This window comes from Agrobacterium sp. LMR679 (assembly GCF_027157905.1).
Lineage (GTDB): Bacteria > Pseudomonadota > Alphaproteobacteria > Rhizobiales > Rhizobiaceae > Agrobacterium > Agrobacterium leguminum.
Window position 1 is genome coordinate 830172 of the sequence record NZ_JAPVOJ010000002.1, and the last position, 113190, is coordinate 943361.

General features: G+C 59.8%; 108 protein-coding genes and 3 pseudogenes (1 of these 111 cut by a window edge). 44 read left to right on the forward strand and 67 right to left on the reverse strand.

Annotated features, from left to right (window positions below; translation table 11 throughout):
- Nucleotides 1–103: 103 nt before the first annotated feature.
- Nucleotides 104–589 (forward strand): hypothetical protein, encoded by a 486-nt coding sequence (locus tag O3W47_RS14805; protein ID WP_137452669.1) that lies wholly within the window; start codon nt 104–106, stop codon nt 587–589.
- A 149-nt stretch (nt 590–738) separates the two neighbouring features.
- Here the strand turns inward: O3W47_RS14805 and O3W47_RS14810 are convergent, their stop codons facing one another.
- From O3W47_RS14810 to O3W47_RS14835, 6 genes are all read right to left on the reverse strand, one after another.
- On the reverse strand, nt 739–1851 hold the full coding sequence (locus tag O3W47_RS14810; RefSeq protein WP_137452668.1) for an ABC transporter ATP-binding protein: 1113 nt from the start codon (nt 1849–1851) through the stop codon (nt 739–741).
- A 188-nt stretch (nt 1852–2039) separates the two neighbouring features.
- The gene (locus O3W47_RS14815; protein WP_003521275.1) at nt 2040–3272 is read right to left on the reverse strand and encodes an ABC transporter substrate-binding protein; all 1233 of its coding nucleotides are present in this window, start codon (nt 3270–3272) and stop codon (nt 2040–2042) included.
- 37 nt (nt 3273–3309) lie between these two features.
- Nucleotides 3310–4167, reverse strand: a complete 858-nt coding sequence (locus O3W47_RS14820) for a carbohydrate ABC transporter permease (RefSeq protein ID WP_020809501.1) — start codon at nt 4165–4167, stop codon at nt 3310–3312.
- Entirely contained in the window at nt 4164–5048 is an 885-nt protein-coding gene (locus O3W47_RS14825; protein ID WP_003521273.1) for a carbohydrate ABC transporter permease, read from the reverse strand. The genes O3W47_RS14820 and O3W47_RS14825 overlap by 4 nt, the downstream gene beginning before the upstream one ends.
- Before the next feature lie 12 nt (nt 5049–5060).
- On the reverse strand, nt 5061–6242 hold the full coding sequence (locus O3W47_RS14830) for a Gfo/Idh/MocA family protein (protein WP_269314043.1): 1182 nt from the start codon (nt 6240–6242) through the stop codon (nt 5061–5063).
- Nucleotides 6243–6357: 115 nt separating this feature from the next.
- Nucleotides 6358–6540, reverse strand: a complete 183-nt coding sequence (locus O3W47_RS14835; RefSeq protein WP_269314044.1) for a hypothetical protein — start codon at nt 6538–6540, stop codon at nt 6358–6360.
- A 153-nt stretch (nt 6541–6693) separates the two neighbouring features.
- Here O3W47_RS14835 and O3W47_RS14840 point away from each other — a divergent pair, with 153 nt between their 5' ends.
- The 4 genes from O3W47_RS14840 to O3W47_RS14855 are packed head-to-tail and all read left to right on the forward strand — an operon-like array spanning nt 6694 to nt 10596.
- The gene (locus O3W47_RS14840; RefSeq protein ID WP_003521268.1) at nt 6694–7446 is read left to right on the forward strand and encodes a GntR family transcriptional regulator; all 753 of its coding nucleotides are present in this window, start codon (nt 6694–6696) and stop codon (nt 7444–7446) included.
- Between the two features lie 28 nt (nt 7447–7474).
- Nucleotides 7475–8497: an SIS domain-containing protein gene (locus O3W47_RS14845; protein WP_269314045.1), complete on the forward strand. Its 1023-nt coding sequence runs from the start codon at nt 7475–7477 to the stop codon at nt 8495–8497.
- A complete protein-coding gene (gene nagA / locus O3W47_RS14850; protein ID WP_269314046.1) occupies nt 8494–9666 on the forward strand; it encodes an N-acetylglucosamine-6-phosphate deacetylase in 1173 nt (390 codons plus the stop codon). Before O3W47_RS14845 ends, nagA begins: the two co-directional genes overlap by 4 nt.
- Nucleotides 9667–9669: 3 nt before the next feature.
- The gene (locus O3W47_RS14855) at nt 9670–10596 is read left to right on the forward strand and encodes an ROK family protein (RefSeq protein WP_269314047.1); all 927 of its coding nucleotides are present in this window, start codon (nt 9670–9672) and stop codon (nt 10594–10596) included.
- 6 nt (nt 10597–10602) lie between these two features.
- Here the strand turns inward: O3W47_RS14855 and O3W47_RS14860 are convergent, their stop codons facing one another.
- Both O3W47_RS14860 and O3W47_RS14865 read right to left on the reverse strand, forming a co-directional pair.
- Nucleotides 10603–11856: an FAD-dependent oxidoreductase gene (locus tag O3W47_RS14860; RefSeq protein ID WP_262534030.1), complete on the reverse strand. Its 1254-nt coding sequence runs from the start codon at nt 11854–11856 to the stop codon at nt 10603–10605.
- A gap of 30 nt (nt 11857–11886) precedes the next feature.
- Complete coding sequence (locus O3W47_RS14865) at nt 11887–12588, reverse strand: phosphatase PAP2 family protein (protein ID WP_020809495.1); 702 nt, start codon at nt 12586–12588, stop codon at nt 11887–11889.
- Nucleotides 12589–12776: 188 nt separating this feature from the next.
- Between O3W47_RS14865 and dxr the strand changes: the two genes are divergently transcribed.
- Entirely contained in the window at nt 12777–13970 is a 1194-nt protein-coding gene (gene dxr / locus O3W47_RS14870) for a 1-deoxy-D-xylulose-5-phosphate reductoisomerase (protein WP_137452666.1), read from the forward strand.
- Between the two features lie 68 nt (nt 13971–14038).
- On the opposite strand, the gene O3W47_RS14875 is transcribed toward dxr, so the two are convergent.
- Nucleotides 14039–14524 (reverse strand): hypothetical protein, encoded by a 486-nt coding sequence (locus O3W47_RS14875; protein ID WP_080815696.1) that lies wholly within the window; start codon nt 14522–14524, stop codon nt 14039–14041.
- Nucleotides 14525–14571: 47 nt separating this feature from the next.
- Nucleotides 14572–15789, reverse strand: coding sequence for a 5-aminolevulinate synthase (gene hemA, locus O3W47_RS14880; protein WP_127756569.1), 1218 nt, complete (start codon nt 15787–15789; stop codon nt 14572–14574).
- Nucleotides 15790–16159: 370 nt separating this feature from the next.
- Here hemA and O3W47_RS14885 point away from each other — a divergent pair, with 370 nt between their 5' ends.
- The 4 genes from O3W47_RS14885 to O3W47_RS14900 all read left to right on the forward strand — a co-directional run bounded on the left by O3W47_RS14885 (nt 16160) and on the right by O3W47_RS14900 (nt 23461).
- Nucleotides 16160–16411 carry a YMGG-like glycine zipper-containing protein gene (locus tag O3W47_RS14885; RefSeq protein WP_003492347.1) on the forward strand — a complete coding sequence of 84 codons (252 nt, stop codon included), beginning with the start codon at nt 16160–16162 and terminating at the stop codon, nt 16409–16411.
- Between the two features lie 175 nt (nt 16412–16586).
- Nucleotides 16587–18512, forward strand: coding sequence for an autotransporter assembly complex protein TamA (locus O3W47_RS14890; protein WP_269314048.1), 1926 nt, complete (start codon nt 16587–16589; stop codon nt 18510–18512).
- A gap of 45 nt (nt 18513–18557) precedes the next feature.
- Entirely contained in the window at nt 18558–22718 is a 4161-nt protein-coding gene (locus O3W47_RS14895; protein WP_269314049.1) for a translocation/assembly module TamB domain-containing protein, read from the forward strand.
- Nucleotides 22719–22984: 266 nt separating this feature from the next.
- Complete coding sequence (locus O3W47_RS14900; RefSeq protein ID WP_003504949.1) at nt 22985–23461, forward strand: chemotaxis protein CheW; 477 nt, start codon at nt 22985–22987, stop codon at nt 23459–23461.
- A 340-nt stretch (nt 23462–23801) separates the two neighbouring features.
- Here the strand turns inward: O3W47_RS14900 and O3W47_RS14905 are convergent, their stop codons facing one another.
- Nucleotides 23802–23957, reverse strand: coding sequence for a hypothetical protein (locus O3W47_RS14905; RefSeq protein ID WP_269314888.1), 156 nt, complete (start codon nt 23955–23957; stop codon nt 23802–23804).
- Here O3W47_RS14905 and O3W47_RS14910 point away from each other — a divergent pair.
- Nucleotides 23886–25563, forward strand: a pseudogene (locus tag O3W47_RS14910) (methyl-accepting chemotaxis protein). The gene O3W47_RS14905 and the pseudogene O3W47_RS14910 overlap by 72 nt on opposite strands.
- A 45-nt stretch (nt 25564–25608) precedes the next feature.
- On the opposite strand, the gene fdhD reads toward O3W47_RS14910, so the two are convergent.
- From fdhD to O3W47_RS14950, 8 genes are all read right to left on the reverse strand, one after another.
- The gene (gene fdhD / locus O3W47_RS14915) at nt 25609–26424 is read right to left on the reverse strand and encodes a formate dehydrogenase accessory sulfurtransferase FdhD (protein WP_269314050.1); all 816 of its coding nucleotides are present in this window, start codon (nt 26422–26424) and stop codon (nt 25609–25611) included.
- A gap of 346 nt (nt 26425–26770) precedes the next feature.
- Nucleotides 26771–27181, reverse strand: coding sequence for a F0F1 ATP synthase subunit epsilon (locus O3W47_RS14920; protein ID WP_003492358.1), 411 nt, complete (start codon nt 27179–27181; stop codon nt 26771–26773).
- A 129-nt stretch (nt 27182–27310) separates the two neighbouring features.
- Nucleotides 27311–28765: a F0F1 ATP synthase subunit beta gene (atpD, locus tag O3W47_RS14925; protein WP_080815686.1), complete on the reverse strand. Its 1455-nt coding sequence runs from the start codon at nt 28763–28765 to the stop codon at nt 27311–27313.
- A 23-nt stretch (nt 28766–28788) separates the two neighbouring features.
- The gene (locus tag O3W47_RS14930; protein WP_269314051.1) at nt 28789–29667 is read right to left on the reverse strand and encodes a F0F1 ATP synthase subunit gamma; all 879 of its coding nucleotides are present in this window, start codon (nt 29665–29667) and stop codon (nt 28789–28791) included.
- Between the two features lie 30 nt (nt 29668–29697).
- A complete protein-coding gene (gene atpA, locus O3W47_RS14935) occupies nt 29698–31227 on the reverse strand; it encodes a F0F1 ATP synthase subunit alpha (RefSeq protein ID WP_080815683.1) in 1530 nt (509 codons plus the stop codon).
- Nucleotides 31227–31793 carry a F0F1 ATP synthase subunit delta gene (locus O3W47_RS14940; protein ID WP_170985814.1) on the reverse strand — a complete coding sequence of 189 codons (567 nt, stop codon included), beginning with the start codon at nt 31791–31793 and terminating at the stop codon, nt 31227–31229. The genes atpA and O3W47_RS14940 overlap by 1 nt, the downstream gene beginning before the upstream one ends.
- A 261-nt stretch (nt 31794–32054) precedes the next feature.
- Nucleotides 32055–32441 carry an AGROH133_08824 family phage infection protein gene (locus O3W47_RS14945; RefSeq protein WP_003523527.1) on the reverse strand — a complete coding sequence of 129 codons (387 nt, stop codon included), beginning with the start codon at nt 32439–32441 and terminating at the stop codon, nt 32055–32057.
- Nucleotides 32442–32520: 79 nt separating this feature from the next.
- Nucleotides 32521–34737, reverse strand: a complete 2217-nt coding sequence (locus tag O3W47_RS14950) for a primosomal protein N' (RefSeq protein ID WP_269314052.1) — start codon at nt 34735–34737, stop codon at nt 32521–32523.
- A gap of 121 nt (nt 34738–34858) precedes the next feature.
- Here O3W47_RS14950 and O3W47_RS14955 point away from each other — a divergent pair, with 121 nt between their 5' ends.
- Entirely contained in the window at nt 34859–35806 is a 948-nt protein-coding gene (locus O3W47_RS14955) for a tyrosine recombinase XerC (RefSeq protein WP_127756562.1), read from the forward strand.
- 80 nt (nt 35807–35886) lie between these two features.
- Nucleotides 35887–36984 (forward strand): TraB/GumN family protein, encoded by a 1098-nt coding sequence (locus O3W47_RS14960; protein WP_127756561.1) that lies wholly within the window; start codon nt 35887–35889, stop codon nt 36982–36984.
- On the opposite strand, the gene O3W47_RS14965 is transcribed toward O3W47_RS14960, so the two are convergent.
- The 16 genes from O3W47_RS14965 to sdhC form a co-directional block, all read right to left on the reverse strand.
- Nucleotides 36968–37456, reverse strand: a complete 489-nt coding sequence (locus O3W47_RS14965; RefSeq protein WP_127756560.1) for a DUF2867 domain-containing protein — start codon at nt 37454–37456, stop codon at nt 36968–36970. The genes O3W47_RS14960 and O3W47_RS14965 overlap by 17 nt on opposite strands.
- A 79-nt stretch (nt 37457–37535) precedes the next feature.
- Entirely contained in the window at nt 37536–38036 is a 501-nt protein-coding gene (locus O3W47_RS14970; protein WP_078052379.1) for a cytochrome b, read from the reverse strand.
- A gap of 127 nt (nt 38037–38163) precedes the next feature.
- Complete coding sequence (gene lpdA / locus O3W47_RS14975; RefSeq protein ID WP_137452658.1) at nt 38164–39570, reverse strand: dihydrolipoyl dehydrogenase; 1407 nt, start codon at nt 39568–39570, stop codon at nt 38164–38166.
- Between the two features lie 67 nt (nt 39571–39637).
- Nucleotides 39638–40279: a LysE family translocator gene (locus O3W47_RS14980; RefSeq protein ID WP_137452657.1), complete on the reverse strand. Its 642-nt coding sequence runs from the start codon at nt 40277–40279 to the stop codon at nt 39638–39640.
- A 10-nt stretch (nt 40280–40289) separates the two neighbouring features.
- Nucleotides 40290–40700, reverse strand: coding sequence for an MAPEG family protein (locus tag O3W47_RS14985; RefSeq protein WP_003523517.1), 411 nt, complete (start codon nt 40698–40700; stop codon nt 40290–40292).
- Between the two features lie 23 nt (nt 40701–40723).
- On the reverse strand, nt 40724–41956 hold the full coding sequence (gene odhB / locus O3W47_RS14990) for a 2-oxoglutarate dehydrogenase complex dihydrolipoyllysine-residue succinyltransferase (RefSeq protein ID WP_035263525.1): 1233 nt from the start codon (nt 41954–41956) through the stop codon (nt 40724–40726).
- A gap of 53 nt (nt 41957–42009) precedes the next feature.
- Complete coding sequence (locus O3W47_RS14995; protein WP_080815669.1) at nt 42010–45006, reverse strand: 2-oxoglutarate dehydrogenase E1 component; 2997 nt, start codon at nt 45004–45006, stop codon at nt 42010–42012.
- Nucleotides 45007–45184: 178 nt separating this feature from the next.
- A complete protein-coding gene (gene sucD / locus O3W47_RS15000; RefSeq protein ID WP_127756557.1) occupies nt 45185–46087 on the reverse strand; it encodes a succinate--CoA ligase subunit alpha in 903 nt (300 codons plus the stop codon).
- Between the two features lie 17 nt (nt 46088–46104).
- Nucleotides 46105–47298, reverse strand: a complete 1194-nt coding sequence (gene sucC / locus O3W47_RS15005) for an ADP-forming succinate--CoA ligase subunit beta (protein WP_127756556.1) — start codon at nt 47296–47298, stop codon at nt 46105–46107.
- Between the two features lie 31 nt (nt 47299–47329).
- A complete protein-coding gene (gene mdh / locus O3W47_RS15010; RefSeq protein ID WP_003523512.1) occupies nt 47330–48292 on the reverse strand; it encodes a malate dehydrogenase in 963 nt (320 codons plus the stop codon).
- 178 nt (nt 48293–48470) lie between these two features.
- A complete protein-coding gene (gene zapE, locus O3W47_RS15015) occupies nt 48471–49634 on the reverse strand; it encodes a cell division protein ZapE (RefSeq protein WP_269314053.1) in 1164 nt (387 codons plus the stop codon).
- Nucleotides 49635–49726: 92 nt separating this feature from the next.
- Nucleotides 49727–50269: a protease inhibitor Inh/omp19 family protein gene (locus tag O3W47_RS15020; RefSeq protein ID WP_080815662.1), complete on the reverse strand. Its 543-nt coding sequence runs from the start codon at nt 50267–50269 to the stop codon at nt 49727–49729.
- Between the two features lie 205 nt (nt 50270–50474).
- Nucleotides 50475–51254 carry a succinate dehydrogenase iron-sulfur subunit gene (locus tag O3W47_RS15025; protein ID WP_080815660.1) on the reverse strand — a complete coding sequence of 260 codons (780 nt, stop codon included), beginning with the start codon at nt 51252–51254 and terminating at the stop codon, nt 50475–50477.
- 15 nt (nt 51255–51269) lie between these two features.
- Complete coding sequence (sdhA, locus tag O3W47_RS15030; protein WP_003523508.1) at nt 51270–53111, reverse strand: succinate dehydrogenase flavoprotein subunit; 1842 nt, start codon at nt 53109–53111, stop codon at nt 51270–51272.
- Nucleotides 53112–53118: 7 nt separating this feature from the next.
- Nucleotides 53119–53499, reverse strand: a complete 381-nt coding sequence (sdhD, locus tag O3W47_RS15035) for a succinate dehydrogenase, hydrophobic membrane anchor protein (protein ID WP_020010869.1) — start codon at nt 53497–53499, stop codon at nt 53119–53121.
- 11 nt (nt 53500–53510) lie between these two features.
- Entirely contained in the window at nt 53511–53903 is a 393-nt protein-coding gene (sdhC, locus tag O3W47_RS15040) for a succinate dehydrogenase, cytochrome b556 subunit (protein WP_137452655.1), read from the reverse strand.
- 306 nt (nt 53904–54209) lie between these two features.
- Here sdhC and O3W47_RS15045 point away from each other — a divergent pair, with 306 nt between their 5' ends.
- Nucleotides 54210–54590 (forward strand): hypothetical protein, encoded by a 381-nt coding sequence (locus O3W47_RS15045; RefSeq protein ID WP_162936763.1) that lies wholly within the window; start codon nt 54210–54212, stop codon nt 54588–54590.
- A gap of 54 nt (nt 54591–54644) precedes the next feature.
- On the opposite strand, the gene O3W47_RS15050 is transcribed toward O3W47_RS15045, so the two are convergent.
- From O3W47_RS15050 to tsaD, 5 genes are all read right to left on the reverse strand, one after another.
- Entirely contained in the window at nt 54645–55289 is a 645-nt protein-coding gene (locus O3W47_RS15050) for a class I SAM-dependent methyltransferase (protein WP_269314054.1), read from the reverse strand.
- Between the two features lie 7 nt (nt 55290–55296).
- A complete protein-coding gene (locus tag O3W47_RS15055; protein WP_269314055.1) occupies nt 55297–55740 on the reverse strand; it encodes an EVE domain-containing protein in 444 nt (147 codons plus the stop codon).
- Between the two features lie 6 nt (nt 55741–55746).
- Nucleotides 55747–56040, reverse strand: coding sequence for a YciI-like protein (locus O3W47_RS15060; RefSeq protein WP_269314056.1), 294 nt, complete (start codon nt 56038–56040; stop codon nt 55747–55749).
- A 63-nt stretch (nt 56041–56103) separates the two neighbouring features.
- A complete protein-coding gene (locus O3W47_RS15065) occupies nt 56104–57087 on the reverse strand; it encodes an NAD(P)H-dependent glycerol-3-phosphate dehydrogenase (RefSeq protein ID WP_269314057.1) in 984 nt (327 codons plus the stop codon).
- Nucleotides 57087–58184: a tRNA (adenosine(37)-N6)-threonylcarbamoyltransferase complex transferase subunit TsaD gene (tsaD, locus tag O3W47_RS15070; protein WP_137452652.1), complete on the reverse strand. Its 1098-nt coding sequence runs from the start codon at nt 58182–58184 to the stop codon at nt 57087–57089. Before tsaD ends, O3W47_RS15065 begins: the two co-directional genes overlap by 1 nt.
- Before the next feature lie 73 nt (nt 58185–58257).
- On the opposite strand from tsaD, the gene hemC reads away from it, so the two are divergent.
- From hemC to O3W47_RS15100, 6 genes are all read left to right on the forward strand, one after another.
- Nucleotides 58258–59187 carry a hydroxymethylbilane synthase gene (gene hemC / locus O3W47_RS15075; RefSeq protein WP_269314058.1) on the forward strand — a complete coding sequence of 310 codons (930 nt, stop codon included), beginning with the start codon at nt 58258–58260 and terminating at the stop codon, nt 59185–59187.
- A 4-nt stretch (nt 59188–59191) separates the two neighbouring features.
- Nucleotides 59192–59932, forward strand: a complete 741-nt coding sequence (locus O3W47_RS15080; protein WP_269314059.1) for a uroporphyrinogen-III synthase — start codon at nt 59192–59194, stop codon at nt 59930–59932.
- A gap of 73 nt (nt 59933–60005) precedes the next feature.
- Nucleotides 60006–61460 carry a COG4223 family protein gene (locus tag O3W47_RS15085; protein WP_269314060.1) on the forward strand — a complete coding sequence of 485 codons (1455 nt, stop codon included), beginning with the start codon at nt 60006–60008 and terminating at the stop codon, nt 61458–61460.
- Nucleotides 61461–61464: 4 nt separating this feature from the next.
- Entirely contained in the window at nt 61465–63081 is a 1617-nt protein-coding gene (locus tag O3W47_RS15090) for a heme biosynthesis protein HemY (protein ID WP_137452648.1), read from the forward strand.
- Between the two features lie 14 nt (nt 63082–63095).
- Nucleotides 63096–63584 (forward strand): tellurite resistance TerB family protein, encoded by a 489-nt coding sequence (locus O3W47_RS15095; RefSeq protein WP_269314061.1) that lies wholly within the window; start codon nt 63096–63098, stop codon nt 63582–63584.
- The gene (locus O3W47_RS15100; RefSeq protein WP_269314062.1) at nt 63574–64287 is read left to right on the forward strand and encodes a glutamine amidotransferase; all 714 of its coding nucleotides are present in this window, start codon (nt 63574–63576) and stop codon (nt 64285–64287) included. Before O3W47_RS15095 ends, O3W47_RS15100 begins: the two co-directional genes overlap by 11 nt.
- 133 nt (nt 64288–64420) lie before the next feature.
- On the opposite strand, the gene O3W47_RS15105 is transcribed toward O3W47_RS15100, so the two are convergent.
- Nucleotides 64421–65653 carry an MFS transporter gene (locus O3W47_RS15105; RefSeq protein ID WP_262534098.1) on the reverse strand — a complete coding sequence of 411 codons (1233 nt, stop codon included), beginning with the start codon at nt 65651–65653 and terminating at the stop codon, nt 64421–64423.
- Nucleotides 65654–65899: 246 nt separating this feature from the next.
- Between O3W47_RS15105 and O3W47_RS15110 the strand changes: the two genes are divergently transcribed.
- Nucleotides 65900–66190, forward strand: a complete 291-nt coding sequence (locus O3W47_RS15110) for a YggT family protein (protein WP_003523487.1) — start codon at nt 65900–65902, stop codon at nt 66188–66190.
- Nucleotides 66187–66498 carry a DUF167 domain-containing protein gene (locus O3W47_RS15115; protein WP_003523486.1) on the forward strand — a complete coding sequence of 104 codons (312 nt, stop codon included), beginning with the start codon at nt 66187–66189 and terminating at the stop codon, nt 66496–66498. Before O3W47_RS15110 ends, O3W47_RS15115 begins: the two co-directional genes overlap by 4 nt.
- 105 nt (nt 66499–66603) lie before the next feature.
- On the opposite strand, the gene ppa is transcribed toward O3W47_RS15115, so the two are convergent.
- From ppa to O3W47_RS15135, 4 genes are all read right to left on the reverse strand, one after another.
- Entirely contained in the window at nt 66604–67137 is a 534-nt protein-coding gene (gene ppa / locus O3W47_RS15120; RefSeq protein ID WP_003523485.1) for an inorganic diphosphatase, read from the reverse strand.
- Nucleotides 67138–67305: 168 nt separating this feature from the next.
- Nucleotides 67306–67812 (reverse strand): GNAT family N-acetyltransferase, encoded by a 507-nt coding sequence (locus O3W47_RS15125; protein ID WP_003523484.1) that lies wholly within the window; start codon nt 67810–67812, stop codon nt 67306–67308.
- 216 nt (nt 67813–68028) lie between these two features.
- Nucleotides 68029–69849 (reverse strand): translational GTPase TypA, encoded by a 1821-nt coding sequence (gene typA, locus O3W47_RS15130; RefSeq protein WP_269314063.1) that lies wholly within the window; start codon nt 69847–69849, stop codon nt 68029–68031.
- A gap of 163 nt (nt 69850–70012) precedes the next feature.
- Nucleotides 70013–72073: a M3 family metallopeptidase gene (locus tag O3W47_RS15135; protein WP_269314064.1), complete on the reverse strand. Its 2061-nt coding sequence runs from the start codon at nt 72071–72073 to the stop codon at nt 70013–70015.
- A 191-nt stretch (nt 72074–72264) separates the two neighbouring features.
- Here O3W47_RS15135 and O3W47_RS15140 point away from each other — a divergent pair, with 191 nt between their 5' ends.
- Genes O3W47_RS15140 through O3W47_RS15150 form a run of 3 tightly spaced genes read left to right on the forward strand, consistent with a single transcriptional unit; the run spans nt 72265 to nt 74110 of the window.
- Nucleotides 72265–72492: a hypothetical protein gene (locus O3W47_RS15140; RefSeq protein WP_220317710.1), complete on the forward strand. Its 228-nt coding sequence runs from the start codon at nt 72265–72267 to the stop codon at nt 72490–72492.
- The gene (locus O3W47_RS15145) at nt 72450–72908 is read left to right on the forward strand and encodes a MarR family winged helix-turn-helix transcriptional regulator (RefSeq protein WP_020813564.1); all 459 of its coding nucleotides are present in this window, start codon (nt 72450–72452) and stop codon (nt 72906–72908) included. The genes O3W47_RS15140 and O3W47_RS15145 overlap by 43 nt, the downstream gene beginning before the upstream one ends.
- Nucleotides 72909–72913: 5 nt before the next feature.
- Entirely contained in the window at nt 72914–74110 is a 1197-nt protein-coding gene (locus O3W47_RS15150; RefSeq protein ID WP_269314065.1) for a multidrug effflux MFS transporter, read from the forward strand.
- Between the two features lie 54 nt (nt 74111–74164).
- Here O3W47_RS15150 and O3W47_RS15155 read toward each other — a convergent pair whose 3' ends face one another.
- Nucleotides 74165–75388, reverse strand: coding sequence for an argininosuccinate synthase (locus tag O3W47_RS15155; protein ID WP_125145327.1), 1224 nt, complete (start codon nt 75386–75388; stop codon nt 74165–74167).
- Between the two features lie 314 nt (nt 75389–75702).
- Here O3W47_RS15155 and O3W47_RS15160 point away from each other — a divergent pair, with 314 nt between their 5' ends.
- Both O3W47_RS15160 and O3W47_RS15165 read left to right on the forward strand, forming a co-directional pair.
- Complete coding sequence (locus O3W47_RS15160) at nt 75703–76557, forward strand: SDR family NAD(P)-dependent oxidoreductase (protein WP_031234585.1); 855 nt, start codon at nt 75703–75705, stop codon at nt 76555–76557.
- Nucleotides 76558–76685: 128 nt separating this feature from the next.
- A complete protein-coding gene (locus tag O3W47_RS15165; protein ID WP_127756539.1) occupies nt 76686–77333 on the forward strand; it encodes a LysE family translocator in 648 nt (215 codons plus the stop codon).
- Between the two features lie 38 nt (nt 77334–77371).
- Here O3W47_RS15165 and O3W47_RS15170 read toward each other — a convergent pair whose 3' ends face one another.
- The 7 genes from O3W47_RS15170 to O3W47_RS15200 form a co-directional block, all read right to left on the reverse strand.
- Complete coding sequence (locus tag O3W47_RS15170; protein ID WP_127756538.1) at nt 77372–78166, reverse strand: ABC transporter ATP-binding protein; 795 nt, start codon at nt 78164–78166, stop codon at nt 77372–77374.
- A complete protein-coding gene (locus O3W47_RS15175) occupies nt 78163–79044 on the reverse strand; it encodes an ABC transporter permease (RefSeq protein WP_080792418.1) in 882 nt (293 codons plus the stop codon). The genes O3W47_RS15170 and O3W47_RS15175 overlap by 4 nt, the downstream gene beginning before the upstream one ends.
- A gap of 107 nt (nt 79045–79151) precedes the next feature.
- Nucleotides 79152–80105: an ABC transporter substrate-binding protein gene (locus tag O3W47_RS15180; RefSeq protein WP_003523186.1), complete on the reverse strand. Its 954-nt coding sequence runs from the start codon at nt 80103–80105 to the stop codon at nt 79152–79154.
- 109 nt (nt 80106–80214) lie between these two features.
- Nucleotides 80215–81387 carry a 23S rRNA (adenine(2503)-C(2))-methyltransferase RlmN gene (gene rlmN, locus O3W47_RS15185; RefSeq protein WP_080818564.1) on the reverse strand — a complete coding sequence of 391 codons (1173 nt, stop codon included), beginning with the start codon at nt 81385–81387 and terminating at the stop codon, nt 80215–80217.
- Nucleotides 81388–81653: 266 nt separating this feature from the next.
- Nucleotides 81654–82157 carry an invasion associated locus B family protein gene (locus tag O3W47_RS15190; RefSeq protein WP_003523183.1) on the reverse strand — a complete coding sequence of 168 codons (504 nt, stop codon included), beginning with the start codon at nt 82155–82157 and terminating at the stop codon, nt 81654–81656.
- A 296-nt stretch (nt 82158–82453) separates the two neighbouring features.
- Complete coding sequence (locus O3W47_RS15195) at nt 82454–82834, reverse strand: YkvA family protein (protein ID WP_003523181.1); 381 nt, start codon at nt 82832–82834, stop codon at nt 82454–82456.
- A 51-nt stretch (nt 82835–82885) separates the two neighbouring features.
- A complete protein-coding gene (locus tag O3W47_RS15200; RefSeq protein WP_003505045.1) occupies nt 82886–83191 on the reverse strand; it encodes a 4a-hydroxytetrahydrobiopterin dehydratase in 306 nt (101 codons plus the stop codon).
- Nucleotides 83192–83249: 58 nt separating this feature from the next.
- Between O3W47_RS15200 and O3W47_RS15205 the strand changes: the two genes are divergently transcribed.
- Complete coding sequence (locus O3W47_RS15205) at nt 83250–83729, forward strand: low molecular weight protein-tyrosine-phosphatase (RefSeq protein ID WP_269314066.1); 480 nt, start codon at nt 83250–83252, stop codon at nt 83727–83729.
- Here O3W47_RS15205 and thpR read toward each other — a convergent pair.
- Together thpR and O3W47_RS15215 are read right to left on the reverse strand one after the other, a co-directional pair.
- On the reverse strand, nt 83663–84256 hold the full coding sequence (thpR, locus tag O3W47_RS15210; RefSeq protein WP_269314067.1) for an RNA 2',3'-cyclic phosphodiesterase: 594 nt from the start codon (nt 84254–84256) through the stop codon (nt 83663–83665). The two genes, O3W47_RS15205 and thpR, sit on opposite strands and share 67 nt — an antisense overlap.
- 68 nt (nt 84257–84324) lie before the next feature.
- Nucleotides 84325–84974: pseudogene (locus O3W47_RS15215) on the reverse strand (arylesterase).
- A 91-nt stretch (nt 84975–85065) separates the two neighbouring features.
- Between O3W47_RS15215 and O3W47_RS15220 the strand changes: the two are divergent.
- From O3W47_RS15220 to O3W47_RS15230, 3 genes are all read left to right on the forward strand, one after another.
- Complete coding sequence (locus tag O3W47_RS15220) at nt 85066–85776, forward strand: ABC transporter ATP-binding protein (protein WP_035263238.1); 711 nt, start codon at nt 85066–85068, stop codon at nt 85774–85776.
- Nucleotides 85773–88334 carry an ABC transporter permease gene (locus O3W47_RS15225; RefSeq protein ID WP_269314068.1) on the forward strand — a complete coding sequence of 854 codons (2562 nt, stop codon included), beginning with the start codon at nt 85773–85775 and terminating at the stop codon, nt 88332–88334. Before O3W47_RS15220 ends, O3W47_RS15225 begins: the two co-directional genes overlap by 4 nt.
- Before the next feature lie 218 nt (nt 88335–88552).
- Nucleotides 88553–89290 (forward strand): Bax inhibitor-1/YccA family protein, encoded by a 738-nt coding sequence (locus tag O3W47_RS15230; protein WP_065114304.1) that lies wholly within the window; start codon nt 88553–88555, stop codon nt 89288–89290.
- A 125-nt stretch (nt 89291–89415) separates the two neighbouring features.
- On the opposite strand, the gene O3W47_RS15235 is transcribed toward O3W47_RS15230, so the two are convergent.
- From O3W47_RS15235 to acnA, 3 genes and pseudogenes are all read right to left on the reverse strand, one after another.
- The gene (locus O3W47_RS15235; RefSeq protein WP_003523170.1) at nt 89416–89808 is read right to left on the reverse strand and encodes a DUF2794 domain-containing protein; all 393 of its coding nucleotides are present in this window, start codon (nt 89806–89808) and stop codon (nt 89416–89418) included.
- Between the two features lie 400 nt (nt 89809–90208).
- Nucleotides 90209–90949, reverse strand: coding sequence for a DUF1223 domain-containing protein (locus O3W47_RS15240; RefSeq protein ID WP_269314069.1), 741 nt, complete (start codon nt 90947–90949; stop codon nt 90209–90211).
- Between the two features lie 190 nt (nt 90950–91139).
- Nucleotides 91140–93832: pseudogene (gene acnA, locus O3W47_RS15245) on the reverse strand (aconitate hydratase AcnA).
- 269 nt (nt 93833–94101) lie between these two features.
- On the opposite strand from acnA, the gene ccmA reads away from it, so the two are divergent.
- From ccmA to O3W47_RS15270, 5 genes are all read left to right on the forward strand, one after another.
- Nucleotides 94102–94743, forward strand: coding sequence for a heme ABC exporter ATP-binding protein CcmA (ccmA, locus tag O3W47_RS15250; protein ID WP_137452638.1), 642 nt, complete (start codon nt 94102–94104; stop codon nt 94741–94743).
- 200 nt (nt 94744–94943) lie between these two features.
- Nucleotides 94944–95603, forward strand: a complete 660-nt coding sequence (ccmB, locus tag O3W47_RS15255) for a heme exporter protein CcmB (RefSeq protein ID WP_137452637.1) — start codon at nt 94944–94946, stop codon at nt 95601–95603.
- 74 nt (nt 95604–95677) lie between these two features.
- Complete coding sequence (locus tag O3W47_RS15260) at nt 95678–96439, forward strand: heme ABC transporter permease (RefSeq protein ID WP_080815617.1); 762 nt, start codon at nt 95678–95680, stop codon at nt 96437–96439.
- A 4-nt stretch (nt 96440–96443) separates the two neighbouring features.
- The gene (gene ccmD, locus O3W47_RS15265; protein WP_060725377.1) at nt 96444–96617 is read left to right on the forward strand and encodes a heme exporter protein CcmD; all 174 of its coding nucleotides are present in this window, start codon (nt 96444–96446) and stop codon (nt 96615–96617) included.
- A complete protein-coding gene (locus O3W47_RS15270) occupies nt 96614–97213 on the forward strand; it encodes a DsbE family thiol:disulfide interchange protein (RefSeq protein ID WP_120947541.1) in 600 nt (199 codons plus the stop codon). The genes ccmD and O3W47_RS15270 overlap by 4 nt, the downstream gene beginning before the upstream one ends.
- 16 nt (nt 97214–97229) lie before the next feature.
- Here O3W47_RS15270 and O3W47_RS15275 read toward each other — a convergent pair whose 3' ends face one another.
- The 7 genes from O3W47_RS15275 to O3W47_RS15305 form a co-directional block, all read right to left on the reverse strand.
- A complete protein-coding gene (locus O3W47_RS15275) occupies nt 97230–98411 on the reverse strand; it encodes a GGDEF domain-containing protein (RefSeq protein ID WP_170985811.1) in 1182 nt (393 codons plus the stop codon).
- A 118-nt stretch (nt 98412–98529) separates the two neighbouring features.
- The gene (locus tag O3W47_RS15280) at nt 98530–99126 is read right to left on the reverse strand and encodes a DUF2585 domain-containing protein (RefSeq protein WP_080815616.1); all 597 of its coding nucleotides are present in this window, start codon (nt 99124–99126) and stop codon (nt 98530–98532) included.
- Nucleotides 99123–99773: a septation protein A gene (locus O3W47_RS15285; RefSeq protein ID WP_003520517.1), complete on the reverse strand. Its 651-nt coding sequence runs from the start codon at nt 99771–99773 to the stop codon at nt 99123–99125. The genes O3W47_RS15280 and O3W47_RS15285 overlap by 4 nt, the downstream gene beginning before the upstream one ends.
- 2 nt (nt 99774–99775) lie before the next feature.
- Nucleotides 99776–101212 (reverse strand): signal recognition particle-docking protein FtsY, encoded by a 1437-nt coding sequence (ftsY, locus tag O3W47_RS15290; protein WP_269314070.1) that lies wholly within the window; start codon nt 101210–101212, stop codon nt 99776–99778.
- A 32-nt stretch (nt 101213–101244) separates the two neighbouring features.
- Nucleotides 101245–102519, reverse strand: coding sequence for a tRNA (N(6)-L-threonylcarbamoyladenosine(37)-C(2))-methylthiotransferase MtaB (mtaB, locus tag O3W47_RS15295; protein ID WP_080815612.1), 1275 nt, complete (start codon nt 102517–102519; stop codon nt 101245–101247).
- Nucleotides 102516–103415 (reverse strand): diaminopimelate epimerase, encoded by a 900-nt coding sequence (gene dapF / locus O3W47_RS15300; protein WP_137452634.1) that lies wholly within the window; start codon nt 103413–103415, stop codon nt 102516–102518. The genes mtaB and dapF overlap by 4 nt, the downstream gene beginning before the upstream one ends.
- Nucleotides 103416–103536: 121 nt before the next feature.
- Nucleotides 103537–104607: an MBL fold metallo-hydrolase gene (locus O3W47_RS15305; RefSeq protein WP_137453268.1), complete on the reverse strand. Its 1071-nt coding sequence runs from the start codon at nt 104605–104607 to the stop codon at nt 103537–103539.
- 326 nt (nt 104608–104933) lie between these two features.
- On the opposite strand from O3W47_RS15305, the gene ffh reads away from it, so the two are divergent.
- From ffh to trmD, 5 genes are all read left to right on the forward strand, one after another.
- Complete coding sequence (ffh, locus tag O3W47_RS15310) at nt 104934–106502, forward strand: signal recognition particle protein (protein WP_269314071.1); 1569 nt, start codon at nt 104934–104936, stop codon at nt 106500–106502.
- Between the two features lie 11 nt (nt 106503–106513).
- Nucleotides 106514–106831 carry a chorismate mutase gene (locus O3W47_RS15315; RefSeq protein ID WP_065114319.1) on the forward strand — a complete coding sequence of 106 codons (318 nt, stop codon included), beginning with the start codon at nt 106514–106516 and terminating at the stop codon, nt 106829–106831.
- 33 nt (nt 106832–106864) lie between these two features.
- Nucleotides 106865–107242 (forward strand): 30S ribosomal protein S16, encoded by a 378-nt coding sequence (rpsP, locus tag O3W47_RS15320; RefSeq protein WP_035221728.1) that lies wholly within the window; start codon nt 106865–106867, stop codon nt 107240–107242.
- A 120-nt stretch (nt 107243–107362) separates the two neighbouring features.
- On the forward strand, nt 107363–107929 hold the full coding sequence (gene rimM / locus O3W47_RS15325; protein WP_269314072.1) for a ribosome maturation factor RimM: 567 nt from the start codon (nt 107363–107365) through the stop codon (nt 107927–107929).
- Between the two features lie 3 nt (nt 107930–107932).
- Nucleotides 107933–108631 (forward strand): tRNA (guanosine(37)-N1)-methyltransferase TrmD, encoded by a 699-nt coding sequence (gene trmD, locus O3W47_RS15330; RefSeq protein ID WP_269314073.1) that lies wholly within the window; start codon nt 107933–107935, stop codon nt 108629–108631.
- On the opposite strand, the gene O3W47_RS15335 is transcribed toward trmD, so the two are convergent.
- On the reverse strand, nt 108613–109359 hold the full coding sequence (locus tag O3W47_RS15335; protein ID WP_269314074.1) for a sulfite exporter TauE/SafE family protein: 747 nt from the start codon (nt 109357–109359) through the stop codon (nt 108613–108615). The genes trmD and O3W47_RS15335 overlap by 19 nt on opposite strands.
- 265 nt (nt 109360–109624) lie before the next feature.
- Between O3W47_RS15335 and rplS the strand changes: the two genes are divergently transcribed.
- Nucleotides 109625–110164, forward strand: a complete 540-nt coding sequence (gene rplS / locus O3W47_RS15340) for a 50S ribosomal protein L19 (protein WP_003520506.1) — start codon at nt 109625–109627, stop codon at nt 110162–110164.
- Between the two features lie 22 nt (nt 110165–110186).
- Here the strand turns inward: rplS and O3W47_RS15345 are convergent, their stop codons facing one another.
- On the reverse strand, nt 110187–110417 hold the full coding sequence (locus O3W47_RS15345; RefSeq protein ID WP_269314075.1) for a hypothetical protein: 231 nt from the start codon (nt 110415–110417) through the stop codon (nt 110187–110189).
- Between the two features lie 36 nt (nt 110418–110453).
- Between O3W47_RS15345 and O3W47_RS15350 the strand changes: the two genes are divergently transcribed.
- Complete coding sequence (locus tag O3W47_RS15350) at nt 110454–112187, forward strand: type I secretion system permease/ATPase (protein WP_127756523.1); 1734 nt, start codon at nt 110454–110456, stop codon at nt 112185–112187.
- Nucleotides 112180–113190, forward strand: partial view of an HlyD family type I secretion periplasmic adaptor subunit gene (locus O3W47_RS15355; RefSeq protein ID WP_269314076.1) — the 5' portion only. It continues 303 nt past the right edge of the window; only the first 1011 of its 1314 coding nucleotides appear in the window; the start codon lies at nt 112180–112182; the stop codon falls past the right edge of the window. Before O3W47_RS15350 ends, O3W47_RS15355 begins: the two co-directional genes overlap by 8 nt.

Here is a 113190-nt window from a genome sequence, read left to right on the forward strand (position 1 = left end):
TGAAAATTATTTTCTCTGTTGATTGAGAGATGAGCATATGCCAACAATCAACACCAGAGAAATCTCCAAATCTTGAAAATAATTTCAATAATGGACCCAAACCATGCGTGATCCCTTCAAAAACCCCTTTCCCGAAACAGACATCGCCCGCCATTCCATCTGGGAGATGCTGGTAACGCGGGACATCGATGCTTTTCTGGCCGCCGACTGGTCGAGGGTCGCGGATGATTTCGTCGAGGACGGCTTTCTCGGCATCAACGCCAACCGGGATGCGAACCCGGACAATTGGCGCCTGTCCTTCCCTTCGCTTACCGCCTATCGCGACGAGTGGCTGCGGCAGGCGCAGGATTTTCAAACCCAGCAATTCGCAGAGAACCCGCGCGATGCGATCTTTGCGACCACCACGCTGGAAGAAATCGAAGTGGAAGGTGAGACCGCGCTGGTGCGCAAGAAGTTCGACGGCGGGCTTCGCAAGGCCGATGGCAGCTTCGACGTCATGAAATGGCAGACGCTCTATTATTGCCGGCTGCATCAGGGACGCTGGAAGATCAGCGGTTTCACCGGCTATATGCCCAACCCCATGCCGTGATCCGGCGGACATCTGGAAAAGCTTTGCACGCCGGGCCGAAAGCCCGGCGTTGTTTTTTCGTCTGGAAGGGGCGGAAAAATGCCGGAGACGGATCGCGTCAGGAACAGCCGGGCATGGAAAAACAGATAACATGGCCCGGCTCCTGCGCCTTATTGGATCAGCTTGAGGACTGAAAGATCGACATGCCGCTCCAGCGCGATGCCGCTTTCGTCAAACAAATGGCAATCCGACGCCTTGATACCGGTGACGATGGGCTCATCCACGACCACAGGTGCGGAGCCGGAAAGCAGCGCGCAATAATTCTCACCTGTCGGCGCGACGCCATAGGCAATGGTATTGACCCCGAGCCGCTCGATCACGCTGGGCGCGACCGTGACATTGAGGTCGGCCGTTTCAAGACCGGTATGTTCCGGGCGGATGCCGAGCGTCAGCTGCGTGCCTTCAAGACCGGCGCGGGGCTCCACCGGCACGGTGATCGTCTGTCCCTCATACTCCACCGTCACACCCTCGGCGCTGACGGATTTGCAGGTGACCTTCAGGAAATTCATTTTCGGGTTGCCGATGAATCCTGCTACGAAGAGGTTCGCCGGCTTATGATAAAGCTCGAGCGGCGCGCCGACCTGGGCGATTTCGCCGGCATTCAGCACCACGATGCGGTCGGCCATGGTCATGGCTTCCACCTGATCGTGGGTGACATAGATCATCGTCGCCTTCAGCGTCCGGTGAAGATTGGTAAGCTCGATGCGCATATCGGCGCGAAGTGCTGCATCGAGGTTGGAAAGCGGCTCGTCGAACAGGAATATCTTCGGCTCGCGAACGATGGCGCGGCCGATCGCCACGCGCTGGCGCTGACCGCCGGACAACATGCCGGGGCGCTGCTGCAGACGCTGATCGAGCTGGAGAATCTTGGCGACACCCTCGACCTTCTGCTTGATCTTGTCCTCCTCCATCTTCTCGACGCGCAGCGGAAAAGCGATGTTTTCAAAAACCGTCATGTGCGGGTAGAGCGCATAGGACTGGAACACCATGGCGATGCCGCGTTTGACCGGCGGCAAGTCGTTGACCTTCACGCCATTGATGACGACGTCACCGGCGGAAATATCCTCAAGACCGGCGATCATGCGCAGCAATGTGGATTTGCCGCATCCCGAGGGGCCGACAAAAACGACGAACTCGCCATCCCTGATGTCGAGCTGAACGCCCTTGATGACTTCGAAATGTCCATAGTTCTTGCGGACGTTGTTGAGATAAAGCTGACCCAAGACTTGCCTCTCCCGTCAGCGGCCGACATCTGGCCACGTTCAGAGATGTTCCGAAACAGGGGCAAAGCCACACCGGATCGGAACCGTTGAAAACAGGGGGAAAGAGCATCCCGGAAGACGCAAGGCATTCCCACGGCGAAACTTGCCGGATGCGGACGGCCAGCGCCCGCATCCGTGCTCATGATAGATTATTTATACTGCTCGAGAGCCGAAGCCGCTTTCTTCGCGGCATCTTCCGGGGTTGCCTTGCCGGTAACGACAGACTGCACCATCTCGATCATCGTGTCCTGGAAACCCTTGTAGTCCGTGAAGAGCGGCTCGGGACCGCCATAGGCGATACCGTCGATCAGCGGCTTCCAGAAGGGATCCTTGGCGATGAATTCATCGACCTTCGGCGACGGACGCAGCGGGGTGAGGCCCGCGCCGCCCTGCAGTTCGTATTCACCCTGCGGGCCGGGAGAGGTGATGAATTTGGCGAACTCGGTCGCCTTTTCTTCCACGCCGGTTCCCTTGAAGATCGCCAGGCTGTCGGTGATGAGCAGCGTGCCGGGACCCTTTGCTTCCGGGCCGAGCGGCAGCGTGGCGATGCCCCAGTTGATCTTGGTTTCCTGCAGGCGCGTGGCGGCGCCCGAACCGGCCTGGATCATGCCGACCTTGCCATCGAGGAAGATGGCGCGGATTTCGTTCTGCTCATAAGCCGTCGGGCCTTCGACGGAATAGGGCGTGATGTCCTTATAGGCCTTCAGCGCTGCAACAACCTGCGGGCTGTCGACGGTAATCTTGTCGCCGTCGATCACCTTGCCGTTGTTGGTGTAAACCCAGTGCATGAACTGGTGCATGGTGTTGTCGAAGGTCTTGGCGGGCAGGCCGTAGCCGGCGATGCCGGTCTTTTCCTTGATCTGCTTGGCGAAAGCGATCTCTTCGGCCCAGGTCTTCGGCGGCGTTTCCGGATCGAGACCGGCCTGCTTGAACAGGTCCTTGTTCCAGTAAAGCGCCTTGGTCGAGAATGCGACCGGCACGCCCCACTGCGTGTCCTCGAAGGTCACGGTGTCGACGATGTTGGGGTAATAGCTCTTCTTTTCGTCTTCGGTCATCGGCACCGGAACGATGAGATCGTTCTGCGCGAACTGCTTCAGCGTGCGCGAACCGACATAGGCCATGGCGACCGGGGTACCGGCAGCGGCGAGCGTGGTCGCCTTGTCCTGGCACTGCGCCCAGCCGACGACCTCAGGCACGACCTTCCAGCCCTCGTTCTTGCCTTCCCATTCCTTGATGTATTTCTCATGGATGGGGTCCATCTTGTCGCCGCAATAGATCCAGCTGATCTCCTTGTCGGCAGCGTGCGCCGTCACCGTCGTAAGGGCAGTGGAACCGGCAAATGCGAAAGCGCAAAGCGCCAATCCGTAATGTTTCAGTGCCATAGGTAGTCTCCCGTTTGGTGGTCGTTCCGGTTGTTGATTATTTCACCGCGCCGGCGGTAAGGCCGCTGACGAGATATCGTTGCATGAAGAAGATCACGACCATGGCCGGCGCAATGCCGACGAAGCTGGCCGCCATCAACTCATTCCAGATGACTTCCTGGCGACCGAAATAGGCGAATAGGCCGATGGGCAGCGGCATATATTCGGTCTTGGAATTGAAGGTGAGCGCGAAGATGAACTGCTGGGCATAAGCGCCGATGAAGGTGGTGATGGAGACGACAGCGATGCCCGGCATCGCCAGCGGCAGGATCACCCGGCGGAAGGTATAGAAATAGCTCGCACCGTCCACATAGGCCGCCTCTTCCAGTTCCCGCGGAATACGCAGCATATAGGTGCGCAACAGCCAGATGGCGGTGGGGATCAGGAAGGCCGCGCCGGGAATAATCATCGCCAGATAGGTGTTCAGCACACCCATGTTGCGCATCAGCCGGTAAAGCGGGATCAAAAGCACCGCGCCCGAAAACATGTTGATCGCCAGAAATGCGCCGAGCAACTGCCCACGTCCGCGAAACTCGAAACGGGCGAAAGCATAGGAGGCCGGCACCACCAGGATGAGAACGATGATGGTCGAAATGGTCGAGATGAAGAAGGAGTTGAAAACGTAGCGGGCAAAGCCCGGAACGCTGACCCACATGGTCCGGTAGGCCTCGAAGGAACCGTTTTCCGGCCAGAACTTGTAGGGCGAGGAGAAAAGCAGGCTGAGCGGCTTCAGCGAAACCAGAAATCCTTCCACGAAGGGCGCCAGCACGAAGGTCAGGAATACGGCGATACCGCAATAAATCCCGACGATTTCATACCACCTGTAGCGGTTAATCATCGCATTCTTGTCGCTCATCGGCTGGCCTCCTGCGAGATGCGGCTGGTGATGCGGAAGTAGAAGTAAGTGAAGATCGACAGGAAGATGCAGATCAGCACGGCGCGGGCCGCACCTTCACCGTATTTGTAGGAGCCGATCGCCGTCTTGTACGTGTCGATAATCATGGTCGTGGTCTGGCCGGTCGGACCGCCCTGCGTCAGGATCCAGATGATATCGAAGGAATTGAAGGTCGAAATCAGCGAGATCATCGACATGGTAATCATGGCCGGCAGCATCAGCGGCAGCGTGATACGGCGGAAGCGGTAGAAGCGGCTTGCCCCGTCTGTCCACGCGGCCTCGTAGAGATCCTGCGGAATGGCCTGGATGGCCGCCAGCAGATAGAGCGTCACCATCGGCACGCCGATCCAGACGTCGGTGACGATCGTTGCCCAGAAGGCCGTTCTGCCATAGGCGAGGAACGCGACCGGACCATCCACCAGGCCGAGGTTCTGGAGCACCCCGGAAATCATGCCGAACTGGCCGTTATACATCCAGCCCCACATGAAGATGCCGATAGCCATCGGCACGATCCATGGCGGCATGGTCAGGATACGGAACAGCGCCCGGCCGGGCACGGCCGAATTCAGCAAGACCGCACCGAATGTGCCGATGATCATCTTTATCGAGACGGAAAAGAACGTCCAGATAAAGGTCCGCGTGATGACATCGGCAAAAGTCGCGTTGAAAATCTTCTCGTAGTTGATGAAGCCGACCCAATTCGTCGTTTTTCTAAGCGACGCATCGGTAAAGGACAGGATGAAGGTATCGACGAGCGGATAAGCAACGATAACCGTGATGTATAAAAGCGCCGGCAGAAGAAGAAGCCAGGCAAAGACGACCGCGCTGCGTTTCGCATCCATCGCGCCGCCCCCTCAAGCCGATTTCACAGCGGGGGATTTCGGCTGCCCGTGCAGCGCCAGATCGTATTCCTCCCACACCGGCTTGAGATCGATCACTTTACGGCCATGGCGCGCTTCGTCCATGGCAAGCGCCAGAATACCGGCCTCGATCGCATCGAGCGCGGAAACCGGCAGGACCGCACCCTTGACGATATGGGCGATGACGTCCTCGGCCATCTGCTCGTCTGCACCGTAATGCTGCGAGAGCGTGGTCGCCGCCGAATAGGTCTTGGCCACGGTCTTTTCATTTGTCCGGGCATTGTGCACGTTCAGGAAGCCGCGCACGAAATCGCCCTCGGCCATGCCCTTGGCGCCGATGACGCAGAAACGGCGGAAATCGTCGGGAACGTTGAGATTGGTATGGAAGGCGAGCGATGCGCCGTTCTCATATTCGACGATTGCCGTCTGGTAATCGATGATGTCGCCGTCGCTGTCGAAGACCTTGTCGGAACCCATCCAGCCGCTCGGCTTGCGATGGTACACCTCCATGTCGTTGATGCCGTCATGCTGCGGCGCGTTTGCCGGCGTGAAGCTCTTGCGCCCGCCGAAGCTCGAGACGAAACGCGGCCGCGTACCGACCACGCCATTATAGAGATCGAGGTCGTGGCAGCATTTTTCCAGCATGAAGGAGCCGGAATAATTCTCGTAACGCCGCCAGTCGCGCATGAAGAATGCGCCGTGATAGGGCGGGATATGCTCCGAGGCCTCGATGGAAACGACATCGCCCAGCTTGCCTTCCGCCTGCGCGGCGCGCAGATCGCGGTAAAGCGGGGAATAACGCAAAACCAGACCGACGAGCAGCCGCTCGTGACCGTGCTTGTTGAGCAGCCGGGCGAGCTCAAGGCTTTCCTCGATGCTGACGACGATGGGTTTTTCCGAGAAGATGGTGCAGCCGGCCTCAAGCCCGATACGGATATGTTCCAGATGCATGTGGTTCGGTGAGCCGATCATCAAGAGATCGAATTTTTCGTTTGCGATCAGCGCCTCGGGACTATCGTAAGCCTTGCCGGCCGAAATGCCCTTTTCCTGCAGGCCCGGCAGGCCCGCCGGCGCGGGATCGACGTAACCGACGATCTCGAAATCCTTGTCGATCTCATGAAAAACGTAGCCCAGATAACCGAGACGGAATCCGAGTCCGATAATTCCCACCTTCATGAACTTTGTTCCCTGTTCATTCGTAATTCATTTTCGCAGAAGCGACCATTTCTGTGCTGGCCATCCAGTTATCTGCGATAATTTCCTGCCACGATGAAATTAATTTTCACAACGGTCAAGCTAAATTCGATTTCGCAAACGCTGCCGCGAGTCGGAAACCGATTTTTCCGGCGCGACGGATGCGAAACGGATCGCCGCCGACCACCGACGCAAAAAACAATACCAAAAAAATGCCAATCGTCCAGAGCAATTCCGTTATCGAGAAAAATTTTTTGGTTAATGCGAAAATATCAAGCATGTAGCCTTATTATTCGGCAAAATATCGAAAAAACCACCGATTAATCGTACAAATCTAGCAATGGTTCTATTTTGGTATTGCCGATTGCGTGGCATATGATATAGCCAGAGCCGGCCATATCGCCGACCACATGGATCGTGACAGAGGTTATGGATGAACGGGGCAGCGCTTAATCTGGACGACCTGCAATCAGGCGGCGGCCCGCTTTACCTGAAACTGCGCCAGACGATTGAAGACGCCATCAATGGCGGCCGCCTGAAGCACGGCGACGCCTTGCCGCCGGAGCGGGATATCGCCGAAAGCGCCTGCGTCAGCCGCGTCACGGTGCGCAAGGCGGTGGACGATCTCGTCCGCGACGGTCTTCTCGTTCGTCGGCACGGTTCGGGTACTTTCGTCGTCAAGCCCATCACCCGCATGCAGCAGCCCCTGACCAAACTCACCTCGTTTACCGAGGACATGCGCCGGCGTGGAATGACGGCGAGCACCCGCTGGCTGGACAGAGGCCTGTTCCACCCGACCGGCGACGAGATGATGGCGCTCGGCCTTTCCCAATCCGCCATGGTGGCGCGGCTCACGCGTCTGCGTCTTGCCAATGACCAGCCAATCGCACTCGAAGTCACCAGCCTGCCGGGCGATATCCTGCCTGACCCGCAACTGGTGGAAAACTCGCTTTATCTGGAGCTTGAGAAAAACGGCATTCGCCCGGTGCGCGCCATTCAGCGCATCTCCGCCCGTAACCTCACCGATGAGGAAACATTGCTGCTCGGGGTTCCGCCGGGCTCGGCAGCGCTTTCCGTTCAGCGAATGGCCTATCTGGAAAGCGGGCGCCTCATGGAAATATCCCGCGCGCTGTACCGCAGCGACGCCTATGACCTCGTCGCCGAACTGACGATGGGGCCCGAGTGACAAATCTCTTGATCAAGGACATGAAACGATGACAACCCTGATGCGCCAGGAAATCGATGAGATTCCCGATGCAGTCGCCCGCCTGCTGGACAATGCCAATGCCGACTTCCACGAAGCCGGCGCTCACCTGAAGGCCCGTGACCCGGCCGTTATCGTCACCATTGCACGCGGCTCCTCCGACCACGCCGCGCATTTCCTGAAATATGCGATCGAACTGCAGACCGGGCTTCCGGTCGCTTCGCTCGGCCCCTCGCTCGCCTCGATCTACCAGACGAAACTGCGGCTGGACCGGGCGGCCGCCTTCGCCGTCTCGCAATCTGGCAAAAGCCCTGACATCGTCGCTCTGGCGGAAAGCGCCCGCAAGGGCGGCGCGCTGACCTTCTCGCTGGTCAACACCCTGCCCTCGCCGCTCGGTGAGGCGGCCAATCACGCCATCAATATCCAGGCGGGCCCTGAAAAGGCGGTGGCCGCAACCAAATCTTTCGTCAACTCCATCGTCGCCGGCCTCGCAATCCTTGCCGAATGGACGGAAGACAGCCTGCTCGCCAAAGCCGTCAGCGTCTTGCCGCAGAATTTCGCCAAGGCCATCGCACTCGACTGGAGCCAGATCGGCGAAGCGGTCAAGGGCGAGGAATCGCTCTATATGCTGGGCCGCGGTCCGGCGCTGGCCATTGCCGCGGAAGCCGCGCTGAAATGCAAGGAAACCTGCGAACTCCATGCGGAAGCCTATTCATCGGCGGAAGTGATGCACGGCCCCGTTTCGCTGGTCGCACCGAAATTTCCCGTCATCGCTTTTGCCGCGCGTGACCGCGCCGAAACCTCCGTGACGGATATCGCGGCCGGTCTCGCCGGTAAGGGCGCAAGTGTTTTCGTCACCTCCGCAAAAGGCAGCCCGGCCAAGCCCCTGCCGTTTGTGGAAACCAATCACCCGCTGACCGACGCCCTGTTGCTGATCGCGCCGTTTTACGGCTTCATCGAGCAATTGTCGCGCGCCCGCGGCTTCAACCCGGATGCGCCCGTGGCATTGAAGAAGGTGACGGAAACCCAATGAGCAGCAGCAAGGCATTTGTCGGCGTCCGCATTTTCGATGGCGCCGCGTGGCACGATGGCAAAGCGCTCGTGACCGGCGATGGCCACATTGCCGACATCATCGACCGCATGTCCGTGCCCGCAGACGCCGAAATCATCGATGCGGAAGGACTGCTCATTGCGCCAGGCTTCATCGACCTTCAGGTCAATGGCGGCGGCGGCGTGATGTTCAATAACGAGCCGGATGTGGAAGGCATCGCCCGCATCTGCTCGGCCCATGCGCAATTCGGTACTACGGCGCTGATGGTCACGCTCATCACCGACCGGCCGGATATCACAACCAAAGCCGCCGAAGCCGGCATCGCCGCCCACAAGGCAGGGGTGCCGGGCTTTCTCGGCCTGCACTTCGAAGGGCCGCATCTTTCCGTTGCACGCAAGGGCACCCATGATCCGGCGCTGATCCGAAAGATGGAAACGGCCGATCTTGCGGTTCTGACGGACTGCAAGGCGAAGCTTCCTTTCGTGCTGACAACCATCGCCCCGGAAAACGTAACCGAAGCGCAGGTCACAGCGCTGCACAAAGCCGGCATCGTCGTCAGCCTCGGCCATACCGATGTGGGCCTTGGCGTGGCGACGGCCTATGCCGAGGCAGGCGCATCCATGGTGACACATCTCTTCAACGCCATGAGCCCGCTCGGCCATCGCGAGCCGGGACTGGTGGGTGCGGCACTTTCGAACGGCAAGCTGGATTGCGGACTGATCGCTGACGGCTTCCATGTCGATCCTGCAGCGATCGGCATTGCGCTTCGCGCCAAGAATAATCCCGGGCGCATTTTCCTCGTCACCGACGCCATGTCCACCATCGGCACGGATGATGACGGTTTCGAACTGAACGGCAGGCGCGTCTATCGCAACGGCGGCAGGCTGACGCTGGCCGACGGCACGCTGGCGGGGGCGGATATCGATATGCTCTCCTGCATACGCTTCATGCATGAAAAGCTGGACACACCGCTGGAAGAAGCCTTGAGAATGGCGTCTGCTTATCCCGCCGAGGCAATCGGCGCTTCCGGCAAGGGTAAGCTCCTGCCCGGCTTCGATGCGGATTTCGTCATGCTGACGCCCGACCTTCAGATGCATTCGACATGGATCGGTGCAGAAAAAATCCACGATGCCACCCGTTCCGGAGCCTGAATCATGATCGTTTGTTTCGATATAGGCGGAACGACCATCAAGGGCGCTATTGCCTACGCTCCCGACGATATTCGGCCCGTGCCGCGTATCCCGACGCCCAAGACCAGTTTCGAAGACTTCGCCGCCGGCCTGAAATCCGTCATCGACAATAGCGGCGGCACACCCGCCTGCGTGTCGCTGTCGATTGCCGGCGTCATCGATCCCGACACCGGCAAAGCCACTGTCGCCAATATTCAGAGCATCCATGGCAGGGTCTTGAAGGACGAGCTGGAAAAGGCGCTGAACCTTCCCGTCATCGTATCGAACGATGCGGATTGCTTCGTGATCGCCGAATCGGAAATCGGTTCCGGACGGGGTCATCGCGTGGTCTTCGGCGTCATCCTCGGAACGGGTGTCGGCGGCGGGCTGGTGATCGACGGCAAGCTCATCAACAGCGACGGCGGTTTCGCCGGCGAATGGGGACATGGGCCGGTGGCCGCGACATTGGCCGGAAATCCGCCGGTTTCGCTGCCGCGTTTCGAATGCGGTTGCGGGCTTACCGGCTGCGTCGACGCAATCGGCAGCGCCCGTGGCATGGAAAAACTACATTCGCATCTTCACCAGCAGGCGATGACCAGCGAGGATATTATTGCAGCCTGGCAGGCGGGCGATGCGAAGGCCGCAAGAACCATCGATGTCCTTATCGATATTCTCGCCTCGCCTCTGGCAATGGTGATCAACGTTACCGGCACAACCATCGTGCCGGTCGGCGGCGGACTTTCGAATTCGAAGGCGCTTCTCGCCGCTCTGGACGAGGTGGTAAGGAGCCGCATTCTGAGGCGCTTCGACCGCCCCCTCGTCGTGCCCGCCATCTGCCGCATCGAGCCGGGGTTGATCGGATCCGCCGTTATCGGGCTGAAATATGAGAAAGAAGCCGCCGGCACTGCCTGAGCGGCGTCACACCGTCTCTATCTTTTCCCGGCGGAAACCCAGCCCCACCAGCCGGCCGGTCAAATGGGAAAGAAGCGGAAACCGGATGATGGCCAGCACAAAGGCTGGCGGTCCTTTCGGTTTTTCCGCATCGGCCCGGCCCTTCTTGCCGCCGATACGCATCATCCGCTGCAAAAATTGCGTGGCCTTGGTCGGGAAGGATCGCCGCTTTTCAATTGCGGCGAGATCGCCATCGGCAATGGCCCGGCCGGACACGAGCACCGGCACCAATATATTGGCCGCAGCAACCGCATCCTGAATGGCCAGATTAATGCCGACACCGCCGACGGGAGACATGGCATGGGCCGCATCACCGATGCAGATCAGGCCGGGTTTCCACCAGCGCTTCAGCCGGTCGATACGGACGGTGAGGAGATGCACGTCTTCCCAACTCTTGAGCTCATCGAGCCTTTCGCGTGGGAAAGGGCAGATTTCCGCAACCCTGTCCCTGAAAGCTTCAATTCCCTGCAGCTTTATGTCGGCGAAAAATCCCTTTCGCACCACATAACCGCATTGCCAGTAATCGCCCCGGTTGATCATGACGAAACCCTGCCGCGAGCCGGCATGCCCCATGGTTTCCGTCGGATCGTCGGGCTGTTTCGAAAGACGCATCCACAGCACCTCGGTCGGAATGCCGAAGCGCTGCACTTCCAACCCCGCCGCCTCGCGGACGGTGGAGTTGCGCCCGTCCGCCCCCACCACAAGATCGGCCTCGATCTCGATGACGCCTTCCGGTGTGCTGACCGTGAGACCGCCGACATGCCCGCCGCGCTCGATCAGGCCGGTCACCGGCGCATTCATCAGTAATCGGAAATTTTCGTATTGCCCCGCCTTGCCGACGATGAAATTGAGAAAATCCCATTGCGGCATAAAGGCGATGAAGCGGTGGCGGACCGGCAGGCGGGAAAAATCCGCTATCGTGACGCGCTCGCCGCCGATGACCGCATTCAGCCTTGGCGCGCGCGTATGCGGCAGGCTCAGAAACTCATCGACAAAACCGAGTTGCTCCATCAATTCAAGCGTCGAAGGGTGGATGGTGTCGCCGCGAAAATCCCGGAGAAAATCCCCGTGTTTCTCGACGACGACGACATCGATACCGCTGCGCGCGAGCAACAGGCCAAGCATCATGCCTGCCGGCCCGCCACCGGCCACGGCGACGGATGTACGGATATGCTGAACGGACTTGCCGTCATTTTCCGGAGCGTTTGTCGCTTCTTCCATCACCTTCCCCCAATATCCCGCTGAAAGTCTCTATCGTGTATCCGCCGCCGGGAGGTTTGCATTCTTCGGCTGCGGCCAGCCCTGCGCATCGAACCGGAACAGCATTTCGGACCGGGCAAAGATAAAGGCGAAGGCCATGGCCGTCCACATGCCGAGCAACAGCCCGGCGGCGACATCGCTTGGATAATGTGCGCCGACGATGACACGCGAAACACCGATGACAAGGGCAAGCAGGAGAAACGCCCAGCGGAAGCGCGGCATCAACATGGCGAAAGCGCCGAAAAATGCCCCGGCGGCGGTCGAATGGCCTGAGGGGAAACTTTCATAGAGATTGTCGCCGGTAAATGGGGTGAGGCTATAGGCGCCCATTTCCAGCAGAAGCTCCGGCCGTGCCCGTCCTATCAGGAATTTCAGCGTATGGACGAGAATGCTCGCCGTTCCGATCGTCAGGAAGAAATAGGTAAGAAGCCGCCATGCCGTCCTCAGCCGTCCATTATAGGTCTGCGCCTTTAAAACCCGTGCGGCGACATAGGCCAATATCGCCAGAAGGCCGGTAGAATAGAGCATCCAGCGGAAGGTTCCGAAATCGGTAATGGCACGATTGAAGGAGACCACGCCCCCTGGCAACGCCTGCGCGCTTTCGGAAAGACGCGGATCAAAAGGAATGAAGACAAGGACCAGCACAAGGCTTGCCGCAAAAATCCACCCGCTGGAAACCAGAAAACGTCGCATCGATATCCTCTCATTGTTTTTCTTGCATATGGCTTTACCTTCCGCAAAAACAATAGCCCCGGCTTTGTCCTTGTTATGGCTGATTTTCGCGGGTAGAGGCTAAGGAATGTTGCCCGAAAGTGCTTAGCGGTTTCGGGAAAACCACGTGCACCAAGGGGTGCGAACCGGAAACGACCGACGGACTGAAAATGACGAATGCCAGTGAAATGCCACGCAAGCTGACAATATTGGGTTCGACCGGTTCGATCGGCACCAATACGCTGGATGTCGTCCGTCAGCTGGGTGGCCGCGACGCGTTCGAGATCACGGCTTTGACCGGCGCGGGCAACATCGCTCTTCTGGCGGAACAGGCACGGGAATTCGGCGCGCGTCTGGCCGTTACCGCCGAGGACGACAAATACGAAGCGCTGAAATCGGCCCTTGCCGGCGCCGGTATCGCGGTTGCGGCGGGCAAATCCGGCCTCGAAGAGGCCGCTTCGACGGATGCCGGCTGGGTGATGGCGGCGATTGCCGGAACCCCCGGCCTTGCGCCTACTCTTACAGCCGCACGGCGTGGCGCAGACATAGCGCTCGCCAACAAGGAATGCCTGGTTTCGGCTGGCGATGTTTTTCTGCGTACGGTCAAGCAGGGCGGCGGCAGGCTGATCCCGGTCGACAGCGAGCACAGCGCAATCTTCCAATGCCTGACGGGCGAACACAAGCAGGCCGTGGAACGCATCGTGCTGACCGCATCCGGCGGTCCGTTCCGCACCTGGTCGCGCGAGGAGATGGCCAATGTCACGGCGGATATCGCCCGCGCCCATCCCAACTGGTCGATGGGACTGAAGGTCTCCATCGGCAGCGCCTCCATGTTCAACAAGGGGCTGGAAATGATCGAGGCGAAATATCTCTTCGATCTGAGGCCCGATCAGGTGGAGGTGATCGTCCACCCGCAGTCGATCATCCATTCGATGGTGGGTTACACCGACGGCTCCTATATCGCCCAGCTCGGCTCTCCCGACATGCGCACCGCTATTTCTTATGCCCTCACCTATCCGCAACGCGGCAATCTGAGTGTCGAGCGGCTGGATTTCGCAAAACTGGCTCGGCTCGATTTCGAAGCGCCGGATGAAGCCCGTTTCCCGGCTATCCGGCTGGCCCGCACAGCGCTGGAGCGCGGCGGTTTGCAGGGCGCTGCCCTGAATGCCGCCGAAGAGACCGCCTTTCACGCTTTCGTTGCGGGCAATATCGGTTTTCTCGATATGGCCGAGATCGTCGAAACGGTCATGGACCGCATGCATGACGGTCGCTCCGCCGCCACGATTGAAGATGTCTTCGCGGCGGACAGGGAAGCCCGAGATCATGCAATGAAAATAGTCTCTGACATAGGCAAAGCGGCTTAACCGGTACGCCGTGGAGGCGCAGCCTCGAAGGGTTGGCCATCACCCGGATACGCCAACCTGCCGGCGGCCTATGCCGATTTCATCCAATAGGATATGACGCGGATTTTGTCTGGATTGTTCCAGTGGATCGACAGTTCGAAATCCGCAAAGATCCAGCGGTGAATATCATATCGTCCGACCCGGTCCGGCTCGCCCAGTTTGGCAATTGCATCGGCCTTGGTGTCCGAGAAACGAAGGCCTTTCCACAAAGGCCCGCCATAGGTTTCGATACTGTCCTCGTAACCCCAGCAAGCGCAACTGGTCAGCAGGTTGGGGCCTTCCCCAACGGAATGGCCGTCGTTTTCGTCCACGAGAGCCTGGTCTTTGAAATGGAAGTCCACGCCGAATGCTGGCGCGCTGAGATCGAATATCGCCAGATTCCTGTCGAGTTTGACGGCTTTTGACCAGGTCAGACCAAAAGGCGCTACGACCTTCGTGACGGCTTCGCTGTCGAACGGCTTGGCGATTGCGGTGATGAAGTCCTCCGGTTCGGGATACTGGATTGACCTCTGCATCTCACTCTCCGCGCTCCCTTCTCTTCGCCCTCGAATTCAATCGAACCTCACGCCACCGCACGCGCCAGCGCACAATGCGACCAGAGCTGGTGCAGCGCGCCGACCAGATGCTCGATATCGGCATCGCTGTGCAACGGTGTCGGCGTAATGCGCAGGCGCTCGGTCTTGCGCGGCACGGTCGGATAGTTGATCGGCTGCACATAGACACCGTGATTGTCGAGCAGGATATCCGAAATCCATTTGCACTTGGCGGCATCGCCCACCATGACCGGCACAATGTGGCTTGGGTTGTCCATGTGCGGAATACCGCGCGCATCGAGAAGGCCGCGAAGCCTGCGCACCCGGTCCTGATGGCGGGCGCGCTCGAAGGGGCTTGCCTTCAGATGCTGGATCGATGCAATCGCACCGGCGGCGAGCGACGGCGGCAGGGCCGTCGTGAAGATGAAGCCGGAAGCGAAGGAGCGGATGAAGTCGCAGACCGCCGTGGAACCGGTAATATAGCCGCCCATGACGCCGAAGGCCTTGCCGAGCGTTCCCTCAATGATCGTCAGGCGATCCATCAGGCCTTCGCGCTCGGCAATGCCGCCACCGCGCGGTCCGTACATGCCGACGGCATGAACTTCATCGAGATAGGTCATGGCGCCATAACGGTCGGCCAGATCGCAGATTTCCTTGATCGGAGCGATATCGCCATCCATCGAATAGACGGATTCGAAGGCAATCAGCTTCGGCGCATTCGGATCCGCCGCCTTCAATTTGGCTTCTAGGTCTTCGAGATCGTTGTGCTTCCAGATCACCCGCTCGCAGCGGCCGTAACGGATGCCTTCGATCATCGATGCATGGTTGAGCGCATCCGAGAAAATGATGAGCCCCGGAATTTTCTGACCGAGCGTGCCGAGGGTGGCCCAGTTGGAGACATAACCCGAGGTGAAAATCAGCGCCGATTCCTTGCCGTGGAGGTCAGCAAGTTCGCGCTCGAGAAGGACGTGATAGTGGTTGGTGCCAGAAATATTCCGGGTGCCTCCCGCACCCGCGCCACAGTGATCGATGGCGGCCTTCATGGCTTCGATGACTTTCGGGTTCTGGCCCATGCCGAGATAGTCGTTGGAGCACCAGACGGTTACATCCTTGCGCTCGCCATTGGCGTTATACCGTGTCGCACGGGGGAAATTGCCCTGCTGGCGCTCGATATCCGCAAAAACGCGATAGCGTCCCTCAGAATGCAGGCTTTGCAGTTCCGTCGTGAAAAATGCCTCGAAGTCCATGCCATGCTCCAGAATTGACCAGATCGTTTTCTGCCTCGACACCGGGACCGTCAACCCTTGCGGGCCACATTAACCGCGTCTGCGTCAATTCGCCGTTGTTTTGAACCATTCCAATAAACCGTTTATAGAACCCGATGAAAAGTACAAAATTGATTCACATCAAAAAACCCGGATTTTTGGAACCTTTTTTGCGCCGCGCCGTTGTTTGGGACGCAATCGATTACGCTCGGAGGAATGCCGAAAGAGGAGGCTTCCCTAAACGACATCGAATTGTTAGTTATCTGTGGCGGTCGGAGGTAGCAGTCGCCGCAGATAAATATGGGACGCCTACCGAGCCACAAGAGCTCATTGTAACGTTGGAGAGAGTTTCATGAAAAAGGCAATCATATTTGCGCTGGTCGGCCTGTCGCTCGCAAGCTGCACGCAGACCGAAAAGGGAGCTTCGATCGGCGCCGTTTCCGGTGCTGTCCTTGGCGGCGCTATCACGGGCAACGTTCGTGGCGCGGCAGTGGGTGCGGCAATCGGCGGTGTGGGCGGTGCCCTCATCGGCAATGCTTCCGAACCGGGCTATTGCTATTATCGCGACCAGTACGGTCAGCGTTACACGGCGCGTTGCCGCTAATCGCTTCGCGAAATACCGTTGCACAGAAGCCCCGGTCAACCGGGGCTTTTTGCGTTTTGGGCGGCAAAACACAAGCGCAAGGGTCCTCAAAGCCGTTTATTTATGATTAAATTGCAATGTTAACGGACAGGAAACGGGTTAGGGCGACAATAAAGGCTCAACCATAAAGCAGCTTATGCGAAGAACACGAACTAACCCGAAGACAGGTATTGCGTATCGGAAAGCTGGCACCGCACTTGCGTTTGCTGTGACGTTCGCCCTGTATCCGGCGTTTACCCGTGACGCCTTTGCCTTCAAACTGTTCGGCATGCGCCTCTGGGGTTCGGAAGAACCGGAGGTAGAGGTTATCAACCCCGTCAAATACGCCGTCACGCTCGATGCCACGGACGCCGATAAGTCCCTGAAAGACAGCCTGGAAAACAGCTCGCTGCTTCTTGCCGACAAGGACAAGCCGGCCTCCGGCGATCTTGGCCTTCTGATAAAGGCGAGAGACGACCGGGACAGGCTGATCGCGGCGCTTTATGAAAACGCCCGTTATGGCGGCATCGTCAAGGTCACCGTCGCCGGCAAGGATGTGGATAGCCTGCCGCCCAATCCGGTGTTCGATCATTCCGCTCCGGTGCCCGTGGTCATCACGGTTAAGCCCGGCCCGGTCTTCAAACTCGGCAATGTCAGGCTTGAAGGCGATGTGACCGGCCGCAACCTTGAGGAATATGGCCTGACGACCGGCGGCGACGCCGGTTCTCTCGCCATCATCCGCGCCGGCAACAAGCTGATCGATGATCTGAAGGCCGAAGGCCGTCCGCTTGCGAAGCTGACAAAACGCGAGGCCGTCGCCAACCACGCGACGAATACGGTGGACATTACCATGGCGGCCGAAGGCGGTCCCGTGGCGCCCCTCGGCACGGTCACCGTCACGGGTGAAAAAACCGTCGATGGCGATTTTATCCGCCGTTATTCGCGCCTCAATGGCGGCGAGCCCTATTCGCCGGAAAAACTGCGCAAGGCCGCCGACCGGCTGCGGCAGCTCGGCGTCTTTTCCAGCCTGACCATCAAGGAAGCGGGAACGCTGGCGCGCGACGGCACCATTCCGCTTACCATCGAGGTCTCGGAAGGCAAGCACCGCTATTTCGGCGTCGGCGCGCAATATTCCACCACGGAAGGCATCGGCCTGCAGGGTTATTGGGGCCACCGCAACCTGTTCGGACAGGCGGAATCGCTGCGGATCGAAGGTTCGGTTTCGCGCATCGCAGAGGCATCGAGCGTCGAAGGCATGGATTATTCGGCGGGCATCACTTTCACCAAGCCCGGCATGTTCAATCCGCGCACCACCTTCAAGACCAGCCTGATTGCCAAGACCGAACACCCCGATACATATGACGCCAAGACAGTGACGGGCACAGCCGGTTTCGCCTACGAGCTCAACGATACCGATACAGCCGCAGCCGGCCTCGAGGTGCAATGGGCCGATACGGAAGACGCATTCGGCAAGAACGAATATCTCACCACCTCCATCCCGCTGGAATTCGTTCGTGATACACGCGACGACAAGCTCAACCCGACCGAAGGCTTTCGCGCATCGCTGGCCGCCAAGCCCAGCTATGAAGCGCTGAACGGCACCTTCTTTTCCTCTTTCGAAGGCTCCATTTCGGGTTACAAGGGGCTTGGCGCCGAGGACCGGCTGATCATGGCCGGAAAGCTTTCCGGCGGCGTGCTGGTCGGCGGCAGCGATCTGCAGGACATACCCACCACCAGGCGCTTTTATGCCGGCGGCGGCGGATCGGTACGCGGCTACAGCTACCAGGAAATATCGCCCTATAATGCCGCCGGCGACGCGACGGGCGGCCGCTCCTATGTCGTCGGCTCCGTTGAGGCCCGCATCAAGGTCACCGATACGATCGGCATCGTCCCCTTCATCGATGCGGGTGTGGTTTCGGAAGACGTGGCACCCGATTTTTCCGATATCCGGGCTGGCGCCGGTATCGGCCTGCGTTACGCGACGCCCTTCGGGCCTCTGCGTCTCGATGTCGCCATGCCGCTCGACAAATACGATGGCGGCAACAGTTTCGGCATTTATGCTGGCATCGGTCAGTCTTTTTAAACGCCGCAGTCGAACACCCTTGCAACAGAGTGTAGATTACCCTTTATGAAAACGTTGATTCGATTGCTGAAATGGCTGGGCTACGCTGCTTTGTGCGGCGTGGTGCTGGTGTTGCTTGCGGTTCTGTTCGTCGGTTTTACCCCGATGGGCGCAAGAATTGCCGCAAAGCAGATTTCATCGCTCGTTTCCACGCCCGATCAGGTAATCGAGATTTCGCCCCCGAGCGGCCTTTTGACCGGCCGCCTGCGGCTCGACAATGTCACGCTTTCAGACCGGCAGGGACCCTATGCCCGCGTGAACCAGATCGCCGTCGACTGGTCGCCGCTCTCGCTGCTTGCCGGCACCTTCCATGCCGACCGGGTCTCGGCCGGATCTATCGATGTCGAGCGCAAACCGCTTGCCCCGGAGCAGACATCGACCAAGAGCTCCGGCAATTCCTCGCTGCCGATCGAAATCGCCGTCGACAAGTTCAGCTTTCCCGATATCAGCCTTGGCCAATCGCTTCTCGGCCGTCCCTTCGACCTGAACGCGGAAGGCAACCTGACGGCTGCCCAGGACGATATGCGGCTATCGCTCACCGCCCATCGGCTCAATGCGCCGGATGCGGAGGTTAATGCCGACATCGCCTTCCTTCCGAATGAGAATGTCCTGAAGCTGAAAGCGGAGATGAAGGAGCCCGAAGGCGGTCTTCTCGCCACGCTGCTTTCGCTTCCAGGAACACCTGCGGTGGCGATAGACCTCAACGGCGAAGGCCCGCTTTCCAACTGGACGGGCACGCTGCGCGGCAATGTCGCCGGCAATCCTGTCGTCAACGTCACCGGCCGCCACCTTCTTGCAGATGATGGCACCCGCCGTATCGAAATTGCAGGCGGCGGTCAGCCCGATCTGCTTCTGCCCCCGGCCTTCCGCCAGCTTTTTGCTGGCGAGACAAAGCTCGACGCAAACGCCACGCTTTCGCCGCAGGGCCGTATCGAAATCGGCAGCAGCACGCTGGAGACCGGCACCCTGCTGTTGACGGCGTCAGGCACGGTCGATCCGAACGGTCAGAACGATCTCGCCGCCAATCTCATCGGCACCGCCGGCCCTGTGGATTTTCGCTGGCCGCTGGAGAATGGCGAGGTTCAGGCCCTCATCAACGGCCTCGATCTTTCCCTCAAGGGTGGCGCAGACGCTGCGCATCTCAACACGACGGTATCGTTGCGCAGCCTTTCCCTGCCGCAAGGCAGGCTCGATGACGTCAAGCTGACAGCCGAGAGCGCCGATCTCAACATCGCCAATCGCAGCGGCACGATCGCGACAGTCCTGTCCGTGGCGCAATCCTCCTTCGTCAGTGCCGATATCGACCGGCTGGTGCGGGCGCCCCTCACCATCAAGGCGCCCCTCAGCCTCACTTCGTCCGCCATCGGCTTCGACGGCGCGACGCTGGAAAGCGCCAGTGTCGGCGGAACTTTGAACGGCAGTTTCAATCTCGCCGACAATCGCCTGACCTCCAGCGTGCAGCTCTTCGCGCTGCCCGCCACCCTTCCACCGGCCCTCGCGGAAAAGTTCGACACCACCATTGCCCTCCAGGGCGATATCGACGTGACCATCGGCGGACGCACCAGCGTTGAAAACCTCGTCATCAAGTCGGGAACGATCGAAGCAACCGGCAATGTCGGCCTCGAAAACGATGCATTGAGCGCCAGCCTGACGGGTAAATTTCCCGCTCTTGAAAAACTGACGCCACAGGCGAAGGGCGTCGCCGATTTTGCAATCGAGGCCAGCGGCGCGCTAACAGCACCGGATTTCAACATCACCCTGAGTTCCGAAAGCGCGATCCTTGCCGGACGAACACTCGAATCGCTGAAGGTCAATGCAACGGGCAAGGCCGATCCCGCCGCGCCCCAGGCAAAGCTCACCGCCAGCGGCAGTCTCGACCGACAGAAGATCGACGCCAATGCCGATGTGGTGCAGACCGAAAACGGCACGGCCATCCCCGAGCTGCATGTGGCCGTAGGCCGGAATATCTTGAACGGACAGCTGCAATTCTCGCAGCAATTCCTGCCATCGGGCAATCTCTCCTTCAATTTCCCCGACCTTGCCCTGCTCGCCGCCCTCGCCGCGCAGCAGGCGGATGGCGATATTGCCGGCGATATCGCCCTGAGCAACGCCAATGGCCGGATTGCCGCGACGATCAAGGCCAATGGCGGCAGCATCCGCCAGGGCACGACAACGATCTCCAAACTCGCCGCCGATATTTCCATCGACGACCTTCAGGCTCTCGCCATCAATGGCAAGGTCAGCGCCGATAGCGTCAATGCCGGCGCCGCCGCGATATCGGGCCTGAATGCCACCATCGGCCATTCCGGCACGACGACGCAGTTCGACGTCAATGGCCGTTACGACAATGCGCCTCTGGTGGTAAAGGGCAGCGCTGAGACCGGCGGATCGCCGATGACGGTGCGGGTTGACGCTTTTTCCGCCGCCCCCAAGGGCATTGCGGTTCGCCTTGAAAAACCGAGCACCATCGCCATCCAGAACGGCACGGCCCGCATCTCCGATCTGACCATTATCACGGGTGAAGGACGGGTCGAGGTCAACGGCAGCGCCGGGTCGACGCTCGATATCAATGCCGATATTCGTTCTCTGCCCGCCAGTCTCGCAAATGCCTTCGCCACCGGACTGGATGCGGCAGGCAGCATCTCCGGCACGGTGAGCGCCAAGGGTGCGGCATCGAACCCTGCGGTCGATTACAATCTGAACTGGACCAATGCCGAGGTCGCGCAGACACGTGCGGCAGGCCTTGCCGCGCTCGGCATCAAGGCGAATGGCCGTTTTGCCGGCGGCACCTTGCAGATCGACACCAATGTATCCGGCCAGGGCGGCATGTCGCTTTCCGGCGGCGGCTCGCTGGGCATCGCCGGCAATCGTCCGCTTTCCATGGCGTTTTCCGGCAGGCTGCCCTTCTCCGCCGTCGCGGCGCAAACCGCAGCGCAGGGCCTCGATGTGGACGGTACCGCCGCCATCGACGTGAAGATTTCCGGCAGCGCTTCCGCACCAGTCGTCACCGGCAGCATCACCACCGATGGTACGCGTCTGACCGATGTGCGCAGGAACCTGACCATCAACGATCTGGGCGCCACCATCACCTTCGACCGCGACCGTGCCGTCATCTCGCGACTGACGGGCAAGCTGGCCGGCGGCGGAACGATCTCGGGAACCGGCAACGTCGGCATAGCCGGTGGTTCGGGTTTCCCCGCCGATATATCGATCACCCTCAATCGCGCCGGTTATAATGACGGCACGCTGGTGACGACGGTGGTAAGCGGCACGCTGACGCTGAAAGGCCCGCTGTTGAATTCCCCTGTGCTGGGCGGCAACCTGACGCTGGACAGAAGCGCCATCACCATTCCGGAAAAGCTTCCGGCCTCGCTGACGGAAATCGATGTCAAGCACAAGAACGCCCCGCCGAAGGTGCGCGCGCAGGCCAAGGCGCTCGGGGCTGATCAGGGCGGCAGCGGCAGCTCGTCCACCATCAATCTCGATCTGCAGGTGAACGCACCGAGCGGCATCTTCGTGCGCGGGCGCGGCATCGATGCGGAACTCACAGGCAATCTGACGATCCGTGGCACGGCAGCTGTTCCGGTCATTTCCGGCGGCTTCGAAATGCGCCGTGGCCGGCTCGAAATCCTCACTCGCCGCCTCGATTTCACCACCGGCAATATCAGTTTCGGCGGCGGCCTCGTTCCGGTCCTCGATATGAAGGCGGACTCGACAGTCGGTTCGACGACTATCACCGTGGCCGTTTCCGGCAACGCCAACGATCCGACCTTTGCTTTCTCCTCGGCACCCGCCCTGCCGCAGGATGAGGTGATGGCGCAGCTGATCTTCGGCCAGTCCATGTCGAAACTCTCGGCTCTGCAAATCGCGAGGCTCGCCGATGCCGCCGCCCAGTTGGCCGGCGGGCGTTCCACCTCGCTGTTCGACAAGCTCAGAAGCAATCTCGGCGTCGACGATCTCGATATTTCGACCGATTCCGAAGGGCAGGCCCGCGTTTCCGCCGGTAAATATCTGAACGAAAGAACCTATCTCGAGCTGCAGCAAAGCGGCGAATCCGGTGCAAAAGCCATCATCAACCTCGATGTCGGACGGGGTGTGAAGCTACGCGGGGAAGCGGGCGGCGATGGCGAAGGCGCAGCTGGCATATTTTACGAGAAAGAATATTAGAATTTCCAATAAAGGTGCGTGGCGGTTTTTTCGTCCGGGCAATGTGTAAAATCGAAGAGAGTATTTTCGCGTTTCGAAGAAAAGCGAAAACACTTCAGCGCCGCTTCGCATTTAGGTTTGCGAAACCATCTGATGATACAAATCATCCATTGAAGACGGAAATATTGTTTCCGGCTGTTCAGGCACCAGGCAGAACGCCAAATCCGCATATGCAAGTGTCGGTGCACTTGCGCCGGCCTCCACAGCGAGCATTGGGAAGAATTCTGATGGCAATGATTAACTCTACCAATTTTGGCGGTGAGACGCTCGAAATCATCGCGTTCCGCCTGCATGATCAGGAATTCTGCGTGAAGACGACGACCATCCGCGAAATTCGCGGCTGGGCGCCTTCGACGCCCATTCCCCACGCGCCGAAAGACGTCATCGGCGTCATGAACCTGCGCGGCTCCGTCATTCCGATCATCGATCTGGCTCACAAGCTCGGCATGAAGAGCACCGTCGCCAATGAGAGAAGCGCCATCGTGGTGGCGGAAGTGCACAACATGGTCATCGGCATGCTCGTCGACCGCGTTTCCGACATTCTGACAATCCCGGCAAACCAGGTTCAGCCGGTTCCTGAAATCTCGGCCTCCTTCGACAAGTCCTATTCGGAAGGCATCATCGCCAACGAACATGGCATGATCTGCTTCCTGAACCTTGCGAAAATGTTCAAGGGAACCGAAGCCGAAGATCTCGCGGCCTAAGCAGGCCTTTTTGTCTGGCCACGCCAAACAAAGACTATCGATCAACCCAGACCGCCGGTGCACCTTGCCCGGCGGTCTTGTTTTTCCTCTTTACCTCGCCTTCTTAAATAAGAACATTTTAATATTATAGATATCTAATATTAAAGGCCGTGGAACAGTATCGCGCCGGCACGAATATCAGGCTGGCCCGATACCTGACCGAGGCGGAGAGACGGAAGTGCCTGCATTGCTGCCTTCGGCGGCAAACCTGTTCGTTGTTCAACATGATACGACGCGGACCGCACATCCTGTGCGGCTCGCCGCGCCGTGGGCCGTTTTTTGGGGACGTATAATGCTGGGGTTAGGGAAAAGCGCAGATAACAGAAATATGCTCGATGCGATATCGAGATCGCAGGCGGTCATAGAATTCGATCTCAAGGGTAATATCCTCACCGCGAATAAAAATTTCTGCACGGCGCTGGGTTATGATCTCACCGAGATCGTCGGCAAGCACCATCGCATCTTCTGCGATAGCGAGCTTGCCGGGTCGCGGGCCTATCAGGAATTCTGGGAGTGCTCGCGCGCGGCGAGTTCCAGGCCAAGGAATATCGCCGTATCCGCAAGGACGGCTCGGTTATCTGGATCGAGGCCTCTTACAACCCGGTCTTCCGTTCCGGCAAACCCTATAAGGTCGTGAAGATCGCCACCGACATCACCGCCAAGAAAATCAGGGCCGTGGACGATGCGGGCAAGCTGGAGGCGCTCTCCCGTTCGCAGGCCACCATCGAGTTTTTTCCGGATGGCACCATCATCACCGCCAATCCGAATTTCTGCGCCACGGTGAATTACGACCTCAAGGAAATCGAGGGCAGGCATCACCGCATGTTCTGCGATCCGTCCTATGCCGCCTCGCCTGCTTACGATAATTTCTGGCCGCGACTGGCGGCAGGGGAATTCATCTCGGATGAATTTGTCCGCTATGGAAAGAACGGCAAGGAAATATGGATCCAGGCTGCCTATAATCCGGTGCTGGACGAAGCAGGCAAGGTGGTCAAAGTGGTGAAATTCGCCACCGATGTCACGCCGCGCATGAGCGCCATCAGTGTGCTTGCCGATGCCCTGCGGGCGCTGGCCGAAGGTGATCTTGTGCAGCGCCTCGACAACAGCTTCGTGCCCAGCATGGAAAAGCTGCGCGCGGACTTCAACGAAGTCGTCGCCAGGCTGCAGGCCACCATGCAGACCATCGCCCACAATGCCTCGACAATCGCCTCGGGCTCCGGCGAAATCCGCATCGCCGCCGATCAGCTTTCGCAGCGCACCGAACAGCAGGCCGCCTCACTGGAAGAGACCGCAGCCGCGCTGGAGGAAATCACCACCACCGTTGCCGATGCCAGCCGGCGCGCCGGCGAGGCCGGAAAGCTGGTGTTGCGAACGAGAGAACATGCCGAACATTCCGGCGATATCGTCCAGCAGGCAATTTCCGCCATGGATGCGATTTCGCGTTCCTCGGGTGAAATTACCAACATCATCGGCGTCATTGACGACATCGCCTTCCAGACCAATCTTCTGGCCCTGAATGCGGGTGTCGAAGCCGCCCGGGCCGGCGAAGCGGGCAAGGGTTTCGCCGTTGTGGCGCAGGAGGTCCGCGAACTCGCACAACGGTCCGCCGTTGCGGCCAAGGAAATCAAATCCCTCATCAACACCTCCCGCGAGCAGGTCGCCAACGGTGTGGATCTGGTGGGCAGAACCGGCGGCGCGCTCCGGGATATCCAGTCGCAGATGAGTGAGATCGACAGCAATGTCTCGGCGATCGTTGAAGCCTCGCGCGAGCAGGCGAATGGTCTCAGCGAAATCAATCAGGCCGTCAACGTCATGGATCAGGCCACCCAGAAAAACGCCGCCATGGTGGAGGAAACCACCGCCGCCAGCCACGGCCTCGCCACGGAGGCGGAAAATCTGCACGAATTGCTGCGGCAGTTCAGAATATCCCACGAGGGGCATCGCCCGCCCGCCCGGCCGACAAAAAGCCGGCCGTTGTCACCCGGCTCCCGACTCCGCAACCGCGATATGCCGCCGCGCCAAGATCTCGCGGAAACGCAGCAGCCGAATGGGCGGAGTTCTAGGCCCGCTCTGAAGCCAAGGGCCGCCGGGAAACGGCGGCCTTAATGTTATAGAATGATACGATCCGCCCGGGTGAAGATTTCAAAATCTTCACCCCGCACCAGCGCCACAAGCGTGACACCCGAACTCTCGGCCGTTTCGATGGCAAGCGCAGTGGGTGCTGAAATTGCCGCCAGAATGGGGCTGCCAAGGATGGCCGTCTTCTGGACCATTTCCACCGACAGTCGGCTGGTGACAACCACAATGCCCGTACCGGGCGATAGGTCTGCATTGACGACCGCACCTGCGAGCTTGTCGAGCGCATTGTGCCGGCCGACATCTTCGCGGACAGCAAGCAGCCCTTTTTGAGGATTGTAGAAACCCGCGCCGTGAACTGCCCGCGTTTCGCGATTGAGGCTTTGCGCTTCATTCAGCGCTTTGACCGCAGCAACGATGTCATCTCCGTCAACGGAGACTTCCACATCGCTCAACTCCGGTACCACGCGGACCGCCTGTTCTATGGACTCGATTCCACAAAGACCGCAGCCGACGGGGCCTGCCATATGCCGCCGTCTTGCCCGCAGCGCATCCGCATTGGCATCCTGCAAATCCACCTGAACATCGAAGCCCTGCCCGGCCTCGATTACCTCTATGGAATGGATTTCCGCCCTTGTGGATATGATGCCTTCCGTAAGACTGAAACCGACTGCGAAATCGACAAGATCAGCTGGGCTCGCCATCATCACGGCATGGGTGCTGCCGCCATAGGAAAAGGCAACAGGCACCTCCTCCGGCACCGCCCTCTCGCCCTCCACTATGGCCCCTTCGCGCAAAGCGGTTCTTGCGACCCTTCGGTAACTTGCCTTTGCCGACACGCCGATCACTCCTCCACGACAAAAATCTGCTTCGTCTCGCTCATGACCCCAAAGCAGCATTTCTTCCCGGTATCACATCTAACCGAAAGCCTTGAAAATCGGAATCGGTTTCCCGGGTGCACCCGTTGAAGGCGCTCCCTGCCTTACCCATTTTCCGCACGTCCATCATTGATGTAATCCCGCCAACGCCATTCGGAAGCTCAGATCAGGCCAGGTGACGGGTTTCCATGCGAAAGCAGCCATGCTTCGTCTGATATGGTAAGGCAACAACCCAAAACAAAAAAGCGACCGAAACGGCCGCTTTCTGCTTTAGGTTTTTTGTGGGCAGTCATTCTTTCGAACCCGCCCGGTGCTTTCAAGCAGCGACAAGAACCTCATGCAGGTTCGTCAGTTCGTAAAGATGCTTTTCAAGCTTGGTCAGATGTTCGTGGTGATGATTGCCCTCTTCGATTTCGGCCTTGGCCGCATCGATACGCTTCTGCAGCGTGTCTGGGGACATGTCATCGGCCGAAACGGCGGATTCGGCGAGAAGCGTGCAGCCGGTCGGCAGAATATCGGCAAAACCACCGAAGACGACGTATTTATGCGTCTCACCGGAGGCGAACTTCACAGTCACCAGACCCGGCTTGATCGTCGTCATCGTCGGAGCGTGATTGGCCAGAACGGTCATTTCACCCAGCGTTGCCGGGATGACGACTTCCGTAACCGTTTCGGAAACGAGCAGACGCTCCGGGGAAACGAGATCGAATTTGAAACTGTCAGCCATGGCTATTCACTTCTTTTCAATTACGCGGGCGTCACGGACTTCATTTCTACAACGCCGGCATCACCATTCCGGTTTCGCCACCGTTGCCGGCGAGGCGCGCAGTTGAACCACGCGCCCGCCAATTCATTATCAGGCGGCTTCGCCAGCCAGCTTCTTTGCCTTTTCGATGGCTTCTTCCATCGAACCGACCATGTAGAAAGCAGCTTCCGGCAGATTGTCGTATTCGCCGTTGACCAGACCCTTGAAGCCCTTGATCGTGTCTTCGAGAGCGACGAGCTTGCCCGGCGAACCGGTGAAGACTTCAGCAACGAAGAACGGCTGCGACAGGAAGCGCTCGATCTTACGGGCGCGGGCAACCGTCAGCTTGTCTTCTTCCGACAGTTCGTCCATGCCGAGGATGGCGATGATGTCCTGGAGAGCCTTGTAGCGCTGCAGGGTCGACTGAACCTTACGGGCAACTTCATAGTGCTCTTCGCCGACGATCATCGGGTCAAGCATACGCGAGGTGGAGTCGAGCGGGTCAACAGCCGGGTAGATACCCTTTTCAGCGATCGAACGCGACAGAACCGTCGTTGCGTCAAGATGCGCGAACGAAGTTGCGGGAGCCGGGTCGGTCAAGTCGTCGGCGGGAACGTAAATGGCCTGAACCGAGGTGATCGAACCCTTGGTCGTGGTGGTGATGCGTTCCTGCATCTGGCCCATGTCGGTTGCGAGCGTCGGCTGGTAGCCCACGGCCGAAGGAATACGGCCGAGCAGAGCCGACACTTCCGAACCAGCCTGCGTGAAGCGGAAGATGTTGTCCACGAAGAACAGAACGTCCTGGCCTTCGTCACGGAAGTTTTCAGCGATCGTCAGACCGGTCAGAGCAACGCGGGCGCGGGCGCCCGGCGGTTCGTTCATCTGGCCGTAAACGAGTGCTGCCTTGGAGCCTTCGCCGCCGCCGAGCTTGTTGACGTTCGACTCGATCATTTCGTGATAGAGGTCGTTACCTTCACGGGTACGCTCACCAACACCGGCGAATACCGAATAACCACCATGCGCCTTGGCGACGTTGTTGATCAGTTCCATAATGAGAACCGTCTTGCCAACGCCGGCGCCGCCGAACAGGCCGATCTTACCACCCTTGGCGTAAGGAGCCAGAAGGTCAACGACCTTGATGCCGGTGACGAGGATCTGTGCTTCCGTCGACTGCTCGACGTAAGACGGCGCGTCCTGGTGGATGGCGCGCTTCTTGGCCGTGGTGATCGGACCGGCTTCGTCAACCGGCTCACCGATGACGTTCATGATACGGCCGAGCGTTTCCGGACCGACCGGAACTTCGATCGGCGCACCCGTGTTGACGACGGCCTGACCGCGAACCAGACCTTCGGTCGAGTCCATGGCGATCGTGCGGACGACGTTTTCGCCGAGATGCTGCGCGACCTCCAGAACGAGGCGGTTGCCGTTGTTCTCGGTTTCGAGCGCGTTCAGGATCGGAGGCAGTTCGCCTTCGAACGCCACGTCGACAACAGCGCCGATAACCTGGGTAACCTTGCCCGCGCCGTTCACCGCTGCGGTTTTCTTGGGGGTAGCTGCCTTAGCCATTATCCTTACCCTCTTTCCTTACCTCAGAGCGCTTCCGCGCCCGAAATGATTTCAATGAGTTCCTTGGTGATCTGAGCCTGACGCTGACGGTTGTAGGAAAGCGTCAGCTTGTTGATCATCTCACCGGCATTGCGCGTTGCATTGTCCATCGCGCTCATCTTGGCGCCCATTTCACCGGCAACGTTTTCGAGCAGAGCCCGGAAAACCTGAACCGAAATGTTGCGCGGAATAAGGTCTTCCAGAATAGAAGCCGCATCCGGCTCGTATTCGTAGACGGCGTTCTGCGTCGTCTCATCCGCTTCCACAACAGGCGTAGCGGCCGGAATGAGCTGCAGGCCGGTCGGGATCTGGCTGATGACGGACTTGAATTCCGAATAGATCAGCGTGCAGACGTCAAATTCACCCGCGTTGAAGAGCGAGATCACCTTCTTGGCGATCTGGTCGGCATTTTCAAAACCGACCTTCTTCACTTCGCGCAGTTCGACGCGCTCGATGATGTTGGCTGCAAATTCGCGGCGAAGGCTGTCGTAACCCTTCTTGCCAACCGTGATGATCTTGACCGTCTTGCCTTCCGAAATCAGCTTGCGGGCATGATCGCGGGCAAAACGGGAAATCTGCGAGTTGAAACCGCCGCAAAGACCACGTTCAGCCGTGCAGACGACGAGCAGATGCACGTCGTCCTTGCCGGTGCCGGTCATCAGCGCCGGAGCAACGTCCGCCTCGACCGCCTTGGCGATGTTGGCGAGAACGGCGCTCATACGCTGAGAATAAGGCCGGGCGGCCTCCGCAGCTTCCTGGGCGCGCCGAAGCTTCGCCGCGGCGACCATTTTCATCGCCTTGGTAATCTTCTGCGTCGCCTTTACGGAGGCAATGCGGTTTTTCAGATCCTTTAGTGAAGGCATCCGTTATCCGTCCGAGTAAAAGAGCCCTGATTACGAGAAAGACTTGGCGAAGCTATCAAGAGCGCCCTTGAGCTTGCCCTTGGTATCGTCGCTGATAGCCTTTTCCGTGCGGATGGTGTCGAGGATCGCCTTGCCTTCCGAGCGGAGGTAGGAGAGGAAACCCTGCTCGAACTTGCCGACCTGCGCGACCGGAACCTTGTCGAGGTAGCCGTTGACACCAGCGAAGATTACCGCGACCTGCTCTTCCGTCTTGAGCGGAGAGAACTGCGGCTGCTTCAGAAGCTCGGTCAGGCGGGCACCGCGGTTAAGCAGGCGCTGCGTGGAAGCATCAAGGTCCGAGCCGAACTGGGCAAAAGCGGCCATTTCGCGATACTGGGCGAGTTCACCCTTGATCGAACCGGCAACCTGCTTCATCGCCTTGATCTGAGCGGCGGAACCAACGCGCGAAACCGACAGACCGACGTTAACGGCCGGACGGATGCCCTGGTAGAACAGGTCGGTTTCAAGGAAGATCTGGCCGTCGGTGATCGAGATCACGTTGGTCGGAATGAAGGCCGAAACGTCGTTACCCTGGGTTTCGATGACCGGCAGAGCCGTCAGCGAACCGGCGCCCATTTCGTCGGAGAGCTTTGCAGCACGCTCGAGAAGACGGGAGTGAAGGTAGAAAACGTCGCCCGGATAAGCTTCGCGGCCCGGAGGACGACGCAGCAGAAGCGACATCTGACGATAGGCAACGGCCTGCTTGGAAAGGTCGTCGTAGCCGATGAGAGCGTGCTTGCCGTTGTCACGGAAGTATTCGCCCATGGCGCAACCGGCAAACGGAGCAAGGTACTGCATCGGAGCCGGATCGGAAGCGGTCGCAGCAACGATGATCGAGTACTGCAGCGCGCCGCGCTCTTCCAGAACTTTCACGAACTGGGCAACGGTCGAACGCTTCTGACCGATAGCGACGTAGACGCAATAAAGCTTGTCGCCGTCGGGACCATTGTCGTGAATGGCCTTCTGGTTCAGGATCGTGTCGAGAATGATCGCGGTCTTGCCGGTCTGACGGTCGCCGATGACGAGCTCGCGCTGGCCACGGCCAACCGGGATGAGAGCGTCGATAGCCTTGAGGCCGGTCGACATCGGCTCATGAACCGACTTGCGCGGAATGATGCCGGGAGCCTTGACGTCAACGCGCGAACGCTTGGCGGCATTGATAGGGCCCTTGCCGTCGATCGGGTTGCCGAGCGCGTCAACGACGCGGCCAAGCAGTTCCGGACCGACCGGAACGTCAACGATAGCGCCAGTCCGCTTTACGGTGTCGCCTTCCTTGATGTCACGGTCCGAACCGAAGATAACCACACCGACGTTGTCGGCTTCGAGGTTGAGCGCCATGCCGCGGATGCCGCCCGGAAACTCGACCATTTCGCCGGCCTGAACATTGTCGAGGCCATAGACGCGGGCGATACCGTCACCGACGGAAAGCACCTGACCGACTTCCGAGACTTCCGCCTCGTTGCCGAAATTTTTGATTTGATCTTTCAGAATTGCGGAAATTTCCGCGGCGCGGATATCCATCAGCCAACCTCTTTCAGTGCAAGCTTAAGGGTGGAAAGTTTGGTGCGAAGAGACGTATCGATCTGGCGAGAGCCGACCTTGACGATCAGGCCTCCGAGGATCGACGGATCGACGGTAACGGAAACCGCCACATCCTTGCCGGTAACGCTCTTCAGCGCCGCCTTCAGTTCAGTTTCCTGCGCCTCGTCGAGCGCATGTGCCGAGGTGACCTCGGCGGTGATTTCGCCGCGGTGGGCGGCGGCGATGGTGCGGTAGGCGCGGATCATGCCGGGAACGGCAAAGAGACGGCGGTTATTCGCAACGACCTTGAGGAAATTGAGTGCGAGACCGCCGATGGCGGCCTTTTCGCAGATCGCGGTGATTGCCTTGAACTGATCCTCGGCGGAAAACACCGGGCTCGCAACCAGACGCTTCAAATCGTCGCTTTCGTCGAGAAGTGCGCCGAACTTATCCAGATCGGCCTGAACCGCTTCGACCGCACCCGCTTCCAAAGCAAGCTCGAAAAGCGACGACGCATACCTTTCCGCTACACCGGATGTTCCATGGGAGGTGTCTGCCACGGGCACTTTTTCCCTGCTAATCGTCCAAGACCATCAGCGATGGGGCTCCACCGCATCAAATTCTTGAAATCGTTTCAATTTCCCCGAAAAAGACCGGAATTCCCCCCTGCCTTTTCCCAATTTCGCGGTCCGTCTAGCATAGGACGCCGGGACTCGCAACACGCGTAATAGCGGAAAGCGCCGTTTGGGCAAGGGGGAATGCGTTTAAATTTTCCGATTTCGCCCAGGATGCGGCATCTGTGCGTCACAAAAGGCAAAAAGCCCGCCTCAGACCAGCCCGAACACGTAGCTCAACGACAGTGCAGCGAGCAGGAAGTGTACAACCAGAAGTAAGAAATTCCGCATGGTTGCGCCTCCATCCGAGAGTATGGAGAGAATACCGCCGAACACGCTGAGGCCGAAAGCCGCACCGAAGGCGAGATAGACCATGGGCTGCGCGAGAAGCAGGGCGGCGGCGCCGAGGCCGAGATAGAACCCGGCAAGCGACGAACGCACAAGCGCATAACCATCCCTGCGCTCACCTGCCGGCTGCAGACCGAAGGCACGCAGCGTAATACCCGGCGCAAACATGAAAAAAAGGCCCATCACCGCCGAAACCACCGCCGCTCCGAAGGCCAGCTGCTCGCCGAACTCGGCGGGAAAATAAAACTCCATCTCGTTCCCCAAATCATTTTGACTGCCTGCTGCGTTATGACACGGTCATGACAGCGGGAAAACGCCCCGGCGGCAAAGTTCAAAGGAAACTTTGCGGGTCGATATCGAGCTGCACATGCACGCTGCCGCGCTCTTTCGGGCCATTGGCCAGAAGCGTGCGGAGAAAAGACTGCATGTCGGAATTGCGCCGCCCGTGTACGAGGAGGCGGAAACGGTGGCGGCCGCGGATGAGCGCGAGCGGGGCTTCCGCCGGCCCGAGCAGCATGATGCCGGTAATCTGTGGGGCTGCGGCCCTCAAGCCCCGGGCATGGGTTTCCGCTTCCCCGCGCGTATCGGCGGAAACGATGATCGAGGCAAGCCGTCCGAAGGGCGGCAGAACGGCTTTTTCCCGCTCCACGATTTCCCTTTCGTAGAAGGCCGATGCATCGCCCGAAACGATGGCCTGCATGACGGGGTGCTGCGGCTGATAGGTCTGCAACAGGCCATGACTCTTCAACCCCGTGCGCCCGGCGCGCCCCGTCACCTGCGAGAGCAGCTGAAACGTTCGCTCCGCCGCACGCGGATCGCCATTGGCAAGGCCGAGATCGGCATCGACGATGCCCACCAGCGTCATCAGCGGAAAATTATGTCCCTTGGCGACGAGCTGCGTGCCGATGACGATATCCGCCTCACCCTTGACGATCGCCTCCAGCTCCAGCCGCAGGCGCTTGACGCCCATGAGATCGGAGGAGAGGACGATGGTGCGGGCTTCCGGGAAATGTTTCTCCACCTCTTCGGCGATGCGCTCCACACCCGGCCCGCAGGCCACCAGATGATCGAAGGTGCCGCATTCCGGGCAATGGTCAGGCGTCGGCTCGTTGTGGCCGCACTGGTGGCACTGCAATTGATTGCGGAACCGGTGCTCCACCAGCCAGCTGGAACATTGCGGGCACTGGAAACGGTGGCCGCAGACCCGGCAGAGGGTGAGCGGCGCATAACCGCGGCGATTGAGGAAAAGAAGCGCCTGCTCGCCCTTCTCGATGGTCTTGCCGATGCCGCGCAGCAGGACGGGCGAAAGAAACCCTCCCCGTTCCGGCGGATGGCGGCGCATATCGACAAGATGCAGATCCGGCATAGCCGCATCGCCGAAACGCGTGTGCAGATGAATGGTGTTGTAACGCCCCGAACTGCCGTTGACCTGACTTTCCACGGAGGGTGTGGCAGACACCAGCACGACAGGAAATTCTGCTATCCGCGCTCTCACGACCGCCATGTCGCGGGCATTATAAAAGACGCGGTCTTCCTGCTTGTAGGCGGGGTCGTGCTCCTCATCGACGATGATAAGACCGAGATTGTCGAAGGGCAGGAAAAGTGCCGAACGCGCGCCGGCCACCACCTTCACCTCACCCGTCACCGCCTGCCGCCAGACCTTTTCCCGCATGCGCGGTGACAGGTCCGAATGCCATTCCGCCGGTTTCGCACCGAAACGATCCTGAAAACGTTCAAGGAAGGCCGCGGTCAGTGCAATTTCTGGCAGCAGGATGAGAACCTGCCTGCCCTGACGGAGCGTCTCCGCCACCGCCTCGAAATAGACCTCGGTTTTGCCAGAACCTGTGACGCCGTCGATCAGCGAAACATGAAAGCCACCCTTGCGCACATCCTCGAGTATCTCCGAAGCGGCCTGTTTCTGCGGGCCTTCCAGACGCGGCTCGACATAGTCAGGATCGGGTTCGGCCACGACAGGCGGCGCCGGCAGAAACACCGTCTCGAACACGCCCTGCTTGACAAGCCCATCGATCACGCTGGTTGAAACGCCGGCGGCATGGGCAAGCCCGCTCTTTGTCCAGCCATGCCCCTCTGCCGCCAGTTCCATCACCCGCTCGCGGGCGGGGGTAAGGCGCTCCGGCCGGCCTTCGGTCAGCCGCAGCCCCTCGATCATCGGCTCGGGATCGAAGGCGGCAGGTGCTCTGAGCGCCATGCGGGCCACGAGGCCGGGCGGAGACAGCGTATAGGCGGCGACCCAGTCAATGAAGCGGCGCATTTCCGCCTTCAGCGGCGGGCACTCGAAACTTTTGGTGATAGGCCGCAGCTTCTTCGGATCGACGCTCTTTTCTCCGGCATCGTCCCACACCACGCCAAAGACCTGCCGGGGGCCAAGCGGCACCTGCACGACGGAGCCGGTCTCCACCACCATATCCTCGGGCACCGAATAGCTGTAGGGCCCGGGCGCCGGCATGGGCACGAGAACGGGCACCGTGCGCGTGGGCGACGGCGGGTCGAAAAGAGCCCCAAACAGATCGGACGAATCTTTTGCCATGATGTGGCGACCATGCCTCGACGACAGGAAAAAGGAAACCGCCCGGATGTAGTGGGCGCGCCTTGCAAAGTCCACCTCTTAACCAAATGCTGACCATAAGCGCATAGTTTCGAAGCATGGAATGGAGCGCCCCGTGACCGAAATCCTGACATTCGCCCAAGCCGATCTTCTTGACGAGCGCCAATCCTGGCTCGCCGCCCTCGCCGGCGAACGCCGGCTTTCGGACAATACTGTCGAGGCTTATGAGCGCGATACCCGGCAGTTTCTGACATTCCTGACCGGTTACATCGGCAAACCGGCCTCCATCACCGATATTGCCGATCTGCGTCCGGTCGATCTTCGCGCCTTTCTGGCCAATCGGCGCAAGGAAGGTGCCGGCCCGCGGTCGCTCGGGCGACATCTGGCCGGCCTGCGCTCCCTGCTGCACCACCTGCAGAAAAAGGGTCTCGTTAACGCAGCCGGCGCCACCGCCATGCGCGCGCCCAAACAGCCGAAATCGCTACCGAAACCGCTGACCGACCGGCAGGCGCTGAAAATTACCACGAGCGAAGCGCAACTGAACGACGAACCATGGATCGCCGCGCGCAATGCCGCAGTCCTTTCGCTGCTTTATGGCTGCGGCCTTCGCATTTCCGAGGCGCTCGGTCTTACCCCCGCCGATTTTCCACCCGGCGCCCGCAGCCTGCGCATTACCGGCAAAGGCAACAAGACGCGGATTGTGCCCCTGCTGGCGGTGGTGACGGAAGCCGTCGATACCTACAGGAAGCTTTGCCCCTATGCCCTCTCGGCGGATGAGCCAATGTTCCTCGGCGCTCGCGGCGGCAAGCTGCAGCCCGCCATCATCCAGAGGGAAATGCAGAAACTGCGCGGCGCTTTCGGCCTGCCGGAAAACGCTACGCCGCATGCGCTGCGCCACTCCTTCGCCACGCACCTTCTCGCCGGCGGCGGCGACCTGCGCACCATTCAGGAACTGCTTGGCCATGCCAGCCTCTCCACCACACAGGTCTATACCGGGGTCGACACCGCGAGACTGCTGGAAATCTACGACAACGCCCATCCGCGCGCATGAAGCAGGAAATGGTTAACCATAATCATTAACCAGACATCCAAGCCGCCGTTCTATAAGCGAACGACAACCGGATTGGACCGATGCACAGCCTGATAAAACCGCAAAACCTCACCGCCACCCTGATGGGCAAGACCGGCGACGCCCTGCTGTGGCTGCTTGCCGCCCTGCATGTTACCGCCGTCGCAATCCTGCTCATGACCTTGCTTTCGCTGGGGCAAGCGGAAGCCGCGCAGCAGCAGATCACCTGCACCGGCAGCGACATTCTCGTGGAAATGCGCAAGACCGATCCGCAGACCTTCGCAAAGATCGAGCAGGAAGCGGCGGCGATCCCGAACGGCAAGGGCAATTTCTGGCGCATCGAAAAGGCCGGAACGCCCACATCCTATCTTCTCGGCACCATGCATGTCACCGATCCGCGTGTTCTGGAAATGCCTGCCGCCGCCAGCCCCGCCTTTGAAAAAGCCGCGACGGTAATCGTGGAATCGGACGAAATCGTCGACGACAAGAAGGTCGCGGCCTCGCTGCTGAGCAAGCCCGAACTCACCATGTTTCTGGATGGCAAATCGATCACCGACGTCCTGTCGCCGGAAAATGTCGCGCGTCTGGAAAAGGGTCTCAAGGAACGCGGCATTCCGCTGAACGCCGTTTCGCGCATGAAGCCGTGGATGCTTTCGAGCTTCGTCGCCCTTCCCGCCTGTGAATTCGCCCGCAAGGCCACCGGCCTCTCCTTTCTCGACAAGAAGCTGGCCGAAGATGCCATCGCGGACGGAAAACACCTTGTCGGGCTGGAGACCATGGTGGAGCAGCTGACGGCCATGTCCGAGCTGCCGATGGAATTTCATCTTCAGGCGCTGATCGAAACGCTCGAACTGGGCGACCGCATGGATGACATCATGACAACCATGACCGATCTCTATGTCGCCGGCGATATTGGCATGACCATGCCCATGCTGAAAAGCCTGGACACCAAGAAGGCGGCGGCTGAAAACGAACAGGGCTATGCCGCCTTCGAGCAGCGCATCATCACCGACCGCAACCATGTCATGGCGGAACGGGCGGCCCCCGAGCTTGCCAGGGGCAATGTTTTCATGGCCGTCGGCGCACTGCATCTGCCGGGCGAGGAAGGCCTTGTCGAACTGCTGCGCGCGGAAGGCTTTACCCTCACGCGGGTCGATTGACCCGCTCACTCCCGATGCTGACTGGACGGACATTGGCGCAGAACGGCCGCATCGTCGCCGGCACGATCCGACGGTGAAACGGTCCGACGACAAAAAGATAGAGCCGCCCAAACAGGTTCTTGCGCCTGACGATGGTGGTGATACTCACCATCTGGCGGCTCCCCTTCTCTTCGAGATCGACGACGATCCGGAAATCGAGATGGCGGTCATCGAAACCCAGCACAGTCCGCTGGGGCGTGGAGGACAGGACTGGAAAACCGCCCGCCGACGTCCCAGCTACCATTTCGACCGTTCTTAAACCGAAAAGCGCCACCACGCGGTTTCGAAGCGCCATGAGGCTGCGGATCCATGCCGGAGGATGATCGAGAAGGAGCCTGCTGACATCGAGTGAGGACGGCTCCGGCGTCACCATCTCTCCCTGATAGCGATCCCGCCAGTCGGCGCCCGGCAATATGTCTTCGATATCCTGCATTCCCGAACCCCGGCCGCACCATGCGGCAAGGGTAACCTTCCTCTTTTTCCGAGGAACCGGAAACGCGACAAACCGCCGCTTAGCCGTGCGTCATGCGCTTCAGGACATTGGTGCGCCAGTAGAACTGGTGAACCAGAACAGCGACGACGTGGCCGGCGATCAACACCCACATCAGCGCCTTGAAGGGACCGGAATGCAGCTGCCCGGCCGGCTGAGCGCCGAAGTAATAAGCGGCAATACCGGACAGGGGCAGGACGAGGAACAGGGCATAAAAGGTGAAATGCGCCACCTTCGCCGCAATCTGAAACGGCCTCGGTTCTTCGGCGGGATGCGGCGGCACGCCCTGGAAGAAGCGTAGACAGAGGCGCAGCACCGCGAGCAACAGAATGGTGAAGCCGACATAGGCGTGAATATTGGCCGAAGATACCTGTTCCGGCGTCAGTGTTTCGCCCCGCCGCATCAGTCGGTAGGCATGTTCCATCCCATCGGGAAACAACAGGTTGAAGAAGATCAGAAGCGCCATCGCCCAATGAATGATGCGCTGCGGAACAGTGAAGGAAACTTGACTTGGAAACGCCATTTTATTGCCTTTTATCAAAAGGTTAGACAGGCTGTGGCGCGAGTATGGAAAACCCCGGCCTGCATGGCAAGCCGGGGTTTGGCAGATGACTGAAATTTAATATTGGAGCAGCGGGCTCCAACACCGATTACATGTGGATCGGCTTGAAGAAGGTCGCGAGCGCCGCTTCCTTCACGGCTTCCGACATGGTGGGATGCGCATGGCACGTACGGCCGAGATCTTCCGAAGAGCCGCCGAATTCCATCAGCACGGTGATTTCGTGGATCATTTCGCCAGCGCCGAAGCCGACGATGTGGCCGCCGAGAACCCGGTCGGTTTCCTTGTCGGCAAGGATCTTCACGAAACCATCCGTCACCTGCATGGCGCGGGCGCGGCCATTGGCGGTGAAGGGGAACTTGCCGACCTTGTAGGCGACGCCAGCGGCCTTCAGCTCTTCCTCGGTCTTGCCGACGGAAGCGATTTCAGGCTGCGTATAGACCACGGCCGGAATGACGTCGTAATTTACATGGCCGCGCTGGCCGGCGAGGATTTCCGCGAGAGCGACGCCCTCGTCTTCCGCCTTGTGCGCCAGCATCGGGCCCTTCACCACGTCGCCGATCGCATAGATGCCGTCGACATTGGTCTTGTAGTGACCGTCGATTTCGACGCGGCCGCGGCTGTCCAGCACGACACCGGCTTCCGCAAGGCCGAGACCTTCGGTGTAGGGCTTGCGGCCGGTGGAGATCAGCACGACGTTTGCTTCCAGCGTCTCGGCAGCGCCGCCCTTGACCGGCTCGAACACCACCTTTGCACCGGCAGCGGTCTTTTCAACGGCCGTCACCTTCGCGCCGAGCTTGAAATCGAGACCCTGCTTGGCGAGCAGGCGCTGGGCCTGCTTGGAAACTTCGCCATCCATGCCGCCGAGAATATTGTCGAGATATTCAACGACGGTAACCTTGGCGCCGAGACGCGACCAGACCGAACCGAGCTCGAGGCCGATGACGCCGCCGCCGACGACGATCAGCTTTTCCGGAACCTTGGAAAGAGCGATCGCACCGGTGGAGGAGACGATGACGCTTTCATCGATATCGACCTGAACGCCCGGAATGCCGGCAACATCAGAACCCGTGGCGATGACGATGTTCTTCGCTTCGATCTCCTGCGTCTCCCCCTTGTCGTTGGTGACGGAAACCTTGCCGGCGGAAACCACCTTGCCGGTGCCCTGGAAGGCATCGATCTTGTTCTTCTTGAACAGGAAGGACACGCCGTCAACATTGGCCTTCACCACGCCGTCCTTGTGACCCATCATCTTTTCAAGGTTCAGCTTCGGCGCGGCGACTTCGATGCCAAGCGTATCGACACCATGGGCAACATGGGCAAAGGTTTCGGACGCGTGCAGCAGCGCCTTGGACGGGATGCAGCCGACATTGAGGCAGGTGCCGCCATAGGTCGCGCGCTTTTCGATGACAGCGACCTTGAGGCCCAGCTGTGCCGCCTTGACCGCGCAAACATAACCGCCGGGGCCCGTGCCGATTACAACTACATCATATGCCATGTTCGTTTTCCTGATTGATGTCGGGCAAGATACCGGATCATTGCCCTGCTTGCGTTTGACCTGAAATTCAGGCCGCTTTTTCCGTTGCGAGTTTTATACCGAGTGCAATGAAGACCACGCCGCTGGTGCGGTCGATCCATTGGCTGGCGCGCTGAAACGCGGCCCGCATGCGCGGCGTCGTCATGAACAGGCTGACGCCGACGAACCACAGGATAAGGCAGCTCGCCATGACGAAGCCGTATCCGAACTTGATGGCGACCGGCGTGTGAGCATGAACCACCGTCGAAAAGATCGACAGGAAGAAAAACACCGGCTTGGGGTTGAGTGCATTGGCGGCAAAACCGAGCGTGAAAGCCTTAAGCGCCGTCTGGCGGCTTTTCGCCTGAACGCCTTCACCTTCAGCGGCGGGCAATTCGGTCTTGCCGGCGCGCAGCGCCTTGATGCCGATATAGATCAGATAGGCGACGCCCAGCCATTTGACGATGTTGAAGAGATAGATCGACTGGGAGATGATGAGGCCAAGTCCAAGGATCGTATAGGTGACGTGGAACATCAGCGACGTCCCCACCCCGAAGCTGGTGATGATGGCCTGTTTGCGACCATGCACCATGGCCTGGCGCATGACCATCGCGAGATCCGCGCCGGGCGAGACGATCGCAAAGGAGAAGATCGCCATCAGGGATGCAAGTTCGATGAGATATTGATGCATAGGCTCGACCTCAGATCAGCGCGACAAGCATGAGGACCAGACCGCCAAGGGACACGACCCACGCGATCGACCGCACATAGGGCACGCCTGCCAGATAAAGCGGGATGTAGACGATGCGCGCCATGGTCCATATCCAGCCGCCCGTCAGCCCCCAGCCGGAAGCGTCACCGGCGATCGCAAGAGCGAGAGTGAGACCGACGAAAGCCGGATAGGTCTCGCGAAAATTATCCGAGGCGCGCTGCGCACGTCCAGCAAACACCCCTTTGAGGTCCTGCCGCGTATCGCGCGCGCCCGCATTCCAGGCAAGGCCGAGTTCCCGCGTGGCGGACATGGCCTGAAGGCAGATATGCAGGAGAAGAAGAATGACGCTGAGCGCCAGCAGGAACACGAAAGGTCCATTCCCGCCGGCCAGGTTTTCCATCCCTCTTCTCCCCTGTTTCAGTCTTAGAGATCGAGAACCAGACGTTCCGGATCTTCCAGGCTTTCCTTAACGCGAACGAGGAAGGTCACTGCTTCCTTGCCGTCAACGATACGGTGATCGTAGGAGAGCGCAAGATACATCATCGGACGGATGACGACCTGACCGCCGATGGCGACCGGACGCTCCTGGATCTTGTGCATGCCGAGAATGCCCGACTGCGGCGCGTTGAGGATCGGCGAAGACATCAGCGAACCGTAGACACCGCCATTGGTGATGGTGAAGGTGCCACCCTGCATGTCGGCCATGCCGAGCGAACCGTCACGCGCTGCCTTGGCAAGACGGCCGAGTTCCTTTTCGACACCGGCGATGGAGAGCTGGTCGGCATCGCGGATGACCGGAACGACGAGACCCTTGTCGGTGCCGACAGCCATGCCGACATGACAATAGTTCTTGTAGATGATGTCCGTGCCGTCGATTTCAGCGTTGACGGCGGGCAGTTCCTTCAGCGCGTGGGTCACGGCCTTGGTGAAGAAGCCCATGAAGCCGAGCTTGACGCCGTGCTTCTTCTCGAACACGTCCTTGTAACGGTTGCGCAGGTCCATGACCGCGCTCATGTCCACCTCGTTATAGGTGGTGAGCATGGCGGCGGTGTTCTGTGCGTCCTTCAGGCGACGGGCGATCGTCTGGCGCAGGCGGGTCATCTTGACGCGCTCTTCGCGAACAGCATCCTGCTCCGCGGAAACCGGGCGGGGGGCAGCAGCCGGAGCCGGAGCGGCGGCCGGTGCCGAAACGCCCTTGGCGACAGCGGCGAGAACGTCACCCTTCAGAACCTGACCGCGCTTGCCCGAACCGTCGACCTGATCGGCGGACAGGTTGTTTTCAGCAAGCAGCTTGCCGGCGGCAGGTGCGGGCGGCATGGAGCCGGTTGCCGGTGCGGCAACGGCGGCAGGCGCCGGTGCGGCAGCTGCAGCAGGCTTTGCCGGTTCGGCAGCCGGTGCGGAGGTTGCAGCGCCGGCAGCACCTTCGGCGATCTGGCCGAGAAGCGCGTCGAGACCGACAGTTTCGCCGTTCTGCGCAACGATTTCGGTGAGAACGCCGGATGCAGGCGCCGGGACTTCGACGGTAACCTTGTCGGTTTCCAGTTCAACGAGAGGTTCGTCGGCCTTGACGGTATCGCCGACCTTCTTGAACCAGGTGCCGACGGTCGCTTCGCTGACGGATTCGCCGAGGGTTGGTACGCGGATTTCAGTGGCCATGATCTAGTTCCGTTATTCAGGTGTCTTTTTTGCGGGGCGATGCGGGAGAGTTCTCACTCTCCCAGCGCGTCTTCCAGGAACGCAGCAAGCTGCGCCAGGTGCTTGGACATCAGGCCGGTCGCCGGAGAGGCGGCAGCCGGACGGCCCGTGTAACGGACCTTCTGGTACTTGGCGTCGATATGCGCCAGAACCCATTCCAGGTAAGGATCGATGAACGACCACGCACCCATGTTCTTCGGCTCTTCCTGGCACCAGACCATTTCCGCATTGCGGAAGCGCGACAGCTCGTTGATGAGCGCCTTGGCCGGGAACGGGTAAAGCTGTTCGATACGCAGCAGGTAGATATCGTCGATACCGCGCTTTTCGCGTTCCTCGAGCAGATCGTAATAGACCTTGCCCGTGCACATGACGACGCGGCGGATCTTCGAATCCTTCTGCAGCTTGATCGGGCCGTCCTTGATGACTTCAGCATCGTCCCACAGGAGACGGTGGAAGGAAGACTCGCCTGCAAGCTCGGCCAGCGAAGAGGTGGCGCGCTTGTGACGCAGCAGCGACTTCGGCGTCATCAGGATCAGCGGCTTGCGGAAGTCGCGCTTCACCTGGCGGCGCAGGATGTGGAAGTAGTTGGCCGGCGTCGTGCAGTTGGCAACCTGCATGTTGTCTTCGGCGCACATCTGCAGCCAGCGCTCCAGACGGGCGGACGAATGTTCCGGGCCCTGACCTTCGTAACCATGCGGCAGAAGGCAGACGAGACCGGACATGCGCAGCCACTTGCGTTCACCCGAAGAGATGAACTGATCGAACACCACCTGCGCGCCGTTGGCGAAGTCGCCGAACTGGGCTTCCCAAAGGGTCAGCGCATTCGGACGGGCCAGCGAGTAGCCATATTCGAAACCGAGAACGGCTTCTTCCGAAAGCATCGAGTTGATGACTTCGTAACGGGCCTGCGTCGGCGAAAGGTTGGCGAGCGGAATATAACGCTCTTCGGTCTCCTGATCGTAGAGGACCGAGTGACGCTGCGAGAAGGTGCCGCGTTCGCAATCCTGACCGGAAAGACGAATCTTGTGGCCGTCAGCAACGAGCGAACCGAACGCAAGCGCTTCCGCCATTGCCCAGTCGATGCCTTCGCCCGTCTCGACCATCTGCGAGCGGTTTTCCATGAAGCGCTGGATCGTGCGGTGGGCGCTGAAACCTTCCGGAATGGTCGACAGCTTCTTGCCGATTTCCTTGAGCTGCTTCATCGGCACGCCGGTCTTGCCGCGACGCTGCTCATCGGCATTGTCGGCGGCGCGCAGACCCGACCACTGGCCGTCCAGCCAGTCGGCCTTGTTCGGCTTGTAGGACTGGCCTGCCTCGAATTCCTGCTCGAGATGGGCGCGCCAGTCGGCCTTCATCTTCTCGAATTCGCCTTCGTTCATCAGGCCTTCCGCGATCAGGCGGTCGGCATAGATGCGCGCGACTGTCTTGTGGCCACGGATAACCTTGTACATTTTCGGCTGCGTGAACGCCGGCTCGTCGCCTTCGTTATGGCCGAAGCGGCGGTAGCAGAACATGTCGATGACGACAGGCTTGTGGAACTTCATGCGGTATTCGGTCGCAACCTTGGCCGCATAGGTGACCGCTTCCGGATCGTCGCCGTTGACGTGGAAGATCGGCGCTTCGATCATCTTGGCGACGTCGGACGGATAGGGCGACGAACGCGAGAAGGCCGGGTTCGTCGTGAAGCCGATCTGGTTGTTGATGATGAAGTGCATGGTACCGGCAACGCGGTGGCCGCGCAGACCGGAAAGGCCGAGAATTTCCGCAACAACGCCCTGACCCGCAAAAGCGGCATCGCCGTGCAGCAGGAGCGGCAGCACCTTGGCGCGCTCGGACAGCGGAATGATGTCGCCGTCCCACACCTTGGCCAGCTGGTCCTGCTTGGCGCGGGCCTTGCCCATGACAACGGGATTGACGATTTCAAGGTGCGACGGGTTCGCCGTCAGCGACAGGTGAACCTTGTTGCCGTCGAATTCGCGGTCGGAGGACGCACCGAGGTGGTACTTCACGTCGCCCGAACCTTCGACATCGTCAGGCTTGAACGAACCGCCCTTGAACTCGTGGAACACGGCGCGGTGCGGCTTGCCCATGACGTTGGTCAGAACGTTCAGGCGGCCACGGTGGGCCATGCCGAGAACGACTTCTTCCAGGCCTTCCTGCCCGCCGCGCTTGATGATCTGCTCGAGCGCCGGGATCAGCGATTCACCGCCATCGAGGCCGAAACGCTTGGTGCCCTTGAAACGCACGTCGAGGAACTGCTCGTAGCCTTCGGCTTCGACCAGCTTGGACAGAATGGCCTTCTTGCCTTCCGCCGTGAAGGCGACGCCCTTATCCGGACCTTCGATGCGCTCCTGAATCCAGCCTTTTTCTTCCGGGCTGGACATGTGCATGAATTCAACACCGATGGTGGAGCAGTAGGTGCGCTCCAGAATATCGATCATTTCACGCACGGTCGCATATTCGAGGCCGAGCACGTTATCGATGAAAATCTTGCGGTCGTAATCGCTTTCCTCGAAGCCGTAGGACTTCGGCGAAAGCTCGTTATAGTCCTCAACGGCAACGGCAATGCCGAGCGGGTCGAGCTTGGCATGCAGGTGGCCGCGCATGCGGTAGGCGCGGATCATCATGATGGCGCGAACGCTGTCACGGGTCGCCTGCAGCACTTCGGCTTCGCTGACCGGCTTGCCGGTATCGGCGCTCTTGGCCTCAGCCTTCGCCTGAACCTTTTTCTCGATGGCCTTTTCGACCGTGGCCCAGTTGCCATCGAGTGCGGAAACCAGTTCGCCATTCGCCGGGATCGGCCAGTTGGCGCGCTTCCAGGAGGCGCCCTTGGCCGCCTTCTTCACATCTTCCGGGTTATCGGACAGTGCCTTGAAGAAGCTCTGCCACTCCGGCGACACGGAAGAGGGGTCCTCTTCGTACCGGGCATAGAGCTGCTCGATATAGGCTGCATTCGCGCCGTCCAGAAACGACGTGATCTGAAACTGCTCGTTCGCTTCTTGCCTTGCCATTGTGTTCTTGCGGACTTGTCCGTCCGCCTCCTCGATGCCGTTAGGGCCGTTCGCCGGCCTGCCGCTTTGATTATTGCTGTCTGCCGCCGGGGCGGTATGCCGTTCTGTCTGTCGTTCCTTGCGGCATCGGGCAGCGTGGCATTGAAGCCACGCCGCCCGTTACCGATGTCATGTGGTCTCAGCCCTTGAGGACTTCAACCAGCGTCTTGCCGAGGCGCGCCGGGGAAGGCGACACCTTGATGCCGGCCGCTTCCATGGCTGCGATCTTGGACTCTGCGTCACCCTTGCCGCCGGAAACGACAGCGCCGGCGTGGCCCATGGTGCGGCCCTTCGGAGCCGTACGGCCCGCGATGAAGCCGGCCATCGGCTTCTTGCGGCCCTTCTTGGCTTCGTCGATCAGGAACTGCGCCGCATCTTCTTCAGCCGAGCCGCCGATTTCGCCGATCATGATGATCGACTGCGTGGCTTCGTCAGCGAGGAACATTTCCAGCACGTCGATGAACTCGGTGCCCTTGACCGGGTCGCCGCCGATGCCGACAGCCGTCGTCTGGCCGAGGCCTTCGTTGGATGTCTGGAACACGGCTTCATAGGTGAGCGTGCCCGAACGCGAAACGATACCGACCGAACCCTTGCGGAAGATGGAGCCCGGCATGATGCCGATCTTGCATTCTTCCGGCGTCAGGATACCCGGGCAGTTCGGGCCGAGCAGGCGCGACTTGGAGCGGTCGAGGCGAGCCTTGACGCGAACCATGTCCATGACCGGGATACCTTCGGTGATGCAGGTGATGAACGGAATTTCCGCGTCGATGGCTTCGATGATGGCGTCTGCTGCACCTGCCGGCGGAACGTAGATCACGGATGCGTCTGCACCGGTCTTTTCCTTGGCTTCGGCAACCGTTGCGAAGATCGGCAGGCTTTCACCCTTGGAGCCGGTCCAGGTTTCGCCGCCCTTCTTCGGGTGAATACCGCCGACCATCTGCGTGCCGTAATAGGCAAGCGCCTGTTCGGTGTGGAAGGTGCCGGTCTTGCCGGTCAGACCCTGAACAAGGATCTTCGTGTCTTTATTAACAAGAATAGACATTATTTCCGGTCCCTCAATTAGCCGTTGATCGCCGCGACGATCTTCTTGGCTGCGTCGTCCAGATCGTCAGCAGCCGTAATCGCAAGGCCAGATTCGTTGAGAAGCTTCTTGCCAAGTTCGACGTTGGTGCCTTCGAGGCGAACAACGAGCGGAACCTGCAAACCGACTTCCTTCACCGCGGCAATCACGCCTTCGGCGATGACGTCGCACTTCATGATGCCGCCGAAGATGTTGACGAGGATACCCTCGACCTTCGGGTCGGCCGTGATGATCTTGAAGGCTGCCGCAACCTTCTCCTTGCCGGCGCCGCCGCCGACGTCGCAGAAGTTAGCCGGCTCTTTGCCGTAAAGCTTGATGATGTCCATCGTCGCCATGGCAAGACCTGCACCATTGACCATGCAGCCGATGTTGCCGTCGAGCGCCACGTAAGCGAGGTCCCACTTGGATGCTTCGATTTCCTTGGCGTCTTCTTCGGTCTCGTCGCGCAGCGCCTTGACATCGTCATGGCGGAACAGCGCGTTGCCGTCGAAGGACATCTTGGCGTCGAGAACGCGCAGATGGCCATTTTCCATGACGATCAGCGGGTTAACCTCGAGGAGAGCCATGTCCTTCTCGTTGAAGGCCTTGTAGAGGATCGGGAAGAGCGACTTTGCGTCTTCGGCTGCAGCACCCTCAAGCTCGAGAGCCTTGGAGATTGCGGCAACGTCAGCCTCGCTCACACCCTTTTCCGGGTTGATGGCAATGGTGTGGATTTTCTCGGGCGTGTCGTGGGCGACAGCTTCGATGTCCATGCCGCCTTCCGTGGAAACCACGAAAGCAACCTGACCGACTGAACGATCAACCAGCAGCGAGCAGTAAAGTTCGCGGGCAATGTCGGCACCGTCTTCGATGTAGAGACGGTTGACCTGCTTGCCGGCTTCACCGGTCTGCGCCGTTACCAGCGTGTTGCCGAGCATGTCCTTGGCGTGGGAAACGACTTCGTCGATGGACTTCGCCAGACGAACGCCGCCCTTGGCGTCCGGGCCGAGTTCCTTGAACTTGCCCTTGCCGCGGCCGCCAGCGTGGATCTGGCTCTTGACGACGTAAAGCGGGCCGGGAAGCTGCTTGGCGGCAGCTTCAGCTTCTTCGACCTTGAGAATGGCGACGCCTTCAGCAACCGGCGCGCCGTAGCCCTTCAGAAGAGCCTTGGCCTGATATTCGTGAATATTCATGGAATAATCCCTGTTTGGAGCCGCTAGGCTATTACTTCAGCGACGGAGCGATGTTGACGCAGGCTTCGCAAAGACCAGCGACAGCGCCGACGGACTTCTGGAAGGCGGCTTCTTCTTCCTTGTTCAGTTCGATCTCGATGATGCGCTCGATACCGCCGGCACCGATGATGGTGGGCACGCCGACATACATGTCGTCGACGCCATACTGGCCCGAGAGGTGGGCAGCGGCGGGCAGAACGCGCTTCTTGTCCTTGAGGTAGGATTCAGCCATTTCGATTGCCGAAGCGGCCGGCGCATAATAGGCCGAACCGGTCTTCAGCAGGCCGACGATTTCCGCACCGCCGTCACGGGTGCGCTGGATGATCTGCTCGAGGCGCTCGGCGGTCAGCCAGCCCATCTTGACGAGATCGGTCAGCGGAACGCCGGCAACGGTGGAGTAACGTGCGAGCGGCACCATGGTGTCGCCGTGGCCGCCTAGAACGAAGGCGGTGACGTCTTCAACCGAAACGTTGAATTCTTCGGCGAGGAACAGGCGGAAACGGGCGCTGTCGAGAACGCCGGCCATGCCGACGACCTTGTTCTTCGGCAGGCCGGAGAACTTCTGCAGCGCCCAGACCATGGCGTCGAGCGGGTTGGTGATGCAGATGACGAAAGCATTCGGGGCATATTTCTTGATGCCGGCGCCGACCTGTTCCATGACCTTGAGGTTGATGCCGAGAAGATCGTCGCGGCTCATGCCCGGCTTGCGGGCAACGCCAGCGGTGACGATGCAGACGTCAGCGCCTTCGATGGCGGCGTAATCGGAAGCGCCGGTGAGCTTTGCATTGAAGCCTTCAACCGGGCCGGACTGGGCAATATCCAGACCCTTGCCCTGCGGGATGCCGTCGGCAATATCGAAGAGGACGATATCGCCCAGTTCCTTCAGGCTGGCGAGATGCGCCAGCGTGCCGCCGATCATGCCAGAACCAATAAGTGCAATTTTTTTGCGAGCCATCGAATGCTTCCTCTTGAGCTTCAATTCAATTTCACCGCGCCAAACCGGCAGCCAAATTGTCGCACTCCGATTAGCCCCATTGGCTAAAATTGGCAACAGATTCTTTTCTGGTGAATATTTTCAATCGTTTAGATCATTATTTTCTTACGTAAACGTAAGAAAATACGTCACGAAAGTGTCAAACTTTCTGGCGTTTTTCGTGGTGCAGCGCCAGATAATCCGCGCTGCGCATTTCAAACAGGCGCGAGGCGGTGCGATCGAACTCGAAACCTTCGGTCCCCTTGCGCTTGCCGAGCAGGTCTTCCGGCATGGCGGCAGCGGAGGCAAAAAGCCGGACGCTGTGGTCGTAAAGCGCATCGATGAGGATGATGAAACGCTTGGTCTCGTTGCGCTTGTCCGCGTTCAAGAACGGGATATGATCGATGAAGACCGTGTCGAAACGATTGGCGATGGCAAGGAAGTCGGAAGCCCCAAGCGGCTTTTCGCAAAGATCGGAAAAGGAAAAGCGAGCGACCCGACCGCTGGCGCGCGGCACCAGAATGGAACGGCCCTTCATCGGTATCTCGGTCGGTGCAACGAGGTGACCGGCAATCATGTGCCGCCAGGCCATATCCATCGCCTGATCCGCCGAACCGTCGAGCGGCGTGACATAGACGGGCAGGCTTTCCAGCTTCTCCATCCGGTAGTCGGTGGGGCTGTCCAGCGTCACCACCTCCACATGCTTTTTCAAGAGATCGACGAAGGGCAGAAACAGGCCGCGATTGAGACCATCCTTGTAGAGATTGTCCGGCACGACGTTGGAGGTCGTCACCAATGTGCAGCCATTGGCGAACAGCTCGCTGAACAGCCGCGCAAGAATCATCGCATCGGCAATATCCGTGACCGTAAATTCGTCGAAGCATAAAAGCTCAGCCTCCGCCAGGAGCTGGGCCGCAACGGGCGGAATCGGATCGGCCTGTTTGGTTTCGCCATTCTTCAGCTTCTGCCGATGCGCATGCACGCGATTATGCACATCCGCCATGAATTCGTGAAAATGGCAGCGCCGTTTGGAGGAAACCGGCGCCATCTCATAGAACATGTCCATCAGCATCGTCTTGCCGCGGCCGACGCTACCATAGACATATAGCCCCCTGACGGTGGCGGCAGGTCCGGACTTGCGCGCAAACATCCAACCAAGCGCGCTCTTCTTCTTGGCGGGCTTGCGTGCCTTCAGATCGGCAAGGATACGGTCCAGATGCGCCGCCACGCCAAGCTGGGCGGCATCGGCCTGCAAGGTGCCAGCTGCCGTCAATGCGTTGAGCTGTTCAACGACACTATGATTGTAATCGGGCAATGGCTTCATGAAAAAACGCCTCGGGCGCGGGCGCACAAAAGCACCCGCGACGAATGGACAGGCTTAGAGCGAAAAGAGCGTTCCGGCTGCACCGGATAGACTCATCGGCTGAGGCTGAGCGGCTGGCCGCTATTGGTGGTGCCATCGAAGCGCGCATCGGCGCTCTTGTAGACGCGGCCAATCGTGTCACCCGAACGGTTCTTGAAGAGAACCATCTTGCCGGACACTTCCCAGGACCCCATCGCCGTCAGCTCGCCCGCGCAACCGCGCGTGCCGCCACGCGAGCCGCTGCCGAGATTGGTGAGCGTCAGGAACATGTCGCAATTGGCGCCGCCATTGGAAACGCGCCAATTGCCGACCATGGATTCCTTGGTAACGTCAAGTGCGGCTGCCGGCGGAGCGGCAGAAGCGACATTGGTTCCACCGGGGGCCGCCGAGGCAGGTGCCGACGGGAACTGGCCGCCCGTGGCGCCACCGGGCGGCGGCAGGGCGCCTGACTGGACGGAGGGCACCGGCTGCGCCTGCAAAGGCGGCGTATAACCGGGATTGTTGCTGCCGTTGTTGTTGTAATCGTAGGAGGTACGTTGGCAACCGGCGAGAGTCATCACAACCGCAAGGCCCGTCACCACATATCTGAATTGCATATCAAGCTCCCGATTCTCTCGCTTCCGGAAAGATCATGATCAAACAAGAAGGCTGAATTATTACCAAAGCCTTATCTTGCGCAAGCGATGGCCGGGATAATTACCATTTCGGTCGATTTTTACCGAATTTTCCCACGCCGGGTTGTAAAAAGGGCCGCGGTCGAGACCGCGGCCCGCTAGATTTTCTGTCGTCAGCGAATCGCCTTTAAACGCGGCGCTCGACCATCATCTTCTTGATTTCCGCGATCGCCTTGGCCGGGTTCAAGCCCTTCGGGCAGGCCTGCGCGCAGTTCATGATGGTGTGGCAGCGATAGAGACGGAACGGGTCCTCGAGATTGTCGAGACGCTCGCCGGTTGCCTCATCGCGGCTGTCGATCAGCCAGCGATAGGCCTGCAGCAGAACGGCCGGACCGAGGTAACGGTCGCCATTCCACCAGTAGCTGGGACAGGAGGTGGAGCAGCAGGCGCAGAGAATGCACTCATAAAGACCGTCGAGCTTCAGGCGGTCCTCATGGCTCTGCTTCCATTCCTTGGCGGGCGTCGGCGAAACCGTCTTCAGCCAGGGCTCGATGGAGCGATGCTGGGCGTAGAAATTCGACAGATCGGGAACGAGGTCCTTCACGACAGGCATGTGCGGCAGCGGATAAACCTTCACCGTGCCGTTGATCTCTTCCATGCCCTTGGTGCAGGCGAGCGTGTTGGTGCCATCGATGTTCATGGCGCAGGAACCGCAAATGCCTTCGCGGCAGGAGCGGCGCAGCGTCAGCGTCGGGTCGATATTGTTCTTGATGTAGAGAAGCGCATCCAGAACCATCGGTCCGCAATCATCGACGTCGATATAGAAAGTGTCGATGCGCGGGTTCTGGCCGTCATCCGGGTTCCAGCGATAGATGCGGTATTCGCGCACATTCTTGGCGCCGTCCGGCTTCGGCCAGACCTTGCCTTCGCTGATCTGGGAATTCTTGGGGAGAGCGAGTTCAACCATATCCAGTTCCTCAAATCAGTAGACGCGCGCCTTCGGCTCGATCTTTTTCGGATCGATGCCGTCGGCGATGAGGTCGGTGTGGACCGGGCGGTAGTCGAGCTTGACGTCGCCTTCCGGGCTGACCCAGGCAAGCGTGTGCTTGCGCCAGTTCACGTCGTCGCGACCGGCGAACGGACCGTCGACGAAATCCTCGCGGGCGTGCGAACCGCGGCTTTCCTTGCGCGCTTCCGCGCCATAGACCGTGGTGATCGCATTGGCCATGAGGTTGTGCAGCTCGAGCGTCTCGACCAGATCGGAGTTCCAGACCATCGAACGGTCGGTGACCTTGACGTCAGGCAGTTCCTTCCAGATGGCGGAAAGACGCTGGCAACCGCTTTCCAGCGATTCCTGCGTGCGGAACACGGCCGCGTCGTCCTGCATGGCGCGCTGCATCTTGTCGCGCAGCACCGCCGTCGGCGTCGAGCCGTTGGCGTAACGCAGGCCGTTGAAGCGCTCCATGATCTTGTCGCAGGCAGCCGTATCGAGAGCGGGAACAGCCTCGTCACGATTGATGACCTGAGCGGCGCGGATCGCGGCTGCACGGCCGAAGACCACGAGGTCGATCAGCGAGTTGGAACCGAGGCGGTTGGCACCGTGAACCGAGGCGCAGCCGGCTTCGCCAACAGCCATCAGGCCGGGCGCGATGCGCTCCGGGTTGTTGGCATCGGCATTCAGCACTTCACCCCAATAGTTGGTCGGAATACCGCCCATATTGTAGTGAACCGTCGGCAGGACCGGGATCGGCTCGCGGGTCACATCGACACCGGCGAAAATCTTCGCGCTTTCGGAAATGCCCGGAAGACGCTCATGCAGGATCGCCGGATCGAGGTGATCGAGATGCAGGAAGATGTGGTCCTTGTTTTTGCCGACGCCGCGGCCTTCACGGATTTCCATCGTCATGCAGCGCGACACGACGTCACGCGAGGCAAGGTCCTTCGCGGAAGGCGCATAACGCTCCATGAAGCGTTCGCCTTCGGAGTTGACGAGATAACCGCCTTCGCCGCGTGCACCCTCGGTGATGAGGCAGCCTGCGCCATAAATACCGGTCGGGTGGAATTGCACGAATTCCATGTCCTGGAGCGGCAGGCCAGCGCGGGCGATCATGCCGCCGCCGTCGCCGGTGCAGGTATGGGCCGAGGTTGCGGAGAAATAGGCGCGGCCGTAACCGCCGGTCGCCAGAACCACCATCTTGGCGGCAAAGCGATGGATCGTGCCGTCATCGAGGTTCCAGGCGACGACGCCAGTGCAGCGGCCATCCGGAGACATGATGAGGTCGAGCGCGAAATATTCGATGAAGAATTCCGCATTGTTGCGCAGCGACTGGCCATAAAGCGTGTGCAGAATGGCGTGGCCGGTACGGTCGGCGGCGGCGCAGGTGCGCTGCACCGGCGGGCCTTCGCCGTAATTCTGCATGTGACCGCCGAACGGGCGCTGGTAGATCTTGCCTTCTTCGTTGCGCGAGAAAGGCACGCCGTAATGCTCCAGCTCATAGACCGCTTTTGGCGCTTCCATGGCGAGATATTGCATCGCATCGACGTCGCCGAGCCAGTCGGAGCCCTTCACGGTGTCGTAAAGGTGCCACTGCCAACAGTCGGGCGTCATGTTGGTGAGCGATGCGGCGATGCCGCCCTGCGCCGCAACCGTGTGGGAGCGCGTCGGGAAAACCTTGGTGATGCAGGCCGTGCGGAAGCCCTGTTCCGCCATGCCGAGCGTTGCGCGCAGACCCGCGCCGCCGGCGCCCACCACGATCACGTCATAGGAGTGATCGACATAGGTGTAGGCCTTGCCATTCTGGGAAGGTGAACTGATCGATGCCATGGCGGACTTATCCTGCGAATGCGATTTTCAGAATGGCGAAGATGGAAAGGCCGCCAATCAAAATCGCGAAAAACATATTGAGCATCAGAAGAACGAGCTTCGAAACCTCGGCGTGAACGTAGTCTTCGATGATGACCTGCATGCCGAGCTTCATGTGAATGAGGCCGGAAACCAGCACCAGAGCCATGATGACCGCAACGAGCGGGTTAGACAGCGCGGCAACGACTTCCGGATAGGGCGCGCCGGCATATTTGATCAGAAAGACCACGAAGAAGAGGAGCAGCGGAACGTTGGCGACCGCAGTCACGCGCTGACGCCAGAAATGGTCGGTGCCTTCCTTGGCGGAGCCGAGGCCGCGAACCTTTCCGAGAGGTGTACGCATATCCATGAAAAATCTCCTCAGCGCACGATCAGGGCAACGACCCAGATCAGCGCGGTCAGACAGATCGACACCACCCACGAGGCCTTTGCCAGCTTGGTGGTAAAGTGCTTCTCGAAACCATAGCCCAGATCCCACATGAAATGGCGAAGGCCGCCAAGCATGTGATGAACCAGAGCCCAGGTATATCCGATCAGGATGAGCCTGCCGACGATCGTACCCATCGCCCAGTTGACCCAGTCGTAATAGGCCGGACCCGAGGCGATAGCGATCAGCCACCAGGCAACCAGAAGCGTTCCGAAATAAAGCGCGCCGCCTGTGATGCGGTGCACGATGGAAGCAACCATCGTCGGAATCGGCTTGTAAATTTGAAGATGCGGCGACAGAGGCCGGTTATTAGTCGCATTCGCCATCAGAACCTCGCGGCGTTTTCCCGTGCGCCCATCAGACAGGACGCCCCCAAGCAACAGCACATGACGAAAGAATGTGCATTGCACCAACCGCGACGTTTAATCACATGGGAGCATCACCACAAGCACATTTCATGGCCGATTCCAATTTAATCGATTGGTTCACGAATTTTTTTTGGAATTTTTTTGCGTCAAAATAAAAAATCGAGCGTTTCCAAGATTTACGCCCCTAAAATATTTACCTTTACGTAATTCATGAATCGTGTAATTTACCTTTGGTTAACCAAGAAAATCCGGAGAATGAGGCTCATGTTACAGCGCCGAATCGCCGCTTTGACCATGATGGTCGCAGGCGTCATTTTCACCGTGGTGCCTCCAGCGGCGGCAGAGAATTCTTATGGCCGCCGTGATTATCAGCACAAATATCAACACCATCAATCGCAGGTAAGCTTCTCCACGGACGGGCTGCCATCCACCCTCCCCGGCGGCACTTACGTCGGTGCGATATCGGCGCTGCGCGTTCGCGGCAACGGTAATTATTTCGCAATTGGCGGCCGGCTTTCACGGAAAAGCGCAACGGTTGCGACGGGCGCACAACTTGCGCCAAAAGCGAAAATCATCGATGTCCGTGCTGAAACCGCTGGCGACGCCTGCGCCTACGAGCATGGCGTCTGCATTATCCGGCCCTGAAGCATTTTCGGCAAAAGCATGGAGCGGTTTTACTGCAAATGCGCGATGCGCTGATCAGATGAAACGCCACACCGTGGTCTTCTTCACTTCGCTGTCCTCCACGGCCCGCGTCACAGGCACCTGATAGGTCGCCTCCGCGCGGAGCCGCTCTTTGGGCAAATAAGCGCGTCCGGGATCGCCGACGAGAACGCTCACGCCTTTTTCCGTCAGTTCCAGAAACCACGGTACGAGAAGATCGGCAAAGGCGCGGTCGTAAAACACGTCGCCGGCCAGCAGAACATCCGCCTCAACCGGTTTTCCAACCAGATCAAGCCCGGTGAAAGCAATGTCCACGTTATTGAGAGCCGCGTTCAGCCGAATGGCCGTCTCTGTCCACGGATCGATATCGGCCGCCAGAACAGTATCCGCGCCCGCCTTTGCCGCAGCGATGGCGACCAGACCGGAGCCGCTGGCGAAATCCAGCACGCGCCTGCCGGAAACGCTGTCGGGATGATCGAGAACGTAGCGGGCAAGCCCCTGCCCGCCGGCCCAGGCGAAGGCCCAGAAGGGCGGCGGAAGGCCGATTGCTTCCAGCTCCTCCTCCGTCTTCAGCCACAGCTCATGGGCTTCAGTGGCGAGATGAAGACGCAACTCCGGCACATGCGGCGGATGCATGATGGCGGTATTGTCGAGAATGAAGCGTTCGGGATCGGTCCTCACCGAAGCATCAGTCCGGTGACTTCGGTGGATTGGCGAGACCGCCCATGCGGCAGACCTCAAGATATTCCTCTTCCGTCACCGGCTGCACGGAAAGCCGCATGGAAGTAACAAGCGACATCTTCGCCAGCTTCGGATTGGCTTTCACATCCTTCAGCGAAACGGGCTGCGGCATGTCGCACACAACGCGGATATCCACGCAATCCCATTTCAGATCGCCTTCGGCGGTCGAGTCCGGATGCGACAACGCGCAGACTTCGACGATGCCGACGACATCCAGCCCCTCATTGGAATGGTAGAAGAAACCCTTGTCGCCGATCTTCATGGCGCGCATGTTGTTGCGCGCCTGATAATTCCGCACGCCGGTCCATTCTTCGCCCGCCTCGCCCTTGGCCTTCTGCATTTCCCAGGACCATTTGAACGGCTCGGACTTGTAAAGCCAGTAATTCGCCATGTCCGGTCATGCTCCCGGATTGTTGAAGACCCAATTGTAGGGCTTCACGTCAACGCTTTCGAACAGGCTGGCCTTGGCGTAGGGATCGGCATCGGCTAGAGCCTTCGCGGCATCGATATCGGCGGCGTCAACGATCACGAGGCTGCCATTCGGCTTGCCTTCGGCATCCAGAAACGGGCCGGCGATCTTCAGCGTGCCCTCGGCGTTTAGCTTGTTCAGGTGCTCCAGATGCGCCGGGCGCGTTTCCATGCGCACATTCAGATGGCCGGGCTTGTCCTTGCAGATAAAGGCAAACAGCATTTTCGTCTCCTCGTTAAAACATGTCTTCCAAACGCGTCAGCGGTTTGGAGCGAAGACCCGCCCTCATTCGGTGGTGATGGGCCGTGTCATCAATTGTTGCATGGCGCTCGCCACATCCAGATTGCCGTCAATGATAGCGGCCACCGCTTCGGTAACCGGCATGTCGACAGCGTGACTTTCCCCGAGCCGGGCGGCGACGGCTGCCGCGAAAGCGCCCTCCACCAGCCCGCCGGACATATCCTTGCCCTCACCCCGGCCAAGCGCGATACCAAAACGCAGGTTTCGCGACTGGTGGCTGGTGGCGGTTAGCACCAGATCGCCAAGGCCCGAGAGGCCGCGCACCGTGTCCGCCTTTCCACCCATCCCAACGATGAGACGCGACATTTCGGCAAGCCCGCGCGAAATCAAAGCCGCCCGGGCGGAATCGCCAAGACCCGCGCCTTCGACGATGCCGGCGGCAATGGCAAGAACATTCTTCAGCGCCCCGCCAAGCTGCACGCCGATGCGGTCGGTCGAGGCATAAAGCCGGAAGGTCTTGCCGGAAATCGTGGTCGCAAGCCGCTCGGCTATCACCGCATCTTCCGCCGCAATCGCCATGGCCGTCGGCAGGCCCCGCGCTATGTCGGCCGCAAAGCCCGGACCGGACAGAACCGCAATCGGATGATGCGGCAGTTCCGCTTCCAGAAGTTCCGTCAGCAGCCGGCCGGAGCTGCGGTCGATACCCTTGGCGCAGGTAACAATGATTGAGTCATTAGCCAGATAAGGGCCGTAGTGACGGGCCGCATCGGCATGAGCCTGCGAGGGCATGGCGAAGAGGACGATGCCGGCGCCGGCCAGCACATCGGGCTCGGCGGAAAATTCAAGAGCATCCGGCAGATCGACGCCCGGCAGGGCCGCCTCGTGCACGCGGTCGCTCCTGAGGTCGGCCATCAGCGATGGATCGCGGCCGAGCACGGTCACGTCATGCCGGTTTTCCAGCGCGATGACCACAGCAAGCGCTGTTCCGAAGGCGCCGGCGCCGATGACGACGATTTTCTCCCGCTGCATCAGGCCTTGGCTCCCCTTTTACCGAAACCGATCAATGTCTCCGCACTGCCATCCAGCGGCCATCGCGAGCGCGGCGGGATTTCGAGTGGATCGGGGTCCCGGCCGTCCGCCATGCGCTCCAGCCCAGCCCAGGCGATCATCGCGGCATTATCCGTGCAGAGCCGGTGCGGCGGCGCGACGAAGCGGAAGCCATGGGTATCGCAAAGCGACTGCAGCGTCTGGCGGATTTCCTGATTGGCGGCGACGCCGCCGGCGACGACCAGAGCAGGCTCGGTTTCTGTGTGCGGAAATTCCTGCCTGAAACGGGCAAGGCCACGGCCGATCCGATCCTTGAGCGTGCGCGACACCGCCTTCTGGAACGAGGCGCAGATATCGGCGATGTCCTGCTCGGAAAGCGGCGCGATGGCAGTCGCCGCCTGCCGCACCGCCGTCTTCAGTCCGGAAAAGGAAAAATCGAGCCGTGCTTCGCCAACCATGGGACGCGGCAGCGGAAAGCGGTTCGGATCACCCTTCGCCGCCGCCTTCTCGACCGCCGGCCCGCCGGGATAGGGCAGGCCCAGAAGTTTCGCGGTCTTGTCGAAGGCCTCCCCCAGCGCGTCATCGATGGTGGTGCCCCAACGCTCATAATCGCCCACGCCACGCACCAGCACCAGCTGGGTATGGCCGCCGGAGACGAGCAGCATCAGATAGGGAAAAGACAGGCCATCGGTGAGGCGCGCCGTCAGCGCGTGGCCTTCCAGATGGTTGATGGCGTAAAGCGGCTTGCCGGCCGCCTTGGCGATGGCCTTGCCCGTCATCAAACCCACCAGCAGGCCGCCGATGAGGCCGGGGCCGGAGGTGGCGGCGATGGCGTCGACATCGGCAAGGGTCACACCCGCCTGCTCCAGCGCTTCTTCCACCAGCGTATCCAGCGCCTCGACATGGGCGCGCGCGGCAATTTCCGGCACTACGCCGCCATAGGCGCTGTGTTCCTCAAGCTGCGACAAAACGACGTCGGAGACAATCTCGCCATGGCCGTCCGCATGCCGAACCACAATGGATGCGGCGGTTTCGTCACAGCTTGTCTCTATGCCGAGAATACGAAGAAAGGGGGTCATCAAATCTGTTCGTTCATTGCGATCATGCGCTGAGTTGGTCTAAGACAACTCCGGTAACAATGGATAGACGCGGATGCAAACAAAACCTTTCCGAATCGGCACGCGCGGCAGCCCGCTGGCGCTCGCGCAGGCTTACGAGACGCGCAACCGGCTGATGGCGGCGCATGGCCTGCCGGAAGAAATGTTCGAAATCGTCGTGCTGTCCACCAAGGGCGACCGGATAACCGACCGCGCTCTGTCGGAAATCGGCGGCAAGGGCCTGTTTACCGAGGAGCTGGAAAGCCAGCTTCTGTCCGGCGAACTCGATATGGCCGTGCATTCCTCCAAGGATATGCCGACCGTTCTGCCCGAAGGCCTCTATCTGTCCGCTTTCCTGCCGCGCGAAGACATACGCGACGCCTTCATCGGCCGCACCGCACCGAAGCTGCTGGAGCTGCCGCAGGGCGCCGTGGTCGGTTCCGCATCCCTGCGCCGCCAGGCGCTGATCCGCCGCCTGCGGCCGGATCTGAGCGTCATCATTTTTCGCGGTCAGGTCGATACCCGCCTGCGCAAGCTGGAGGAAGGCCAGGCGGATGCGACGCTTCTCGCCTTTGCCGGCCTGAAGAGACTTGGTAAGGACAATGTGCCGACGGAAATTCTCGACCCGGAGGAATTTCCTCCTGCTCCGGCCCAGGGGGCAATCGGCGTGGAAAGCCGCATCGGCGATACACGCATGGACGAACTGCTCGCTCCCATAAACGACAGGCCCACTCATGATGCCGTGACCTGCGAGCGCGCCTTTCTGGCCGCGCTTGACGGTTCCTGTCGCACGCCGATTGCCGGCTACGCCACCTGCCATAGTGAGGAATTGCATTTTTCCGGACTGATCCTCACTCCCGATGGCCAGACGAGCCACGGCATCGAAATCTCCGGCAACCGCCGCGATGCGGAAAAGCTCGGCCGGCAGGCCGGCGAAGACGTGCGCGCCAAGGCGGGCAGCAATTTCTTCGAAGGCTGGAGCTGAGACGATGCGGATCGTCGTCACCCGGCCGCAGCGTTCGGGCCAAAGGACGGCCGCAAAGCTTGAAGCGCTTGGCCACGAACCGATCCTTATTCCGCTGTTTTACCCCGCCCATCATGGGGAACGCGCCGTCTCCGCGCTAGCCGCCCCGCTGGCGGCCATCGCGGTGACCAGCGCCGAAGCGCTGCGGGTGCTGGAAACATCACGGGACGGGCTGGCGCCCAATCTGTCAAAACCGCTTTTTGCCGTCGGCGGAGCAACGGCGGAAGCGGCGGGAAAAACCGGCTTCGAACAGATTTTCACCGCCTCCGGCGACGCCATGAGCCTGACCGCGCTGGTGACTGAGCACCAGAATCTATTTTCCGAAGAAGAACCCCTGCTCTATCTCGCCGGCAGGCCCCGTGGCGCCGTCTTCGAGGAAGGCCTTGCCGCCGCCGGCATTCCCTTCAGAACGGTCGATTGTTACGAGATGCTGCCCTCTGACATTTCGGAGACGATGCTTGAGACGGCGCTTGTCGAAAGCGCTGCCGATGTGGTCCTGCTCTATTCATCGGAAGCGGCGCGGGCGTTTTTTCATCATGTATCGACGGAAAAATACGTGGCGGCGCTGGCAACGACACAATTCATCTGCATCAGCCGCAACGTGTTTTCTCTCGTTCCGGAAATCTTCCGCGCAAACGCCAAGGCCGCCGAAGAACCGAGCGAGGCCGCGATGTTCGAACTTCTACGCCACAACTCTGGAACCTAATTCGAGCTCGCCTCTTTCCTTTGCCGCCGTCACTGACTAGGTTTAGATTACTGCAGGCAGAAATGAGGTTGTCATGGTATCGGGAAAGCCGCCACGCCACTCCAAGTCCAAAGCCGAACCGGTCACCATCGACCTGGACGCCAAAGACGTGAAAGCAATTTCCGCCGACGTGGACGCTGCCAAGACGGACGAAAAGCCCGGTGACAAAACACCTGAGGCCACCGCAGAGCCGGGTGTTTCAGAGACAAAGCCCGAAGCAGCCGCAACGGGAAACCCCGCCCCCATCTGGGACCAGCCCAAGAAAACCCCTATCGAGCCCGAACCCAATGTCGGCAAAGCGGAATCCGTAGCCACGGCACCGAAGGCTGAGAGCGCCGCAGACAAGCAGCCCGCAGACAGGCAGAAAGACCCCGTCTCGCCGGCCCCCGTTTCGCCTAAAGCCGATACAAAACCGTCGACGGGCACCAACGACACGAGCGCGGCTGCGGCCGCAGCAGCTGCTGCGAAGCCGGCCTTCGGCTCCACAGCATCCAGCAGCGCCACCGCTGCAAAACCAACGACGGCGACCTCCTCCTCGGGGCCGGCAAAGCCCTCCACACCGCAGCAGGAGGAGCGCAAACAGGCCGCGACCTCCGGCCTGATCGCGGCAGGTATCGTCGGCGGCCTTGTCGCGCTCGCCGCCGCCGGCAGCATGCAATATGCCGGCATCCTGCCCTCCTTCAATGCAGGCAGGGCGGGAAGCGAAGAAATCGCCGCACTGAAAACCGATCTCGGCAGCTTGCGGCAGCAGCTTGCCAATGCGCCGGTCGGCGACACCTCCGCGCTGGAACAGCGCATCGCAACCCTCGAAGGCGCAAAGGGCGAGGCACCGCAGGTGGATGGGCTGTCGGAAAAAATCGCCGCGCTGGAATCCGCCCTCCAGTCGGAGCGATCCGCGCAGGCATCGGCGACGGCGGAACTGACACGCCGCCTTGCGGATGCGGAAGCCAAGATCAACGAGCCGCGCGACGATATCGAAGTCGCCCGCGCCATCGCTTCCGCGGCGCTGAAGGCCGCGATCGATCGCGGTGGGCCGTTCCTGACGGAACTCGACACGCTGTCCAAGGTAACGCCCGACGATCCGGCCATCGCATCGCTGCAATCCTTCGCCGCAACCGGGGTGCCGTCACGTTCGGAACTGATGCAGAAATTCCCTGACGTCGCCAATGCGATGCTTTCCGCGATCAACCAGCCAGACCCCAATCAGGGCATTATGGAACGCCTGACCGAAAGCGCCTTTTCGCTGGTGAAGGTGCGCCCGGTCGGAAATATCGAGGGCGAGACCCCAGAAGCCCAGATCGCGCGCATGGAAAACAAGCTGCGCAACGGCGATCTGCAGGGCGCAGCACTTGAATGGAACGGGCTTCCCGATGCCGCCAAGACGGCATCCGCCGATTACAAGAAATCGCTGGATGCACGCATCGAGGTCGAGAATCTGGTCGGCGGCACGTTGAACCGCGCCATCACCAGCACCGGCAGGCAGGGGTAAGGGCATGACCAGAATTCTGACTTTCGCCGTTATCGTTCTGGCTCTCGGCTTCGGTTTCTCCTGGCTGGCCGACAGGCCGGGTGTGCTCTCCATCGTCTGGCAGGGCCAGCTGATCGAAATGAGCCTGATGGTCGCTGCCTCCATCATCGCGGCGCTGGTCGCTGCCGTCATGCTGGTCTGGTGGATCGTCAACGCCATCTGGACCTCACCCAATGCCGCCCGTCGTTATTTCCGCGCCCGCAAGCGCGACCGGGGTTATCAGGCGCTCTCCACAGGGCTCATCGCTGCCGGGGCCGGCAATGCCATCCTCGCCCGCAAGATGACGGCCCGTACTCAAGGGTTGCTCAGCGCCGATCAGGAGCCGCTGATCCATCTGCTCGATGCGCAGGCCGATCTCATCGAAGGCAAATATGACGAGGCGCGGCGCAAATTCGAAGCCATGGCCCGCGATCCCGAGACTCGCGAACTTGGCCTTCGCGGCCTTTATATCGAGGCCCGCCGTCAGGGCGCCTATGAAGCAGCCCAGCAATATGCCGAGGATGCAGCGGAAAAGGCTCCCTATCTGCCCTGGGCCGCGCAGGCGACGCTGGAAAACCGCTGCCGCAACGGACAGTGGGACGATGCCATCCGCCTGCTCGACCAGCAGAAGGCAGCCGGCGTCATCGAACGCGGTGAGGCGGAACGTCTGAAAGCCGTGCTTCTTACCGCCAAGGCCGGCGAAAAGCTGGAAAGCGATCCGGTCGGCGCACGCGAGGATGCCAAGCACGCTCTCAAGCTTGCCAGGAGCCTGGTTCCGGCAGCGCTGATCGCGGCGAAATCCTATCTCCGGGAAGACAATCTGCGCAAGGCAGCCACGGTTCTGGAACCCGTCTGGAAGAACGATCCGCACCCGCAGATCGCCGAACTTTATGTCCGCGCACGCAGTGGCGATACCGCCATCGACCGGCTGAAACGGGCCGAGCGGCTGGAAAGCCTGAAGCCCAACAACATCGAATCCCTGTTCGCGGTGGCGCAGGCAGCGCTCGATGCCAAGGAATTCGCCAAGGCGCGGGCCAAGGCCGAGGCCGCCGCCCGGATCGAACCGCGCGAGAGCATCTTCTTGCTGATGGCCGATATCGAGGAGGCCGAAACCGGCGATCAGGGCCGTGTGCGCTACTGGATGGCGCAGGCGCTGCGCGCGCCGCGCGACCCCGCCTGGGTGGCAGACGGCGTCGTTTCGGAAAAATGGCTGCCGGTCTCGCCGGTCACCGGCCGTCTCGATGCTTTCGAATGGAAAGCGCCTTTCGGCCAGCTCGAAGCGCCCGTCGAAGACCTGACAATCGAAAACGCGATTGCCGCAGCGCCCGCAAGGGCTGAACCGGCCGCGAAAACGATCATTGTCGAAGCCGCGCCGGAGACGCGCGCCGAACCGAAACCCGCCCCCGCCGCACCGATCGAGGTCAAGCCGGCCGTATCGGTCCCGCAGGAGAAAAAGCCGGTCACAATCGAAGCGCCAGTGGAAACCGATGCCACGGATGAAAAAGCGGAAGCCGTGCCGTTTTTCGGCGGCGCGCCGGATGATCCGGGCGTCAAGAAGCCCGGTGCGGAAGCCGAACCCAAGACCCGGCTCAAACTCTTCTGACGAACAGGATATCGATGTTCCAGCAAATACAGTCGTTTATTCAGAACCTCGTCGGCCCGCATGGGGATGATTTCAGTCCGGACTATCTGAGGGTGGCGGTGGCCGCCCTCTGTTTCCAGGTTATGGAAGCGGATGGCACCGTCTCGAAAAGCGAGCGCGACCGCCTGCGCGAAATACTGCAGGACTATTACCATCTCGATGCCGGAAAGCTGGACGCGCTTCTTACCGCCGGCCAAGAGGCCGGCAAGGAAGCCGTCGATTATTACCGCTTCACCACCGATATACGCCGCCATCTCGATGAAGATCAGCGCGTGGAGCTTATTGGCATATTATGGGATATTGTTTACGCTGACGGCGAACGAAGCGAAATGGAAGACCATGTGATCTGGCGAGTCGCCGACCTGCTTGGTGTATCCGTGCGCGACAGGGTTCTGCAACGTCAGCAGGCCGCCACGAGGTCCGGGCCCGCTGAAGAAAGCGAAAACGAAGACGATGCTGTTTGACCCTTCCAGGCAACAGAGAAAACAACCATCGCTGCTCATCGTCCTGCATCAGGAACGTTCCACGCCCGGCCGCGTCGGCCAGATGCTGGTGGAAAAAGGGTATCGTCTGGATATAAGGCGCCCTGCGCTCGGCGATGACCTGCCGCAAACGCTGGAGAAACACGCAGGCGCCATCATCTTCGGTGGCCCGATGAGCGCCAACGATTCTCATGACTACGTCAAAGCCGAAATCGACTGGCTGAAGGTGCCGTTGAAGGAAAACAAACCCTTTCTCGGCATCTGTCTCGGTGCGCAGATGCTGTCCAAACATCTCGGCGGCAAGGTGGAGGCCGACAGGGAGGGCAAGGTGGAGATCGGCTGGTATCCGCTTCATGCCACCGAACATGGGCGGCTTCTGATGCCGCATTGGCCGAAGATGGTCTATCATTTCCACAAAGAAGGGTTCGAGCTACCGCGCGGAGCCGAACTTCTGGCCTCGGGCGAAACCTATCCCAATCAGGCCTACCGCTATGGAAAAAACGCCTGGGGCCTGCAGTTTCACGCCGAACTGACCCGCGCCATGATGCATAGCTGGGTGGTGCGCGGCGCGCAGCGCTTCGGCATGCCCAATGCGCAGGTGGGCAGCCAGCATCTGGAAGGCCGCATGCTGTTCGACACGCCGCTCAGGGCATGGCTCGGCAATTTCCTCGATCTGGTTTTTTGAGGGCAAGGCGCAGCGCTAGAGCATTTCCAGTAAAAGTGCGCAGCGGTTTTACGTCCGGAAAATGCGTAAAAACAAAAGTTAGATCGTTTTTGCGATTCGAAGAAAAGCCAAAACGATCTAAGACCCATCGCCATCAGTGCGGCGCGTCCAGATTATCGATCCTGCGCAGCTTGGAGAAACCGAGCGCCCAGATGACCGCCACAGCAAGCGTGCCCGCCCCGCCAATGACAACGGCCGGTACGGCCCCGACGACATGCGCCATGGTGCCGGCGCGGAACTCACCCAGCTCGTTCGATGCGCCGACGAACACCATGTTCACGGCATTCACACGCCCGCGCACCTCATCCGGCGTCCACAGCGCGATCAGGGTCTCGCGCACATAAACCGACACCATGTCCGATGCGCCCATGACCACCAGCGCAGCGATGGACAGCCACGCGGTTTGCGAAAGCCCGAAAACCACGGTGGAGATGCCGAAGAGGCCGACGCCGGTAAACATCAGCAGGCCGGCGTGGTGACGAATGGGCCTGAAGGCCAAAATGACCGCAACGGTGATGGCCCCAATGCCGGGCGCTGCCCGCAGAAGCCCGAGACCCCATGGCCCGAGCGTCAGTACTTCCTTGGCAAAAATAGGCATCAGCGCAACCGCGCCGCCCAGCAGCACCGCGAAAAGATCGAGCGAGATCGCACCGAGAACGATTTTTTCCTGCGCGATGAATTTGAACCCGGCAAGCATGGTTTCAAGGCTGATGGCTTTTGCCGGGCCGCGTTGTTCCGGCTTGCGGATCGTCACCGCAAGCGTGGCCGATACAATGAAGAGCACGAATGCCACACTATAGGCGACCGAAGCACCGAGGCCATAAAGCAGGCCGCCGGCGACGGGACCGAGAATGGACGCCATCTGCCAGGAAGAGGAATTCCAGGCGATGGCGTTGGGCAAATCCTCCACCGGCACGAGATTGGGCGCCAGCGACTGGACCGCCGGTCCCATGAAGGCGCGCTCTATGCCGAAGACGACAAGAATGGCGAAGACCGGCCAGGGGGAAAAGCTGTGCGTCAGCGTAAGACCCAGAAGAGCGACAGCGCACAGCGCGGCAATCAGCAGGCATATGGCCATGATGCGCCGACGATTGTGCCGGTCGGCGACCGTTCCGGTGACGAGGATCAGAAGCAGCGACGGCAGAAACTGGAAAAGACCGATCAGACCGAGATAAAAGGCGTTGCCGGTCACCTCATACATCTGCCAGCCGACCGAGACGCTGACGATCTGGATGGCGAAGGCGGAAAAAAACCGGGCGCTGAAAAAGCGGCGATAGGAACTATGCCGGAATGCACCGAAACGGTTTTCGGCGGAAGGGAGGGACATCGGCTGGGTGCTCGCGAGACAATATGAGAGCTTTGCAATAGAGCGATATCACAGGAATCGCCAGCCCTCACCAGCGGGATGACGAAAAGTGTAAGCGGTTTTCGTCTAAAATCCCGCTGCAAAGCCATGAACCAGATTGTGATGACCGTCGGTCGATCAGACCAAAGATCATTACGATCCGGCGCGACACTTGCCGGTTCACGGTTCAATGTCTAAATGTCTTGCAACCAAGATACGGAGATATTGATGCTTGCCCTGTTTCAGACCATCGATCTGGCCTTGAACCTCTATACGTGGGTGCTGATCGCCAGCGCTATTTTTTCCTGGCTTTACGCCTTCAACGTCATCAATTCCCGCAACCAGTTCGTGAACGCCATCGGCAGCTTTCTGTTCAATGTCACGGAACCGGTTCTGCGCCCCATTCGCCGCATTCTGCCCAATCTCGGCGGCATCGACATTTCGCCGATCATCGTGCTCTTGATCATCTTCTTCATCCGCTCCTTCATGTGGAACACGCTTTACCCGATGGTCGCTTGAGCGGCTGCTGGCAGAAGCACAGTGACCATGTCCGCCTGACCGTCCGCCTCACACCCAATGGCGGGCGGGACGCCATCGACGGCGTGGAAAAGGATGCGGAGGGAAACGCGCATCTGAAGGCCCGCGTCAGCGCCGTGCCGGAAGGCGGCAAGGCCAACAAGGCCCTGATTGTTTTGCTGGCGAAAAAACTCGGCCTGCCGAAATCCTCCATCAGCTTCGTTTCAGGTGAAACGGCGCGTAAAAAAATCCTCCGGATCGACACCGACCCGGAGGATTTCGAAGAGCTATTCAAAAAGCTCGAAAACTAAAGCGCATCGCGTTTAATCTGATTCATGCGACGCGCTTTAGATCCTTGTTTTTAAGCATGTCTTTGTCCCAAAACCGCTGCACGCTTTTGGGAGACATGCTTTAGATCAGCCCTGCGCCTTGTAGCGCTCGATGGCTTCGACGATCAGCTTCTTGGCGACGTCGACATCCTGCCAGCCGCCCATCTTCACCCACTTGCCGGGCTCCAGGTCCTTGTAGTGCTCGAAGAAGTGCTCGATCTGCTTCAGTGTGATTTCCGGCAGGTCGGTGTAGTTGTGGACCTTGTCGTAACGGCGCGTCAGCTTCGGAACCGGCACGGCGAGGATCTTCTCGTCCTTGCCGCCGTCATCTTCCATGATCATTACGCCAATGGGGCGGACATTGATGACGCAGCCCGGAACCAGCGGACGGGTGTTGCAGATGAGAACGTCGATCGGGTCGCCATCGTCGGACAGGGTGTGCGGTACGAAACCATAGTTACCCGGATAGGTCATCGGCGTGTAGAGGAAGCGATCGACGATCAGCGCACCGGCATCCTTGTCCATCTCGTACTTGATCGGGTGTCCACCGACCGGCACTTCAACGATGACATTCACGTCATCCGGCGGATTCTTGCCTACGGAAATTGCATCGATACGCATTCGCTTCCCTCATTCGACGGGTTGGATTTGGTTTTCGATACTGGGAAAGTCGCCGCATTGCAACATGGCTTTGGGCGGATAAGGCAGAATGCGGGATTTGAGGCTATCGCATTTGCGCATGGCCGGCCGCGAGAATGAACCCAAGGCCAAATCACCCGGCATTGTTTGTCAGTTCCAGACGAAACCGACCTTACGAAGCGACTTGCCGTCGAAATCTTCCATGCCTTCGGCAATATCGCGGCCACCGTGCGAGCGGAAAAAGCGGTTGGCCACATCGCTGTCTTCAAGGCACCAGACAACGATGCCGTTGCAGCCAAGCGAGGTCAGCAGTCTGCGCGCTTCCGTAAACAGCAGCGAGCCAAGCCCGATGCCCTGATATTCCGGCCGGAGATAAAGTTCGTAAATCTCTCCGTCCTGCGGCAGCCCGCGTGCCCGGCTGAGGCCCAGTGTCGCATATCCGGCGACCACACCGGCCACCTCTACCACCAGCATGGTTGCGGAGCCTTTGGTTGCCTTTTTCCACCAGACTTCTCCACGACGCTCGAGCATCTGCGTCAACGGCCGATGCGGGATAAGGCCGGCATAGGCCTGTTGCCACGACAGACGGTGCGCCTCGGAAATGGCGCGCGCATCATGCGGTTCAGCACGGCGAACATCGATGGATAACGTTTTCATAACGCGATTCTGGCCCCGGCCACGGAAACTTACCAGTCATAAAGGTTAACGCCGGCAAGCTTACCCACAGCCTATTCATGTGGACGACCGATAAAAATTAACGCATCCTTAACCTTTGGCACAAGCACCTTTCGACTCATGCACACATAAAAACGAACGCATAAAAAAACCCGGCTCAAGGCCGGGTTTTTTCAAATTCATAACGACAAGCCGCAATCAGATAGCGAGCTTGGCCTTTTCAAAACGCTTGCGATCGTTGGCGTCCAGGAACATCTTGCGCAAACGGATGGACTTCGGCGTCACTTCCATCAGCTCATCGTCCTGAATCCAGGAAAGCGCGCGATCAAGTGTCATGCGGATCGGCGGCGTCAGCTTCACGGCTTCATCCTTGCCGGCAGCGCGGATGTTGGTCAGCTGCTTGCCCTTCAGCACGTTCACTTCGAGATCGTTATCGCGAGAGTGAATACCGATAATCATACCGGCATAGACCTTCTCACCCGGCTCGATGATCATCGGGCCGCGATCTTCCAGGTTGAACATGGCGTAAGCAACAGCTTCACCCGAACCGTTCGACAAGAGAACGCCGTTCACGCGACCGGCAATCTGGCCCTTGAAGGGCTGATAGTCGTGGAACAGACGGTTCATGATCGCCGTACCGCGCGTGTCGGTCAAAAGCTCCGACTGGTAGCCGATCAGGCCACGGGTCGGCGCATAGAACTTCAGACGAACGCGATTGCCGCCGGAAGGACGAAGCTCGGCCATTTCAGCCTTGCGCTCGGACATCTTCTGGACGACGACGCCGGAATGTTCTTCATCAACGTCGATCACGACTTCTTCGATCGGCTCCAAGAGGGTGCCGTTCTCATCCTTGTGCATCACGACGCGCGGACGCGAAACGGCAAGCTCGAAGCCTTCGCGACGCATGGTTTCGATCAGAACCGCCAGCTGCAATTCGCCACGACCGGAAACGAAGAACGAATCCTTGCCTTCGGCTTCTTCGATCTTCAGCGCAACGTTACCTTCTGCTTCCTTGAACAGGCGGTCACGGATAACGCGGCTCGTGACCTTGTCGCCTTCGGTGCCAGCCAGCGGGCTGTCGTTGACGATGAACGACATGGTAACGGTCGGCGGGTCAATCGGCTGTGCCTGCATCGCCTCGGTAACCGACGGATCACAGAAGGTGTCGGCGACGGTGCCTTTGGAAAGACCGGCGATGGCGACGATGTCACCCGCATGGGCCTCCTCAATTGCCGTGCGCTCGATACCGCGGAAGGCGAGGATCTTGGAAATGCGGCCTGTTTCAATTGTCTTGCCGTCCTGGCCAAGCACCTTCACAGCCTGGTTCGGCTTGATCGAACCGGACGCGATGCGGCCGGTGATGATGCGGCCGAGGAAGTTGTTGGCTTCAAGGATCGTGCCGATCATGCGGAACGGGCCCTCTTCAACCTTGGGCTCCGGAACGTGCTCAAGAACCAGATCGAGCAGCGGTGCAAGACCCTGATCCTTCGGACCTTCCGGGTTGACGTTCATCCAGCCATCGCGGCCAGAACCATAGAGGATCGGGAAGTCGAGCTGCTCGTCGGTGGCGTCGAGGTTGGCGAAGAGGTCGAAGACTTCGTTGATGACTTCTTCGTGGCGGCCATCCGGACGGTCGATCTTGTTGATCGCGACGATCGGGCGAAGACCGACCTTCAGCGCCTTGCTGACCACGAACTTGGTCTGCGGCATCGGGCCTTCCGAGCTATCGACCAGAACGATAGCACCGTCCACCATCGACAGGATACGCTCGACTTCACCGCCGAAGTCGGCGTGGCCGGGGGTGTCGACGATGTTGATGCGGACACCTTTCCACTCCACCGAGGTCGCCTTGGCGAGAATGGTGATGCCGCGTTCCTTTTCGAGATCGTTGCTATCCATCACGCGCTCGGCGACACGCTGGTTGTCGCGGAACGAGCCGGACTGCTTCAGGAGCTCGTCCACGAGCGTCGTTTTTCCATGGTCAACGTGCGCGATGATCGCGATGTTGCGAAGTGCCATTGTTCAAAATCTCTGAGGTTGGGCGCTATATTAATGAGAAACGCCAATTTAGTTTGGCGCGCTCATAACCTTTTTTTTGCAAATGCGAAAGGGGGGGCCTTGTCATAAGCCCCCTGCACTCAGGTTCTAGCTCAGAAATATGACAGTCTTTTATACCGGACCCTTATGTCAGACCACGCTTCAAAAGCATGGCGTCCGGGCTTGGCATCTTGCCGCGAAAAGCAAGATAGGCCTCTTCCGGATCGATGGAACCGCCGACGGAATAGATATTGTCTTTCAACCTGCGCGCCATCTCGCCATCGAAGGGGTTGCCCGTTTCCTCGAAGGCCGAAAAGGCATCGGCGTCCAGCACTTCGGACCACATGTAGGAATAATAGCCGGCCGAATATCCGTCGCCGGAGAAAACGTGCTGGAAATGCGGGGTCGCATGCCGCATGACGATAGACTTCGGCATGTTCAGGGTGGAGAGCACCTCACCCTGCACAACCATCGGATCGCTCACGTTTTCCCGCGTGTGGAACGCCATGTCGACAATCGCCGACGAGGTGAATTCCACCGTGCTGAAACCGGCATTGAAGGTCTGCGCGGCCAGAACCTTATCCAGCAGCGCCTTCGGCATCGGCGCGCCTGTGTCATAATGCAGGGCGTATTTTTCCAGAATTTCCGGCACCGTCAGCCAATGTTCGTAAAGCTGCGACGGCAATTCGACGAAATCGCGCGAGACGCCCGTTCCGGAAACGGAGGGGTAAGTGACATTTGACAACATGCCATGCAGCGCGTGGCCGAATTCGTGAAAAAGCGTGCGGGCATCGTCGAGCGAAAGCAGCGCCGGTTTGCCTTCGGCCGGTTTGGCGAAATTGCAGACATTGTAGATGATCGGAATTTCTCCGACCGTGCCGTTCTTCAAGGGCAGCTTGTGCTGCGACTGGAAGGAGCTCATCCACGCGCCGGAGCGCTTGGAGGGGCGGGCGAAATAATCGCCGAGGAACATGGCTTTCAGATCGCCCTTTTCATCGCGGATTTCGAAAACCCGCACATCCGGGTGATAGGCGGCGACGCCTTTGACTTCGACCGCCCGAATCCCGAACAGCCGCCCGGCCACATCGAAGCAGGCCTCGATGATCTTTTCGAGCTGGAGATAAGGCTTCAACTCCGCCTCGGAGAAGCTGAATTTCCGTGCCCGCAGCTTTTCGGCATAATGCCGCCAGTCCCAGGGCAGCACTTCGTGATTCCTGCCCTCCTCGGCGATGATTGCGGCCAGTTCGGCCTCTTCCTCGCCCGCACGGCGCACGGCCTTTTCCCAGACCTGCCCTAAAAGGCCGTTCACGGCATCCGGCGTCTTCGCCATCGTGTCATCAAGCTTGTAGGCGGCGAAATTCGCGTAACCGAGAAGGTTTGACTTTTCCTCGCGCAGTTCGAGCGTGCGGTGGACGATCTCGCGATTGTCGGTCTCGCCGCCATTCTCGCCGCGCGCCACCCAGGCCCTGAAGGCCTGCTCGCGCAGATCGCGGCGTTCGGAAAAGGTCAGGAAAGGCTCGATGATGGAACGGGAAAGGGTGACGGCAAATTTGCCGTCCTCGCCATGCTCACGGGCCGCACCCGCCATCGCGTCGCGCAGGAAACCGGGAATACCGGCAAGTTCCTCTTCCGTGGAAAGCAGAAGCTTCCAGTTCTTTTCATCCGCCAGCACATTCTGCCCGAATTTCGCACCGAGACCGGCAAGCTCCTCATTGATCGCCGCCAAGCGTTCCTGCCGGTCCTTCGGCAGCTTGGCGCCGGAGCGCACGAAACCCTTCCAGTGCCGCTCAAGAACGCGGCTCTCCTCACCCGCCAGCCCAAGCGTTCCGCGCTTTTCCCACAATGTATCGATGCGCTTGAACAACGCTTCGTTCATGCCGATCTTCGAATAGTGCCGCGACAGTTTCGGTGCGATATCGCGCTCCAGCGCCTGGATCACACCATTGGTATTGGCGCCTGCCCTGTTCCAGAACAGCGCCGAAATGCGCGAAAGATCGTCTCCGGCGATTTCGAGCGCGGTCACGGTGTTTTCGAAGCTCGGGGCCTCAGCATTGCCGGCAATCGCATCGATTTCCTGTTCGTGGGACAGAAGGGCGGCATCGAAGGCCGGAGCGAAATCCTCATCCCTGACCGCATCGAATTTCGGCAGACCATTGTGGCCGTTCCAGTCAACGAGTGCGGGATAAAGCGCGGTCTTGGATGGCATTTCATCTTCCTTGAACGATTCCGGTTTAAGCCCATATGGGCACGCCTCCACCGGCAATTCAATGCCGGACTTTGGTGTAAGGAAGATTGGCTGCGACCTGATTTTTGCTTTTGCCTCAACTGCCGGCACAGACGCCGGATACCGATGGCAGGTGACCTGTGTAAGGGACTTGACCGACAATATGGACCGGCATGGCAGATGAAATAAAATGCGGGATGTCCGATCTTCTTTGCTTTGGCATAACAATCGTCGATTATGTTGGCGACCGTAACGCAATCGAACTGACACATACTTTACTCGATTTTCAACAATATGATTTATGCGCCATTGATTATCGCCGGGATTTTAGTAAGGCTGACTTACGAAAAGGCGAAGCATGGGCACTAAACGCGAAAAAGACTCATTGGCATTTTTACTGAACAGCGGCGCACGCCTGCTGAACAGTGCGTTTGAGCGCCGAATTTCTGAAGCCGGACTGGGCCTGACGCCCGGCGAAGCGCGCGCATTGCTGACGGTTGCCGTCGTTGATGGCAGCAAACAGTCGGATATCGCCGCCCGGCTCGGCATCGAGCCGATGACGATCTGCGCCTATCTCGACAAGCTGCAATCTCTCGATCTCATCGAACGCCAGCAGGACCCGCAGGACAGGCGCTCCAAGCGCATCGTGCTGACAAAAAACTCCACCGACATGCTGGAAGCCGTGCGCCAGGAAATCGATGAACTCGTCCGTCACGCCACGCAGGGCCTGAACGAAGAAGAAGTCGCGCTTTTCCGCAGCTTCCTGCAGACCCTTCGCAACAATCTCCAGCCGGAACAGCCGGGCCAGAGCTGCTGATCGCAATGTCGCCAGAAACGATCATGTCCAGAAAGCGCACGGCCATACTCGGTGCGTTGTTGACGGCGCTGGCGCCGATTTCCATGGCGATCTACACACCGGCCATGCCGGAACTGACGCGGGTTTTCTCCACCACGGAATCCGCCGTCAAACTCAGCCTCTCGCTTTATTTCGCCGGTTTCGCCATCGCCCAGCTGCTCGCCGGCCCGGCATCCGATGCCTTCGGTCGGCGAAAGGCGAGCCTCGTTTTCCTCTCCATCTTTCTGGGCGGTGGACTGCTGGCGATCTTCGCCCCAACGATTGAAGTGCTGCTCTTCGCCCGGCTTGTTCAGGGCATTGGCGCCTCCGTCGGCATGACGGTGGCGCGCGCCATCGTGCGCGATCAATTCACGGGCGCAGAAGCCTCCAGCATCATGAACCTCATTGGCATCATGCTGGCCGTTGGCCCCGCCATGGGCCCGACCATCGGCGGGCTTTCGCTTGCGGCTTTCGGGTGGCAATCGGTATTTTTCCTCATGGCCGGCCTCGGGGCCATCGCCATCTTCTCCGTCGTGGTCTTCCTGCGCGAGACGACGATCCCGGACAAAAACCTGATCGGCCCGCGTCGCCTCCTGTCGGCCTATGGGACATTGCTCACCGAGCCGCGTTTTCTTCTCGCTGCACTGGTGCTCGGAGGTTCCATCGGCGCGCTTTATGCGCAGGCGACCATGCTGACCTTCATCCTCATCAACAAGGTCGGCATGACGCCCACCGCCTTCGGTATCGGCATGCTGATGCAGACCGGCGCTTATTTCTTCGGCTCCATCGCCCTGCGTTATATCGCACCGCAGCTGGGTGACCGCCGTTCGGTCGTCCTCGGCCTCTGTTTTTCGGGAACAGGCGGTCTCCTTATCCTGCTGTCGGTGTTCCTGATACCGCCATCCTTTCTTTCGATCATGGGACCCGTGGCGGTCGCAACAGTCGGCATCGCCTTATTGACGCCATCCATGGTGACGGCGGCCCTCGCCCCATTCCCACATATTGCCGGCTCGGCATCGGCGATGATGGGCTTCATTCAGATGGGATCGGGGTTTGCAGGCGGTGCCGCAGCCTCGCTTATCGGTTCGCCTTTGACCGGCTTCGGCATCATCATCCCCGTGATGGAATTCACCGCGATCGCCAGCTACATCGGCTTCCGCATCATCTCCAGACGAGAGACATGAAAAAACCCGCCGGCGTCGCCGCCAGCGGGTTTCATTATTTCCATTCCAGCAGAATTACTTGCTGATATTGCGCTTTGCGAGCGTGCGAAGACGCAGCGCGTTGAGCTTGATGAAGCCTGCCGCATCCTTCTGGTCATAAGCGCCGTGGTCGTCCTCGAAGGTCACCAGCGCGTCGGAATAGAGCGACTTGGCGCTCTCGCGGCCGGTTACCATGACATTGCCCTTGTAGAGCTTCAGCGTCACTTCGCCTTCCACATGTTCCTGGCTCTTGTCGATCAGCGCCTGCAGCATTTCGCGCTCTGGCGAGAACCAGAAGCCGTAATAGATGAGCTCGGCGTAACGCGGCATCAGCTCGTCCTTGAGGTGGGCTGCACCCCGGTCAAGCGTGATGGATTCGATGGCGCGATGTGCGGCGAGCAGGATGGTGCCGCCGGGCGTCTCGTAAACGCCGCGCGACTTCATGCCGACGAAGCGGTTCTCAACCAGATCGAGACGGCCAATGCCGTTTTCGCGGCCATAGTTGTTCAGCGTCGCAAGAAGCGTCGCCGGCGACATTTCGACGCCGTTGATGGAGCAGGCATCACCCTTGCGGAAACCGATCTTGATGACGGTTGCCTTGTCGGGCGCGGCTTCCGGGGAAATGGTGCGCATATGCACATATTCCGGTGCTTCCTGCGCCGGATCTTCCAGAACCTTGCCCTCGGAAGAGGAGTGCAGCAGGTTGGCGTCGACCGAGAAAGGCGCCTCGCCCTTCTTGTCCTTGGCAACCGGAATCTGGTGCTGTTCGGCGAAGTTCAAGAGGTCGGTACGGCTCTTGAACGTCCAGTCGCGCCAGGGAGCGATAATCTTGATATCCGGGTTCAGCGCATAGGCCGAAAGCTCGAAACGGACCTGGTCGTTGCCCTTGCCGGTGGCGCCATGGGCGATGGCGTCGGCGCCGGTCTTCTTGGCGATTTCGATCAGGTGCTTGGAAATCAGCGGACGGGCAATGGAGGTGCCGAGCAGATAGACGCCTTCATAAACGGCGTTGGCGCGGAACATCGGGAACACGAAATCACGCACGAACTCTTCGCGGACGTCCTCGATGAAGATTTCCTTGATGCCCAGCATCTCGGCCTTCTTGCGCGCGGGCTCAAGTTCTTCGCCCTGGCCGAGATCGGCGGTGAAGGTCACGACCTCCGCGCCGAGTTCCGTCTGAAGCCATTTCAGGATGATCGAGGTGTCGAGACCGCCGGAATAGGCGAGAACGACTTTCTTAACGTCTTTCGGAAGTGCCATAGTGATGTCCATCTGCATGATGACGGCATTGGGACACCGCCATTTCCTTGGGATTTCGGCACTTTTACAGTGCAACCCGAAATGTGTGAAGCGCTTTTCCGTGAGATAAGCGACAAAACAATTGATGGGCGGTTACGACAGCGGGCGATGACCGGGTGCATCGATGGGAACGAAGCAATTGTCACATGCATTATGAAAATTCGCGCTTTATCATAAGCGGCGCGATCGACTTGAAGACCGTGAATGAAGCCACTCAGGTTCAGGCAACGTTGCAAACCGCTGGAAACAGCCGAAACGACGCGAAGGAGAAACCTATGACGACCATCCACCCCGCATTCAAGGAAGATAATGTCGCTGTCATCACCGGTGCGGCATCCGGCATCGGACTTGCCGCCGCCCGCAAATTCGCCGGTTTCGGCATGAGTGTCGTGCTCGTCGATCTCGACGGCGACAGGCTTGCCGCAGCCCATGCGGATATTCTGGCCGTCGCCAAGGACGGCGAAGCGCAGATCGTCGCCATCCCGACCGACATATCCAAACTCGATGAGCTGGAGGCGCTGGAGCGCGCCGTGATCCAGCGTTTCGGACGCGTTCACGTTCTGATGAACAATGCCGGCATCCAGCCCGGCAGCGCCATTTTCGGCCCGCAGGCCAATTGGGAAAAAATCATCAACGTCAATCTGATGGGCGTCGTGAACGGCAGCCGCGTTTTCGGCCAGGGCATGATCGCCCATGGCGAGCCGGCGCTCATTATCAATACCGGCTCGAAACAGGGCATCACCACGCCTCCCGGCGATCCCGCCTATAACGTCTCGAAGTCCGGCGTCAAAACCTTCACGGAAGCGCTTCAGCACGAATTGCGCAATATTCCGAACGGCTCGGTTTCCGCCCATCTTTTGATCCCCGGTTACGTTTTCACCGGCCTCACCGCCCATGGCAGGACGGAAAAGCCGGAAGGCGCATGGACCGGCGAGCAGACCGTCGACTTCATGGTCGAAAGCATCGGCCGGGGTGATTTCTACATTCTCTGCCCGGATGGCGAGGTGGACCGCCCGACGGACGAAAAGCGCATTCTCTGGGCGGCCTATGACATCGTCCAGAACCGCCCGCCGCTGTCGCGCTGGCACACGGAATATTCCGCCGCCTTCACCAGCTTCCTGAAAAACTGAATGTTCCGGGCCGCCGCGATGTAACCGTTGCGGCGGCTTTTCGCGTCGATGCATTGACGCTCAAAAACATTGGCAGAAGCGCGAAATCGCGTTAAGCACGGCAATCTCCAGATTTTACGGGTGCCGCGATGGATTTCGTTCCAGGCCTGCCAACATTGATAGCCTTCACCATCGCCATTCTGCTTCTGGCGGTGACGCCGGGGCCTGACATGACGCTGTGGATCAGCCGCTCTCTGCGCGAGGGCCGGGCAGCGGGTTTCATGACGCTTGTGGGAACCAATATCGGCATCACCGTGCACACGATGCTGGTCGCCTTTGGCGTCGCCGCCCTCATCGTCGCTTCACCGACGGCTTTCATGATCCTGAAGACCGGCGGGGCTGCCTATCTGGTCTGGCTCGCCATTCAGGCGATCCGCAAGGGCTCGGATTTCGTGATGGTGAAGAGCACCGGCGAAAAAGCGCAGTCCTCCCTCAAATCGGCACTGTTGAACGGCATATGGGTCAACCTGCTGAACCCGAAGATCATCATCTTTTTCATGACCTTCCTGCCGCAATTCGTCAGCGCATCCGACCCGCACGTGACCGGCAAGCTGATCTTCCTCGGCATCTGGTCGATCATCGTCGCGCTGCCGATCGGCATCGGCATCGTGATCGCCGCAGATGTTCTTTCAGCCTGGCTGCAACGCAACCGGAAAATTCTGCGCGGACTGGATTATACGATCGCCGGCGTCTTTTCGCTTTTCGCCGTCAAGATTTTCTTCACGCAGGCGCGCTGACGGCAAACAAAAAGGCGCCTTGCGGCGCCTTTTTACAATCAACCGATCAGCAACTCATCGTCATCGAGCTTCTGGCCGCGTATCTTGCGGAACATATCGATCAGGTCCTCGACCTCGAGATCCTTGCGGCTATCGCCGGAGACGTCGAGCACGATCTCACCGGCATGCAGCATGATCGTGCGGGTGCCATAATCCAGCGCCTGACGCATGGAATGGGTGACCATCAGCGTCGTCAGCTTGCGCTCCGACACCACCTTACGGGTCAGCTCCATCACAAATTCGGCCATGCCGGGATCGAGAGCAGCAGTATGTTCATCGAGCAGCAGCACATCCGAGCCGGACAGCGTCGCCATGACGAGCGAGACCGCCTGCCTCTGACCGCCGGACAGAAGGTCCATGCGGTCCTTCAGACGATTTTCCAGCCCGAGATTGAGCGAAGCGATGCGTTCCTTGAAGAAATCCCGACGGCCGCGTCCAAGCGCCGGCAGAAGGCCGCGACGCTCGCCGCGCGATGCCGCCAGCGCCAGATTTTCCTCGATGGTGAGCGCGCCGCAGCTGCCCGCCAGCGGGTCCTGAAACACGCGCGCTACTCGCCCCGCCCGGCTGGCGGTCGGCTTGCGGGTAACATCGGCGCCGCCGATCATCACCCTGCCCGCCGTCGGCAGGACATCGCCCGCCAATACGCCGAGCAGCGTCGATTTACCGGCGCCATTGGAGCCGATGACGGTGACGAAGGAGCCATCGTCGATGGTAAGATCGATCTTGGAGAGCGCCTGCTTCTGCAGCGGCGTGCCGCGTCCGAAGACGACCTGGATGTCGGAAAGGGAAATCACGATGTTGCTCCCCCGCGGCGCAGTCGGGGCAGGATCAATGCGATTGCCACCAATACCGCCGTTACGAAATTGAGATCGGATGCCTTGAGACCCAGTACATCGCTCGACAAAGCGAGCTGGATGGCGAGACGATAGGCGATGGAGCCGAAGACGCAACCGATCAGCGCGATCAGAATGCCGCGCGCACCGAAAAGTGTTTCGCCGATGATGACGGCGGCAAGGCCGACGACGATGGTGCCGACACCGGAGGTCACATCCGCAAAGCCGTTGGTTTGCGCAAACAGCGCGCCGCCGAGAGCGACCAGCGCATTCGAAAGCGCCATGCCGAGGTAAATCTGGTTGCCGGTCTTCACACCCTGCGCCCGCGCCATCCGGGCATTGGCGCCCGTCGCGCGCATGGCAAGGCCCGCATCGCTTTCAAGGAAACGCCAGACGAGGATGACCGCGACCAGCACCAGCGCGCCGACGAACAGCGGCCGCACCAGATATTCCGACAGGCCGAGGCCGTAAAACGGCGATATCATCGTGTCCTGATTGAGCAGCGCGACATTCGGCTTTCCCATCACGCGAAGATTGACGGAAAACAGCGCGATCATCGTCAGGATCGAGGCAAGCAGGTTGAGGATCTTGAAACGAACGTTGAGCGTCGCGGTCACGATGCCGGCGGCGGCACCGGCCACCATCGCAATCGCCGTCGCAACCCAGGCATTCAGACCGGCGATGATCAGCACGGCAGCCACGGCGGCGCCGAGCGGAAACGATCCGTCCACGGTCAGGTCAGGAAAATCAAGCACCCGGAAAGCGAGATAAACGCCGATCGCCACGAAAGCGAAGACCAATCCCAGCTCCACGGCACCCCAGAAGGCGATTTGGCTCACGGTAATGTCCTTGTTATTGCCGCCATCAGGCGGAGACGGGCACCGTCTCGTGCCACGTAAAACGGGCGGCGAATTTGCCGCCGCCCGTTATTCAGTCTGGTTTCGGTTCAGTCGATGACCTTGGTGGCGCGCTTGGTGATGCTTTCCGGGAAGGTGACGCCAGCTTTTTCGGCGGCCTTCTTGTTGATCACCAGATCAGTGCCGACAGCAACGGTTGCCGGAATATCGCCCGGCTTTTCACCCTTGAGAATACGGACGACGACGGCGCCGGTCTGCTTGCCCACGTCGAAATAGTTGAAGCCGAGGGCAGCAACCGCACCGCGGGCGACGGAATCCGTATCGGCGGCGTAAAGCGGGATTTTCGCTTCGGATGCAACACCGGCAGCCGCTTCGAAAGCGGAAACGATGGTGTTGTCGGTCGGAACGTAGATCACATCGGCCTTGCCGACCAGCGCGCGGGTTGCACCCTGCACTTCTGCGGACTTGGTGGCGACGGATTCAACAACCTTGAGACCCGCCTTCTCGGCTTCGGCCTTCAAGAGGGCCAGCGTCGAAACGGAATTGGCCTCGGCCGAGTTGTAGATGAAGCCGATGGACTTGGCGTTCGGCGAGATTTCCTTGATGAGCGCCAGGTGTTCGCCAACCGGCAGCATGTCGGAAAGGCCGGTCACGTTGCGGCCGGGCTTTTGCATGTCCTTGACGAGCTGTGCGCCGACCGGATCGGAAACCGCCGTGAAGACGACCGGAATGTCGCGCGTGGCGGCAACGACGGCCTGTGCGGACGGCGTGGAGATCGGCACGATGACGTTCGGCGCATCGCCCACGAACTGGCGCGCGATCTGCGCCGCGGTGCCGGGATTGCCCTGCGCGGACTCGTACAGGAACTTGAGGTTCTCGCCTTCCTTGTAACCGGCTTCGGCAAGAGCCGCCTTGACGCCATCACGAGCAGCGTCAAGTGCCGGATGTTCGACGATGGCGGTGACGGCGACGGTGACGTTTTCAGCCTTGGCCGGCAGAACGAGGGCGCTCGCGGCAGCGAGAGCCAGAATGAATGCGCGCATGGATATCCTCCTGTTGGTTCCCTGTTTTCGTCTTCTTAGGAACAAGACAGCCCGAAATCAATCGGAGAACCGCTGCAAAACAAGCTTTCAGGCGGCAATTGCGGCTTATTCAGTCATCCGCGCCGTGGTTGGCGATCATCATCGCCTCGAAAGCCAGCCTTTCGGTCTTGCGCATGCGCTCCGATTCCGACTTCAGCTGGCCGCAGGCGGCGAGAATATCGCGGCCGCGCGGCGTGCGGATCGGCGAGGCATAACCGGCCTGATTGATGAAATCGGCGAACTTCTCGATCTGCGCCCAGTCCGAGCACTGATAGTTCGTACCCGGCCATGGGTTGAACGGAATGAGGTTAATCTTGGCCGGAACGCCCTTCAGAAGCTGCACCAGCATCTTGGCGTCTTCCAGACTGTCATTGACATCCTTCAGCATCACATATTCGAAGGTGATGCGGCGGGCATTGGAAAGGCCCGGATATTTGCGGCAGGCTTCGATCAGCTCCTTCAGCGGATATTTCTTGTTGATCGGCACCAGCATGTCGCGCAGCTCATCGCGCACCGCATGCAGCGAAATCGCCAGCATCACGCCGATCTCATCGCCGGTGCGGAAGATTTCCGGCACAACGCCCGAGGTTGAGAGCGTGACGCGACGCTTGGAGAGCGACAGGCCATCGCCATCGGTGGCAATCAGAAGCGCGGTCTTCACATGCTCGAAATTATAGAGCGGCTCGCCCATGCCCATCATCACGATGTTGGAAACCTTGCGGCCCTCGCTTGGCACATAAGCGCCAACCGGCGTCGAACCATCGGGAAAATCACCGAGCCGATCACGGGCCAGCAAAAGCTGCGCGAGAATTTCCTCAGCCGTCAGGTTGCGCACCAGGCGCTGGGTGCCGGTGTGACAGAAGGAGCAGGTGAGCGAACAGCCGACCTGGCTCGAGATGCACAGCGTGCCGCGCCCTTCTTCCGGAATATAGACCGTTTCGATCTCGACGGGACGGCCAGCACCGCGCGGCGGAAACCGCATCAGCCATTTGCGGGTGCCGTCATTGGAGATCTGCTCCTCGACGATTTCCGGACGGGCGATGGTGAAGGCCACCTTCAGCTTCTCGCGAAGCTCCTTGGCGACATTGGTCATATTGTCGAAATCGGAGACGCCGCGCACATAAAGCCAGTTCCACAACTGGCTGACGCGCATCTTCACCTGCTTCTGCGGCACGCCGATTTCGGCCAGCGCCTCGCCCATTTCCTCACGGGTCAGGCCGATCAGCGACGGCTTGCCGGACATGAGATCGCTATTGGCGATCAACGGGGTTTTGACTGCCAGGCCGGCAGGGGCTTGCATTACGGACATTACGCTATCCCACCATTCCATGCATCGCACGACCAGCCTTTCGGATAGGCGGAAAATCGTCTGCATGTCGAGAAAATCAAAGGCGGAGCACTTTTCGCGCATCCGCCTGTCAATGTTGCCGCGCCTTTAGCACCAAACAAGCAAAAACGCAAATGGCCGGTCGATGACCGGCCATTATCGAACGCGGTAAAGCGTCAGGATTACTTGCAGCTCTCGATCTGCTTGAGAGCAGCCGAAATACCCGAGAGCGAATAGGAATAGGATGTCGCGGTGCCACGGCCGGAAACCGCCTTGACGGTCATCGACTTGCCGCCCTTCATGGCGGCAACGAGTGCCGGTTCTTCGGCAGCGTTTTCAACCCAGGCGGCCTTGTCCTTGGTGAACATGACGAAGTTCTTGTTGTCGATCGTCACATTGACCTTGGAGCCCTGCTTGAGCGGATAACCCACCATGGCCTGCGGCTCATAGGAAATGTTCTGGCCGGGACGCTGCGAGACGATGAAGAAGATATCGCCGTGATCGACGCTTGCCGGTTCCTTGGCGGTCGGAATGGAAAGAACGTAGCAGACGGTGCTGTTGCCCGATTTGTACGAATAGGCACCCCAAGCATTGAACTGCTGGATGCGCGTGGGCGACTGTGCAGATGCTACGCCGACGCTGGTCAGCAAAATGGCCGCTGCGGTTGCTACACTTCTTACAAACATAGAATTTCCTGCCGGGTTATTGTCTTCCATTGGCCCGAAGCATCGGCGAGCCCAGTTTCTGGATCGGCCACGTTCAGGTGCGGATCGTCTTTTCTCATTGTGGTCGGGAAGCGGTTACCAAACCGTCAACAACACGCATAAAATGCCGGAAACGTCTTGCGGTGTTACAGATTGGCGACTCCCGACGCCCTGAGGAGAAGGGCGCGAAACACCCTTCCTCCGTGTGTATGACACATAAACTCAGGCAAGAATTTGTCGCCCGTCGGGCTCACCCGAAGAGGCAGATCACAGAGGCGTTACCCGGCTTCCTGCTGCCGTTTCAGCATGGCGTCAGCCGCCTCGTAATGCTCCATCTTGATATGGGCGCGGATCATGGCGAGCGCCGCCGTGATGACGGCAATATCATCGGTGAATCCGATAACGGCCAGCACATCCGGCACGGCATCCATAGGCATGATGAAATAGGCGAGCGCCGCCAGAATGATACCCTTGGCGCGCAGCGGCGTATCGCGGTCGATCGCGCAATAATAGGCAGCCGCCGCATCGCGTGCGAAAGGCACCTTCGACATCACGCGCTTCAGCTTGGGCCAGAATTTCGCCCGCACCACAGTCTCACGCTCCTGCTGCCTGTCGGTTTCACCCGGCAGAAGAATTTCACCGATTTTCACATCATCCATGATCGACGGTCCTCCGGTCACGGCTATTATATGGGATTTAAGGTCCGCCGTTCAATTGCTTCGGCCCGCAGCCGCCTTCTGCATGGCCTCGGCCAGAAGAAAATCCCGCTCCGTCACACCCTGCGAATCATGGGTGGTAAGGCAGACCTTGACCCGCGAATAGACATTGGACCATTCGGGATGGTGATTGAGCCTTTCCGCGACAAGTGCGGATTCGGCCATGAAACCGAAGGCTTCCGCAAAACTTGAAAACTTGAAGGAACGGACGATCGCCGCTCCGTCCTCGCGCAGGGACCAGCCCTCTAGTTTCGACAGGGCCTGCCGGATGGCGTCCGGCTCGAGTCTGGGATATTTCATGAACTTGCCTCCGCTTGAGACCCATTAACGCTTCAACGACCGGATCGACGCATATTCCATGAAACATACAGCTATTCTTTTTGTCTGCATGGGCAATATCTGCCGTTCACCGCTGGCCGAAGGGGTTTTGCGACACCTTGCCGACGGCGCGACCATGTCTGATCGGCTTACCATCGATTCCGCCGGCACCGGCGGCTGGCATGCGGGTGACGCACCCGATCCGCGATCCATCGCCATGGCGCGACGGCACGGCGTCGAAATTTCCCGGCAGCGGGCGAGACAGGTCACCCCTGCGGATTTCGAGACCTTCGACCTGATATTCGCCATGGACGAAAACAATCTGGCGAATCTGCTGCAATCGAGCCCGGAAAGGCAGCGACACAAGATCCATCTCTTCATGGATTATGCCACTGGCCGTCGCGAGAACGTCCCCGATCCCTATTACGGGGCCGAGGACGGGTTCCTCAAGGTCTACAACATGCTCTTGGCAGGATGTAGATCGTTGCTCGAAAAGATGGAGCTGGACCGCGCCTCGTGAAGCGGAAACGCCTCTTCAACGATATAGGGTCCGCCGCCCACCGATTCCTTCGACGACATCAGCACGAAGCGGCCGACCGTGAAGGGCGAGGTGCGGAAGTTGCCGCGTCCGGAAAGATACTGCACCACATCGTCCACGCGGGAGGAGCGCAACCGCGCCAGCGTGACATGCGGCATGAACTTGCGCGGATCGGGTGGGAGACCGATCCTCTGGCAGATCCGCTCGATTTCCGCCTGAAGCGCATGCATTTCCGGCAAGGGAGAAACCCCGGCCCAGATGGAATGCGGCTTCTTGGAACCGAAGGACCCCATACCGGTGAGACTGAGCTGGAATTCCGGTCTTTCGATCCGATCCAGCCTGTCGACAACCTCATCGGCGGTTCGCCCGTCGATGTCACCGATAAAACGCAGGGTTATGTGATAATTCTCCACATCGATCCACCGGGCTCCCGGCAGACCACCGCGCAACAATGAGAGGCTCATAGCCGCATTGCGCGGAATTTCGAGGGCGGTAAACAGTCTCGGCATGGCGAGCTCCCCGAATCTCTTGGCAGAACAAGCATAGCGAATCACGCAATGCAGACGGGCGCAAGTGCTTATTTTTTTTGCGCACCGATTGTCTTGATGAAGCTTTCAACAGCCGGCAAAGATTTCTCCACCATCATTGCCACACCTTTCGTATTGGGGTGCATCTTGTCATCCAGCTTCAGCGTATCGTCCGTCACCACGCCATCCAGAAAGAAGGGATAAAGCGACAGGTTGTATTTTCCGGCGAGCTTTGGAAAGATCGGATTGAAGCGTCTGGCATAATCATCGCCCATATTCGGCGGCGCCATAATGCCGACCAGCAACACGGCTATGTTGCGCTTCTGAAAACCGGAAATGATGGTGTCGAGGTTCTTTTCGGTCTGTTCGGGGGAATTCCGCGCAGAGCGTCATTGGCGCCGAGTTCCAGGATGACCCCATCCGTGCCATCGGGAACCGACCATTCCGCCCGCGCCAGACCACCGGAAGAGGTATCGCCGGACACACCGGCATTGGCGATGGCGACATTGACGCCCTTGCCCTTTAATGCAGCCTCAAGCTGTGCGGTGTAGCTGTCGGTTGGGGGAAGCTGATAGCCGGCCATGAGGCTGTCGCCGAGTCCGACCAGCTGCAATGTCCGCTCCTGAGCCATGACAACAGTTGCGGAAATGGCGGCGGCAAAAATGACGATGAAGTGAAACAGGGCAGCTTTAAATCTCATCACGGCTTTCCTAACTTGGTTCCCATTGTCTGAAATACCGACCGCATCGACCGCCAGACCGTTTTCATCACCCTATATAGGAACGAGAATTGTGACGAAAAGCATCATAGAGCTGAAGAAAGCCGACCTCACGCTCGGCAATGCCGCCGCCTCCGTTCACGTTCTCAAGAACATCGATCTTTCAATCGGAGAGAGCGAGGCAGTTGGTATCGTCGGCCCCTCCGGATCGGGAAAATCGACGCTTCTGATGGTGCTTGCCGGTCTCGAGAGGCTCGATAGCGGTGAAATCATCATCGCGGATACGGAACTGCACAAGCTCGGCGAGGACGCGCTGGCGGATTTCCGCGGCCGCAACATCGGCATTGTTTTCCAGTCCTTCCATCTGATCGCCAACATGACGGCGCTGGAAAACGTTGCGGTTCCGCTCGAACTGGCAAACACCCCGAACCCCTTCGAAATCGCCAGACGTGAGCTCGTCGCCGTCGGTCTCGGCGAACGCCTCAACCACTATCCCGGCCAGCTTTCCGGCGGCGAACAGCAGCGTGTCGCCATCGCCCGCGCGCTTGCCCCCTCGCCGGCCGTGCTGATTGCTGACGAACCGACCGGCAATCTCGATACCGATACCGGCAGGCAGATCGCCGATCTTCTCTTTGCCAAACAGGCCGAACGCGGCATGACGATGATCCTTGTCACCCACGATCCGTCGCTTGCCGCTCGGTGCTCACGCCAGATCAAGGTGCGCTCCGGCGAGATTGAGGGCGACAGCGCCACCTCCCATATGGCGCGGGCGGTGTCGGCATGACCGGATCCATTATCCCGTCTCTTGCCAATATCAGAAACGCCGCAAGGATCGCGCGGCGCGAAATTCGCGGCGGGTTACGCGGCTTTTACATTTTCCTCGCCTGCATCGCGCTTGGAACCGGCGCCATCGCCGCCGTCAATTCCGTCTCGCGCGCGGTCACCAGCGCCATCGCCACTGAAGGTCAGTCCATATTGGCGGGCAATGTGCGTTTCGAACTGCGTAACAGGGAAGCGACGCAGGAAGAGCGGGCCTATCTCGACAGCCTCGGCACCGTCGCGGTTTCCACCGGTCTGCGCTCCATGGCGCGCCTTGGCGACGGGTCCGAACAGACCCTGACGGAAGTGAAGGCCATCGACGGCGCTTACCCGCTCTATGGCACCTTCGTTGCCGAGCCGAACCGACCGCCGAGCGAGCTTCTGGCCGGGAACGGCGACACCTATGGCGCCATCGCCGCGCCGCTTCTGCTTGAGCGGCTCGGAATCAAGGTCGGCGATGAAATCCTGCTCGGCAATGTGAAGCTGAAACTGACCGGCACCGTGGTCGACGAGCCGGATGCTCTCTCCGACGGTTTCGGTTTCGCGCCAAGGCTTATGCTCAGCCGCGACGCCCTTTTCGCCTCGGGTCTCGTTCAGAACGGCAGTCTGGTCGAGCATGCCTACAAGATCAGGCTGAACGATCCTTCGGCACGGTCAACGATGACCGATGCGGCCAACAAGGCCTTTCCCGATGCCGGCTGGTCCATCCGCACCAGTGACCGGGCGGCCCCATCGCTCACCGAAAACGTCAATCGCTTCTCGCAATTCCTGACGCTGGTGGGCCTCACCGCCCTCATCGTCGGCGGTGTCGGCGTTGCCAATGCCGTTCGCGCGTTTCTGGATTCCAAGCGCACCACCATCGCCTCGCTGAAATGCCTGGGGGCACCGGCCTCGGTGGTCACCATGACCTATCTTTTCCAGATCGCATTCATTGCCGCCGTCGGCATCGTCATCGGCCTTGTCGTCGGCGCCGTCGCGCCCCTCATCGCCATGCGGTTTCTGGAGGGCGTGCTGCCCGTGCCGGAGGAGCTTGCATTCTATCCCGGCGCTCTCGGCCTTGCCGCCCTGTTCGGCCTCCTGACAACGTTCGCCTTCGCCATCGTTCCCCTTGGCCAGGCGCGTGAGGTTCCGGCAACCGCGCTTTTCCGCGAGCAGGGTTTCGAAGAAGGAAGCTGGCCCTCCTGGCCCTATCTGGCCGCAACCGGCCTGCTGCTGGCGGCGCTTGCCGCCCTCGCCATTTTTTCGGCGGAAGACCGCTTCATCGCCTCGATCTTCCTTGCGGCCATCGCTTTTGCCTTCGTGGTGCTGCGACTGGTGGCTGCGGGCGTAAAGGCCATCGCCAAGCGCAGCCCGCGCGTTCATTCGGCTGCGCTCAGGCTGGCGATCGGCAATATTCACTGGCCGGGCGCACTCACCCCCTCGGTCGTTCTTTCGCTTGGCCTCGGGCTGACCCTCCTCGTAACGCTCACCCTGATTGACGGCAATCTGCGTCGCGAACTGACGGACAGCCTGCCGGAAAAGGCACCGAATTTCTTCTTCGTGGATATTCAGGGCAGCGAAGTTCAGGGCTTCCGCGATCTTCTGAAGCGGGAAGCACCGGAAGGCGCGCTGACCGAAGTGCCGATGCTGCGCGGCCGCATTCTGGCGCTCAACGGCGAGGATGTCACGAAGATGGAGGTACCTCCGGCTGGACGCTGGGTTCTGCGTGGCGACCGGGGCATCACCTATTCGCAGGATATCCCCGAAAACGCGACTCTCACAGAAGGAAGCTGGTGGGGACCGGACTATAGCGGCGAGCCGCTGGTCTCCTTCGCGGCCGAGGAAGCAGGGGAACTGGGTCTCAAGATTGGCGACACGGTGACCGTGAACGTGCTCGGCCGTAGCATAACGGCAAGGATCGCCAATCTGCGCAATGTCGAATGGGAATCCCTGTCGATCAATTTCGTCATGGTGTTTTCGCCAAACACCTTTCGCGGCGCGCCGCACGCATGGCTGGCGACACTCGCCGACCCTTCCGCTTCCGCCGCCGATGAAGGCCGTATCCTGCGCGCCGTCACCAACGCCTATCCGACGATCACCAGCGTGCGCGTGAAGGATGCGCTCGACGTCGTCAACCGGCTTGTCGGCCAGCTTGCCACCGCCATTCGCGCCGCCGCAGCCGTCGCCCTCATCGCCTCCGTCCTGGTCCTCGCCGGCGCTCTTGCCGCCGGAAACCGCGCCCGTACCCATGACGCGGTTATCCTTAAAACGCTGGGCGGCACGCGAAATCTGCTCATACGCGCCTTCTCCTACGAATATATGATGCTCGGCCTCGCCACCGCCGTCTTCGCACTTTTCGCCGGCGGCGTCTCCGCATGGTTCGTGATCGCCCGCATCATGAAGCTGCCCTCCAGCTTCCTGCCGGATGTGGCCATCGGAACGCTCGTCGTCGCGCTCGTCATGACGGTGGGCATCGGCCTCATGGGCACATGGCGGATTCTCGGGCAGAAAGCGGCTCCGGTTCTCCGGCAGGCAGGTGAATGATCGTCGGTTGTGCGCCGCTTAACTTTAACGATTAATTCTTTGTAATGATCGCCAAAACGTGAGCGCTTTTCGCGCATATGGTGTCTTTTCGCAGGGAAAAGGCCTTGTATAGAACACGTTCTGCCATCATATTCTTGATCAGGCTTGCTGAAGCTCCGCAGCGGCGCCCGGGAGGTATCCCGACACCGTAGCAATCACGGAGCTCAAAAGAGGAAACAATGGCTGACTTCAATAACTACCAGAACCGCATGGCGCAGACCCGTGCTCAGACTGGTGCGATGATCGATGAAGGTCTTCGCGCCTATATGCTCAAGGTTTATAACCTGATGGCGCTGGCTCTGGTCATCACCGGCGTTGCAGCGTTCGGCACCTATACGCTTGCCGCTTCCAACCCGGCTTTCGCCCAGCTGCTCTATGCGTCGCCGCTGCGCTGGGTCGTCATGCTGGCTCCGCTCGCACTGGTTTTCTTCCTTAGCTTCCGTATCCAGAACATGAGCGTTTCCGCCGCCCAGACAACCTTCTGGGTCTATGCAGCGCTGATGGGCGTCTCGCTGTCGGCGATCTTCCTGGTCTTCACCGGCCAGAGCATCGTGCAGACGTTCTTCGTGACCGCCGCTTCGTTCGGCGCACTCTCGCTTTACGGTTATACGACGAAGAAGAACCTTTCCGGTCTCGGTTCGTTCCTGATCATGGGTCTGTTCGGCCTGATCATCGCTTCCATCGTCAATATCTTCCTTGCATCTTCCGCACTGCAGTTTGCGATTTCCGCGATCGGCGTGCTGATCTTCGCAGGCCTGACCGCCTACGACACCCAGAAGATCAAGGAAATGTACTTTGACGGCGACGATGTTGCCGTGGCTGGCCGCAAGGCCATCATGGGCGCGCTGACGCTCTATCTCGACTTCATCAACCTCTTCACCTTCCTCCTGCAGTTCCTCGGAAACCGCGACGACTAAGGTTAAGAGTTCTACTGACAGACATGCGAAAGGCGGCCCTTCGGCCGCCTTTTTATTTACAGATGTTTTTCATTCGTGGCGGCCGAACTGCCCCATCCAGGGCGGTGGCGCACTCCCGCTGGCGTTCACTCGATGAGCTTCAAAACCTTGTCGAAGACCTTCAGAACCTGCGGCAACTCATGCCCACGTTTCAGAATGCGGCCATCCGTATTCACCACGCAATAGGCCCCCTGTTTGGCCGCCAGCTTGGGGTTTTTCTCGATCCTGAAAAGCGGCATTTCACCTGAACGCTTGAAGACGGAAAACACCGCCTTTTCCTTCAGGTGATCGATGGCGTAGTCACGCCATTCACCCTCTCCCACCATGCGGCCATAGATGCGCAGGATCGCATCCAGCTCGCGGCGGTGAAAGGTGACCGGCAAAGGGTCCTTGTTCTTTTTATATTCGCGGAGATCGATAACGGTGGAATTGTCACGTGAAGCGGTCTGCACCTGCTGCACATCCGGTTGATCGGTCATCCAATACCTCCGATTCCACCCAAATCATCCACGCAGTGTGAGCCTGAGAGGGCGAAATTGCAAGTCTTTGCACCGGTATGACGCACAGGACAGGGAATTCCGGGAAAGGTCCGACAAGCCTTCGATGCGCAGCGGAACCGGAGGACGGCAGCACAGAATTGCACCCGCCGATTCTGTGACGAGCGCTGCCAGCGGCAAAAGCAGGAGTTAAAAATGGTAACCATTTAGGCAGCCATTTTCACATGGGCTGCCGTATTTCGGTCAAACCATGGCCCGAATTGGGTGGAATAGTCCTATTGTCAATTGATGCCTAGGCACCAAGATGACCCGGTCCGGTGCATTGACCCTTTACCCCCAGCCCCCAATGCCCGGACCGGATCTTCCATCGCCCGACAGGCGGTCAGGGGTTTTCATTTCCAAGCAGAATACTTGCGCCGACGATTGCCGCGGGATCGCCGCCGGCATTGGCCGTCTGCAACAGCACGGCGCAGCCGCCCTTTTTCACCTTGGCCACCACGCTCGCCGGAAGCTTCACCGTCATCGGCGAACCGTCCCACATGCCGACTGTCTGCACATCATAGACGCTGTGCCAGTAGGACATTTTTTTCCCCTGGTTTTCGCCCTTCTGCACATCCACGGTCTGTTCGCGCGTGAAATAAGCGACGACGACATCGGCCTTGCCGCTGCCGGCGCCAATATCGATCTCCACCTCGTCACCGGCAAATTTCGACGAGACCGGCACATTCAGCCCCTTGCCCTCGCGCTTGAACGCATCCAGCCTGTCATAGATGCCACGGACATCGCCACCCTTGACGTGGTCGCGGCCGTTCAGAATGGCCTGCGGCGTATAGACCCCGTTGCGGCCGAGCGCGCGCATATAACCATATTGCCGGTCGGTATTTTCCTTCGAGGCGAGCGAATCCGTCCAGCCGAGATAGTTCCAGTAATCGACATGGTAGGAAAGACCGACGACATCGCCCTTCTGGATCATCTTGCGCAGGGCTTCATCGGCCGGCGGGCAGGATGAGCATCCCTGCGACGTGAACAATTCGACGACGCCCTTCACGGCCTCCTGCGCCTGCGCGGAGGTGACGAGGAACGTGCCGAGAAGACATATCGACAGGGGAAATTTCAGCGGCATTACAAAAACCTTTGTCCGGAAGAGATCCAGACGAATTGATGCAATCAATCCTGCCGGGATGCAAACCGGAAAATAACGTCTATTGCCCTTCAATAGAAAGTCACGAAGGGGTGAGCGACAATCACAAAAAAAGAGACGATGAAACGCAAAGACGCCGGGATTTCTCCCGGCGTCTTTGATTGTTGAAGCTTTATGCGGCTAGATCGCGAAGAACGGTCTGCAAAATGCCGCCGTTGTTCATGTAGATCACTTCATCCAGCGTATCGATGCGGCAAAGAAGCGGAACTTCCTTCACCGAGCCGTCGCTATAGGTGATCTTGGCGATCTTCTTTTCACGCGGCCTGATTTCACCTTCGAGCCCATCGATCTCGACGATTTCATCACCCTTGAGGTCGAGGCTCGCCCAAGTCGTGCCTTCCTCGAAGACGAAGGGAACGACTCCCATGCCGACGAGGTTCGAACGGTGGATACGTTCGAAAGACTGCGCGATGACAGCCTTGACGCCGAGCAGGTTGGTGCCCTTCGCCGCCCAGTCGCGGGACGAGCCGTTACCATATTCGACACCGGCGAAGATGACGAGCGGGACGCCTTCCGCCTTGTATTTCATGGCCGCGTCATAGATCGACATCTCTTCCTTGGACGGATAGTGGATGGTGTAGCCACCTTCCTTGCCGTTCGGGCCAAGCATGTGGTTGCGGATGCGGATATTGGCGAAGGTGCCGCGCATCATCACTTCATGGTTGCCGCGACGCGTGCCGTACTGGTTGAAGTCGGCCACGGCGACGCCATGTTCCGTCAGATAGGCGCCGGCAGGCGAAGCAGCCTTGATCGAACCGGCCGGAGAAATATGGTCGGTGGTGATCTTGTCGCCGAAGAGACCGAGGACGCGCGCGCCCTTGATGTTCTTGAGGCCCGAGCCCTTTTGCCCATGCCGACGAAATAGGGCGGGTTCTGAACATAGGTCGACTGGTCGTCCCAGGCATAGGTCTGGCCCGGAGGAACCTGAACCGCCTGCCAGTTCGCATCGCCCTTGAACACGTCGGCATACTTCGTTTCATAAAGCTCGCGGGTGACGTATTTCAGGATGAATTCCTGGATTTCCTTGGAGGTCGGCCAGATATCCTTGAGGTAGACCGGATTGCCGTTCTGGTCGTCGCCGATCGGCTCCTTGGTCAGATCCTTCTGGACCGTGCCGGCAAGGGCATAGGCCACGACAAGCGGCGGCGAGGCCAGATAGTTCGCCTGAACATCCGGCGAGATACGGCCTTCGAAGTTGCGGTTGCCCGAGAGAACACCGGCGGTGATCAGGCCCTTGTCGTTGATCGTCTTGGAGATCGCCGGCGGCAGCGGACCGGAATTACCGATGCAGGTCGTGCAGCCGAAGCCGACGAGGTTGAAGCCGATCGCGTCGAGATCCTTCTGCAGACCGGACTTGTCGAGATATTCGGCAACGACCTGCGATCCGGGCGCGAGCGACGTCTTGACCCACGGCTTGGACTTCAAACCCCTGGCGACGGCGTTACGGGCGAGAAGGCCGGCAGCGATGAGAACCGAGGGGTTGGAAGTATTGGTGCAGGAGGTGATGGCAGCAATCGCCACATCGCCATGACCGAGATCGAAAGCCTCACCTTCGACCGCATAACGGCTCGAAAGCTGGCCGGGCTTCTTATAGTCGTTTTCAAGAGCCGTCGCGAAATTCGGCGCGATGGTTTCGAGCGGCAGGCGGCCTTCCGGACGCTTCGGGCCCGCCATCGACGGCACGACGTCGCCGAGGTCGAGTTCCAGCGTATCGGTGAAGACGAGATCGGAACCATCGCCAGTGCGCCACATGTCCTGCGCCTTCGAATAGGCTTCGACGAGCGCGATGCGATCCTTCGCACGGCCGGACATGGTCAGGTAATTGATGGTCTCGCTATCGACCGGGAAGAAGCCGCAGGTCGCGCCATATTCCGGACCCATATTGCCGATGGTGGCGCGGTCGGCCAGAGACATCGAATCGAGGCCGGGGCCGAAGAATTCGACGAACTTTGAAACCACGCCCTTCTTGCGCAGCATCTGAACCACGGTCAGCACGAGGTCGGTCGCGGTCACGCCTTCCTTCACCTTGCCGGTCAGCTTGAAGCCGATAACCTCGGGCAGAAGCATGGAGACCGGCTGGCCGAGCATGGCCGCTTCAGCCTCGATACCGCCAACGCCCCAGCCCAGAACGCCGAGACCATTGATCATGGTCGTGTGCGAATCGGTGCCGACGCAGGTATCCGGATAAGCAATCGTCTCGCCATCCTCTTCCTTCGTCCAGACGGTCTGGCCGAGATATTCGAGGTTGACCTGGTGACAGATGCCGGTGCCGGGCGGAACCACACGGAAATTCTCGAACGCCTGCTGGCCCCACTTCAGGAAGCGGTAACGTTCGCCGTTGCGCTCATATTCCAGCTCGACGTTGCGGGCAAAGGCGCTCGGCGTGCCGAATTCGTCGACGATGACCGAGTGGTCGATGACGAGATCGACGGGAACCAGCGGGTTGATCTTTTCCGGATCGCCGCCAAGTGCCTTGATACCGTCACGCATGGCGGCAAGGTCGACAACGGCGGGAACGCCGGTAAAGTCCTGCATCAGAACGCGGGCGGGGCGGTAGGCGATTTCGGTTTCGGTCAGGCCCTTGTTGTTCAGCCATTCGGAAACCGCCAGAATGTGTTCCTTGGTGACAGACTGGCCGTCCTCGAAACGCAGCAGGTTTTCTAAGAGAACCTTCATGGAATAGGGCAGCTTGGAAACGCCCTTCAGGCCATTGGCTTCAGCCTTGGGAAGGCTGAAATAGATGTATTCCTTACCGTCAACGGTAAGGACGGAACGACATTGGAAACTGTCGAGTGATTTGGGCATGGATAAAAACCCCGCTTACTCTGATAGCCAACACGTGCGTGCGGACACCTATGCACTCATGCACATCAGGATGCGGGTACGACCATTTCCGCTGTCCGCACGTGAAAATTGCTCCTCGCAATCGTCAAGTCCGGCGCAAGATGATGTTCACGCCGGCCGCTGGCGTGTTGACACCCATATAGATAATTTCGGAGAAACGTACCAGACCATTCAACCAAGCTAATCGATTTTTTTATAGTCGAGGCGAGAAAGTGAACCGGAACCGCAGCATGAATCTCACGACGGAAAATCTTGGCGTGCGGCGCGGCGAAGATTTCATATTCATGAATATTTCCTTCAAGTTAAGCGACGGTGAGGCTCTTGTGCTGACCGGCCGCAACGGTTCAGGAAAATCCACCCTGCTGCGCACGGTGGCCGGCCTGCTGCGCCCGGAACAGGGCCGAGTAAAGATAGCCGGCAAAGAAATCGAAGCCGACATGCGCCCTTCGGAGGCCTGCCACTATCTCGGCCATCGCAACGCGATGAAAACGGAACTGACCGTTTCGGAGAATCTTCGGTTCTGGAAAGACTTCCTCGGCGATTTTTCCGGCGGTGCGGGCGTGGCGATCGATGAGGCTGCGGAAATCGTCGGCCTCGCCGGCATTACCCACCTGCCCTTCGGTTATCTCTCCGCCGGCCAGCAGCGGCGCTTTGCCATGGCGAAACTTTTGATTGCATGGCGACCGGTATGGATTCTCGATGAGCCGACGGCGGCGCTCGACAAGGCTGCGGACGGGATGTTTACCGATCTCGTGAAAAACCACCTCGGGAAAGGCGGCATCGTTCTGGCCGCGACCCATCAGCCTTTGGGGCTGGAGAGCGCGCGGGAATTGCGGATGACCGGGTTTGCGGGTGTGGAGGCTTGGGCATGAACGGTTTGCACGCGGGGCTTACCCCCTCTGCCCTGCCGGGCATCTCCCCCTCAAGGAGGGAGATAGGCAAGGCGCACTCCCACCGTTTCTTTCTCCAGCATTGAGATGGGCGAGACCTTGCCGCGGGTCGATCTCCCCCTTGAGGGGGAGATGCCCGGCAGGGCAGAGGGGGGTAACGCCCCAGACGCGGAGCAACCCCAATGACCGCCCTCTTCCTCCGTGACATCAAACTCTCCATCCGCGCCGGCGGCGGCGCGCTGATCGGCGTACTGTTCTTCATGACAGTGGTTGCGGTCATTCCCTTCGGCGTCGGCCCCGATCTCAACCTGCTCGCCCGCATCGGCCCGGCCATCGTCTGGATCGGCGCGCTGCTCTCCGCCCTTCTCGGCCTCGACCGGCTGTTTCAGGCCGAGCGGGATGACGGCTCCCTTGATCTGATCCTGATGCAGGAAACCCCGCTGGTCCTGACCGTATTCGTGAAATGCCTGGCACACTGGGTCACGACCGGTCTACCGCTGGTGCTTGCCTCCCCTCTGCTTGGCCTCTTCATGAACATGGACGAAGTGGCTATCGGCGCCGTGATGCTTACCCTTCTCGTCGGCTCGCCCGCCATCACCTTCATCGGCGCAGTGGGGGCGGCGGTTGCCGTTGCTTTGCCGCGCGGAGGGCTTCTGGTTTCCATCCTCGTCCTGCCGCTCGCCATTCCCGTGCTGATCTTCGGCGTCAGCGCATCCTATGCGGCGGTACAGGATCCGGCGCCCTTCATCCCGCCATTTCTCATTCTGTGTGCGATCACGTTATTTTCAGCCGCGACCGGACCTTTCTTCGCCGCTTTGGCGCTGCGCAATGTTATGGATTGATGAAACCAAGCCAGACGATCCCCGATTGACAGGGATCAATTGCGGGGCGGCCATTCTCGGGTTACACAAACGGCATGAACGAGCAGACCTTCACCATCACCAAATTCAGTGATCTCGCCAATCCCACCCGGTTTCTGGCGCTGGCGGCACGCATTCTGCCCTGGCTCGCTGCCTTGACGGCGCTGGTGCTGGCCGCCGGTCTTTATCTGTCCTTCACCACCGAAGGCGATTACCAGCAGGGTTACACGGTGCGCATCATGTATGTGCATGTGCCTTCAGCCTGGCTCGCCATGATGTGTTATTCGGTCATGGCGGTCTCCGCAATCGGCACCCTCGTCTGGCGTCATCCGCTGGCGGATGTCAGCCATAAAGCCGCCGCCCCCATCGGCGCGGCCTTCACGCTGATTGCGCTCGTCACCGGCTCGCTCTGGGGTAAACCCATGTGGGGAACCTGGTGGGTGTGGGATGCACGGCTGACCTCCGTCTTCGTGCTTTTCCTGATGTATCTGGGGCTGATCGCGCTCAACCGCGCCATGGACGACCCATCCAGAGCCGCCCGCGTCAGCGCCGTGCTGATCCTCGTCGGTTTCGTGAATATTCCCATCATAAAATTTTCGGTCGAGTGGTGGAACACGCTGCACCAGCCGGCAAGCGTCATCCGCATGGGCGGCTCCGCCATCGATGCGGAATTCCTCTGGCCGCTGCTGATCATGGCCGTGGGTTTCACGCTGCTGTTCTTCACCCTGCACATCGCCGCGATGCGTAACGAAATCTGGCGTCGGCGCGTGGCCGCGCAGCGGCGTCTCGCGGCGCGCATGGCGAACCGGGAGGGCTGAAGTGATGACGCACGCCTTTTATATCGGCATGTCCTATGCGGCGACCGGCCTTGTCGTTCTCTGTCTCATCGCCTGGGTCGTCGTGGACGGTCAGGCACGCAAACGGGAATTGAAGGAACTCGAAGCATCCGGCGTACGCCGCAGGGCGAGAGCCGGTTCCGCAGGTGACGCGCAATGACGCAGGCTGACCGGGATACCAAGGCCAAAACGACAGGCCGTGCACGCTATGCGCTTGCGCTTCTGCCGTTGCTGCTGTTCGGCGGTTTCGCCCTCGTCGCCGGCAAGATGCTTTACGATCAGGATGTGAACGGGCTGGATATCAGCGCCATTCCCTCGGCGCTGATCGGCACCAGGGCGCCCATCCTGTCGCTACCGCCGCTGGAAGGCTCCAACCTGCCGGCTCTGACCGATGCCGCCATCAAGGGCAAGCTGACGCTGGTGAACGTCTTCGCCTCCTGGTGCATTCCCTGCCGGCAGGAGCATCCGCTGCTTCAGGAACTGGCAAAAGACAGCCGCATCACCGTCGTCGGCATCAACTACAAGGACAAGCAGGACAATGCGCTGCGCTTCCTCGGCGAGCTCGGCAATCCCTTTGCTGCGATAGGGGTCGATCCGAACGGCAAGGCCGCGATAGACTGGGGCGTCTACGGCATTCCCGAAAGTTATCTGGTCGGCGCGGATGGCACGATCCTTTATAAAAAGGTCGGCCCCTTCGATGCCCGCAGCGTCGAGCGCGACCTGCTGCCAGCCATCGCGGCCGCAGCCGGTAAATAACCCGCTCCGCAAGGCGTCACCCCTTGGTAACGACCCGCAGCGAAGGGCCTTCAGCCGGCAGACGTATGCCTTCCAGCACCACCTGATCCCGACCGCCGCGTTTTGCGGCATAGAGACTGTCATCGGCCCGCTTGATGGCGTCATGAATGGAATGATCTCCCCTCGCGACGGCCGAAACACCGAAGCTCGCGGTGATCTGGCTGGTTACACCCCGGTTGCGCCAATCGAGCGACGAAAGACCTGTCCGCATGCCATTGGCCAGCTGGCCGGCTGCGGGGGCTGTCTGGCCGGGCAGGAAAACCACGAATTCCTCGCCGCCGAAACGGGCCACCAGCGCATCCTCGGGCGCATTTCGCCTGAGCAGATCGGAAAGGCCGATGAGAACAATATCTCCGGCCGCATGACCGTAAACATCGTTGATACGCTTGAAGTGATCTATGTCGCAGGCAATGACCGCACCCTCAGGCGTATCGTTGCGAAAATCGGGAACTCGGCGGTCGAAGCCGCGCCGGTTCAGCACGTCCGTCAGCGGATCATGCTCTGCCGCATGAAGATGCCGGTCGACGGTGACGGAAATCTGGCTCGCGAGCACGGAGAGCGCCAGCAGGAAGCCGAAGATGCTCGCCGCAAGCTGCATGTAGAAAGCATAGTCGGATTCGAAGAATTCGCTGAGTTCGATCATCGAGCCGCTCGGCGTCATCACGAGCAGCATGCCGATGCGTACCAGCGTCTCCAGCACCACAAGACAGGCAATTCCCACCATCAGCCGGTCGGCAAGCGCGACGGGTCGCTTTCGCACGAGCCAGACCGGGATCGCGAGCAAAAGGGCGCAGACGAGATCGCCGATGACGAGTTCGCGTTTCAGATCCGGTGTGACGAAGACATGGAAAGAGACCAGCAAAACCGCGGCAACCACGATCGACAGCCTGGCCGTGATATAAAGCGGCCGCCCGAAATGGACGAGCAGAGCGTGGCCATAGAGGAAGAAGGCGGAGAAGAACAACAGGTTCGAAACAATCGCCTGTATTTCGAAGGGCAGGCCGCCAAGCACCAAAGGTGTCGCAAAACCGAAGGCCGCCGAAAGATATCCTATACCCCAATAGCGGGCGGAAGCGTGGCCGATCCTTTGCAGGAACAGGAACACCACGCCGAATGTCAGCATGATGAAGGGGAGAAGATAGGCGAAGTTGTCTTGCAATGGGTTCTGCCGGAGGGAGAGACGAGCCTTTGCCTGACACTACCGCAATGCCATTAAGAAAACCTGCATATATTGCGCGGCTTCCGTGCCTTTCGGCGGGCGGCACCGGAAAACCCGTTCACATTTGCGGGAGCGCGTTCTGCCATTCCTTGATCGCGTCCACGGGCCAGAGCAGCATCACCACGTTCAGCGTCAGGTTGTCACGGATCAGCCAGCCGGTGAAGATTTCGAAGAAGATGGCGATCACCACCGTTAGCCACACCGGCACACGGGCGGCGAACAGGAAACCCAGCACCATGAAGACGGTATCCATCGCTGAGTTCAGTATGCTGTCGCCAGTGTAACCCAGCGCCATGGTCGCCGTACGGTAACGATCAATGATAATAGGCGAGTTCTCAAGAATTTCCCATGCGGCTTCCACCAGAACCGCGAGCGAAAGCCGCATGGAAAGCGGCCTGTTGCGGAAGAGTAGCCAGGCGAACCAGTAGAACAGGAAGCCGTGAATGATATGCGAGGGGGTATACCAGTCTGCCAGATGCTGGGAATTGCCCGGCGTGTTCACGCCCGGCTCGAACAGCTTCACGTAACCGCATTCGCAGATTGGAATGCGGCCCATGGCATAAAGGATGACGATCTGCAGGAGAAGCAGCCCGGCGGCCACGCCGAACCATTTGAGCGAGCGCGAACGGGAAGCCGACATCTCTGCAACTGTCATTTTTCGTCCTTGTTGAGCGGTTCCAGCGAATGGCGCATGACGAGCGGCATCTGCGCCATGGTGAAGATGATGGTGATCGGCATCGTGCCCCACACCTTGAAGGCAACCCAGGTGTCGGTGGTGAACATGCGCCACACCACCTCGTTCAGCACCGCAAGAAACAGGAAGAATACGCCCCAGCGCAGCGTCAGCTTGCGCCAGCCCTCATCCGTCAGCCTGAAGGCGGAATTAAAGACATAACCGAGCAGCGATTGCCCGAAGAACAGGCCGCCGAGCAGAATGACACCGAACAGCGTGTTGACGATGGTAGGCTTCATCTTGATGAAGGTGTCGTTCTGCAGCCAAAGCGTCAGCGCACCGAACACGAACACCACGATGCCCGATATCAGCGGCATGATCGGCAATTTGCGCGTCAGCACCCATGAAACCGAAAGCGCCAGAGCCGTTGCGATCATGAACAGACCGGTGGCGATGAAGATCGGCCCGCCGAACTCCGTCAGAACAGGGAAAGTGGAGGCCAGCCATTCGCCGCGGGAATTGGCGAAGAAGAACACCATGAGCGGGCCAAGCTCGAGCACGAATTTCAGGAGCGGGCTGATTTCCGCCACCATCTTTTCGCTTTCCTTGGAATTGCTTTCAATATCCATACTCAAACTCCCGCAATGGCCTTGGCGAAATCTTCCGCCTCGAAGGGCTCCAGATCGTCCACACCTTCACCCACACCGATGAAATAAACCGGCAGCTTGTGTTTGGCAGCGATGGCGACGAGGATACCGCCCCGCGCCGTGCCATCCAATTTTGTCATAATCAGGCCCGAAACGCCCGCGACATTGCGGAATATTTCCACCTGGTTCATGGCGTTCTGGCCGGTCGTCGCATCCAGCGTCTGCAGCACGGTGTGCGGCGCATCCGGATCGAGCTTGCCAAGCACGCGCACGATCTTTTCCAGCTCTGCCATCAGCTCCGTCTTGTTTTGCAGCCGGCCGGCCGTATCGATGATGAGCACATCGCTTTTCTGCGCCCGCGCCTGCTCATAGGCGTCATAGGCAAGCCCGGCCGCATCCGCGCCAAGCTTGGTGCCGATGAATTGCGAACCGGTACGATCCGCCCATATCTTGAGCTGCTCGATGGCCGCCGCGCGGAACGTATCGCCCGCCGCCAGCATGACCTTGAGGCCCGAGCCGGAAAGCTTGGCGGCAAGCTTGCCGATGGTCGTCGTCTTGCCCGTACCGTTCACACCGACAACGAGAATGACATGCGGCTTGTGCGAAAGATCGAGCTCCAGCGGCTTGGCCACAGGCTTCAGGACCTTGGTGATCTCGCCCGCCATGATGCGCGCCACATCCTCGCCGCTCACATCCTTGCCGTAACGCTCGGAAGACAGGGCGCCGGTGATGCGCATGGCGGTCTCGACGCCGAGATCCGATTGGATAAGAAGATCCTCCAGCTCGTCGAGCGTATCCTCATCCAGCTTGCGCTTGGTGAAAAGCGCCGAAATCTGTGTGGTCAGCTGCGACGACGTGCGGGCAAGTCCTGCCCGCAGGCGCTGAAACCATGTCAGTTTTACCTGCGGTGCGACAGGGGCAGGCTCCTGCCGCTCGCTGGCGGACGAAAAACCCTTTGGTAGAGCTGGCGGTGTAGCGGAGGGCTCGGCGGCAGTCGCGGCTTCGGCCTCGTCAAGCAGCGCATCCATCGCATCCGCATCCAGCACGACATCCGCTGCTTCTGGGGCAGATTCGGCCTGCTCTTCGGCGGCTGCTTCCGCCTGTAGCAACGACAGCGGCACCACGCCCATATCGCCGGAAAGCTCGGCACCGGGAAGAAGCGGTGCGTCCTCTTCCTCGTCATCGGCGGAAAGGAACGCTTCTGTCGACTCGTCCGGGGCCGGCCCGCCGGCCGTCTCCATCTCCAGTTCGGAAACCGGGTCCTTGTCGACAGGGCCCTGCGCTTCAGCGTCGCTCAGCGCCGCTTCGAAGGAAGCGTTTTCATTGCCGCGCTCAGGCGCGGCGTCCTCTTGCGGCTGGTCATCCGTTTCGGCCTTGTCCTTGCCGAACGAAAAGACTTTTTTGATGAAGCCGAGGGCCATGGTCGTTCCCGTGTCTTTTCTCTTGTGCCGCCTCAGGCCGCGTCCGCCGCCAGAAGCTTCATGTTCAGATGTTTGCCGTTGTGGCCGGTAATCGCAACCTGCGCAAGAGTGCGCGGGGCAAGATGCGGTGCCTCCACCAGCGTGAAATTGTCGGTATGGGCGAAACCGTTGTTTTCAACGAGGATCGTCTGTACCGAGCCGACCATATTTTGCAGATGCGCCAGCTTCAGCACCTCGCCGCGCTCCCGAAGCCTCGCCGCCCGCTCCTTCACCAAGGCCCGGTCGAGCTGCGGCATGCGTGCCGCCGGCGTGCCCGCACGCGGGCTGTAGGGAAAGACATGCAGGCTGGAAATGCCGCATTCTTCCGCAAGCGTCGCGGCATTTTCGAACATCTCTTCCGTCTCGGTCGGAAAACCGGCGATCATATCCGCCCCGAAGGCGATATCCGGCCGAAGCGACCGCACCTCGTGACAGAAACGAATGGCGTCGGCGCGGGAATGGCGGCGTTTCATGCGTTTCAGGATCATGTCGTCGCCATGCTGGAGGGACAGGTGCAGATGCGGCATGAAACGCGGCTCATCGGCAATCAGATCCATAAGATGGCGGTCAGCCTCGATACTGTCGATGGAGGAAAGCCGCAGCCGCAAGATGTCCGGCACCTGTTTCAGCAATGTCTTGGCGAGGTAACCGAGGGAAGGTTCGCCGGGCAAGTCCGCGCCATAGCTCGTGGCGTCCACCCCGGTCAGCACGATCTCGCAATAGCCACTTTCCGTCAGCCTGCGTGCCTGATCCACCACGGCACCCATCGGCACGGAGCGGGAATTGCCGCGCCCATAAGGAATGATGCAGAAGGTGCAGCGATGATCGCAGCCGTTCTGCACCTGAATGAAGGCGCGCACATGCCCGTCTATGTGCTTCACCATCTGCGGCGCGGTCGCCTTGATGCTCATGATATCGTTGACGCGCAGCTTTTCTTCCGCCGAGACGCCGAAATCCGGCAGCGCGCGATAGGAGGCGCTTTTCAGCTTCTCCTCATTGCCCAGCACCGCATCCACCTCGGGCATCTCGGCAAAGGTCTGTTTTTCCGTCTGCGCGGCGCAGCCGGTAACGATGATGCGGGCATGCGGATTGTCGCGCCTTGCCCGACGGATGGCCTGGCGCGCCTGACGCACGGCCTCGCCCGTCACGGCGCAGGTATTGACCAGCACGGCATTGTTGAGCCCGGCCTTTTCGGCCTCCGCCCGCATCACTTCCGATTCATAGGTGTTGAGACGACAGCCGAAGGTTATGACCTCGACGCCGCTCATACAGCCCCCCGCTCGACCGCATCGCGCGCCCAGGCGCCGGTGACGGGATCGACGGAACCCGACCATTCCCATTCGGCCGGGCCGGTCATGATGACATGATTGTCCTCGCGCCAGTCGATGGTCAGCGGCACGCGAATGGGGCTGGAGGCGACATCGATGGTGACTGTCCTGCCGGTGCGGCCGGTGCGGGCAGCGGAAACGGCCGAGGCGCAGGCGGCGGAACCGCAGGCGAGTGTCAGGCCGGCCCCACGCTCCCATGTGCGGGTGCGCAGCGCGCTGTCGGAAATCACCTGCGCCAGCGTGATATTGGCCTTTTCCGGAAACATCGGGTGATTTTCGAGCAGAGGTCCGAAACGTTCGAGATCGAACTCCATCGGATCTCGATCCACCCAGAAAACCGCATGCGGATTGCCCATGGACATCACGGCCGGCGAATGCAGGATCGGCGCATCGATCGGCCCGATCTGCAATTCGATGCGGCTGGTATCATGGAATTCTTCCGAAAGCGGAATATCGCTCCAGCGGAAACGCGGCAGGCCCATATCGACGGAAATCATGCCGTCTTCATGTTCGACGGCATTCAGAATGCCCGCCACCGTCTGGAAGGTGAAACTGGTCTTGCCGGTTTCGGAAGACAGCGCCTGTACCACGCAGCGTGTGCCATTGCCGCAGGCCTGCGCCTTCGTGCCATCGCAATTGAGGATATCGATAAAGGCATCCGTGCCACCGACACGCGGATCGTGGATGGCCATGATCTGGTCGAACTGTGTGGCAGCATCGGCGTTCAGCACAATCGCCGCTTGCGGCGTGACCATATCCCCACGGCCGCGCATGTCGATAACGAGGATCTTGTTGCCAAGCCCGTTCATCTTCGCAAATTCGACCGTATCCGCCATCGCCCTGAACCTGAAAACTGTCTGAAAATCGGATTGCGTAGGGAATTTCCCCGCACTTTCGCCCTATATGGCGGAAAGGACGGCAAATTACCAGACTGTTGCGGCGCAAACGCGGCAGTGATCAGGCGGAAGGTACGTCGAAAACCTCACCGGGGCGCATCGGCCGAAAACGGCTCTCATCCACCCCCTGCTCTGTCAATGCGACTTTCAGGGCCGCAAGCGGCGCATCCACGGCCTCATCCGTCAACTGTACCGTACCCCAATGGTGCCCGCAAACATGCGCCGCACCGCAAAGCTTCATGCCCTCCACGGCTTCCGCCGGGTTCTGGTGCTGGCCTTTCATGAACCAGCGCGGCTCGTAAGCGCCGAAGGGCAGGTTGGCGAGGCGGAAATCGCCGTGCTTCTTGCGCGCGGCGTGATAATTGAGACCCTCGTGGAAACCGGTATCGCCGATATGGTAGATTTTACCGCCCGGCGTTTCGATGACGAAGGCAGCCCACAGCGCCATGCGCCGGTCGTTAAGACCACGGGCCGACCAATGATGGCACGGTTCGAAATGAATCTTCACCGAACCCGTCTCCATCACATCGCCCCAGTCGCCCACCCTGATACGCGCCGCCTCTACCCCGGTGCGGATGATGGCGTCATTGCCGAGCGGTGTGATGAAAAGCGGCTTGTGCGCCACATGCAGGCGCTTCAGTGTCTCCATATCCAGATGATCGTAATGATTGTGCGTCACCAGCACCAGGTCGATGGGCGGCAGGTCCTCGAAACGGATGCCGGGCGCATTGACCCGCTTGGGACCGGCGAAGCTGAACGGGCTGGTGCGCTGCGACCACACCGGATCGATGAGAATATTCAGCCCCGCCGTCTGGATAAGGAAGGAGGCATGGCCGACGAAGGTGACGCGCATGTCCCTGCCTTCGATCCGGGCTTCCGGTTTTGCGAAGGGAAAGGGGCTCGGATAGCTTTCCGGCCATGTGGCGCGCTCGCCATTGAAGCGCCATTTCATAAGGCCCATGAAATTGCCGGGCGGCGAACCGCCGGGATTGAAGAAGCGCACCCCGTCGAAATGATCGGAGATCGGGCCGCTATAATAGGCGCTCGCGTTCGAACGACGGGCATAAAGACCCCCACCCGCCAGAGCGAGCAGGCCAAGAGCGGAAAAACGAAAGAAGTTTCGACGTTTCATGACGAAGGTATAGGGAGCGAAAGGAGCCTGTTCAAGCGCCGCCAATGGCCGCCTGCGGCCAATCACGCAAAGATGAAATGCGGGCCTTTTCGGCTATAAACCCGCGCCGCCTTGACTTTTCCCGCACTTTCCTGTTTATCCCGCCCATCAGCTGGCAGTTTCACGACTCCAAGCCGCCGACCGGGACCCGCAAAGGTATAAAGAGATCCCGGAGGTCAACACCCGACAGCGCGATGCGCCCTCGGGTGCTTTTTGGCTTTGCGTCTTGTTTTTGCCAGCGAAAGCACCGACGTTTCGGAGACCCCGGAACGAAGAAGGAAGAAACGATGTTTGAAAACCTCCAGGACCGCCTTGGTTCCATTCTGAATGGACTGACCGGCCGTGGCGCGCTGACGGAAGCCGATGTTGCCGCCGCCCTGCGCGAGGTTCGCCGCGCGCTCCTGGAAGCGGACGTGGCGCTGGAAGTCGTGCGCTCCTTCACCGACAGGGTGCGTGAAAAGGCTGTCGGTGCCGCCGTCCTGAAGTCGATCAAGCCCGGCCAGATGGTCGTCAAGATCGTGCATGACGAGCTTGTCGAGATGCTCGGCACCGAAGGCGTCTCCATCGATCTCAACGCCCCCGCCCCCGTCGTCATCATGATGGTGGGTCTGCAGGGCTCTGGCAAGACCACCACCACCGGCAAGATCGCCAAGCGCCTAACGGACCGCGAGAAGAAGAAGGTGCTGATGGCATCTCTCGACACGCGTCGTCCCGCCGCGCAGGAACAGCTTCGCCAGCTCGGTGTCCAGACAAGCATCGACACGCTGCCGATCATCGCCGGCCAATCGCCAACCGATATCGCCGCACGCGCGGTGCAGGCGGCAAAGCTTGGCGGCCATGACGTCGTCATTCTCGATACCGCCGGCCGTACCCATATCGACGAACCCTTGATGCTGGAAATGGCCGACATCAAGAAGAAGTCCAACCCGCACGAAATCCTGCTGGTCGCAGATTCGCTGACCGGTCAGGACGCCGTCAATCTGGCGCGCAATTTCGATGAGCGCGTCGGCATCACCGGCCTCGTGCTGACCCGTATGGATGGCGATGGACGCGGCGGTGCAGCTCTCTCCATGCGTGCTGTCACCGGCAAGCCGATCAAGCTGATCGGTATCGGCGAGCGGATGAACGAACTCGACGAGTTTCATCCGCGCCGTATTGCCGACCGTATTCTCGGCATGGGCGACATTGTCTCGCTGGTCGAAAAGGCCGCCGAAAACATCGATGCGGAAAAAGCCCGCGCCATGGCCGAGAAGATGGCCAAGGGCAAGTTCGACCTTAACGATCTCTCCGACCAGCTTGCCCAGATGAAGAAGATGGGCGGCATGGGCGGCATCATGGGGCTGATGCCCGGCATGGCCGGCATGAAGGACAAGATGGCTTCGGCCGGTCTGAACGACAAGATGTTCGACCGCCAGATCGCCATCATCTCTTCGATGACCAAGGCCGAACGCGCCAATCCCGATATTCTGAAGCATAGCCGCAAGAAGCGCATCGCCGCCGGTTCCGGCACGGATGCTGCTGAAATCAACAAGCTTCTGAAAATGCATCGCGGCATGGCCGACATGATGAAGGCCATGGGCGGCAAGGGCAAAGGCGGCATCATGAAGCAGATGATGGGCGGCCTTGCCGGCAAGATGGGCCTCGGTGCCCTTGGCGGCGGTATGCCGGACCTGTCGAACATCGATCCGAAGCAGCTCGAGGCGCTCCAGAAGCAGGCGGAAGCCGCCGGTCTCGGCAAGCCGGGCGCAATGCCCGGTCTTGGCGGTCTGCCGGGCGGATTGCCGGGTCTGGGTGGCGCCAAGCTGCCCGGTCTTGGCGGCATGCCGGGTCTGCCCGGCTTTCCGAAAAAGAAGTGAGGGGGACACCAGTGAACAATGCAGAGGTGAAAGCCCAGCTTTCCGAATACCGCCAGTCTATCGACAATATCGATGCCGCACTGGTTCACATTCTTGCCGAACGTTTCCGCTGTACCAAGGCGGTGGGCGTGCTGAAGGCAAAGTACAATTTGCCGCCGGCCGACCCGGCGCGCGAGGAATACCAGATCGAACGCCTTCGCCGTCTGGCGAAGGATGCCAATCTGGACCCGGATTTCGCCGAGAAGTTCCTGAACTTCATCATCAAGGAAGTCATCCGGCATCATGAAGCAATCGCCGCCGAACATGGCGGTAACGAAAAGACCGCCTGAACGGCGGACAAGCCATCTTAAGGAGTATATCACATGGCACTTAAAATTCGTCTCGCACGCGGTGGTTCCAAGAAGCGCCCGTACTACCAGATCGTCGTTGCTGACGCCCGTTCGCCCCGCGACGGCCGTTTCCTCGAGAAGGTCGGTTCCTGGAACCCGATGCTCGGCAAGGACAACCCGCAGCGCGTTGAGCTGAAGGCTGACCTCATCAAGGAATGGATCGCCAAGGGCGCACAGCCGACCGACCGCGTTCTGCGCTTCCTCGCAGAAGCCGGCCTTGCCGAGCGCGCCGCTCGCAGCAACCCGGAAAAGGCAAAGCCGGGCAAGCGCGCCCTGGAGCGCGTTGCTGAAAAGAAGCAGAAGGCTGAAGATGCAGCCGCTGCTGCTGCGGAAGCCTCTGCTGCAGAATAATCTGCTCGGAAACTTTTGAAGAACGGGCGGTGTGGTTTTCCATGCCGCCCGTTTTTTGTTTATTTTGGCGTCAACAAACCTTAAAGCTGACGCAACCAACACCAGAAGACGGACGGCCCGATGGCAAAGCTGGAAAACCCGGTACTCATGGCAAAGATCGGCGGCGCGCAGGGCCTGCGCGGCGAAGTCCGTGTCAGCACCTATACGGCCGATCCGATGGCGCTTGGCGACTATGGCAATCTCGTCACTGCCGATGGCCGCGTTTTCGAAATTCTGGAAGTGCGCGAGGGCAAGAACGTCGTCGTCGTTCGTTTCAGGGGCATCAACGACCGAAATGCGGCGGAAAGCCTGAATGGGCTGGAACTGTTCATCGACCGCGACAATCTGCCCGACGACGAGCTTGACCATGACGAGTTTTATTATGCCGATCTAGAAGGGCTGGAAGCCGTCGATGCGGAAGGCAAAAGTTATGGCGCCGTCAGCGCCGTCTATGATTTCGGCGCGGGTGATCTTCTGGAGCTGAAGGGCGCGGGCCGTCGCCCTGCCCTCATTCCCTTTTCGGAAGCGGCCGTGCTGGAAATCGACCTCGAAGCCGGTCGTATTCTCATCGATCCGATGGCCGCCGGACTGATCGACAATCCCGACGACAAGGACGAAACCGGCGTATCGCCTTTCGGCAAGAAATAAACAATGACCTTCAAGGCTACCGTTCTGACGCTCTACCCGGAAATGTTTCCGGGGCATCTCGGATATTCGCTGGCGGGCAAGGCGCTGGAGCGGGGGCAATGGTCGCTGGACGCCGTACAGATCCGCGAATTTGCTACTGACAGACACAGAAGCGTCGATGACACACCGGCAGGCGGCGGCGCCGGCATGGTGCTAAAGCCCGACGTTCTGGCGGCGGCCATCGACCATGTTTCGGATGGCGATACACGGCCGCGGCTCCTGATGAGCCCGCGTGGCAAACCGCTGTCGCAAAACCGTGTGCGTGAACTGGCGGCCGGAGAAGGCGCGATTATCGTCTGCGGCCGTTTCGAAGGCGTCGACCAGCGGGTGATAGAAGCACGCGGGCTGGAGGAAGTGTCGATCGGCGATTACATCCTCTCCGGCGGTGAGCCAGCGGCGCTGACGCTTCTTGATGCCGTCGTCCGCATCCTGCCGGGCGTCATGGGCAATGACATGTCCGGTGTGCATGAGAGCTTCGAAGGCGGACTGTTGGAGCATCCGCATTATACCCGCCCGCAGGTCTGGGAAGGCCGTGACATCCCAGCCGTTCTCACCTCCGGCAACCACGCTGTCATCGACAGGTGGCGTCATGAACAGGCGCTGAAGCTGACGCAGGAAAGACGTCCGGACCTTCTGGTAAAGGCTCAGGCCGAGACGAAGTAATAGGCGGTCAGCACCAACCCGACCGCAATCACCAGCCAGCGGATGATCCACTGCGGCACCCGCCGTGCCGTGTGCACGCCCACATAGCCGCCAAGTGCGGCCGCGGGGAACATGATGAGCGCCGCCCACCAGGAAACGACGCCACCGCTGACGAAGATCGTGATTGCGATGACGGCGATCACGACTGACAAGAGGTTCTTCAGCGCGTTCAGATGATGATAGCTGCCGCCCGAGGTTATTCCGAGGATGGCCAGCATCATGATGCCCATGCCGGCACCGAAAAACCCGCCATAGACGGAAGCGAGACCCTGAAAGACGAGGCTCGGCAGATTTCCGGGCGAACGTTCGGAGCTCGCCTTCGGCCGCAGCCACGGGCCGGCAGCGAAAACGGCGGTGGCAGCAAGAAGCAGCCATGGCACGAGCTGGCGGAAGGAAGGATTGTCGAGCGACAAAAGCAGCAGCGATCCGGCCAGCCCGCCGACGACTGAAACGCCCGACAGAAGGATCGCCTCGCGCCAATGGGCGCGGATTTCCGGCCCATAGGCGATCACGGAGGTGATGTAGCCCGGAAACTGCACGATGGCTGACGTGGCGTTGGCGACGATGGGTGGCAGGCCGGCCAGCGTCATCGCCCCGAAGGTCAGGAAGGTGCCGCCACCGGCAATCGCATTGACGACACCCGACAGAAAGCCGGTGGCGAACAGCATGAGAATAATGAATATGGACATGGCCCCTCCCAAGGTTCCCATGCCATATCCGCCAGCGCGCCGCTTCGCAACTGCCGGAACGCGGCGCGTAATTGATAAAATATTGTCATGAAAGGGATGACAAACGGCGCATCCTCGTGTATGTGCCCGCGTGGAAATGGGAAAGATCCCAACCGAAAGCAAAGAATGGCGAACCCGCTCCTGCCGAAAGGCATGGTCTGGAGGCATTGACCGACAGACGAAACGTTGAGCGCTCTGGCTGTTTCAGAAGAAATCAGAGGTTAACATGACCAACATCATTCAGCAGCTGGAAGCCGAACAGGCCGCCAAGATCGAAGCAAAGCGCACCCTGCCCGAGTTTTCTCCGGGCGACACCCTGCGCGTCAACGTGCGCGTTACCGAAGGTAACCGTACCCGCGTTCAGGCTTACGAAGGCGTTTGCATCGCCCGTTCCGGCGGCGGTCTTTCCGAAAGCTTCACCGTTCGCAAGATTTCCTACGGCGAAGGCGTCGAGCGCGTATTCCCGATCTACTCCCCGCTGGTCGAAGGCGTTGAAGTCGTTCGCCGCGGTAAGGTTCGCCGCGCAAAGCTCTACTACCTGCGCGACCGTCGCGGCAAGGCTGCCCGTATCGTTGAGAACACCGGTACGCGCGCCCGCAAGCTGAACGAGTCCGAGCGTCAGGCGCTTGCCGACGAAAAGGCACGTCTGGAAGCCGAAAAGGTAGCAGCAGCACAGGCTCTCGCCGCCGAGAAGGCAGCAGCCGAAGCCGCAGAAGCCAAGGCAGCGGAAGAAGCAGCAAAGGCTGCTGAAACCGCAGCGGAATAAGATTTCCATTTCGATGGATTGATCAAAAGGCGGTCTTCGGGCCGCCTTTTTGTTGCGTCGACATCACGTAGCAAGGCACGCATGCGGCTTGAAAGCCGCGATTGACGAGCATTGGCGGGCCAGAAAATACCCAAGCTCTCTCAGTCATTTCCTTTGCGGAAAGATGCGGCAGATTTCGAGCGGCAACAAATGCCTGGCTGATTTCTAGCTCGAATGTTTTAGCCCATCCTCGAACAGCATTGCCTAATTGCATTTATTGTGCGATTTTCTTGCCGTTTCAGGTGTTATTATGTTTTTATTTAATTCTTTTTTAACAAAAAATAAGTCCGCTTTTTTCGCCGTTGGTCTCGCCAGCGCGTTGATGAACATTCTTAATCTTTCCGGCTCGCTTTTCATGCTGGAAGTTTACGACCGCATTTTGCCAAGCAAGAGCATTCCATCCCTTGTGGCACTGGTCGTTCTCCTGATCGTTCTCTACGCGTTCCTTATGGGGTTCGACGCGCTGCGAGGCCGCATATTGGCGCGCATTTCGGACAATATGGACGACGCGCTCAATCAGAAGCTTTTCAGGGCGTCGATCAGCGCCCCGCTCCTTGCCTCGGGAAAGACCGATGGTCTGCAGATCGTCGGCGATCTCGATCAGATCCGTCAGTTCCTCTCAGGACCGGGCCCGGCGGCCTTTTTCGACATTCCCTGGCTGCCCATCTATCTGCTGATCTGTTTTGCCCTGCATCCGTGGATCGGGTTCGCTGTGCTCGGCGGAGCTATAGTTCTCATCGTGCTGACGCTCCTCACGAACTGGCTGACAGAACGGGCGACAAAGCAGGCTTATACCGCGCGAGGCCAAAGAAACGTCCTCGTCGGCAGCAGCCAGCGCAACATCGAATCCATCAAGACCATGGGCATGATGGGGGCGGTGACGTCCATGTGGGACGAGCTACATTCCAGATACCGCACCGTCACCCTGTCGACATCCGATACGGCCGGCATGCTCGGCGCCATGTCGCGAACCTTCCGCCTGTTGCTGCAATCCGGCGTCATGGCCATCGGCGCCGTGCTTGTCATCGACGGCAATGCATCGGCGGGCAGCATCATCGCAGGCTCGATCCTCTCGGCAAAGGCGCTCGGCCCTGTCGAACATGCGATTGCAAACTGGCGCAGCTTCATGACCGCAAGGCAGGGCTGGAAACGCGTCAACGAGTTTCTGGAACTGGTGCCCGAACCCTCGCCGCCGCTCTCCCTGCCCCGCCCGCAATTTACCGTCGCGGTTGACCGGGTAACCGGTGGGCCACCAAACGGCGCACGCGATACGGTCGCCGATATTTCCTTCACGCTGAACGCAGGCGACGGTCTCGGCATCATCGGCCCAAGCGCCTCGGGCAAATCCACGCTGGCACGCTTGATGACCGGCATCTGGCCTTATGAACGCGGTTCCGTCCGTTTCGACGGGGCCGCGCTCAACCAGTGGGATTTCGAGTTTCTCGGCAAATCCATCGGCTACATGCCCCAGCAGGTGGAGCTGATGCCGGGGACCGTGGCGCAGAATATCGCACGCTTCGACCGCGATGCGACAGCGGAAGCGGTTGTCGCCGCAGCCAAGGCCGCGCAGGTGCATGAGCTGATCCTCAACCTGCCCAACGGTTACGATACCTATATTGGCGATCGGGGCGAGGCTTTATCGGGCGGGCAGAAACAGCGCATCGGCCTTGCCCGTGCATTGTTTGGTGAACCCTTCTTCGTCCTTCTCGATGAGCCGAACTCCAATCTGGACAGCGAAGGCGAAGCGGCCCTGCGCAATGCCATTGGCGATATCAGGGCGCGCGGCGGCATTGTCGTCGTCATTGCCCATCGCCCCAGCGCCATCGAAAGCGTCAATCTGGTGATGGTGATGAGCAACGGCCGGATGCTGCGCTTTGGCACCAAGGAGGAGGTGCTCGCGCAAATCCTGCGGCAGAATATCCGCCAGGTGCCTGAGGAGGAAGAAACGCGCAAGATTGAAAACCGGGTGAGCGAAAATGGTTGAGGCGGAAAAACCCGGTATGACGAATGCCTCCATTCTCAGACACTCGACCGCAGTGGTCGTTCTCGCCCTTGGCCTTCTGGTCGGATTGGGCGGTTGGGCGGCTTTTGCAAAACTTGCCGGCGCGGTGGTGGCCACGGGCCGGGTTGTCGTTGAAGGCAACTCCAAGAAAATCCAGCACCTTTCCGGCGGCATCGTCAGCGAGATCAATGTTGCCGAAGGCGACAGGGTCGAGGCCGGTCAGGTCCTGTTGCGGCTAAGCGCCACTGTCGTGCAGGCGAACCTCTCCATCGTCGAAAATACGCTTGCGCAGCTTTATTCGCGTCGGGCTCGTCTGCGTGCGGAAATTGCTGAGGCGCCGTATTTCACCGTGGAGGAAGATCTGGCGGCACTGACAAGTTCGAAAGCGGCCAAGACCTTTATCGACAGCGAACAGAACCTTTTCAACAGCCGTCGCAACGCCTTGATCGGCATGAAAAAGCAGCTGGGAACACGCAAGGATCAGCTCGCCGACGAGGCACGCGGCCTCGAGGTGCAGGTGGAGGCAACGGACAATGAGCTTGCGATTGTAAAGGAAGATGTTTCCAAGACGGACGAGCTCTTCAAAAAAGGGCTTGTCACGCTTCAGCGCCTCAATCTCCTCAAGCGCCAGCTTTCCAATCTCGAAGGTCAGCAGGGTCAATATATTGCCGCCCGGGCACAGACGGTGGGCAAGCTCAGCGAATTGGACCTGCAATTGCTCCAGCTCGATGAAGACCGCAAATCGGAAGTCACGAAAGATCTGACATCGATCGAAGCAACCGTCGCGGAATATGAAGAGCGGCTGGCGGCAACGCGCGACCAGCTGGATCGCCTCGACATCCGCTCGCCGATTGCCGGTCGCATCTACCAGCTCTCGGTGCACAATATAAACGGCGTCATTCAACCGGGTGAAGTGCTGATGCTGGTGGTGCCGGAGCAGGATGAGCTTGCCATCGAGGCCAATATAACCCCGCGAGACATCGAC

What these genes read in the sequence shown, in the direction of transcription:
- O3W47_RS14875 (WP_080815696.1), bottom strand. Translation starts at nt 14,524, where the DNA reads ATGCAGAGGTCAATCCAGTATCCCGAACCGGAGGACTTCATCACCGCA.
- hemC (WP_269314058.1), top strand. Translation starts at nt 58,258, where the DNA reads ATGCAAACAAAACCTTTCCGAATCGGCACGCGCGGCAGCCCGCTGGCG.
- ppa (WP_003523485.1), bottom strand. Translation starts at nt 67,137, where the DNA reads ATGCGTATCGATGCAATTTCCGTAGGCAAGAATCCGCCGGATGACGTG.
- O3W47_RS15135 (WP_269314064.1), bottom strand. Translation starts at nt 72,073, where the DNA reads ATGCCATCCAAGACCGCGCTTTATCCCGCACTCGTTGACTGGAACGGC.
- O3W47_RS14885 (WP_003492347.1), top strand. Translation starts at nt 16,160, where the DNA reads ATGAAAAAGGCAATCATATTTGCGCTGGTCGGCCTGTCGCTCGCAAGC.
- O3W47_RS14905 (WP_269314888.1), bottom strand. Translation starts at nt 23,957, where the DNA reads ATGGTGCTTGCCGACGATCTCGGTGAGATCATAACCCAGCGCCGTGCA.
- O3W47_RS15335 (WP_269314074.1), bottom strand. Translation starts at nt 109,359, where the DNA reads ATGTCCATATTCATTATTCTCATGCTGTTCGCCACCGGCTTTCTGTCG.
- O3W47_RS15285 (WP_003520517.1), bottom strand. Translation starts at nt 99,773, where the DNA reads ATGGATATTGAAAGCAATTCCAAGGAAAGCGAAAAGATGGTGGCGGAA.
- dxr (WP_137452666.1), top strand. Translation starts at nt 12,777, where the DNA reads ATGACGAATGCCAGTGAAATGCCACGCAAGCTGACAATATTGGGTTCG.
- O3W47_RS14845 (WP_269314045.1), top strand. Translation starts at nt 7,475, where the DNA reads ATGACAACCCTGATGCGCCAGGAAATCGATGAGATTCCCGATGCAGTC.
- O3W47_RS14895 (WP_269314049.1), top strand. Translation starts at nt 18,558, where the DNA reads ATGAAAACGTTGATTCGATTGCTGAAATGGCTGGGCTACGCTGCTTTG.
- sucD (WP_127756557.1), bottom strand. Translation starts at nt 46,087, where the DNA reads ATGTCTATTCTTGTTAATAAAGACACGAAGATCCTTGTTCAGGGTCTG.
- mtaB (WP_080815612.1), bottom strand. Translation starts at nt 102,519, where the DNA reads ATGAGCGGCGTCGAGGTCATAACCTTCGGCTGTCGTCTCAACACCTAT.
- O3W47_RS15180 (WP_003523186.1), bottom strand. Translation starts at nt 80,105, where the DNA reads ATGCGCGCATTCATTCTGGCTCTCGCTGCCGCGAGCGCCCTCGTTCTG.
- nagA (WP_269314046.1), top strand. Translation starts at nt 8,494, where the DNA reads ATGAGCAGCAGCAAGGCATTTGTCGGCGTCCGCATTTTCGATGGCGCC.
- O3W47_RS14985 (WP_003523517.1), bottom strand. Translation starts at nt 40,700, where the DNA reads ATGGAAAACCTGGCCGGCGGGAATGGACCTTTCGTGTTCCTGCTGGCG.
- rlmN (WP_080818564.1), bottom strand. Translation starts at nt 81,387, where the DNA reads ATGTCCGGCAAGCCGTCGCTGATCGGCCTGACCCGTGAGGAAATGGGC.
- O3W47_RS14865 (WP_020809495.1), bottom strand. Translation starts at nt 12,588, where the DNA reads ATGCGACGTTTTCTGGTTTCCAGCGGGTGGATTTTTGCGGCAAGCCTT.
- O3W47_RS15155 (WP_125145327.1), bottom strand. Translation starts at nt 75,388, where the DNA reads ATGGCACTTCCGAAAGACGTTAAGAAAGTCGTTCTCGCCTATTCCGGC.
- O3W47_RS15205 (WP_269314066.1), top strand. Translation starts at nt 83,250, where the DNA reads ATGAAACATACAGCTATTCTTTTTGTCTGCATGGGCAATATCTGCCGT.
- rpsP (WP_035221728.1), top strand. Translation starts at nt 106,865, where the DNA reads ATGGCACTTAAAATTCGTCTCGCACGCGGTGGTTCCAAGAAGCGCCCG.
- O3W47_RS14980 (WP_137452657.1), bottom strand. Translation starts at nt 40,279, where the DNA reads ATGCATCAATATCTCATCGAACTTGCATCCCTGATGGCGATCTTCTCC.
- O3W47_RS14805 (WP_137452669.1), top strand. Translation starts at nt 104, where the DNA reads ATGCGTGATCCCTTCAAAAACCCCTTTCCCGAAACAGACATCGCCCGC.
- O3W47_RS15260 (WP_080815617.1), top strand. Translation starts at nt 95,678, where the DNA reads ATGAACGAGCAGACCTTCACCATCACCAAATTCAGTGATCTCGCCAAT.
- O3W47_RS14855 (WP_269314047.1), top strand. Translation starts at nt 9,670, where the DNA reads ATGATCGTTTGTTTCGATATAGGCGGAACGACCATCAAGGGCGCTATT.
- O3W47_RS14960 (WP_127756561.1), top strand. Translation starts at nt 35,887, where the DNA reads ATGCACAGCCTGATAAAACCGCAAAACCTCACCGCCACCCTGATGGGC.
- atpA (WP_080815683.1), bottom strand. Translation starts at nt 31,227, where the DNA reads ATGGATATCCGCGCCGCGGAAATTTCCGCAATTCTGAAAGATCAAATC.
- O3W47_RS14825 (WP_003521273.1), bottom strand. Translation starts at nt 5,048, where the DNA reads ATGGATGCGAAACGCAGCGCGGTCGTCTTTGCCTGGCTTCTTCTTCTG.
- O3W47_RS14950 (WP_269314052.1), bottom strand. Translation starts at nt 34,737, where the DNA reads ATGGCAAAAGATTCGTCCGATCTGTTTGGGGCTCTTTTCGACCCGCCG.
- zapE (WP_269314053.1), bottom strand. Translation starts at nt 49,634, where the DNA reads ATGAAGCCATTGCCCGATTACAATCATAGTGTCGTTGAACAGCTCAAC.
- O3W47_RS14900 (WP_003504949.1), top strand. Translation starts at nt 22,985, where the DNA reads ATGGCAATGATTAACTCTACCAATTTTGGCGGTGAGACGCTCGAAATC.
- sdhA (WP_003523508.1), bottom strand. Translation starts at nt 53,111, where the DNA reads ATGGCATCGATCAGTTCACCTTCCCAGAATGGCAAGGCCTACACCTAT.
- O3W47_RS15090 (WP_137452648.1), top strand. Translation starts at nt 61,465, where the DNA reads ATGACCAGAATTCTGACTTTCGCCGTTATCGTTCTGGCTCTCGGCTTC.
- O3W47_RS14945 (WP_003523527.1), bottom strand. Translation starts at nt 32,441, where the DNA reads ATGGAGTTTTATTTTCCCGCCGAGTTCGGCGAGCAGCTGGCCTTCGGA.
- sucC (WP_127756556.1), bottom strand. Translation starts at nt 47,298, where the DNA reads ATGAATATTCACGAATATCAGGCCAAGGCTCTTCTGAAGGGCTACGGC.
- thpR (WP_269314067.1), bottom strand. Translation starts at nt 84,256, where the DNA reads ATGCCGAGACTGTTTACCGCCCTCGAAATTCCGCGCAATGCGGCTATG.
- O3W47_RS14830 (WP_269314043.1), bottom strand. Translation starts at nt 6,242, where the DNA reads ATGAAGGTGGGAATTATCGGACTCGGATTCCGTCTCGGTTATCTGGGC.
- O3W47_RS15020 (WP_080815662.1), bottom strand. Translation starts at nt 50,269, where the DNA reads ATGCAATTCAGATATGTGGTGACGGGCCTTGCGGTTGTGATGACTCTC.
- O3W47_RS15160 (WP_031234585.1), top strand. Translation starts at nt 75,703, where the DNA reads ATGACGACCATCCACCCCGCATTCAAGGAAGATAATGTCGCTGTCATC.
- ftsY (WP_269314070.1), bottom strand. Translation starts at nt 101,212, where the DNA reads ATGGCCCTCGGCTTCATCAAAAAAGTCTTTTCGTTCGGCAAGGACAAG.
- O3W47_RS14815 (WP_003521275.1), bottom strand. Translation starts at nt 3,272, where the DNA reads ATGGCACTGAAACATTACGGATTGGCGCTTTGCGCTTTCGCATTTGCC.
- O3W47_RS15280 (WP_080815616.1), bottom strand. Translation starts at nt 99,126, where the DNA reads ATGACAGTTGCAGAGATGTCGGCTTCCCGTTCGCGCTCGCTCAAATGG.
- O3W47_RS15100 (WP_269314062.1), top strand. Translation starts at nt 63,574, where the DNA reads ATGCTGTTTGACCCTTCCAGGCAACAGAGAAAACAACCATCGCTGCTC.
- O3W47_RS15065 (WP_269314057.1), bottom strand. Translation starts at nt 57,087, where the DNA reads ATGCAGCGGGAGAAAATCGTCGTCATCGGCGCCGGCGCCTTCGGAACA.
- O3W47_RS15110 (WP_003523487.1), top strand. Translation starts at nt 65,900, where the DNA reads ATGCTTGCCCTGTTTCAGACCATCGATCTGGCCTTGAACCTCTATACG.
- ccmB (WP_137452637.1), top strand. Translation starts at nt 94,944, where the DNA reads ATGACCGCCCTCTTCCTCCGTGACATCAAACTCTCCATCCGCGCCGGC.
- O3W47_RS15235 (WP_003523170.1), bottom strand. Translation starts at nt 89,808, where the DNA reads ATGACCGATCAACCGGATGTGCAGCAGGTGCAGACCGCTTCACGTGAC.
- O3W47_RS15200 (WP_003505045.1), bottom strand. Translation starts at nt 83,191, where the DNA reads ATGAAATATCCCAGACTCGAGCCGGACGCCATCCGGCAGGCCCTGTCG.
- O3W47_RS15345 (WP_269314075.1), bottom strand. Translation starts at nt 110,417, where the DNA reads ATGCAATTAGGCAATGCTGTTCGAGGATGGGCTAAAACATTCGAGCTA.
- O3W47_RS15270 (WP_120947541.1), top strand. Translation starts at nt 96,614, where the DNA reads ATGACGCAGGCTGACCGGGATACCAAGGCCAAAACGACAGGCCGTGCA.
- rplS (WP_003520506.1), top strand. Translation starts at nt 109,625, where the DNA reads ATGACCAACATCATTCAGCAGCTGGAAGCCGAACAGGCCGCCAAGATC.
- hemA (WP_127756569.1), bottom strand. Translation starts at nt 15,789, where the DNA reads ATGGACTTCGAGGCATTTTTCACGACGGAACTGCAAAGCCTGCATTCT.
- O3W47_RS15125 (WP_003523484.1), bottom strand. Translation starts at nt 67,812, where the DNA reads ATGAAAACGTTATCCATCGATGTTCGCCGTGCTGAACCGCATGATGCG.
- ccmA (WP_137452638.1), top strand. Translation starts at nt 94,102, where the DNA reads ATGAATCTCACGACGGAAAATCTTGGCGTGCGGCGCGGCGAAGATTTC.
- O3W47_RS15225 (WP_269314068.1), top strand. Translation starts at nt 85,773, where the DNA reads ATGACCGGATCCATTATCCCGTCTCTTGCCAATATCAGAAACGCCGCA.
- O3W47_RS15150 (WP_269314065.1), top strand. Translation starts at nt 72,914, where the DNA reads ATGTCGCCAGAAACGATCATGTCCAGAAAGCGCACGGCCATACTCGGT.
- O3W47_RS14840 (WP_003521268.1), top strand. Translation starts at nt 6,694, where the DNA reads ATGAACGGGGCAGCGCTTAATCTGGACGACCTGCAATCAGGCGGCGGC.
- O3W47_RS15060 (WP_269314056.1), bottom strand. Translation starts at nt 56,040, where the DNA reads ATGCTGTTTGCCTTTATCTGCAAGGACAAGCCCGGCCATCTGAATGTG.
- O3W47_RS15105 (WP_262534098.1), bottom strand. Translation starts at nt 65,653, where the DNA reads ATGTCCCTCCCTTCCGCCGAAAACCGTTTCGGTGCATTCCGGCATAGT.
- mdh (WP_003523512.1), bottom strand. Translation starts at nt 48,292, where the DNA reads ATGGCTCGCAAAAAAATTGCACTTATTGGTTCTGGCATGATCGGCGGC.
- O3W47_RS15240 (WP_269314069.1), bottom strand. Translation starts at nt 90,949, where the DNA reads ATGCCGCTGAAATTTCCCCTGTCGATATGTCTTCTCGGCACGTTCCTC.
- ffh (WP_269314071.1), top strand. Translation starts at nt 104,934, where the DNA reads ATGTTTGAAAACCTCCAGGACCGCCTTGGTTCCATTCTGAATGGACTG.
- sdhD (WP_020010869.1), bottom strand. Translation starts at nt 53,499, where the DNA reads ATGGATATGCGTACACCTCTCGGAAAGGTTCGCGGCCTCGGCTCCGCC.
- O3W47_RS15140 (WP_220317710.1), top strand. Translation starts at nt 72,265, where the DNA reads ATGGCAGATGAAATAAAATGCGGGATGTCCGATCTTCTTTGCTTTGGC.
- lpdA (WP_137452658.1), bottom strand. Translation starts at nt 39,570, where the DNA reads ATGGCATATGATGTAGTTGTAATCGGCACGGGCCCCGGCGGTTATGTT.
- O3W47_RS15305 (WP_137453268.1), bottom strand. Translation starts at nt 104,607, where the DNA reads ATGAAACGTCGAAACTTCTTTCGTTTTTCCGCTCTTGGCCTGCTCGCT.
- O3W47_RS14820 (WP_020809501.1), bottom strand. Translation starts at nt 4,167, where the DNA reads ATGAGCGACAAGAATGCGATGATTAACCGCTACAGGTGGTATGAAATC.
- O3W47_RS14970 (WP_078052379.1), bottom strand. Translation starts at nt 38,036, where the DNA reads ATGGCGTTTCCAAGTCAAGTTTCCTTCACTGTTCCGCAGCGCATCATT.
- O3W47_RS15095 (WP_269314061.1), top strand. Translation starts at nt 63,096, where the DNA reads ATGTTCCAGCAAATACAGTCGTTTATTCAGAACCTCGTCGGCCCGCAT.
- odhB (WP_035263525.1), bottom strand. Translation starts at nt 41,956, where the DNA reads ATGGCCACTGAAATCCGCGTACCAACCCTCGGCGAATCCGTCAGCGAA.
- O3W47_RS14920 (WP_003492358.1), bottom strand. Translation starts at nt 27,181, where the DNA reads ATGGCTGACAGTTTCAAATTCGATCTCGTTTCCCCGGAGCGTCTGCTC.
- O3W47_RS15230 (WP_065114304.1), top strand. Translation starts at nt 88,553, where the DNA reads ATGGCTGACTTCAATAACTACCAGAACCGCATGGCGCAGACCCGTGCT.
- O3W47_RS14930 (WP_269314051.1), bottom strand. Translation starts at nt 29,667, where the DNA reads ATGCCTTCACTAAAGGATCTGAAAAACCGCATTGCCTCCGTAAAGGCG.
- O3W47_RS14965 (WP_127756560.1), bottom strand. Translation starts at nt 37,456, where the DNA reads ATGCAGGATATCGAAGACATATTGCCGGGCGCCGACTGGCGGGATCGC.
- O3W47_RS14860 (WP_262534030.1), bottom strand. Translation starts at nt 11,856, where the DNA reads ATGGAAGAAGCGACAAACGCTCCGGAAAATGACGGCAAGTCCGTTCAG.
- O3W47_RS15055 (WP_269314055.1), bottom strand. Translation starts at nt 55,740, where the DNA reads ATGGCGAATTACTGGCTTTACAAGTCCGAGCCGTTCAAATGGTCCTGG.
- trmD (WP_269314073.1), top strand. Translation starts at nt 107,933, where the DNA reads ATGACCTTCAAGGCTACCGTTCTGACGCTCTACCCGGAAATGTTTCCG.
- rimM (WP_269314072.1), top strand. Translation starts at nt 107,363, where the DNA reads ATGGCAAAGCTGGAAAACCCGGTACTCATGGCAAAGATCGGCGGCGCG.
- O3W47_RS14835 (WP_269314044.1), bottom strand. Translation starts at nt 6,540, where the DNA reads ATGCTTGATATTTTCGCATTAACCAAAAAATTTTTCTCGATAACGGAA.
- O3W47_RS15195 (WP_003523181.1), bottom strand. Translation starts at nt 82,834, where the DNA reads ATGGATGATGTGAAAATCGGTGAAATTCTTCTGCCGGGTGAAACCGAC.
- ccmD (WP_060725377.1), top strand. Translation starts at nt 96,444, where the DNA reads ATGACGCACGCCTTTTATATCGGCATGTCCTATGCGGCGACCGGCCTT.
- tsaD (WP_137452652.1), bottom strand. Translation starts at nt 58,184, where the DNA reads ATGACCCCCTTTCTTCGTATTCTCGGCATAGAGACAAGCTGTGACGAA.
- O3W47_RS15025 (WP_080815660.1), bottom strand. Translation starts at nt 51,254, where the DNA reads ATGGTTGAACTCGCTCTCCCCAAGAATTCCCAGATCAGCGAAGGCAAG.
- O3W47_RS14995 (WP_080815669.1), bottom strand. Translation starts at nt 45,006, where the DNA reads ATGGCAAGGCAAGAAGCGAACGAGCAGTTTCAGATCACGTCGTTTCTG.
- O3W47_RS15080 (WP_269314059.1), top strand. Translation starts at nt 59,192, where the DNA reads ATGCGGATCGTCGTCACCCGGCCGCAGCGTTCGGGCCAAAGGACGGCC.
- O3W47_RS15145 (WP_020813564.1), top strand. Translation starts at nt 72,450, where the DNA reads ATGGGCACTAAACGCGAAAAAGACTCATTGGCATTTTTACTGAACAGC.
- O3W47_RS14890 (WP_269314048.1), top strand. Translation starts at nt 16,587, where the DNA reads ATGCGAAGAACACGAACTAACCCGAAGACAGGTATTGCGTATCGGAAA.
- O3W47_RS15350 (WP_127756523.1), top strand. Translation starts at nt 110,454, where the DNA reads ATGTTTTTATTTAATTCTTTTTTAACAAAAAATAAGTCCGCTTTTTTC.
- O3W47_RS14955 (WP_127756562.1), top strand. Translation starts at nt 34,859, where the DNA reads ATGGAGCGCCCCGTGACCGAAATCCTGACATTCGCCCAAGCCGATCTT.
- O3W47_RS15045 (WP_162936763.1), top strand. Translation starts at nt 54,210, where the DNA reads ATGTTACAGCGCCGAATCGCCGCTTTGACCATGATGGTCGCAGGCGTC.
- O3W47_RS15165 (WP_127756539.1), top strand. Translation starts at nt 76,686, where the DNA reads ATGGATTTCGTTCCAGGCCTGCCAACATTGATAGCCTTCACCATCGCC.
- atpD (WP_080815686.1), bottom strand. Translation starts at nt 28,765, where the DNA reads ATGGCTAAGGCAGCTACCCCCAAGAAAACCGCAGCGGTGAACGGCGCG.
- O3W47_RS15085 (WP_269314060.1), top strand. Translation starts at nt 60,006, where the DNA reads ATGGTATCGGGAAAGCCGCCACGCCACTCCAAGTCCAAAGCCGAACCG.
- typA (WP_269314063.1), bottom strand. Translation starts at nt 69,849, where the DNA reads ATGGCACTTCGCAACATCGCGATCATCGCGCACGTTGACCATGGAAAA.
- O3W47_RS15190 (WP_003523183.1), bottom strand. Translation starts at nt 82,157, where the DNA reads ATGTTTGTAAGAAGTGTAGCAACCGCAGCGGCCATTTTGCTGACCAGC.
- sdhC (WP_137452655.1), bottom strand. Translation starts at nt 53,903, where the DNA reads ATGGCGAATGCGACTAATAACCGGCCTCTGTCGCCGCATCTTCAAATT.
- dapF (WP_137452634.1), bottom strand. Translation starts at nt 103,415, where the DNA reads ATGGCGGATACGGTCGAATTTGCGAAGATGAACGGGCTTGGCAACAAG.